This window comes from Alsobacter sp. P4_H11, from assembly GCF_056400925.1.
Genome location: NZ_JBFUKI010000008.1, coordinates 1 through 110501, shown reverse-complemented (window position 1 = coordinate 110501; position 110501 = coordinate 1). Strand labels below are relative to the sequence as shown.

Sequence of the window (110501 nt, the reverse complement as noted above, 5' to 3'; positions counted from 1 at the left end):
TGGACACGAAACCGGATGCGAAGCCCGCCAAAGGCAGCCCATAACGCGGCCCGATCACACGGGTCAGGATGTGTCCGCAAGCCGCGATCGCAAGGACCAGGATGACGAAAAGCCACAGCGCGTGAGGGTTGAGCGCTTCGTAGGGCCCCATTGGCCGATCCGGGAGCTGGGGCCAGACCACCACGGTCGCAATCGCGAAGATGAGGCCGTCCTTCACCTCGGCGTCAGTGAGGGACCCTTTGACGAAGCCATGCACCGGGCGTTTGGCGGCGAGCACGACCGCCGTCGTGACGCCCAGCACCCCGGCCAGGACCGTGTCGCTCATCGCAAGGGCGCCGATGAGCGGCGTGACCAGGAGGGCGATTTCGGTGGTCAGCCCGGGATCGTCGCCGCGGTCCCGCGCATAGGCAAGCGCTGTCAGGACGGCCACGGCGGCGAGCGCCGTGAACAGGATCAAGTGACCGCCCACGTGGACGGCCACCGCGCCGAGCAGGGCGGCGATGGCGAATGTCCGCAGGCCTGCGGCGCCACGCAATGGGCCCTCGCCTTTCGAGCGCTCGCGCTCGACCCCGATCAGCAGGCCCAGGGCAAGCGCCACCGTGAAGTTGAGCCAGAGGCCGGACATGTCGTGCTCCTTCCGAGGCGCGTAATAAACGCTGACGGACAGGAGCTGTCGTTGGGCCAAGTCAGGGGTCAGGTCCGTTTGCAAGCGATTTCGCCCGGCCTTGACATATCTCGTCCGCCCGCGAGGCGGGGGCTGCTACATTCGTGGCTGTGCCGGCTGGGCGTCAGGTTTGCGTGGCCCGAGCACCGACGAGAGGGGGCGCCAATGCGAGCCGTGCACCGCGAGAATCATCTGATCGAGCGCATCGGCTGGCTGCGGGCCGCCGTGCTCGGAGCCAATGACGGCATCATTTCCACCGCGAGCCTGATGGTTGGCGTGGCCAACGCCTCGAGTACGCCGAACGAGGTTCTCGTCGCCGGCGTCGCCGGGCTCGTGGCGGGCGCCATGTCGATGGCGGCCGGCGAGTATGTCTCGGTCAGCTCCCAGTCCGACACGGAGGAAGCCGACCTCGCCAAGGAGCGCCAAGAGCTGGCGGAGCAGCCGGAAGCCGAGCTTCAGGAGCTGACGCAGATCTACGTGAACCGGGGTGTCGAGCCGGCGCTGGCGAAGCAAGTGGCCGAGCAGATGACCGCCAAGGACGCCTTCGCGGCGCACGCCCGTGACGAGTTGGGGCTCTCGGCGCACATCGTGGCGCAGCCTGTCCAGGCGGCGCTGACGTCTGCCGCGATGTTCGCCATCGGCGCAGCGATGCCGCTGGCCATCGCCTTCATGGCGCCGGCCGGCAAAACAGTGTGGATGGTCTCGGTTGGCTCCCTCGCATGCCTGGCCTTGCTCGGCGCAGCCGGGGCCAAGGCGGGCGGCGCTGGGATCCTCAAGCCGACAGTCCGGGTCACGTTCTGGGGCGCCTTCGCGATGGCGGCCACCGCCGCGATCGGCATGCTCGTCGGACACGCCGTCTGAGCACCTGAGCTGAGCGCCTGCCTGCTGGCTTAGGAATGGTGGGCGCGACAGGGATTGAACCTGTGACCCCTCCCGTGTGAAGGGAGTGCTCTCCCGCTGAGCTACGCGCCCGTCCGTGGCGGGCCATGAGGCCGGCGACCGAACGTGGCAGGCTTCTAGGCAGCCGCGGGCGGCAAGTCAAGCGTGCGGATGGCGTGGCGACGCGCTGAGCGGGGGTAAGCCGATTCGTTCACCATGGCGGAGAGAGGGCGCGTCGGGCTGGAAACCAAGATGCGCTTTGTGTGTTTCGACACAGCGGGCCTGCCCCGTTTGCGCCTAGAAAGGACCGCAGTTGTGGCGCGCCCGACACGTTGGTGAATGAAACACCAATCCGTGATGAAACTCCCGGGTAGGTTGTTGAATTCCTTTAACGAGTATGGGTAACGCTCAAGGTCCGCGGCCCGTCCGCAATTTGTCAATTCTGAGACCGAAATCGAGGCAACACAAATGCGCCGTATAGCTATCGCGTTGGCTGGCGTGACCGCAGGACTGCTCCTGTCTGGCGCGGCCCAGGCCTACCAGATCGACCCCCTCACCCGCCAGCCGCTGGTGGAAGCCTACCCGGAGGCCGCCAAGCCCCAGGCGACCGCCGTTCCGCGCGAGATCGTCAGCTATGACGGCAAGTACAAGCCCGGCACGGTCGTGGTCTCGACCACCGAGCGCCGCATGTACTACGTGCTCGGCGACGGCAAGGCCGTGCGCTACGGCGTCGGCGTCGGCCGTCCCGGCTTCGACTGGGCCGGCGTGAAGACCGTCACGATGAAGCGCGAGTGGCCGGATTGGCGTCCGCCGTCCGAGATGCTGCGCCGCCGCCCCGACCTGCCGAAATACATGCCGGGCGGCCCCGAGAACCCGCTTGGCGCGCGCGCCATGTATCTGGGCACGTCGCTCTACCGCATCCACGGCTCCAACGAGCCGGAGACGATCGGCCAGGCCGTGTCGTCGGGCTGCATCCGCATGGTCAACGAGGACGTGATCGACCTCTACGAGCGCGTAAAGGTCGGCGCGCAGGTCATCGTCCAGCGCTGAACCGCCCTCCCCTGTCTGAGAAAGGCCGGCATGATCGCCGGCCTTTTTCGTTGCAGGCCGGGCCGGCTCAATGGCGGCGCGGGGGATCGCGGCTCAGGCCCTTGGCGTCGAGCTCGGCCAGATAAGCGGCCCAGCGAGTCTCGTGCTCGGCGCCGAGTTCGCGCAGGTAGGGCCAGCTGAAGATGCCGGTCTGGTGCATGTCGTCGAAGATCAGCCGGACCGCATAGTTGCCGACCGGCTCGACGCCGATGATCTGCACGTCGCGCTTGCCCGGCACGGTCTTGCGTTCGGCGGCCGAATGGCCCTGCACCTCGGCGCTCGGGCTTTCGACGCGCAGATACTCGGCCGGCAGCGCGAATGACGTCCCGTCGTCGAACGCCACGTGCAGGGCGCGCTTGTCCTTCGCCAGTTTGATCTCGGTGGGCCAGACGCTCGACATGCGATGATGATCCCTGAACGGCGGCGCCGCGCTCCGGCCCGGCGGGCCGGCGGGTAGCGGTCGCTTGCCAGCGCACATATATCGGGCAAGATGCCTTTCCGCCACGCGGCTCCGCACCATCTCAGGCCCATGACCGAGACGATCCAGCTTCCGACCCAGGCCCGCCCGCTCGTCGACCCGTTCGGCCGGTCGATCACCTATCTGCGCGTGTCCGTCACCGATCGGTGCGATTTTCGCTGCGTGTACTGCATGTCCGAGGACATGACCTTCCTGCCGCGCAAGGACCTGCTGACGCTGGAGGAGCTTGACCGACTGTGCTCGGCCTTCGTGCGCCAGGGCGTGCGCAAGCTGCGCATCACGGGCGGCGAGCCCTTGGTGCGGCGGGACATCATGACGCTGTTCGGCAACCTGTCGCGCCATCTCGACTCGGGCGCGCTGGAGGAGCTGACGCTCACCACCAACGGCTCGCAGCTGGCGCGCTACGCCGATGAGCTGGCGGCCTGCGGCGTGCGGCGCATTAACGTGTCGCTGGACACGCTGGATCCCGACAAGTTCAAGGCCATCACCCGGCGCGGCGACCTCGCGGTCGTGCTGAAGGGCGTCGACGCCGCGCGCCGGGCCGGCATGCAGGTGAAGATCAACGCGGTGGCGCTGAAGGGCGTCAACGAGAACGAAGTCGAGCGCATGATCGACTGGGCCCATGCGGGCGGCATGGACATGACCTTCATCGAGGTCATGCCGATGGGGGACATCGAGCCGGCGCGGTTCGACCAGTACTGGCCGCTGCGCGACCTGCGCGCCCGGCTGGCGCAGACCTACACGCTGGAGGACATCCCGTATCGCACCGGCGGCCCGGCCCGCTACATGCGCGCCAAGGAGACTGGCGGGCGCATCGGCTTCATCACGCCGCTGACGCATAATTTCTGCGAGAGCTGCAACCGCGTGCGGGTGACCTGCACGGGCACTCTCTACATGTGCCTTGGCCAGGAGGACGCCGCGGACCTGAGGGCGCCGCTGCGCGCGTCCGAGGGCGACGAAGCTCTGGACGCGGCAATCAAGGCCGCCATCGCTCGCAAGCCCAAGGGGCACGACTTCATCATCGATCGCGACACCGCCCGCCCGGCCGTGGGCCGGCACATGAGCGTCACGGGCGGCTGAGCCTTGAGCTTGACGTTTTAGCGCCACGCGCAATCTTGAGGCCCGGGACCGCTTTGGTGCGAGTTCGATGGGGCTTCAGGTGAACACATTTCCGATCGTCGGCGTCTATGCGGCGCTCAACGTCTTCATTCTCGCCTGGCTGGCGTGGTCTACCGGCAAGCTCCGGCGGCAGCACCAGGTGTCCATCGGCGATGGCGGCGTCCCGGCGCTGATCCGCGTGATGCGCGGCCACGCCAACGCGGTGGAGAACATTCCGATGTTCTTCATCCTGCTCATCGTCGCGGCGGCGATCGGAACGCCAGCATTCGTGCTGCATGGGCTCGCGGCCGTGTTCACGGCCGGCCGGGCCGTTCACGCCTGGTATTTCATCCAGCCGGACGCTCCCATGCGCCTGCGCGTGGTGGGCTTCGCGGCCACGCTGCTGCCAATGCTGATCCTGGCGATCGGCCTGCTCGGCCACGGCCTGGTGCAGCTCTTTCATTGAGCCGACGAGAGATCGCGAACTCCCTCCGGCTATCCGCCACTGCCGGGTCCATCCCGGCACTACATGCCCACGCGCGGCGCATGGATCCCCGGGTCAGGCCCGGGGGTGACGGTGGAGGGGCCCAGCCTGCGCGTTTACGACGACCAGTTGTGCTTGAAGTCCGGATAGAGCGTCAGGCCGCCGTCGATGTAGAGCGTCTGGCCGGTGATGTAGCGGGCTTCGTCGGAGGCCAGAAACGCGTAGGCGGGGGCCATGTCCTCCGGATCGCCGGCGAAGCCCATCGGGATGTGGCTCTCGACGGACTTGCGCTTTGCGGGGTCGTTGCGCCAGGCGTCGTTCATGGCCGTGACCGTGGCGCCCGGCCCGATGGCGTTGACCCGAATGCCCTTCTCGGCGAATTCCAGCGCCAGCGTGCGGGTGAGATGGCCAAGGCCGGCTTTCGACATCGCGTAGGCGGCGTAGCCGGGCTTGGGGATCGCCTCGTGCACGCTCGACGTGTTGATGATGACGCCGCCGCCAGGACGCGACAGGAAATGCCGGATCGCCACCCGGGAGGCGAGCGCCGGGCCCTTGAGGTTCACGTCGAGGATCTTCGAAACGTCGTCGTCCGACATCTCGTCGCCGGGTGTTTCGCTCTGGATGCCGGCGTTGTTGACCAGGATGTCGAGCCGACCCCAGCCCGACACCAGCTCTCCGATCGCCCGTTCGATATCGCTTTCCCGGGCGACGTCCGCCACTGCGATCCGGTGGTCGGCCTTGGGCAGGCCGGCGGCCGCCGTGACCTCATGAAGCTTGGCGAGGGCCTTGTCCGCGTCCTCGGGATCGTTGCGATGGTTGATCGCCACGATCGCGCCCTCCTGGGCGAAGCGAACCGCGACCGCCAGCCCGATGCCGCGGGACGAACCGGTGACGAGGGCGAAACGCCCGGCGAGACGATGGGGGATCGTTGACACTGGAAATCTCCTTGCGGGCCGCAACGGCCGACGCATCTGGCGATGCGCCGACGCCGAACGTCAAGCGGAGCGCAAACGGGAGACGAGCAGATCCAGTTCCGAGCCGAAGGCGTTGGACTGCTGTGCGAGTTGGTTGGAGCGCTGGCGCATGGCGCCGCCAGACTTTTCCAGCGCGCCCATTGCGACCCGCACGCTATTGGCCGCCTCGCCGACTGTGGCGGCCATCCGGGCTGCGTCCTGCGCGCCCGTCGCGATCGCCGTGGTGGCGACGCTTTGCTCGTCCACGGCCTCGGCTATGACGGAGGCGATCCCGGACACCTGGTCGATCGAATCCACGATGGTGGCGATCTGGCTCACGGAGGCCTGGGTGGCGGCCTGGATGGCGTGGATCTGAGTGGCGATGTCGTCGGTGGCCCGGCTCGTCTGCGCCGCCAGCGACTTGACCTCGGAAGCCACCACCGCAAATCCGCGGCCGGATTCGCCCGCGCGCGCCGCCTCGATGGTGGCGTTGAGCGCGAGGAGGTTGGTTTGGGCGGCGATCTCCGAGATGAGGCCGACCACGGAGCCGACCCGCTCCACCGCCCCGGCCAGCTCGCGCATCGTGCGGGCCATCTCGGCCACGTCCGCCGACGCGCGCTGGGTGACGCCGAGGCTCTTTTGCACCTGCTCGCCGATCGCCCCGATGGAGCGCGACAGGGTCTCGGTGGCGGTGGCGGTGGCGCTGACCCGATCGGCGCTCTCGCGAGAGGCGTTATCGGCCCGGTCGACCTCGCGGCGGGCGTGCTCGGACGCCGACAGAGTCTCGGCCGCAGTCGTCTCGACGGCCTCGGACGTGGAAATCATGGCGGTCGAGACGCTGCCGGAGGTGGCCGTGAAGGAGGCCAACGCGTTGTCGACCTTCTCCCGCCGCTCCTCGAGGCTGCGCTTCAGCTCCGCCTGCTCGATCGCCATCGCGTTGAGCGCGTCCACGGCGACATAGCGCATAACGGCGGCGCATTTCTGCGCCACCTTGCGGCCCGAGAACACGTGGTGCGCGCCGATATGGTCGAAGAGGTGCGCGGACAACGCCACGGCGCTCGCGAGGCGAATGCGGGGCCCATAGCCGTCGCGCATCTCGCGGCCGATCGTCTCCTTGAGACGCCCCACATAGGCGTCGTCCATGTTGCCGTCGAACATCTCGCCGTAATAGCGCGACTGAAAGGCCACATAGGTTTCGGCGTATTTCTCGGCGAAGGAATCAAAGCCCGGAAGATCGCGCCAGGTCGCGTAGTAGGCGCGCAGCACGCTCGGCCCGTCACGCTCCACCACGGCGCGCAGGCCACGGATGATCGCTTCGCTCTCCCGGTTGAGAGAGAATGCTTTTTGGCGAGAGCGAAGATCGTCGAGAAAGGACATGCGCGCGGGCGATCCATCAGATGAAGGAAGCCTACACAGAGGGACTTAACGAGCAACTAAACAACTCTGCTCGCTCAGCTTGCGCTTTAGCAAATCGATTCTGGCTCGGGGCGTGATGATCGATTGTGCTGGAAGGGAGCGGTCGACCGTGTAGGGTCTCGCCAAGACAACGCGATACTCCATGCACAGCTTTGCTCAGAACCGCCGCGGCATCCTCTCCATGATGGCCGCCATGGCGATCTTCACGACCAGCGACACGATGATGAAAATCGTCCGCGAGGCGGCGCCGCCCGGCGAGGTGGTGTTTATCCGCGGCGCGTTCGCGATCCTGTTCAGCCTGCTGCTTCTGTTGGGCCTCGGGCAAATCCGCCGGCTTCCCGATACGCTCTCGGGCTGGGTCGCGTTGCGCGCCCTTCTCGAAGCCGTGGTGGCGATCTGCTTCGTGATCGCGCTCGGGCACCTGCCGCTCGCGGATCTGACCGCGATTGGCCAGTCGGCCCCGATCCTGATCGCGGTCGCCTGCGCGGTTTCGGGGCTCGAGCCCATGGGGTGGCGGCGCTGGCTGGCCGTGCTGGTCGGGTTCGGAGGCGTTCTGCTCGTCGTGAGGCCGACCGGCTCGCATTTCGACGCCTACAGCTTCGTCGCCCTCTTGTCGGCGTTCTTCGTGGCGGGGCGCGATTTGGTGACCCGGAGCATCCCACGGGCGATTCCGACCGCGGCGATTCTGACCGCGACCTCCACGGCCGTGTGCCTCAGCGGGCTCGGTATGATCACGGTCGAGAGCTGGGTGCATCTCGCCCCAATCCACTGGCTGTTTCTGATCGGCGCCGGAGCCGCCGTGATGCTTGGGCAGTTCTTCGTGATCACGGCTTTCCGGGACGTCGACGTCTCGGTGGTTTCACCCTTCCGTTACAGCGTCATAATCTGGGCGGTGCTGGCCGGCGCGATCGTGTTCGGCGAACTTCCGGACGCGATGACGATCACGGGCGCGGCGCTGGTGATCGGGAGCGGAATCTATACCATCCATCGCGAGCGGATCCGCGCCCGCATGGCGCCAGTGACCGCGCCGGCGCCGGGAAATCTTGAGCCTGCGCCGCAGCTTGCGGGCAGGTTTGAACGCGAGAGCGCAGGCGCGGCGAAAAACCTCCCCAAAGCCGCAGACCCGCGCTAGCAGCAGGGCAGACAGGATGTTATAGCGTGACCCGGGCTGCGGGTCCTATTGCTGCGCCCGCGGTCGTCTCTGCAAAACAAAAAGCACGCGTCGTGCACGATGGAGGGGTTTGTTGTCCGGCTTGCTGACGTTCAGCCGTCTGATTGACGGCATCAACACGCGCCTTGGACGATGGCTGAGCTGGCTCATCGTGGCCGCCGTGATCGTGTCCGCCACAAACGCCATTATCCGCAAGCTGTTCGACGTGTCCTCGAACGCCTGGCTCGAGCTGCAGTGGGTGCTGTTCGGCATCGTGTTTCTGCTGTGCTCGCCCTGGACGCTGCTGAGCAACGAGCACATCCGCATCGACATCGTGAACAGCATGCTCTCCAAGCGCGGGCGTGACTGGATCGACGTGATCGGCCACACGCTGTTTCTGCTGCCGCTCACCATCGTGATGCTGATCACCTCCTGGCCGTTCTTCACGCGCAGCTTCATGATCCGCGAGCAATCGCAGAACGCGGGCGGACTGCCGCAGTGGCCGGCGAAGTTCCTGGTGCCGCTGGCGTTCTTCCTGTTGTTCTTTCAGGCGATCTCCGAACTCATCAAGCGCGTCGCGATCATGCGTGGCCATCTGGCGGACACCGTCTCCGGCGGTGGCCACCATGCGTCCGCCGAAGCGGAGGCGCAGCGCCTGCTGGCCGCCGCCGGGATCGACCCGGTCGCCGATCCCAAGCCTCACTAGCCTGCCGAACGTTTCGGGGCGGGTCCGCCTCCTTCGCCTGCACTCGTCCTCCCGGGATCATTCCCCATGACCGCCTTCCTCATCGAGAACATGGCGCCGATCATGTTCGGCGCCCTCGTGCTCTTCCTGCTGCTGGGGTACCCGGTCGCCTTCGCGCTCGCGGCGAACGGCCTGTTCTTCGCGCTGTTGGGTATCGAGCTTGGCCTGTTCCGCCCCGATTTCCTGCAAGCGCTGCCGGAACGCGTCTACGGGGTGATGAACAACGACACGCTGCTCGCCATTCCATTCTTCACCTTCATGGGGCTGATCCTCGAACGATCGGGAATGGCCGAGGACCTGCTGGACACGATCGGCCAGCTCTTCGGCCCGGTGCGCGGCGGCCTCGCCTATGCGGTGATCTTCGTGGGCGCGCTGCTGGCGGCGACCACAGGCGTGGTGGCGGCCTCGGTGATCTCGATGGGCCTGATCTCGCTGCCGATCATGCTGCGCTACGGCTATGACCGACGCCTTGCGTCCGGCGTGATCGCGGCCTCCGGCACGCTGGCGCAGATCATCCCGCCCTCGCTCGTGCTGATCGTGATGGCCGACCAGCTCGGCCGCTCGGTCGGCGACATGTATGAGGGCGCGTTCATTCCCGGCCTCGTGCTGGCGCTGCTCTATGCGCTCTACGTCTTCGGCGTGAGCGTGTTCTTCCCGGCCGCGGCCCCCGGCCTGCCGCCGGAGGCGCAGACGCTGCGCGACGCCGACGGGCAGACCCGCCGCCTTTCCGTGCTGGTCGTCACCGTGATCTCGGGCGTGATCGGCTACCTGGTGATCAAGAACTTCACCAAGGTCGGCGCGGGCGCGGACTTCGTGGTGCTCACCATGACGGTCGCGGTGGCGGTGTCGTTCGCGATCGCGGTCATCAACAAGCTCTTCGGGCTCGGACTGCTGTCAAGGATGGCGGAGCAGACCGTGTTCGTGATGGTGCCGCCGCTCGGCCTCATCTTCCTGGTGCTCGGCACGATCTTCATCGGCCTGGCCACCCCGACGGAGGGCGGCGCGATGGGCGCCGCGGGCGCGGTGCTGCTGGCGATCGCCAAGCGCCGCCTTACCTGGGACCTGATGCGGCAGGCCACGGAGTCCACCGCGAAGCTCTCTGCCTTTGTGGTGTTCATCCTGGTTGGCGCGCGCGTGTTCTCGCTCACCTTCTTCGGCGTCAGCGGCCATGTGTGGGTGGAGCACCTGCTCACCTCGCTGCCGGGAGGCCAGGTCGGCTTCCTGATCTTCGTGAACCTGCTGATCTTCGTGCTGGCGTTCTTCCTCGACTTTTTCGAGCTCGCCTTCATCGCGGTGCCGCTGATCGGGCCGGTCGCCGACAAGCTCGGGATCGATCTCATCTGGTTCGGCGTGATGCTGGGCGTGAACATGCAGACATCGTTCATGCACCCGCCCTTCGGGTTCGCGCTGTTCTACCTGCGCTCCGTCGCGCCGCGCGAACCGTACAAGGACCGCGTGACCGGCAAGATGATGGACCCCGTGACCACCGGGCAGATCTACTGGGGCGCGGTGCCCTTCGTGGTGATCCAGCTCATCATGGTGGCGCTGGTGCTCCTCTTCCCCAGCATGGTGATGCACTACAAGAGCAGCGGACCCGTGGTGGACCAGAAGAAGGCCATGGAGCAGCTCAACAACCTGACGCCAAACATGGATGACGGGCCGCCCGCGCTCGACTTCGGCGCGCCGCCGAAGATCCAGTAGGCCCTCACGAAACGCAAAAGGCCGGGATCATCTCCCGGCCTTTTTGTTTGCGCGGCGACGTGTGGTGCGGGAATTACAGCCCACTCATTGGCGCCAGCGTCACCGCCTTGGGATCCTGGGCGTGGCCGGGCAGCGTGCCGGTCGTCTCGATGGTGTCCAGCGCGCGGCGGATCAGGCGCAGGCCCATGGGGGCGAGTTCGCGCTTCCAGAGCGAGCCGGCATCGTCGTCCGGATAAACGAAGCACCATTCCTGCTCGCCCACTAGGCCGTCGTCCCAGCCCTCCGAGAGGTGGTAGATCGAGCCGCCGCCGATGGGGTCGCGCGCCTTGATGGTCCATTCCACGGCCGCGATGCCGCGATGGCGGGGCAGCAGGGAGGGATGGTAGCCGAAGGCGTTGCGCGCCTTGGCGCGGGCGTCCGCGCCGATGAAAGCGTGGCAATGGGCGGCGATCATCGCGTCGAATGGGCCGTTGGGCAGCATGTCGGCCTCGATGCGGCGCGGGTTGTCGAGCAGCGCATGCGGCACGCCCTTTTCGGTCGCGAGCTTGCCGAGCTGGTCCTCGCCATTCGTGCCCAGCACGAAAACCTCGTCGCCCCGTTCCAGCAGGATGTCGAGCACCCGGGCTGCGAACCAGCGGGATCCGATCAGGGCGACTTTCATGGGTTGTCCTTCAGACGTGGCGGTTGTGGCTCCTATAGACGCCGCAGCGACGGCGGGGAACAGCCTCGGCCGTTGACCAGGGTTGTGCAACGCAAAAACCCCGGGAGACGGGCTCCCGGGGCTGCACGCAGAAGCGCCGCGGCGCGAAGCGCGCGGCCGGGGCCCCCTACCCCTTCGCGCGCGAGCGGATCATGTAGCTGTCGTAAGTGAACTCGGAGATCTGGAACCACAGATATTCGTCGTTCCGGAACGCCATGTAGGCGTCGTGGATCTTCTTGAAATCCGCGTTGTCCTTGGAGATCTCCGCGTAGAGCTCGACAGAGGCTTTCTGGCAGGCTTCCATGATGTCGGGCGAGAACGGCCGCAACTGCGCGCCGCTCTGCACCAGCCGGCGGACCGCGGCCGGGTTGCGGGCGTCGTACTTGGCCTGCATGTCGACATTGGCGTAGCCGGCCGCCGCGGTGACGATCGCCTGGTAGTTCTTCGGCAGCTTGGCCCAGGCTTCGGTGTTGATGAAGAAGTGCAGCGCGGCGCCGCCTTCCCACCAGCCCGGATAGTAGTAGTAGGGCGCGACCTTGTTGAAGCCGAGCTTCTCGTCGTCGTAAGGACCGACCCACTCGGCCGCGTCGATGGTGCCCTTCTCCAGCGCCGGGTAGATATCGCCGCCGGCGATCTGCTGCGGCACGGCGCCGAGCTTCTGGATGACGCGGCCGGCAAGCCCGCCGATGCGCATCTTGAGGCCGTTGAGGTCAGCCGGGGTCTTGATCTCCTTGCGGAACCAGCCGCCCATCTGCGTGCCGGTGTTGCCGCCCGGCAGCGAGACAATGTTGTACTTCTTGAAGAAGTCGTTCAGCAGCTCCATGCCGCCGCCATGGTAGAACCAGGCGTTCTGCTGGCGGGAGTTCAGCCCGAAGGGCACGGCGGTTCCAAACGCGAAGGTCGGATCCTTGCCGACATAGTAATATGGCGCCGTGTGACAGCACTCCACGGTTCCATTCTGGATCGCGTCGGCGGCCTGGAGGCCCGGGACGATTTCGCCCGCCGCGAAAACCTGGATCTGAAACTTGTTGTCGGTGGCCTCGGCGACCAGCTTGGCGAAGACCTCCGCCGCACCGTAGATCGTGTCGAGCGATTTCGGGAAGCTGGACGTCAGGCGCCAGCGCACCTCCGGCGAAGACTGCGCGATGGCTGGCGCGGCGACCGCGGTTGCGGCGAGCCCGGCGCCAGCCGCGGCCATGAATTTACGGCGTTCCAACATGTTCCCTCCATCCGGTGCACTCTTATGCGTTTTACGCAGTGGCGCATCCCGGTAGACGCATATCGGATCGCACTCGTGACTTTCAAGCGCCAAGCTTGCGCTAGGCGAAAAAAAACCCCGGGGCGTGAACCCCGGGGCGGCAGATGTGGAAGCGCGGGTCGGCTTACTGGCGCGCGCGGGCGCGGATCATAAAGTTGTCGAAGGTGAACTCGGCAACCTGGAACCAGAGGTATTCCTCGTTCCGGTAAGCGATCATGGCGTTGATCGCCTTCTTGAAGTCCTCGTTCTTGGCGCTGATCTCGGCATAAAGCTCGTTGGACGCTTTCAGGCAGGCTTCCATCACTTCCTGCGGGAAGGGACGCAGCTGCACGCCGGCGCCGACGAGGCGCTTCAGCGCGCCCGGGTTCTGCATGTCGTAGCGCGCCTGCATCCAGGTGTTCGCGGCCGTGCAGGCGTTGAGCAGGATGGCCTGGTAGTGCTTCGGCAGCGCGTTGAACTTCTCCTGGTTGAAGAAGGCGTGGACGGTGGGGCCACCCTCCCACCAACCCGGGTAGTAGTAGTAGGGAGCGACCTTGTTGAAGCCGAGCTTCTCGTCGTCATAGGGGCCGACCCACTCGGCCGCATCAATGGTGCCCTTTTCCAGCGCCGGGTAGATGTCGCCGCCGCCGATCTGCTGCGGCACGGTGCCGAGCTTCTGCAGCACCTGGCCGGCGATGCCGCCGATGCGCATCTTGAGGCCGCTCAGGTCCGCGGAGGTCTTGATCTCCTTGCGGAACCAGCCGCCCATCTGCGTGCCGGTGTTGCCGCAGGGCGCGCCGATCACGTTGTACTTCTTGTAGAACTCGTTGAAGAGCTCGTTGCCGCCCGCCTGGAACAGCCAGGAGTTCTGCTGGCGGGCGTTGAGGCCGAACGGAACCGAAGCTGCGATCGCGAAGGTCGGGTCCTTGCCGACGTAGTAGTAGGACACCGTGTGGCAGGCCTCGACGGTGCCGTTCTGCGTGGCGTCGAGCGCCTGCAGGGCGGGCACGATCTCGCCGGCGGCGAAGACCTGGATCTGGAACTTGCCGTCCGTCATCTCGGAGACCTGCTTCGCCATGTACTCGGCGCCGCCATAGATCGTGTCGAGGGACTTCGGGAAGCTGGACGTGAGGCGCCACTTCACCTCGGGGCTGGACTGCGCGATGGCAGGCGCCGCGACGGCGCTGGCCGCGGCCCCGATGGCCGCGGTCTGGATAAATTGGCGACGCTTCATTGCAACGATCCCTCCGAAAGGCCCAAGGGGGTGGGCCTGCTTTGCTGCTTTTCTTGAGATGGCGAAACCTGGCGGCTTGCCCATCGGGCGCTGAATGTGGACCATCAAGACGGGCGCGGCAATGCCCGCCAGAGGTCTCGAAGCCTCACGCGCAGCGTGGTTCTGCTATGCGACGGCGCCATGCGGTTTGCAAGTAGCGGGCCCAGGATATTGCGTCCCGCCAACGCTTTTCGCCCCGTCCCGCCTGGGTTAGAGCGATCCAGGGTACGATTCGTGCGCGTTCGTGAGGAAATGGGCGATGGCGGGATTGAATGCGACATCGTTGATCGGCGCTGCGGGCGCGTTCGACCTCGCGTTTGCGGCGTTTCATCTCGCCTTTCCGCTGCTGTTTCGATGGCGGTCCAGGCTGGCCAAACTGGATCCCGTGAACCGGGGCATCCTGGTGACGGTGAACCTGATGCTCGTCTTCGTTTTCGCCGCGGCGGGAGCCGTGCTGGCGCTCAAGCCCGATCTGGTCGCGACGGACATGCTCGGCCGCGGCTTTCTGTTTTTGGGCGCGGGCTTCTGGACCCTGCGCGCCGCGTTGCAGCCCGTGATCTTCGGGCTCGACCACTGGGCGTCGAAGCTGTTGCTCGTCGTGTTCCTGGCCGGGGCCGCGCTGCACGCCGCCCCGGCCTGGCCGTAGCCTATTCGATCACGATTTTCGGGGCGGGACGCGCTCCCGCCCGGCCGGCTTCGAGTCCGGCCCAGACCTGCGCGGCGATGGCCTTGTAGGCCGCCGCATGGGGACCATCCGGAGCGGTCGCGACGACCGGAAGGCCGGCGTCGGACTTCTCGCGGATCTCCATGTGCAGCGGCACTTCGCCGAGGAACGGCACGCCGAGCCGCTGCGCCTCGTGGCGGGCGCCGCCATGGCCGAAGATGTCGGACCGGCCGCCGCAATGGGGGCAGATGAAGGTCGACATGTTCTCGACGAGGCCGAGCACCGGCACATCCGTGCGGTTGAACATCGCGATGCCGCGGCGCGCGTCGATCAGGGCAAGGTCCTGCGGGGTGGAGACGATCACCGCGCCGGCCAGAGCCACGGCCTGCGCCATGGTGAGTTGCGCGTCGCCGGTGCCGGGCGGCATGTCGACCACGAGCACGTCGAGATCACCCCACGCCACCTCGCGCAGCATTTGCTGGAGCGCCGACATCACCATCGGGCCGCGCCAGATCACCGGCGTCTCGTCCTCGATCAGGAAGCCGATGGACATGATCTTCAGCCCATAGGCCTCGAGCGGCTTCATGATCTTGCCCTCGAGGATCTCGGGGCGCTCGTGCAGGTTGAAGAGCTTGGGCATGGACGGGCCGTAGATGTCGGCGTCCAGGATGCCGACCTTCAACCCCTGCGCGGCGAGCGCCAGCGCAAGGTTGGCGGCCGTGGTGGACTTGCCGACGCCGCCCTTGCCGGACGCCACCGCAATGATGCGCTTCACGCACGGAACGCCGGCGCGCGCCGTTGCGGCGCTTGCGCGGGGCCCCGGAGAAGCCGGCCCGGGCCTGGCCGCGGGGGCCGAACCCGGCGCACGCTCGGCCGTCAGCGTGGCGAGCACGGCTTCCACGCCGGGAAGCGCCTTCACGGCCGCCTCGACGGCCTTTCGCATCGGCTCGGCCTCGGCTGCCCGGCCGGGATCGGCGGCAAGCGAGAGATAGACCTTGGAGCCCTGGATGGAGAGGCCCGACACGACGCCCGACTGGGTGACAGGCTTGCCGTCCGGCCCCACAACATTGGCGAGCGCGGAAAGGACGTCCTTCTCGGTGACCACGGCATTCTCCCGACCTGCGGCGGCGGACATGTTGGGCGCCGCGCACGGCTCTATGTAAAGATCGGCTGCGGCGGGTCAACGCGCGCGAGGCCGCCGTGGAGTAGGAGCGTATGCGGGAGCCCATTCTTGGCGTCATTCTGGCCGGAGGCCTGTCGTCCCGCATGGGACGGGAGAAGGCGCTGGCCACGCTGGCCGGACGGCCGCTGCTGGCGCATGTGCTGGAGCGGCTCGACCCGCAGGTGGACGCGGTGGCGCTGAACGCGAATGGCGACCCCGGCCGTTTCGCCTCCTTCGGGCTCGAGATCGTCGCGGATCTGCACGCGGACAATCCTGGCCCCCTCGCTGGTCTGGCGGCTGCGCTGGAGCTGGGACGCCGCAAGGGCTTCGCGCTGGTGGCGACGGCGCCGTCGGACGCGCCCTTTCTCCCGCAGAACGCCGTGGAACGCCTATTCGAAGCTCTCGATCCGGCCTCCCTCGCGGCCGTCGCGACGGGACCAAACGGGCTTGAGCCACTGGTCGGCCTCTGGCGCGTCGCGGCCGCTCCCGCCATCGAAAAAGCGCTGGCGGAGCAGCGACGGGCGGTGCACCGCCTGCTGTCGGACATCCCGCACCGGCTGGTGAGCTTCGAGCCCGGACCCGACGAGGTCGACCCTTTCGCCAACCTGAATACGCCGGAGGACTTGGCTACCGCCGAACGGCGGCTGAATCCGCCGCGGCCGTGATTGCCGCGCCTCTCATTGCGGGCATAATGCGCCCGCAATCGCGGCCGAGCCTCGGCCGGACAATAATAAAGCCGTTCGTGATGAAGCGCCTGTTTCTCGCCCTGGTGGCGGCCCTGCTCGCCACGGCGTCCCTTGCGCCCGCTTGCGCGAAGGATTGGAGCACGATCCGCATCGCCACGGAGGGCGCGTACCCACCGTTCAACTTTGTCGAGAACAACGAACTGCAGGGTTTCGAGATCGATGTCGCGAAGGCGCTCTGCGAGAAGGTGAAGGCGACCTGCACCTTCGTGATCACCGATTGGGACGACCTCGTGCCAGACCTGAAACGCGGGCAGATCGACGCCATCGTGGCGTCTCTCGAGATCACGGAGGAAAGGCGGCAGAAGATCGCCCTCACCCGGCGGTATTATCGCACGCCGCCGGTGTTCATGGTCCGCAAGGACACCGACCTGAAGGCGGTGACGCCGGAGGCCATGAAGGGCCGCAAGCTCGGCGCGATGGCGGGCAGCGTTTATGCGACCTATCTCGAAGACCTCTACGCGCCGGGCGCGGCCGTCGGCCTCTACGCCAACCAGGACGAGGCGAGCCTCGATCTCGCGCTCGGGCGGATCGACGCCGTTCTGGGCGACAAGATCGCCCTGACGGAATGGCTCAAGCGCGGGCAGGAGGCCTCCTGCTGCGAGTTCCTCGCCGACGCGCCGCCGGACGTGACCTATTTCGGCGAGGGCTACGGCATCGGCCTGCGCAAGGCGGACGACGACCTGAAACGGCTGCTCGACGGGGCCATAGAGGCGATCCAGGCCGATGGAACCTATGAGCGCATTCGTGCTCGATACTTCCCCTTCGACGTGAAATAGCGGGCATCATTCGCTCGCAAATTCAGCGGTTTCGCCCGGCATCCCTGTTGCGTCGCGCAAGGCGGCGGTGTCCAATGCGCCAGCTCCGCCCGACAAGGATCAAGCGATGATCGGGGCGGACGAAACGAGCCCCGCGAATAGCGGGACCATGGAGGGATTGCTGATGAAGACCATTCGTATCGCTGCCGTTGCGGTCGCCGCATTGCTGGCCGCCGCGGGCGTAGCCCAGGCGCAGCAGAAGGAATGGAAGGAAGTGCGCGTCGGCACCGAGGGCGCCTACCCGCCGTTCAACAACCTGAACGCCAAGGGCGAGCTCGAGGGCTTCGAGATCGACTATGTGAACGCGCTGTGCGCCAACATGAAGATCAAGTGCACCTGGGTGGCGCAGGACTGGGACGGCATCATCCCGGCGCTGCTCTCGGGCAAGTACGACATCATCGCGGCCGGCATGAACGCCACCGACGAGCGCAAGAAGAAGGTCGACTTCACGGCCGTCTACACGCGCACGCCGATCTCGGTGATCGCCGCCAAGACGGTGACCAGCACGGACGTTTCGCCGGCCGCGCTGAAGGGCAAGGCCGTCGGCGCCCAGAGCTCCACCGTGCACGCCAACTACCTCGAGAAGTTCTACTCGGGCTCGTCCGTGAAGCTTTACCCGACGCAGGAAGAGGCCAACCTCGACCTGAAGAACGGCCGCCTCGACTACATCGTGGCTGACCAGCTGTCGCTGGAAGACTTCATCAACGGCCAGGGCAAGGATTGCTGCAAGTTCGTCGGCGAAGTGAAGCGCGACCCGGCCATCCACGGCCCGGGCGTCGGCATGGCGGTCCGCAAGGAAGACACCGCGCTGCGCGACATGTTCTCCAAGGCGATCGAGGCTTCGCTGAAGGACGGCACGCACAAGAAGATCGCCGACAAGTACTTCAAGATCAACATCATGGCTGACTGAGGCTTTCGCCTCCTCGTAAAACCGGAGCGGCCTGCCTGGCGGGCCGCTCCGCCCTACCCGCCTGACGTCGGCCGATTCCGGCCCGCGTCCCCTCCCGCCGGACCTGCGCGGCCACATGGACTACTACCTGAACCTCCTCGCCTGGGGCGACAAAGGGTGGGGAGACGAACTGGCCCGCGGCGCGATGATCACCATCACGCTGGCGCTGGCGACGCTGCCGTTCGGCGTCGCGCTGGGACTGCTGGTGGCTTTGGCGAAACGGTCTGACAGCGCGGTGCTCCGCGCGGCCGGGACGATCTACACCACGGTGTTTCGCGGCGTTCCGGAGCTTCTGACGCTCTACATCGTCTATTTCGGCCTGCAGCTCGGGCTGCAGAAGGCGTGGAAAGGCCTGGGCCTGCCGGGCAACATCGAGATGCCCGCCTTTGTGGCCGGCATGATTGCGCTCGGCTTCGTGCTCGCCGCCTTCTCGTGCGAGGTGTGGATCGGGGCGCTGAACTCCATTCACAAGGGGCAACGGGAGGGCGCGTACGCGCTGGGTCTGAACAAGGCGCTGACGTTCCGCCTCGTGGTCGCGCCGCAGCTGCTGCGGGTCGCGCTGCCTGGCCTTGGAAACAACTGGATGGTGCTCCTGAAGGAGACCTCGCTGGTATCCGTGATCGCGCTGCCGGACCTGATGTTCTGGACCGGGCGGGCCAACGTGGTGACCAAGGAGCCGTTCCTGTTCTTTGGCGCGGCCTGCATGATCTACATGGTGTTTTCGGTGCTTTCAGCCTGGGGGCTGACGCGCCTGGAGGCCCGCACCAATCGGGGCTTCGTGTCGGGCGCGGGAGGCAGCCGGTGAACTGGTGCCAATATCCGGGCTATGCGATCGGCAACGAGGCGCTGACGAACTACGGTTGCCGCATCTTCGGCGGCCTCGGCACCACAATGGAGTTGGTGGCGATCTCGGTCGTGCTGGGCTCGGGACTTGGGCTCGCGATCGCGCTGGTGCGCCTCTACGGAGGCGCGATCTCCTCCAGCGTGGCGGCCGCCTACACGACGTTCTTCCGGGGCACGCCGCTGCTGGCGCAGCTGTTTCTGGTGTACTACGGCGCGGGCCAGATCAGGCCGCTGCTTCAGGATGTGGGCCTTTGGGTGTACTTCCGTGAGGCGTTCTTCTGTGCGGCCTTCACGTTCACGCTGAACACGGCCGCCTACCAGGCCGAGGTGTACCGAGGCGCCATTCAGTCCGTGCCTCGTGGGCAGTGGGAAGCCGCGCGCGCGCTTGGCATGCGGGCGCGCCACATCTTCTGGAAGGTGGTCGCGCCCCAGGCCGGCATGGTGGCGCTGCGGCCGCTCGGCAACGAGCTCGTCATCATGGTGAAGTCGTCGGCCGTCGCCTCGCTGGTCACGATCCTCGACCTGATGGGCTCGACGCGGTTCGCCTTCGCGCGCTCCTTCGACCTGATGGTCTACGTGTTTGCGGCGCTGCTCTATCTTCTGATCGTCGAAATCATCCGCCGGGTGTGGGATGTGATCGAGCAGCGCTTGACGCGGCACCTCCATACCGCCTGATATGCCCGGCCCGGGTCGACCGGGCCCGGCCGCCTGCGCGCGGCCCAGAAGGCATTCGGAGGGCGGCGCCCTCCCCGATCAGGAGCACACCACATGGCGAAAGTCGCGTTCCTCGGCCTCGGCGTCATGGGTTATCCCATGGCCCGTCACCTCAAGGCCAAGGGCCATGAGGTGACGGTCTACAATCGCAGCTTCGAGAAAGCCGAGAAGTGGGTGAGCGAGAACGGCGGGCGCGCCGCCCGCACCCCGAAGGAAGCAGCCGCCGGCCAGGAGATCGTGTTCGCCTGCGTGGGCAATGACGACGACCTGCGCTCGGTGGTGCTGGGCGACGCGGGCGCATTCGCCGGGATGGAGAAGGGCGCGACCTTCGTGGACCACACGACGGCCTCGGCCGAGGTTGCGCGTGAGCTCTACGCCAAGGGCAAGGAGCTCGGCGTCGCCTTCATCGACGCGCCCGTTTCGGGCGGACAGGCCGGCGCTGAGAACGGCGTGCTGACCGTGATGTGCGGCGGCGACGAGGAGGTCTACGCCAGCGTCGAGCCGGTGATCATGAGCTTCGCGCGCGCGTGCCGCCGGCTGGGACCGTCGGGAGCCGGACAGCTCACCAAGATGGTGAACCAGATCTGCATCGCCGGCCTCGTGCAGGCGCTATCGGAAGGCGTTCACTTCGCCAAGAAGGCGGGCCTCGACGTCGAGGGCGTCATCGAGACGATCTCGAAGGGCGCGGCGCAGTCCTGGCAGATGGAGAACCGCTACAAGACCATGAACGCCGGCAAGTTCGACTTCGGATTCGCGGTGGACTGGATGCGCAAGGACCTCGCCATCTGTCTGGCCGAGGCGCGGCGCAACGGCGCCAACCTGCCGGTCACCGCCCTGGTGGACCAGTTCTACTCGGAAGTTCAGAAGATGGGCGGCGCGCGCTGGGATACGTCCAGCCTGTTCGCGCGACTGGAGAAGTAAGCCGATCCGGCTCGCGCTCACCCCAGAGCGCGGGCAACCTCCGCCCTGAGCACGGGCAGAACCTCCTCGCCGAACCACGGATTGCGCTTCAGCCAGCCGGTGTTGCGCCAGGACGGATGCGGCAGCGGCATCACACGCAGTTGCGCGTGGATCCGCCGCCAGTCGGCGACGGCGGCGTCCAGGGTCGGCGCGACGAGATCGCGCCGGCCGGCCCGCTCCAGCGCCCACCGCAAGGCTGGCGCGCCGAGCGCCACCGTGAGCGCCGGCTCGGGCATTTCGGCCAGAAGGCGGGCGCGCCAGGCGGGAGCGCATTCCGGGCGTGGCGGCAGGTCGCCGCCCTTGGCGTCCTGCCCGGGGAAGCAGAAGCCCATCGGCAGGATCGCGACTCGCGCGGCGTCGTAGAACGTCGCCTCGTCGAGGCCGAGCCAGTTGCGCAGCCGGTCTCCCGACGCATCCGTGAACGGCCGGCCGGAAGCGTGCACCTTCGTGCCCGGCGCCTGCCCGACAATCATCAACCGCGCCGTCGAGGACGCCTGCAGAACCGGCCGGGGCTCGTGAGGGAGAGGCGTTCGCCGGGGCGCGTCGCGGCAGATCCGACAGGCGCGGATGTCGGCGAGCAGGCGCTCGAGGCGGTCATTGGACATGGAGGCGCCTTCGCGCTTCACGAACCATGCGGGCGGGGATGGCGGGCCCGCCAGTCGGCCGGTCGTTCGAAGCGACCAGCCCAGACGCCCCGCCGCGCCCGCCGGGCCTCGTCTTCCTCGCTCTCGTAGTCGCCATACGCGACCGCCTGCCCGGCGCGGACCATGGCGCGATTGATCTCGACCTCGCCGGCCTTGCAGACCGCGAGCTTGCGATCGTACCGATCGCGACCGCTCACCGCGCAGGTCACGGGCGCGCGTCCCACGAGTTCCAGCAAGGCCGCCCGCGCGGCGCGGCCGCACGGCTCCTCGGCCGCGCCGCGAAAGCAGGTCTGGTGCAGTTCAGGCGCGTCGATGCCCGAGAGGCGGATATCGTCTCCCGCCATGCGCAAGCTGTCGCCGTCCACAACCTCGACGCGGCCCTGCACATTCTCGACGCGCAGGTACCGGACGACTTCCTTGCCGGCCGCGAACAGCGCCGCCGTTATGGCGAGCGCCAGCAGTCCCGGGAGGCCGCGGCGAAAGCGTGCGGCGCCGGCGCCATAAAAGGCCATTGGTTCAATCCAGCCGAATCCATCAGGCGCAAGTTAACTGTTTTCGGCGAGCATGCAGCCTTACCACGCGTTGTGAGTCTGCGTTCCGCCGATGACCGAACTGACGCCCGAGATCATCCAGCGCGGCCGCGGGGCGGATCCGTCCGAGGTCGCGCGCCGTCGTCGCGCGAATCGCGAGCTGCAGGCCACCCGTGAAAAGCTGACCTCGACCTCCGGCCTGGAGCGCGCGTTCGACTACGAGCTTCTCCGCCAGTTCGCCGAAACCCGCCGCAACGCCGCGACGGTGATGTATCTCCTGGCCGCCATCGTGGCGGCCGCTTCCAGCGTCTGGCTCAGCACGCCGCTCGTGGTCTTGTGGCTGGCGGTCGTCACCTCGGTGATGAGCGTGGGCTTCCTGGTGGCGGGCCGATTCCTACGCGCGCCGGCCGACGACGTGGTGACCACCACCTGGCGCGTGCGGTTCATGGCGACCGAACTCGCGCAGGGCGTGGCGTGGGCGGCGCTGCTTGTTCAGCTCTACCAGAGCGGGTCCGTCTCGGCGCAGACCTTCCTGCTGTTTCTGTCGCTGCTGATCACGGCCGTGACCGCGATGCTGTCGGCGAATGTGCCGGTCGCGGTCTATGGCGGCATCGCGCCGCTGACGGCCAGCATCATCGCAAGCACCTCGGCGGTGAGCAGCATCGAGTGGCTGACCATGGCGGCTGCCGCGATGGGCGGGCAGCTCTACTTCGCGATCCTGTCCAACAGGCTCTATTCGTCGACGATCGCCACCCTGGAGTTCCGCGCCGAAAAGGACGCCCTGATCGCCGAGCTCGAACAGGCGAAGGCCAATTCCGACCAGGCGCGACGGCGGGCCGAGGAAGCCAACATCGCCAAGTCGCACTTTCTCGCCACGATGAGCCATGAGCTGCGCACGCCGCTGAACGCCATCATGGGGTTCTCGGAAGTGATGAAGGGCGAGCTCTTTGGCCAGCACCAGGTGCCGGCCTATCGCGAGTACTCCAACGACATCTACAGCAGCGGCAAGCTCCTGCTCGACATCATCAACGAAATCCTGGATCTGTCGCGCATCGAGGCCGGCCGGTATGAGCTGAAGGAAGAGGCCGTCAGCCTCGCGCATGTGGTCGAGGATTGCCGACACATGCTGCAGATGCGGGCCAAGAACCGGTCAATCGTCATCAAGGAGATGATCGAACCCCAGCTGCCGAAGATCTGGGCCGACGAGCGCGCCATCCGGCAGGTCGCGCTCAATCTCCTCTCCAACGCCATCAAGTTCACGCCGTCGGGCGGCGAGGTGACGATCAAGGTCGGCTGGACGTCATCAGGCGGGCAGTATCTGAGCATTCGCGACACGGGACCGGGCATCCCGGAGGACGAGATCCCGATCGTGCTTCAGTCGTTCGGACGCGGATCGCTCGCCATCAAGACCGCCGAGCAAGGCACCGGCCTCGGCCTGCCGATCGTGAAGGGCCTGATGGACATGCATGGCGGCCAGTTGATCCTGAACTCCAAGCTGCGCGAGGGCACCGAGGTGGTGATCACCTTCCCGCCGTCGCGGGTGATGGACACGCTCGCGCCCCTGGCCGAGCCGCGGACCGAAACGCCCCCCGTGCACACGACGGGCCGGCGCGCGGCCTGAGGGCGTCAGCCTTCCCGGTCGGAGACGCCGGCTTGGCCGAAGGTCGCCATGCCGTTGTGGCAGGCCGCCGCCGCCTTGATCACGCCCATCGCCAGCGCGGCTCCCGATCCCTCGCCGAGCCGCATGCCCAGGTCGAGCACCGGCCGCAGCCCGAGCCGTTCCAGCACCTCGCGATGCGCGCCCTCGGCCGACACGTGTCCGGCGACGCAGTGGTCCAGCGCGGACGGATCAAGCGCGTGCAGCACGGCGGCGGCGGCCGTGACGACGTAGCCGTCGAGCACCACCGGGATGCGGTTGAGACGCGCCGCCAGGATCGCGCCCGCGGTGGCGGCGATCTCTCGCCCGCCCAGGCGGCGCAGCAATTCGAGCGGATCGGAAAGATGGCCGGCATGAATGATGAGCGCCCGCTCCACGGCGGCGGTCTTGCGCTTGAGGCCCTCGTCATCTACCCCCGTGCCGCGGCCGACGAAACGGGACGGATCGCCGCCATAGAGGCCGGCGTAGATCGCCGCTGCGACTGTGGTGTTGCCGATGCCCATCTCGCCGAGGCCGAGCAGGTCGATGCCGCCCGAGATGGCCTCCATGCCGAACGCCATCGTGGCGACGCAGCTCTTCTCGTCGAGCGCCGCTTCCTGCGTGATGTCGCCGGTCGGGATATCGAGCGCGAGGTCGAACACCTTGAAGCCGAGGTCATAGGCCGCGCAGATCTGGTTGATCGCCGCGCCCCCGGCCGCGAAATTCTCCAGCATCTGGCGGGTGACGCTTTGCGGATAGGGCGACACGCCCTGCGCGACCACGCCGTGGTTGCCGGCGAACACGCAAACGGTCGGCCGGTAAATCTCAGGCTTGGGCTTTCCCTGCCAAGCCGCCAGCCAGACCGCGATGTCCTCGAGCCGGCCGAGGCTGCCGGGCGGCTTCGTGAGCTGGGCGTCACGCTCCCGAACGGCGCGCTCGGCGCCGAGATCCGGCCCCGGCATGGTGGCGACGAGGCTGCGGATGTCGTCGAAGGGAAGGCCAGCCGCGTTCATCGCCCGTGCTCCTGCAGTCGCGCCGGTGGGGATTCGGCGGGAGGCCTGCTATACCGCCTGCAACCTGATGCGGAAAGCCACGCGCCGTCATGTCCTTTGCGCCCGCCGACACCCCTCCCCCGGCTCCCCCGTCCGCATGGCGCGGGCTGGCGGTCGATCTGGTCCAGTGCCTGCGCTTCTACACGCGCCTGCCGACGCCCCGGCTTTCCTGGGAAAGCGATCCGCACGCCGCGCCTGATTTCACCCGCGCGCCCCGCATGCTGCCGCTCGCCGGAGCCGCCGTCGGCGCAGTCGGCGGGCTGACGCTCATGGTCGCGAGCGCGGCCGGCCTGCCCCCGATGGCCGCGGCAGGCCTCGCGCTCGTGGCGCTGGTGGCGGCAACCGGCGCGTTCCACGAGGACGGGCTCGCCGACATGGCCGACGGCTTCTGGGGCGGCTCGACGCCGGAGCGCCGGCTCGAGATCATGGCGGACAGCCGGCTCGGCTCCTACGGGGCCACGGCGCTGGGGCTCGCCCTGCTGTTGCGCTTCGCGGCGATCGCGGGCCTCCTCGCGCAAGCGGGCGCGGGCCGGACCGCCTTGGCGATCGTGGCGGCCGCGGCTTTGTCGCGCGTCGTCGGGCTGACGCCGCTCTGGGCGCTGCCGTCGGCGCGGCCCGGCGGGCGTTCGGCCTCGGTCGGCAGGCCCAGCGACGCCATCATGGGGACCGCCTACGCGGGCGCGGCCGTGACCTGCGGATTGCTTCTGCTGCCGGGCTTCGGCCCCGGACGAGCGTTGATTGCGTTCGGCCTCGCGGCGCTGTCGGCCTGGCCGTTGATCCGGCTCGCGAAGGCGAAGATCGGCGGGCAGACCGGCGATGTCGCCGGAGCCGGGGCGATCCTGGCCGAGATCGTCGTGCTGATGACGCTGCTGGCCGGGATTCGCTGACGCGATGTCGGCGGCCTCGCCCTGCGTCAAGTTCTGCGTGATCGATCCGGCCACGGGCATCTGCGAGGGCTGCGGACGGACCACCGCGGAGATCGGGCGCTGGCCGACCTTGTCCGCGACGGATCGCAAACGGATCACGAAGGCGCTCGGGAAGCGATTGAAGGCATTGCGGGAGAGCTTGGCCGAGCGGCCGAGCGAGGGCTAGGCCGGCGGCAGCCGGCCGCCGTTCAAGCGGCCTCGGAGTCCGCGCGGCGCAGATGCGCCAGGGCGGCATGCAGCGTGCCGAGGTCCGCGCCGGGCTTCACGGCCTCGGTCGCGAGATGGCGGCGGAACGCCCGCGCGCCGGGCTGGCCGTGGAACAGGCCGAGCACATGGCGGGTGAAGGACGACAACTTTGCGCCGGCTTCCATCTCGCGGGCGATGAATGGTTCGAGCCTCGCGAGGGCTTCAAAGCCGTCGGAGACGGGCGCGGTCTCGCCAAACAACTCGGGATCAACCGCGAGCAGCAATTCAGGCTCCTGATAGGCCGCGCGCCCGAGCATCACGCCATCGAGGTGGCGCAGGTGCTCGCGGCACTCCGCCAGACTGCCGATGCCGCCATTGAGCACCACGGGCAAATGCGGCAGCCGCCGCTTCAGCCGATAGACACGGTCATAGTCGAGAGGCGGGATATCGCGGTTTTCCTTTGGCGACAGGCCTTTCAACCAGGCTTTTCGGGCATGCACCACGAGGGCGTCCACGCCGGCCGCCACCACCGCGTCGGCGAGCTGGTCGAGCGCTTCCTCGGGGTCCTGGTCATCGACGCCGATGCGGCATTTCACCGTGACGGGAACGCGCACGGCCACCTTCATGGCGGCGACGATGTCGCCCACCAGCGCGGGTTCGCGCATCAGGCAGGCGCCGAAACGGCCGCTCTGAACCCGGTCGGATGGGCAACCGACGTTCAGGTTCACCTCGCAATAGCCCTCTGCCTCGGCAATGCGCGCCGCTGCGGCGAGATCGGCGGGATCGGAGCCGCCCAACTGGACGGCCACGGGCTGCTCGGCGGGATCGAACCCCAGCACACGCCGGCGATCGCCGTGCAGCGCCGCGCCGGTGGTCACCATCTCGGTGTACAGCAACGCCCGCCGCGACAGCTGCCGATGGAAAATGCGGCAGCGCCGATCGGTCCAGTCGATCATCGGGGCGACGGAGAACCGCCAAGGAGACAGGGGGGAACGTGTTTCAAGCATTGCGGGATCTGGGGGAAAACGCGTTGATAGCCGCAAACGCCTCGCGTGGCGACTCGGCCGGCGTTTCGGCATCGATCAACCTTCGCTGATCCTGCCCGTCTCGAGAAAGCGCTCCATCCGCGCTTCCCAGGGCGCAATGTCGATGCCGCGCGCTTTCAGCCAGTTCTCGTCCAGCAAGGTGCTGCGGTAGCGCTCGCCGCTGTCGCACAGCAGCGTGACTACGGAGCCGGACTGCCCGGCCGCGGCCATGCGCTCGATCAGGTGGGCGGCGGCCCAGAAGTTCGTGCCGGTCGAGCCGCCGCAGGAGCGGCCGATGCGCCGGCTGAGGACGCGCGCGGACGCCGCGCTGGCCGCGTCCGGGACCGCGTAGGCCTCGTCGATCAGCTCCGGGATGAAGGACGGCTCGCAGCGCGGCCGCCCGATGCCCTCGATGCAGGACGGCGGCCCCGACACGGTGCAGACGCTGCGGTCGGCGAGGTGGCGGTGGAACACGGAGGCCTCGGGGTCGGCGAGGCACAGGCGCGTCGGCAGGCGGCGGTAGCGGATGAAGCGCCCGAGCGTGGCGGATGTGCCGCCCGTTCCGGCGCCGATCACGACCCAGGCCGGGATCGGGTGTTCCTCGCGCGCCATCTGGCCGAAGATCGATTCGGCGATGTTGTTGTTGCCGCGCCAGTCGGTCGCGCGCTCCGCATAGGTGAATTGGTCCATGTAGTGTCCGCCAAGCTCGGCAGCGAGGCGCGCGCTGGTTTCGTACATCTGGGCCGGACTGTCGACGAAATGGCTCTCGCCGCCGTGGAACGCGATCTGGGCGACCTTCTCGGGCGAGGTCGTCCGCGGCATCACGGCGATGAAGCGCAGGCCGAGGATGCGGGCAAAATAGGCTTCGGACACGGCTGTGGAGCCGCTGGAAGCCTCGATGATGGTGGTTTGCGGGCCGACCCAGCCGTTGCACAGCGCATACAGGAACAGCGAGCGCGCCAATCGGTGCTTGAGGCTCCCGGTGGGATGGGTGGACTCGTCCTTGAGATAGAGCACGACGCCGGGCGTGCCCGGGATCGGCACGCGATGAAGATGCGTGTCGGCCGAGCGCGTGAAATCCGCCTCGATGGCCGTGATGGCGGCTTCGACCCAGGCGCGATCTGGTTGTGTGGTCATGTGGCGGACTCCCCTGAGCCGATGTGCCCGGCTTCGGGGCTCGTGTCGAGAGGCTGCCGCGCGCGGCCTGAACGGCGCCGCGACTTCGTCACTTCACCGCCACGTCGGCCCGGCATAGGCTGCGGCATGATTGAGCGTAACGACCCTGCCCGGAGAGCGTCCATGGACCGCAGCGCCGCCCCGTCCGCGAACCGCGACGCCACCGCCGCCAAGACGGTTTCGCGCCGGCAGGTTTTGGCGGGCGCGGGCGCCGTCCTGGCCGCATCGGCGGCGGTTGGCCCCGCCCTGGCGCAGGCCGCGCGCGTCCGCCTGCGGCTGCTGGAAACCACGGACCTGCACGTCAACGTGCTGCCCTACGACTACTACCGCGACAAGCCGGACGACACGGTGGGGCTCGCCAAGACGGCGGCGCTGATCAAGGCCGCGAGGGCGGAAGTTAAGAACGCCGTTCTGTTCGATAACGGCGACCTGATCCAGGGCAGCCCGATGGGCGACTACATGGCCTACCGCAAGGGCATGAAGGCCGGCGACGTGCACCCGATGGTGGCCGCCATGAACGGCCTCGACTACGCGTGCGGAACGGTCGGGAACCACGAGTTCAACTACGGGCTCAGCTTCCTCGGATTTTCGCTGGCGGGCGCGACCTTCCCGGTCGTCTGCGCGAACCTCAACAAGGCCGACGGCTCGCCGCTGCTGAAGCCCACGCTGGTGATCGACAAGGAAGTCGAGGACGAAACAGGGGCCAAGCAGCGCCTGCGCATCGGTGTAATCGGCTTCGTCCCGCCGCAGATCATGCAATGGGACCAGGCGCATCTCGTCGGCAAGGTACAGACGACCGACATCGTGGACGCGGCGCGCCGCTATGTGCCCGAACTGCGCAAGCAGTGCGACGTACTTGTCGCGCTCTGCCATTCGGGCATCGAGGGCGGGGAGCGCAAGGGCGGCGAGGAGAACGCGGCGCTGCACCTCTCGGCCGTTCCGGGGATCGACGTGATCTTCACCGGGCACCAGCACAAGGTTTTCCCCGGCGGCAAGGACTTCGCCGGCATCCCGGGCGTAGATGTCGAGAAGGGAACGCTGAACGGCGTGCCGGCCGTGATGGCGGGCTTCTGGGGCAGCCATCTCGGGATCGTGGATTTCGATCTCGACAAGACCGCGACGGGCTGGCGCGTCTCAGGCTTCCGGACGGAGGCGCGCCCGATCTACGAGCGCAAGGACCGCCAGATCGTCGCCAAGGTCGAGGCTGAGGCCGCCGTTGCGGCGAGCGTAAAGGCCGAGCACGACGCGACGCTGGCCTATGTGCGCCAGCCTGTCGGCGAGGTGAAGAACCCCATCAACTCCTTCTTCGCGCTGGTGGCGGACGACCCTTCCGTGCAGGTCGTCTCGCAGGCGCAGCTTTGGTATATCGGGCAGATCGCCGCCACGATGCCGGCCCTCAAGGGGCTGCCGATCCTGTCGGCCGCGGCGCCGTTCAAATGCGGCGGGCGCGGCGGGCCGGACTACTACACGGACGTGAAGGCCGGCCCGATCGCCATCAAGGACGTGGCCGACATCTACCTCTATCCCAATACCGTGCGGGCCGTGAAAGTCACGGGCGAGCAGGTGCGCGAATGGCTTGAGCGGTCGGCCGGGATGTTCAGGCAGATCGACCCGAAGGCGACAGGCGAGCAAGCGCTGATCGACGAGAGCTTCCCGACATACAACTTCGACATCATCGACGGCGTCACGTACCAGATCGACGTCACTCAGCCGTCCCGCTACGACAACGCCGGCAAGGTGGTCGCGCCGGATGCGCATCGCATCGTGGACCTGCGCTTCGGCGGCCAGCCGATCGATCCAGCCCAGCAGTTCATCGTGGCCACGAACAACTACCGCGCCGGCGGCGGAGGCAACTTCCCGGGCGCCGACGGCAAGACCGTCGTGATCGACGCGCCAGACACGAACCGCGACGTGATCGTGCGCTATATCGTCGAACAGAAGACGATCGATCCGGTGGCCGACTGCAACTGGCGCTTCGCACCCATCGCCGCGCCCGTGACGGTGACGTTCCTGACATCGCCGCGAGCCGCCAAAGCCCTGCCGAAAGGGCTGAAAGCAACCGCAATCGGCGACGCGCCGGATGGGTTCGCGAAATACAGGCTGGACCTGAGCGCCTGACGCTTCGCCCAATCAGGCGTTGCCACGCATGGCCGCTTCAGCTTCGATGACCCTACCCGCCCGGAGAGCGTCATGCCCGAAATCGCCGATCTGACCGCCGTCGAGTTGCTGCAGCACTATCGACGCAAGACGCTGTCGCCGGTGGAGGTCGCGCGCGACGCGCTGGCTCGCAAGGCAAAGCACGAGCCGGCCATCAACGCGTTCTGCGGTGGCGACGAGGAAACCACGCTCGCGATGGCGCGGGCCTCCGAAACGCGGTGGAGCCGAGGTGAGCCGTGCGGCCCCGTGGACGGCGTGCCGACCACCGTCAAGGACAACATTGCGGTCAAGGGCTGGACCAACTTCAAGGGTTCGGCCGTGACCTCGAAGGCGCCGGCGGACGAGGACGCGCCCGCGGTGGCGCGCCTGCGCGAAGCCGGGGCCGTGTTCATCGGCAAGACCTGCATGCCGGAGTTCGGCTGGAAGGGGTTGGGCGACTCTCCGCTGACCGGGATCACCCGCAATCCCTGGAAGCTCGACCGCACGCCCGGCGGATCGTCCTCCGGCGCGGCGGCCTGCGCGGCGCTGAACATCGGCTGCATCCATATCGGCACGGATGGGGCCGGCTCGATCCGGATACCCGCCGCCTTCACGGGCGTTTTCGGGATCAAGGCGAGCTATGGCCGGGTGCCGGCGCATCCGATCTCCGTAATGGGATTTCTGGCCCATGTCGGGCCGCTGACCCGGACTGTGGAGGACGCCGCGCTGGCGCTGGGCGTGATCGGCCGGCCGGACAAACGCGACATGACCGCCATGACGGCGCCGCCGCCCGACTACCGCATCGGCCTCGCCGACGGAGTGCGCGGCTTGCGCATTGGCTGGTCGCCGCGCCTGGGTTACGTGCGGGAGCTGGACGCGGAGGTCGAGGAGAGCGCGGCCAAGGCGGCGCTTCGTTTCGCCGAGTTGGGCGCGACCGTGGAGGCTTCCGATCCCGGCTTTCAGGATCCGCTCGACACGCTCACGACCTTATGGTCGGCCGGCGCGGCTCTGGCGCTCGAACCCTTCACGGGCGAGCAGCGCACGCTGATCGACCCCGGGCTTGTCGAGGCGGCCGAGTTCGGCGCGCGCATCTCCGGCGCACAGTATGCGGACGCTTTTCTGTACCAGCGCAACGCGCTCGCGGGCACGATGGCGAATTACCACGAACGTTTCGATCTTCTCCTCACGCCAACTTTGGCCACTAGCGCTTTCGAAGCCGGGCGGCTCACCCCGCCGGATGGGCGTTTCGGAACGGATTGGACGCGCTGGACGCCCTACACATACCCCTTCAACATCACGCAGCAGCCGGCCGCTACCGTGCCCTGCGGCTTTACGGCCGACGGTTTGCCGATCGGCCTGCAGATCGTCGGCCCTTACGGCGCGGATGCGCTCGTGCTGCGCGCGGCTCGCGCTTTCGAGGCGGCGTTCGGGTGGGAAAAGCTGAGCGAGGCGCGTGTCGGCTAGCGCGGAAGGGGACCGGCAACGACTGCAGATCCAGATCAACGGATGGCGAAATCAGTAAACCTGCGGCAATTCGGCCCATTTTGAGGCGGACCCAACGTCAAATGCCCGCGTTGGTGGGCATATGAACCCCGTTTTGGAGTTACGCCTGTGAAAGCCATCAACATGATCGCCATGATCCTCCTGATCGTCGGAGGATTGAACTGGGGCCTCGTGGGCCTGTTCAACTTTGATCTGGTTGCGGCGCTGTTTGGCGCCGGCTCCGGCCTGTCGCGGATTGTTTACACGCTGGTCGGCGCTGCCGCCCTGTGGGGCATCTACATGCTGGCCCCTCTTGCGCGTGGCAGCGACGCGCATGTGACCGGCCACGCAGCCCGCATGTAACGGCATCTGATCGGGCGCGTCTTTGGCGCGCCCGGATCTACGCCACGATATCCGACAGGATCGCCGGCAAACCGCCGAGGTCCTTGATGCTTCGGAAACGCGCATTCGCCTCCGGCGGGTGCGCGTTCTCGTATTCCCAGGTGAGATCGTGCGGGACGTGGACTGCCCAGGCCCCGGCGTCGAGGGCCGGCAGGATGTCCGACTTGACCGAGTTGCCAACCATCATGCTTTGCGTCGGTCCGTCGCCATGGCGGGTGAAAATACGCGTGTAGGTCTCGACGGTCTTGTCGCTCACGATCTCGACCGCGTCGAACAACTCGCCCAGCCCGGAGGCCGCGAGTTTGCGCTCCTGATCGAAAAGATCGCCCTTGGTGATCAGAACGAGGCGAAACCGCCCGGCGAGCGCTTCCAGCGTTTCGCGCGCATGCGGCAGGGTGTCCACCGGATGGGCCAGCATGTCCCGCCCGACAGCAAGGATCTGCGCGATGACGCCGGCGGGCACGCGCTCGCGCGTGATCTCGATCGCGGTTTCGATCATCGACAGCGTGAAGCCCTTGATGCCGAAGCCGTAGATTCGAAGGTTGCGCTTCTCGGCCTCGAGCAGGCGCGCCTTGATGTCGCCGGGCTCGGCGTGTTCGGCCAGCAAAGCCGCGAACCGGTCCTCGGTGAGCCGGTAGAAGCGCTCGTTGTGCCAGAGGGTGTCGTCGGCGTCGAAGCCGATCGTGGTCAAGCGAGAAGTCGTCTGCATCGCGGGATCCTTTGCGATGAGGCTAGCCGCCCCGGATCCACCGCGCCACTGGTTCGGGATAGGGGCGCTTTCAGCCGCTTAGAGCCCAGCCGGCTCCGGCGTGATGGCGGCCGTCCGTTCGCTCAGTATGGCGTCGAGGTGGAGTGATGCTGCGACCAGCTCACGCGTGTAGGGATGCTCCGGCGCGCCGAGAACCTTGAGGGTCGGGCCCGCTTCCACGACTTTGCCGGCCCGCATCACCAGGACGCGGTCGGTGATGGCCCGCACTACCGCAAGGTCGTGCGAGATGAAGAGGTAGGTCAGCCCGAGCCGGTTTTGGAGATCGGTGAGCAGCTTCAGCACCTGCGCACGCACCGAAACATCGAGCGCCGACACGGGCTCGTCGAGCACGATCAGATCCGGCCGTGTGATCAGCGCCCGCGCGATGGCGAGCCTCTGGCGTTGACCACCTGAGAATTCGTGCGGGTATTTGTCGGCGTCGGCGGGAGCAAGGCCGACTTCTGCCAGCGCCTCGTCCACGCGACGCCGCGCGCTTTGCGGATCGCATTCGCGGCCGAGGAGGCGGAGCGGTTCGCCGACGATGCGGCCGGCTTTGTGGCGGGGATCGAAGGACCCGTAAGGGTCCTGGAAGACCATCTGCACCCGGCGCCGGAATGCGGCCATCTCAGCCCCGCGGAGCCTCGTCGTGTCCTGGCCATCGAACGCGATCGAGCCGCCCTGCACGGCTTCGAGCGCCAGGATGGCGCGGGCGGTGGTGGATTTGCCGCATCCCGACTCGCCAACGAGGCCGACGCTCTCGCCTCTTCCGACCGTGAAGCTGACATCGTTGACGGCCAGCCGGCGTGGAGCCGAGCCAAACAGACTGCGCCGTGGCAGCGCATAGGCCCGAACCAGGTTTCTGATCTCCAGAATTGGATGCGATGTCGACCCAGCGGTCGACGTCGCCCGTGGCGGCAGGTTCGACGCGTTCAGCAAGGCTTGCGCATAGGGGTGCTTCAGCGGCCCCGACAGGCTGCCTCCCCTGCCCTGCTCGACGATCTCGCCGGCTCGCATGATCGCGACCCGGTCCGCCATGGCGTTCACGACCGAGAGATCATGCGTGATCAACAGGAGGCTCGACCCGTTTTCGCGAATGAGCTCCCGCAGCAGCTTGAGAATCTGCGCCTGCGTGGTGACGTCGAGCGCCGTGGTCGGCTCATCCGCGATCAGGAGCGGCGGGGCCAGCGCGACCGCCATCGCGATCACGACGCGCTGGCGCTGGCCGCCGGACAGTTCGTGCGGGTAGCGTCCCGTCGAAATTTCGGATGCGGGCAGGCCGACACGCTCCAGGACGGCCTGAGCGCGGCGCGCGGCCTCGGGCCGTGACAGCCGAAGATGCAGGACGAAGCCCTCGGCGACCTGATCGCCGATCGACTTGAGCGGGTTCAGGGCCGTCATGGGCTCCTGGAAGACCATGCCGATCCGGCGGCCCCGTAGCCTGCACATGTCGGGTTCGGAAACGGCGGCGAGGTCCTGCCCGTCGAACCGGATCGAGCCGGTCGTCCGGGAGCCTCGCGGCAGGAGGCGCATGACGCTGAGCGCGGTCATGGATTTACCAGAGCCCGACTCGCCGACGAGGCCGAGCGTCTCGCCGGGCTCGATCGCCAGCGAGACGTCTTTCAGGATGAGCGCGCCGTTGATCGAGAGGCTGAGGCCCTGGATGTCGAGCAGCGCCACCTCAGCGTTCCCGGGCGAGGCGCGGATCGAAAATGTCCCGCAGGCCATCGCCCAGCAGGTTCAGGCCGAGCACGGTCACGATGATGGCGAAGCCGGGGATCAGCGCGAGCCGCGGCGCCAGCCCCATCAGGGTCTGAGCCTCGTTGAGCATGCGGCCCCAGCTCGGCGCGGGCGGCTGGACGCCAAGGCCGACATAAGACAGCGCCGCTTCGGCCAGGATGCCCAGCGAGAGCTGGATGGTGGCCTGCACGATCACGAGGCTGACCATGTTGGGCAAGATGTGCTCGACGGTGATGCGCGCCGGGCCTTTGCCGGCGACGCGCGCCGCAAGCACGAAATCCCGCGTCCAGAGCGGCAGAGCGGCCCCGTAGGCCACGCGGGCGAAAACCGGGATGTTGAACACGCCGATCGCCACCACGGCGTTGGTCGCGCCCGGCCCGAAGACCTCGCGCAGCATGATGGCGATGAGGAGCGCCGGAAAGGCGAACACGAAGTCGCTGGCGCGCATGATCGCCTGGTCGGCGAACCCGCGCTGCTGGGCGGCCAGGAGGCCGAGCGGCACGCCGACGCCAGCGCCAAGGCCCACCGCGAAGACCGACACCGCGATGGAGGTCACGGCGCCCCGCATGATCATCGACAGCACGTCGCGGCCGAACTGGTCGGTCCCGAACCAGTGCGTCGCAGAAGGAGGCTGGAATTTCGCCGGGATGTCGATCGCTGTCGGGTCCCATGGCGTCCAGAGAAGCGATACGGCCGCGACCGCCATGACGAGAGCGGTGAGGATCGCGCCGGCGAGGAAGCTCGGATGGCGCAGCGCGCGGGACGGCCAACCGTCGGCCGTGGTCGAGGCGCCCACCGCGACGCTCACGCGCGCCTCCGCAAGCGCGGGTCGACGGCCGCATAGGCGACATCAACAAGGAAGTTGACCACGATGACGCTGGCGACCAGCAGCATGACGACGCTTTTCACCACGATCAAGTCGCGTTGGTTGATGGCCTGGAACACGAGGCGGCCGAGGCCCGGAAGGTAGAACACGTTCTCGATGATGATTGTCCCGGCGAGCAGAAACGAGAACTGCAGCCCCATGATGGTGAGCACCGGGATCATGGCGTTGCGCAGCGCGTGGCGACGGAGCGCTTGGCCGGCGCTCAAGCCCTTGGCGCGGGCCGTGCGGACGTAATCGTCGCCCAGGGTGTCCAGCAAGGACGAGCGCATGACGCGGGCGAGGATGGAGGCCTGCGGCAGCGCGAGCGCCACGGCGGGAAGGATCAGCGCCCGCAGCGCCGGCCACGGCCCGGCGCTCCAGCCGGGGAAGCCGCCGGCCGGCAGCCATCGCAGCGTGATGGCGAACAACAGCGCCAGCAGCATCGCGAGCCAGAAGTTGGGCGCGGCGATGCCGATCTGGGTGGCCGCCATGACGCCTACATCGACGGCGCTGTTGCGCCTCGCGGCCGCCCAGGCCCCGAGCGGGATGGCGATCAGCGTCGTCAGCGCCAAGGCGAAAACGGCCAATGGCAGGCTGACCGCGAGGCGGTCGCGAACGAGCTCGGCCACGGGCGTCGCGTAGGTGTAGCTGACGCCGAGGTCGCCCGTGACGAGGCCGGCGACCCAATGCAGATAGCGTTCAGGCGCGGGTTGGTTCAGGCCCAGCTTGTCGCGCAACGCCGCCAGGGTGTCCGGGCGCGCCTCCGTGCCGAGCATCACCTGCGCGGGGTCGCCCGGCAGCACCTCCAGCACGGTGAACACCACGACGGTCGCGACCGCCAGGGTGACCAGAAGAGCGATGATGCGGCGAAGCGCGAAGCTCAGCATGGTGGGCGAGCCTTGAGCTCCCGGCTCACCCTTTCCAGCTCACTCCGGTGAGGTCGTTGGCCGGGATGGGCGCGTTTTCCCAAAGCCCTTGCAGGTCCGCGTTCCAGACCCCGGTCTTGGGCAGCATGAACAGGAACACGTTCACGGCGTCTTCGGCGATCTGCTCCTGCGCCTTGCGGTAGAGCGCAAGGCGCTTCTCCTGGTCCACGGTGGCGGCCAGTTCGGCGTAGATAGCCCGGTAGGCGGGGCTCTTGTAGTCGAAGTAGTAATCGTCCCTGGCGTAGATATCGAGGTCGAGCGGCTCGACATGCGAGATGATCGTCATGTCGAAGTTCTTGCCCTTGAAGACATCCGAGAGCCACTGGGCCCACTCCATCGGAACGATCTCGACGTCGAGACCAACCGCCTTGAGCTGGGCGGCGATGATCTGGCCGCTGCGCCGGGCGTAATCCGGCGGCGGAAGAACGAGGCGAAGCTTCGTGCCCTCGGCGACGCCCGCCTCCTTGAGCAGCGCCTTCGCCTTGGCGACGTCGTGCGGGTATTTGCCGGTGAGGTCGACATAGCCCGCGTTCTGCGGCGCGAAGTGCGAGCCGATGGGCTTCGCCAGCCCGAACATGGCGCCGTCGATCACCAGCTTGCGATCCACCGCATGCGACACAGCGCGGCGAACGCGCACGTCGTCGAAGGGCTTGCGGCCATTGTTCAGCGCGACGATGGTTTCGCCCTCGGTGGACCCGACTACGACCTTGAAGCGCGGGTCGGCGCGGAACTGGTCCAAAGTCTCGGGCGCGGGGTAAAGCGGATAGGCGTCGATGTCCCCGGCCATCAGGGCCGCAAAGGACGCGGAGGCGTCGCCGATGACCTTGAAGACGGCCTTTTCGATCTTGATCGGCGTGCCCCAGTAGCGGTCGGCCTTGCCCAGTTCGACGCTGGAGCCCTTGGCCCAGTTCACGAACTTCATCGGGCCGGTGCCGATCGGCTTCGTCTTGGCGTCCGCCGCGGACGTCGGCGACAGCATCACCGATGCGGGCCACCCCAAGCCGAACAGAAAGTTGCCGGTCGGCTGCTTCAGGGTCACTTTCAGCGTCACCGGATCGACGGCCTCGACCGTTTCGATCGGCGCGAAGACGCCCTTTTGCGGATTGACGCTGTCGGGCGCGCGGGCGCGGTCCAGGTTGAACTTGGCCACTGTTGCGTCGAACGGCGCGCCGTCATGGAAGGTCACCCCGGCGCGCAGCTTGAAAGTATAGGTCTTGCCGTCTTCCGAGATCGTCCAGCTCTCGGCCAATGCAGGCTTCGTCGCGCCGGTGCGGTCGACGCGGGTCAGGCCCTCGAAGACGTTGGCGTAGACGATTTCGCCGATGGCGGCCGCCGCGCCCGCGGTCGGGTCGAGGTGAGGCGGTTCGAGGCGAACGCCGATGATCACGTCCTTGCGGGCTGCGGCGAGAACCGGGCCGGTCAGGCCAGCGAGAACTCCCGCCGCCAAAAAGGTCGCGAGCGAGCCGCCGAGGAAAAGCCTGCGGTCCAAAATCATCGAAATCCCCTCTCGTGCAGGCTCGGCGCGCTTTGCATCGCGCAAGCCCGTTGGGGCGCATGCTAGTCCGATCCACGCTCCGGCGTCGAGGCCGACGAACGAGGCTGGCGCCCCCGAGAATCGCGGAGCGCCTACGCCCCCGAAGCCGTTGCTCCGTCGAAGGCATCCTCATACCGTGCGCTTCAAACGAAACCTTTGCCTGGAGCTTCGATGTCCCTTTCGCTGTTCGACCTCACCGGCCGCATCGCCCTCGTAACGGGCTCCAGCCAGGGAATCGGCTACGCGCTTGCGGCCGGCCTCGGCCGCGCCGGGGCGCGGGTGGTTCTCAACGGCCGGGATGCGGCGAAACTCGCGCAAGCGGTCGAAAGCCTCTCCAACGAGGGACTGAACGCGTCCGCAAGCGTGTTCGACGTTACCGATCCGAACGCGATCGAGGCCGCGGTGGCGCGCGTCGAGGCCGAGATCGGACCCATCGACATTCTGATCAACAACGCCGGCAAACAGCACCGGGCGCCGGCCGAAGACTTTCCGGACGAGGCCTGGCGGGACATTTTCCGCACCAACGTGGACAGCGCGTTCTTTGCCTCGCGGTCGGTCGGCCGGCGCATGATCGAGCGCCGCAGCGGCAAGATCATCAATATCGGATCCGTGCAGAGCGAGCTCGGCCGCCCCACCATCGTGCCCTACACGGCGACAAAGGGCGCGGTGAAGCTGATGACGCGCGGCCTCGCGGCCGAATGGGCCAAGCACAACATCCAGGTGAACGCGATCGGGCCGGGCTATTTCGACACGCCGCTGAACGCCGCGCTGGTCAACAATCCCGAGTTCAGCGCGTGGCTGTGCGGGCGCACCCCCGCCGGGCGCTGGGGCAAGCTCGACGAGTTGGTGGGCGCAGCAATTTTCCTCGCCTCGTCGGCTTCGGACTTCGTGAACGGGCACATGCTGATGGTCGACGGAGGGCTGACAGCCTCGGTGTGAGATCACAAAGCAAAACAAATTCAGGGAGGGCAAAACGATGACCAAAGAGATCCTCGACCCGGCTTACGAAGTACTGGATCCGCGGGCCAAGGGCCTGTTCAACAAGACCGCGAAGCTCGAGCGCCTCTACGAAGGCTGCCGCTGGGCGGAGGGGCCGGCCTATTTTCCGGCCGGGCGCTACCTGATCTGGTCCGACATCCCGAACAACAGGATCATGCGCTACGACGAGACCGACGGAAGCGTCTCGGTGTTTCGCGAGCCGTCCAACAACACCAACGGCCACACGGTTGACCGCGAGGGACGGCTGGTCTCCTGCGAGCATCTCGGACGTCGCGTATCGCGCACCGAGCATGACGGCAGCATCACGGTTCTGGCGGATCGCTGGAACGGCAAGCGCCTCAATTCGCCCAACGACGTCGTGGTGAAATCCGACGGGTCGATCTGGTTTACCGACCCGGCCTACGGCATCGACTGGGACTACGAGGGCGCGCGGGCCGAAAGCGAAATCGGCGCGTGCAACGTCTACCGCATCGACCCGGCGAGCGGCGCCGTGGACCTCGTGGCGGACGACTTCAAGCGGCCGAACGGGTTAGCCTTTTCGCCTGACGAGAGCAAGCTCTACATCGCCGACACGGGGGCCAGCCATTTCGAGAACGGGCCGCGGCACATCCGGGCATTCAACGTCGAGGGCGGCCGGACGCTGAAGGGCGGCGACATTTTCGCGACCTGCACGAACGGCATGTTCGACGGCTTTCGCTGCGACGAGGACGGCCGGATCTGGACCTCGGCGGCCGATGGCGTCCATGTCTATGACCCGGACGGCACGATGATCGCCAAGGTGCACGTGCCCGAGATCGTCGCCAACGTCTGCTTCGGCGCGCTCCGGCGCAACCGGCTCTACATCTGCGGCACGACCTCGCTTTACGCCTATTACGTGCTGGTGCGCGGGGCGAAGACGTTCTGAGGGTGGGCTGAGCCGCCGCTCAGTCCAGCATCTCGAGGGCCTTGGTGAAGAAGTCCGGCGCGCCGAAATTGCCGGACTTCAAGGCCAGGGCCATGCTGGCGCCGTCCGCCGCGAGCGTCCACGGAACGCCGGGGTCGATCTCGGGGCCGATTTCCAGCATCGAGACGCCGAGCGCGCCGACGACGGCGCCGGAGGTCTCGCCGCCGGCCACGACGAGGCGTGTCACGCCGGCGGCCGCGAAGCCCTGCGCGACTTCGGCGAGCAGGCGCTCGACCAGCGCGCCGGCTGCGTCACGGCCGAGCTTGTCCTGCGCGGCTTTCACGGCCTCGGGTTCGGCGGTCGAGTAGACGAGCACGGGGCGCGCTCCCAGGCGCGGCGCCGCCCAGTCGAGAACGTGGTCGGGCGTGAGCCGGCCGTCCGCGATGGCGAGGGGATCGAGCGCAAAGGTCTCGATGCCCTTCGACACGGCGTCGGCGACCTGCCCGCGCGTGGCGGCCGAGCAGCTACCGGCCAGAACCGCGGTTTTGCCGGCCGGAGCATGGAACGGCCTCGGTGCGCCCTTGGGCTCGAGCAGGCCGGCGCGGCGGAAATTGTCCGGCAGTCCGAGCGCGATCCCGGAGCCGCCGGTCAGCAGCTTCTCGCCCGCGAAAGCCTCGCCAAGCACACGCAGGTGCGCGTCCGAGATCGCGTCGCCGATCGCAATGCAGGGCGCATCGGCCGCCAGCGACTCAAAGGCCTTCCTGGTCGCGGCCGCGCCACCCTCGATCGTGGACACCGAGACCAGGCCGACCTTCACGGACGTCTGCCGCTGCAGCACGCGGACCAGGTTAGAATCGCGCATCGGCGTGAGCGGATGGTCCTTCATCGGGCTATCGGACAGAAGCTGCGCGCCGACGAACAGGTGGCCCTGATACACCGAACGGCCATTTGCCGGGAAAGCCGGGCACGCCACGGTCCAGCGCACGCCCAACCGCCGCATGAGCGCTTCGGCGACAGGGCCGATGTTGCCGGCGTCGGTGGAGTCGAATGTCGAGCAATATTTGAACAGGATCTGCCGCGCACCGGCGCCGAGAAGCGCATCGCAGGCCGCGAGAGACCATTCCACCGCCTCGGCGGCCGGGTTGGTCCGCGACTTCATCGAGACGACCACCGCGTCGGCCTCCGGAAGGGCCTCGGCGGAGGCCGGCACTCCGACCGTCTGCACGACCCGCATGCCCTCGCGGGCCAGCATGAGGGCGACATCCGTCGCGCCCGTCAGGTCGTCAGCGATCACTCCGAGCAGCATGGCCGTTTCCTTTTGAGATTGCTTTCCGGCCACCTTGTCGCGTTCGGGCGCGCAAGGAAAGGCTTCACCAGCGGGCAGCGAACGTCTGGCGCAAGTCGTCGATATCCTGCTCGCCAAGAGGCGGCAGGCAGGCGCCGCGCGTCAGGATCACGAGCTTTGCGGTCTCCTCGGCCTCCTCCAGGGCGGCCGAGGCGGCCGAGACGCTCTCATGCCAGAAAGTCGGGCCAATCCGGGCCAGCATCACGCCCCGGCAATGCGGGACGTGTGGTGTCACGAGGTCGACGACTTCGGGTGCGCCGGGGCGATGGTATGGGATCAGCGGCACGCGCCCGGCCTTCATGACATGATAGGGCGTGAGCGGCGGCAGCATGTTGTCCGGGTCGACGCCGGGGGTCAGCGACAGCGCAACGAGATGCGTGGAATGCGTGTGGACTACGCCGCCCAGCGACGGGTCGGCCTCGTAGATGGCCCTGTGAAGCCGAATTGTTTTCGACGCGCGATCGCCAGACACCTGCTCGCCGGCGCGGTCGAGCTTCGATAGCCGGGCTGGATCCAGAAATCCCAGGCAGGCGTCCGTCGGGGTGATCAGGAAGCCATCCGGCAGGCGCGCCGAGATGTTGCCCGCCGCCCCCACGGTGTAGCCGCGCGCGTAAAGGCTGGCTCCCACGCGGCAGATTTCCTCGCGCAGGCGGCTCTCGTCCGACATCGGTTCACCAGGTCAGAAAGGTCAGTTCCGGCGACATGGTGAACTTCCACTGGCGCACCGGGCCGGCCATGACGTTGAGATAGAACAGATCAATACCGTGCGGGGCGCCCACGGGGTGATAGCCCTTCGGCACCAGCACGACGTCACCATCCGACACCGCCATCGTCTCGTCCAGCGAGCGATCGTCCGTGTAGACGCGCTGCAGCGCAAAGCCGCCGGGTTGGGCCAGCCGGTGGTAGTAGGTTTCCTCCAGATAGGTCTCGCGCGGGAAGTCGTCCTGGTCGTGCTTGTGAGGCGGATAACTGGACCAGTGGCCGCCCGGCGTGATGACCTCGACCACCAGCAGGCTTTCCGCATAGGGCGACACGTCGGGCAGGATATTGCGCACGTGCCGGACATTCGTCCCCTTGCCGCGCGTCTCGAGCCCCACGTCCTCCGGCTTGATCACCCGGGCTTGAAGCCTTCCCTCTGCGGGGGCCTTGCAGACTGCGAGTTCGCAATCCGTTTCCGCCGTCGCTAGCCAGTTGGATTGGCCCGGAACGTAGAGCGACCATGGAGCGCCCTCGAAGGGGCTGGACCGCTCCCCGATGACGCCGAAGTCCTTGCCGCCCGCCGAGACGCGCGCCTTGCCGGACAAGAGCACGAGGCAATGCTCCTCGCCGCCTGTCGGCTGCTGCGCGGCTTGCCCGGCCTTCAGGCGGAACACGTCGAAACCCACGTATCGCCAGCCGGCGCTGGCGGGGCTGATGCGATGCACCGCTCCCTCGGCGTCGGGCGCGGATGGACGGACGAGAAGGTTCGGCATGTGCTGAACTCCTTGGGTGCGCGGGCTAGCTCAACCCGGCTTCCTTGAGGGCCGCCCTCAGGTGCGCGACGCCGCGCTTGGCGTATTGCAGCGGATTGGCCTTCTCGGGGTCCTGCTCGGCCTCCACCACCACCCAGCCGGAATAGCCGGGCAGCGCCTTGAACACCGAAACATAGTCCACCATGCCGTCGCCCGGGACGGTGTAGACGCCAAGCTCGGACCCCTCGCCCAGCACGGCGTCGAGGAAGCTCCAGCCCTGCGCGCGGGCTTTCTCCATGATCGGCTTGCGAACGTCCTTGGCGTGGACATGGCTGATGCGGGCGCGATACCGGCGGGCGAGGTCGGCCGGGTCTGCGCCGCCCCAGGTTGCGTGCCCGGTGTCGAGCAGCAGGTGCGCGGCCTCGCCGGTCGACGCCATGAAGGCGTCGATGTCGGCGCCGCTCTCCACGATGGTGCCCATGTGGTGATGGTAGACGAGCCGCACGCCCTCGGTCCAGGTGCGCTCGGCCACCTGCGTGATGCGGCGGCCGAACTCGGCCCAGTCGCCCTGCCCCATCACGGGCCGCTGGGACAGCGGCTTGGAGCGGTCGCCGTGGATGGCGTTGGACGTCTCGGCGAAGACGAGCACGTTGGAGCCCATGGCCTTGAGGAGGTCGAGATGCGGCCTGAGATGGCGCATCTCCTCGTCGGCGTCGCGCTTCAGCAGTTCGGCCGAATACCAGCCGGAGATGCACGCCATGCCGAACGGCGCCAGCGCGGCCTTCAGCGCCTTCGGCTCACGGGGGAATTTGTGGCCCAGCTCCATGCCCTCGAACCCGGCCTCGCGCGCTTCGGCCAGGCAGGTTTCGAGCGGGGTCGCGCCGCCGACGTCCTGGAGGTCGTCGTTCGACCAGCCGATGGGATTGGCGCCGATGCGGATGGGCATGCATATCTCCTCGATCAATATGGCGCAGGCGCCGTGTTCAGTTGAGCGACCCGCGTCGGACCAGGGCGTCCTCGTAGCGCTGGCGCGCCTCGCGAACCTCGGCGCGGTCGGAGGTCTCCGGCACCGCGACGTCCCACCACCAGCCGCCCGCATTCGTGGAAGCGAGCGGATCGGTGTCGATCACGACGGCCGAAACGCCGGGCCGCGCACGGGCGCCCTTCAGCGCCGCCTCCAACTCGGAGAGGCTCGCGACCTTCTCGGCATGGGCGCCGAGAGCGCGGGCATGCGCGGCGAAATCGATCGACGGCAGAGTCTCATGGCGGGTGTCGCGCAGGAGATTGTTGAAGCTCTCGCCGCCGGTCGCGCGCTGCAGGCGATTGATGCAGCCAAAGCCGCGGTTGTCGAGGATCACCACCGTCATCCCGACGCCGAGCATGACCGCCGAGGCGAGCTCAGAATTCATCATGAGGTATGAGCCGTCGCCGACCATCACGGTGACGCGGCGGTCTGGGCACGCCATCGCGACGCCGAGGCCGCCGGCAATCTCGTAGCCCATGCACGAGAAGCCGTATTCCATGTGGTAGCCGCCGGGCTGGGCCGCGCGCCAGAGCTTGTGCAGCTCGCCCGGCAGGCCGCCGGCCGCGCAGACGACGATGTCGGACGCCTCGCCGGCGCGCTGCACCGCCCCGATCACCTGGGCGTCGCTCGGCAGGTCGGCGTTGGTCGGCGCGGTGTAGTTCGCCGCCGTCTCGGTCCATTTCGCCTTTTCGGCCTCGATGCGCTTGCGCCAAGCGCCCGGAGCCGTGCGCGCGCCCAGCGCCGCGTCGAGTTCGTCCAAACCGGCGCGAGCATCCGCGACGAGCGACAGGGCGCCATGCTTGGCGGCGTCAAAGGGTTGGGTGTTCAGACCTATGATGCGACGATCCGGGGCGCCGAACAGGCTCCATGAGCCCGTGGTGAAATCCTGCAGGCGCGTACCGACTGCCAGGATCACGTCAGCGTCCTGCGCGAGCGCATTGGCCGCGCCCGTGCCGGTGACGCCGACGGCGCCGAGGTTGAGTGGGTGTCCGTCCGGCAGGGTGCTCTTGCCGGCCTGGGTCTCGACCACCGGGTAACCGTGGGCCTCGCAGAAGGCCCGGAGGCGGTCCTCCGCCTCGCTGAAGAGGACGCCGCCGCCGGCGATCACGAGCGGCTTTTCAGCCTTGGCGAGGAGCGCGGCGGCTTGCTCCAGCTCGCCTGCGTCCGGCCGCGAGCGGCGGGGCGTCCAGATGCGCTCGGCGAAGAAGCTCGCGGGATAGTCGTAGGCCTCCGTCTGGGTGTCCTGGCACAGCGCCAGGGTGACGGGGCCGCAATCGGCCGGGTCGGTGAGCACCTGCATGGCGCGGGCGAAGGCCGGGATGAGCTGCTCTGGGCGGGACAGCCGGTCGAAATAGCGCGAGACGGGCCGGAAGCAGTCGTTGGCCGACACGGTGCCGTCGCCGAAATCCTCGATTTGCTGCAGCACCGGGTCGGGACGGCGGGTGGCGAACACGTCGCCGGGCAGGAGCAGGACCGGCAGGCGGTTCACATGCGCGACGGCGGCGGCCGTCACCATGTTGGTGGCGCCCGGCCCGATCGACGTGGTGCACGCCATCATGCGCCGGCGACACGACGCCTTGGCGAAGGCCACCGCAGCATGCGCCATGCCCTGCTCGTTGTGGGCGCGGAAGGTCGGCAACTGCTCGCGCATGCCGTAGAGCGCCTCGCCCATGCCGGCGACGTTGCCGTGGCCGAAGATGGCCCACATGCCGGCGAAGATCGGCAGCGTCTCGCCGCCAATTCGTGTCTTCTGGGCCGCCATGGCGCGCACGAGCGCCTGCGCCATGGTGAGGCGAATGGTCGTGCTCATATTGCGCTCCCTTGCGCGCCTGTCGCCTTGTCCCAGGCGGCCGTGAGGCGACGGAAATTGCCCGCCATGGCGTCCACCGCGCCATCGTCGTCCAGGCGCCCGGCCAGCCACGCGCGCGCAGGCTCGGCGAAGATGGTGCGCCCGATTGCGAAGCCCTTCACGGCGGGGCAATGCGCCGCCAGCGCGAAGGCCTTCGCGAGTTCGTCCTCGGGCGCGTCGAGGCCCAGCAGCAGCACGCCGCGGCAGAGCGGGTCACTGTCGTCGATCGCGGCTGCGATCGCCGCCCAGGCCGCCGCGCTGGGCTGCGCCTCGAGCTTCCACCAGTCCGGCTTGATCCCGAGCGCGTAGAGGCGGCGGACGACCGCGGCGGTACTGTCGTCGCCGACAGGGCCATGCCTGGACGCGATGATCTCGACCAGCAGTTCGCGCCCGACGCTCCGGCAGGCGTCGAACACGCGCCGCAGCTCGCGTTCCTGATCGCGCTTCAAATCGTCCGGGTCATCCGGATGGTAGAAGCACAGCACCTTGGCGGTGTGGGTGACGGGCCATTCTGCGAGCGCCGCGCCGAGCGACGTGTGGCCCTCGATCTCCAGGCGAAGCGGGCGGGAGCCGGGCTGCTCCAGCGGGCGGGCGACCCAGAAATCATGGTCGACGGCGCGAAACAGCGCTTCGCGGCCATAAGTCCCGTCGAGCAGCATGCCGAAGCCCGCGGCCCCTTGCGCCACTGCGGCGGCGGCCTTCACGGCCAGCGCCTTAAACTGCTCGATGCGCTGGCGCGGCGCCCCGGTGCGGTCGGCCATCTCCTCCAGCTGCGAACGGTGATCGATCGCGAAGGCTTTCAGGGTTCCGGCCTGGGGCCGACGCGTGGTGGACCAATGAACCTGGTTCAGCGCCTCATCCTTGCGCAGGGCGCGATGCGGCGAACCATGCTGCAGGAAATGCTGCAACTCCGGCCAGGTCGGGTATTCGGAGGAGCACATCAGGCGCGACACCGCGAAGGCTCCGCAGGCGTTGGCCCACGCGCAGGTGGTCTCCAGCGGCTGGTCGGTGAGCCAGCCCCTGAGGAAACCGCCCATGAAGCCATCGCCGGCGCCGAGCACGTTGAAGACCTCGACGGGATAGCCCGGCCCCTTGATGCCGTCCTCGATGTCGTCCGGGATCGCGTCCGGGAACACCACGCAGCCCATCGGACCGCGCTTGCAGACGATGGTGGCGGCCGAGACCCGCCGGATGGCGCGGATCGCCTCCAGCGTGTCCGTCGAACCGCCGGCGATGTGCAGCTCTTCCTCGGTGCCGACGATGAGGTCGCAACCGGGCAGGATCTCCATCAGGTGTCGCGTCACCTGGTCGGAGCCGATATAGCGCTCCTCGCCGGCGCCATGGCCGGCCAGACCCCAGAGATTGGGGCGATAATCGATGTCGAATGCGACCTTGCGACCGTGCTGGCGCGCCAGTCGCATGGCCTTGCGCTGGGCCGCGTCCGTGTTGGGCCTGGAGAAATGCGTGCCGGTGACCACGATGGCCTTTGCGGACGCTATATAGGCTTCGTCGATGTCGCTCTCGTCCAGCGCGCCGTCGGCGCAGTCCGTGCGATAGAAGATCAGCGGGAAGCTCTTGTCGTCCCGGATGCCGAGGATCACCAGCGCGGTGAGCCGGTCGGGGTCCGTGTGAACGCCCTTTGTGTCGACGCCCTCGCGTTCGAGCTGCTCGCGCAGGAACCGGCCCATATGCTCGTCGCCAACCCGCGTAATCAGGCCCGGTTTCAGGCCAAGCCGCGCAGCGCCGATCGCCATGTTGGTCGGGCTGCCGCCCACCGCCTTGACGAAATTGCCCATGTCCTCCAGCCGCCCGCCGACCTGCTGGCCGTAGAGGTCTACCGAGGAGCGGCCGATCGTGATGACGTCGAGGGTGGGTTCCGCCATGGCGCTCACGCCGGCTTGTTGGGTCGGGGCGCGCTTTCCCAGCAGCCGAGCACCGATTGGTCGAGGTCGATGTTGGAGCCGGTCATCAGGCCGGCTTCGTCGGACGCCAGGAACACGGTGGCGCGCGCCACTTCGTCGGGGTCCACGAGGCGGCCGAAGGGTTGGGTCGCAACGGCCTTCTCGAGCCAGCCATCCTGCGCGCCATGGTATTTGCGCGCGATCGCGTCTTCGCCGGGCGTGTTCATCCAGCCGATGTTCAGGCCGTTGACCCGTATCCGCCACGGCATCAGCGAGAAAGCGGCGTTCTTGGTCAGCGTCGCCAGCGCGCCCTTGGACACGCTGTAGGCGCAGATGAACGGCTGTCCGCCATGGGCCGACATGGACTGGATGTTGACGATGGCGCCCTCGATCCCGTCGCGGCGCATCAGCGTGGCGGCGCCCTGGATCAGGAAGAACGGCGCCTTGAGGTTCACGTCCATCAGGCGGTCGTAGAGCTCGGGCGACGTGTCGAAGATCGTGCCCCGGTCCGTGTCGCCGGCCGCATTCACGAGGATGTCGACACGGCCGAACGCCTCGTCGGCGGCCGGGATGATGCGGGCGACCTCGTCGTGGTTGGCGAGGTCAGCCTGCACGAACACGGCCTTGCAGCCGCTCGCCGCAAGCGAGTCGGCCACGCGCTTGCCACGCTCGGCGTTGCGCCCGGTCAGGACCACGCCGGCCGCGCCCGCAGCCGCGATGTGGCGCGCGATCGCCTCGCCAAGGCCCTGCGTGCCGCCGGTAACCACGGCGACCTTGCCGGACAGGCGGTTTGAACGGGGCGCTTCGGGCATCGCATCCTCCTTGTCCGCCGTGCGGACCAGCCAGCCTTGATCGGCTGCTTGGCGCGATGAAACGGAAATTCGAATGGCGCGTCAATTCGGAATATGTATTCTGGCGCGCGATCCACGGCTGCGGCAGACGCGGCCCACAAAGCCTCGATTCCCCAACGGAGGAACCCGGTATGCTGCGCGTAGGTCTTCTCGGCGCCGGCCGCATCGGCCGTATTCACGGCGGCAACGTGGCCGCTCATCCGAAGGCGCAGTTGGTCGCGGTGGCCGACGCCGTTCTGGAGGCGAGCCAGACCATCGCGGCCGAGACCAACGCCACCGTGGCGACGATCGACGGCATCATCGAGGACGACAAGATCGACGCCGTGCTGATCTGCACGCCGACCGACATGCATGCCGACCTGATCGAACGCGCCGCCAAGGCCGGCAAGGCCGTGTTCTGCGAAAAGCCCGTGGATCTCGCGGCCGATCGCATCCGCGCCTGCCTCAAGGTGGTCGAGGGCGCGGGCACGCCGCTGATGATCGGCTTCAACCGCCGCTTCGACCCGAACTTCGCCGCGCTGAAACGCCGCCTCGTCGAGGGCGAGGTCGGGGCGATCGAGATCGTTACCGTGATCTCGCGCGATCCCGCCCCGCCGCCGGTCGACTACGTGAAGCGCTCGGGCGGGCTCTTTCGCGACATGATGATCCACGATCTCGACATGGCGGCGTTCCTGCTCGGCGAGGATCCGGTCGAGGTCTACGCAGTAGGCTCCGCGTTGGTCGACAAGGCGATCGGCGAAGCCGGCGACGTGGACACCGCCGCCGTGATCCTGAAGACCGCTTCGGGCAAGATCGCGCAGATCTCGAATTCTCGCCGCGCCGCCTACGGCTACGACCAGCGGATCGAGGTGCATGGCTCCAAGGGCATGATCAGGGCCGGCAACGTGCACGAGACCACCGTCGAGAGCGCCACAGCGGCCGGCTTCCGGGCCGATCCGGTCCAGAACTTCTTTCTGGAGCGCTATGCGGCCGCCTATCGGCTGGAGCTCGACGCGTTTCTCACGGCTGTCGCGGACGGCAAGGCGCCCGACCCCTCGGGAGCCGACGGCCTGCGGGCGCAGATCCTGGCCGACGCCGCAACCGAATCGGCCCAGAGCGGGCGGCCCGTTCGGGTTGGGTGAGCGCTAGCCCGCCACCCTCTCCTCAAGCCTGAAGCGAACGATCCGCAGCACCTGCGCGAGCGCGGTCATGCGCTCCTCGACCAGAGCGCCGCCGATGCGGCTCTCGAAACTTGCCAGGATCTGGTGCTTGGTCGCGCCTTTCACGGCGAGGATGAAGGGGATCCCGAAGCGCGCCTTGTAGGCGTCATTCAGCGCGGTAAAGCGCGCGAATTCTTCCGGCGTCAGGGCGTCCAGCCCGGCGCCGGCCTGCTCGCGCGTGCTTTCGGCCGTCAGCTCACCGGCCAGGGCCGCCCGACCGGCGAGGTCGGGATGGGCTCGCAACAACGCGGTCTGCTCTGTTTCGCCGGCGCCCGCGATCGCGCGCTGGAAGGCGTCCACCATCGCGGCGCGGTTCGGATAAGGGCGCGCCGCGGCGGCGCGTTCGGCGACCCAGGGCGCGTGTTCGGCGATCCCGCCGAACGCTTCCGTAAAGGCTGCGACGGGTAACGCGTTGACGTCGCCGATCGATAGCGTCGCGCCGCTCATGGCTGCGCAAGCCAGGCGCCCAACCGGGCGCGTTCCTCATCGGTCATCTTGGTTTCGTTGCCGAGCGGCATGGCGCGTCCCTGCACGGCCTGCGCGTTCACCTGCGCGGCGTGCCGGCGAATGTTCGCGGGGCTGTCGAGCACGACGCCCTTGGGCGGCTCGCCGCCGCGGAACGCCTCGTGTGTCGGCTTGGCCGCGTGGCACATGGCGCAATGCGTCTGCGTGATCTTCAGCACGTCCGCATCCGTGACGCCGGCCGTGTGAGCGGCGCCACGCGGAGCGGTCCAGATGATTGCGGCCACCATCGCGACCGCGGCGGCCGGAAGCGCCCAAGCAACGCTTCTCGGCTCGTCCCCGGCGTCGACCCGGTTCAGGAAATGCCGCACGAGCCCGCCGGTGAGCACGATGAAGGCGACGACCAGCCAGGACTGCGGGTGCGAATACAAGAACGCGTAGTGGTTCGACACCATGAACAGCAGGACGGGCAGCGTCAGGTAGTTGTTGTGGAGCGATCGCTGCTTGCCGATCTTGCCGTAGCGCGGGTCGGGCGTGCGGCCTGCCAGAAGGTCGGCCGTGATGATCTTCTGGTTCGGGATGATCACCGCGAAGACGTTCGCGGCCATGATGGTCCCGACCATCGCGCCCACATGAATGAAGGCGCCGCGACCCGAAAAGACGTGCGTGAACAAGAAGGCGGCTGCGACGATCAACACGAAGACGCTGAGCGCAAGCAGCCCGGTGCGGTCGCGCAGGGGCGAGCGGCAGAGCGCGTCATACGCGAACCAGCCGGCCAAGAGCGTCAGCACCGAGATGATGACGGCCTCCGCGCCCGACATGTCCAGCACGGCCGGGTCCACCAGAAAGGCGCTGGCGTTCCAGTAGTACTGCATCACCAAGAGGCCGAAGCCGGACAGGAAGGTGAGGTAGGCCTCCCATTTGAACCAGTGAAGGTCCGGCGGCAGCGTGGCGGGCGCGACGCCATATTTCTCGACATGGTAGAAGCCGCCGCCATGCACCATCCAGGAGGTGCCGGACACGCCCTCGTTCATCCGCTCACGGGCGCGCAGGCTGAAATCGAGCCAGATGAAATGGAAGCTCGCCCCGATCCAGGCGATGCCCACCACGAGGTGGAACCACCTCAACCCAAGATTGATCCAATCGACCGCGAATGCGCCCATGACGCCGTGCCCCCGCCCCTGCGCCCGTCAGTATTCGATCTTGTCCGGCTTCGCCATCCAGGCGGCGAACGCCGCGGTCGCCTCCGGGGTCGGCTGATGCTCCATCGCGATGGCGCGCTCGGTCGGCGCTTTCGGAATTTCGTCATAGATGAAGGCGTCGTCGAACCCGATGGCGGCCGCCTCGTCGCGCGTATTCGCGTAGACGATGCGGGAGATGCGCGCCCAGTAGGCCGACGCAAGGCACATCGGGCAGGGCTCGCAGCTGGTGTAGAGCGTGGCTCCCGCAAGACTGAAGTCGCCAACGGCCCGGCACGCGCGCCGGATCGCGGTGACTTCCGCGTGGGCGGTGGGGTCGTTGGTGGACGTGACCTCGTTCCAGCCCTCCGCCAGCACCGCGCCGTCGCGCACGATCACGGCCCCGAATGGGCCGCCGAGATTGGCTTCCATGCGCTCGCGCGAGAGCGCGACGGCGCGTCCGAGGTGAGCAGAATCATCCTGAGAGATCATCTGAGGTCCTGAAACGAGAGATCAGCCGGCGCGGGAGAGCCATTCCTCGAAGGCGGCGCTCGCCTCCGGCATGGGCGCATGAATGCACGGTATCCGCCGTTCGGCCGGGCTCTTCTCGTATTCGGCGCGAATCTCCTCGCTCTTGACCCCGATCGCCTTCGCCTCTTCCCAGGTCGTCGCATAGAAGCAGCGCGCCACGCCGGCCAGATACATTGCGCCCATGCACATCGGGCAGGGTTCGCCGGACGCGTAGAGCACCGAGCCGCTGAGATCGCCATGGCCGAGCACCTTGGAAGCGCGGCGGATCGCCATCAGCTCGGCATGGGCCGTCATGTCCTTGGAGGCGAAAACCGAATTCCAGCCTTCCGCCAACGGCTTGCCGTTCAGCACGAGCACAGCGCCGAAGGGCTTGCCCTCGCCGGAGCGCATGTGGTCGTAAGCGATGTCAACCGCGCGCTTCAGGAAGCCGTGGTCGCTCGAATCCAGTGTCATCCGCGTTCCCCCGATAGACGCCGCGGTCGGAAGGACGCCGCCACGCTGGTTGTCTGGATGCGGGCGGCGTCCTGCGCCTCCCGCCATTGCAAGAGCTGCGCCGCCGCAACGGCCGCAATCACGGCGGGTTCCTTGCCGCTGACGCCCTCGACCCCGATGGGGCAAACGAGCCGCAACAGCGCCGCTTCCGAAACGCTCGCCTGCCTCAGGCGAGCCAGGAAGCGGGCCCGCTTGGTCGCCGACCCGATCAGGCCAACGGAGCCCAGATCGGCCCTCACAAGCGCCGCCGCCGTGATGGCCAGATCCAGCGGATGGGAATGAGTCATGACCATGACGAGGGAGCCCGCCGGCGCGCTCGCGACCGCCTCAACCGGGTCCGCGGTGAGCAGGGCTTCGGCATTCTGCGGGATGAGGGCCGGAAAGGCGGCCTGTCGAGAGTCGATCCAGCGCACCCGGAACGGCAATGGCGCCAAGGCCAGCGCAAGCGCGCGCCCGACATGGCCGGCGCCGAACAAGAGCACGGGCGTCCGGTCGTCCCCGTATCGTTCACGCACCCCCGCGCCCGGCTGCGCAGCGTCCGTCGCAACGCTGCGGGCGATGCGTCCATCGGGTCCGATGGAGGCTTGAAGGTCGAACGGGCCCCGTGATTCGAGCTCGGCGAAACGCGCGATCTCGGCCCTGTCCGCGATGGCGAATGTCTCGATCCAGGTTCTGACCCGGCCGCCGCAGCACTGACCGAGATCGGGGCCGAGCGGCCAGTCCCCCACCAGGGTCGCACGCGCATCGGCAGCCAGGGCCGCCTTGGCGTCGCGCAGCAGGCGCCACTCGAGTTCGCCGCCGCCCACCGTGCCCCAGAAGCCGCCGTCCGGACGCACGACCATGCGCGCGCCGGCCTCACGCGGCGCCGAGCCCTGCACGCCGACCACGCTCACCAGGGCGGCCGCGCCCTGCGAGTCGATGGCATCCAGCAGTCTGGTCCAGATGAGGGTCACGGTTCCTGCCGTTCACGTCCTGATTCAAGCGCCTGCGCGGGTGATTCAACCCGCGGACGCAACTGCCTGCACGGCCTTCAGAATTGCTTCCGGCGTGGCCGGCGCATCCAGCGCGACGGGGCGCCCCGGAGCCACCGACTGAACGGCGTCCGCGATGGCGCCGAACACCGCGTTGGCGAGCATCACCGGGGGTTCGCCGACAGCTTTGGAGCGGTAGATCGTGTCCTCCCGGTTGGCTCCGTCGAACAGCGCCACCCGGAAATCCGCCGGCGTGTCGGACGCCACCGGGATCTTGTAGGTCGACGGCGCATGGGTGCGCAGGCGGCCATCCTTATCGTAGACGAGTTCCTCGGTGGTGAGCCAGCCCATGCCCTGCACGAAGCCGCCCTCGATCTGCCCGATGTCGAGCGCCGGGTTCAGCGAGTGGCCGACGTCGTGGAGGATGTCGACGCGCAGCACGCGGTTTTCGCCTGTGAGCGTGTCGATCACCACCTCGGCGCAGGCTGCCCCATAGGCGAAATAGAAGAAGGGGCGTCCCTGCCCGTTGGGGCGATCCCAATGCAGCTTCGGCGTCGCGTAGTGGCCGGCCGCAGACAGGTGGGTCCGGGCCATGTGTGCGCGCTTGGCGAGTTCCGCGAAGGAGACGCTCTCGTTGCCGGCGAAGACGTGGTCGTCCCGGAACTGCACCTCGGCGGCGGGCACGCCGAAATGGTCGCCGGCCAGCGCTGCCAGCCGGTCGCGAATCTGGCGCGCCGCGATCTGGGCCGCCATGCCGTTCAGGTCCGACCCGGACGACGCCGCAGTCGGCGAGGTGTTCGGCACCTTGTCGGTCGTCGTCGCGGTGATGCGCACGCGGTCCATGCCGACGCCGAACTCCTCGGCGACCACCTGGGCGACCTTCTGGTAGAGCCCCTGCCCCATCTCGGTCCCGCCGTGGTTCAGCTGGATCGATCCGTCTGAGTAGACATGCACCAGGGCGCCGGCCTGGTTCAGGTGCGAGAGCGTGAACGAGATGCCGAACTTCACCGGCGTGAGCGCGATGCCCTTGCGCAGGATCGGCGAGGCCGCGTTGAACGCCGCGATGGCCTCGCGACGGGCGCGGTAGTCGCTGCTCGCCTCGAGCTGATCGAGAATGGCGGCGCCGACGTCGTGATCCTCCACCGTCATGCCGTAGGGCGTGACGTCCCGCTCCGGGCCGTAATGGTTGGCCTTGCGCACATCGAGCGGATCGCGGCCGAGGCGCCAGGCGATCTGGTCGATGATCCGCTCCATGGCGAGCATGCCCTGAGGGCCGCCGAAGCCGCGAAAGGCCGTGTTGGAGACCGTGTTGGTCTTCAGCCGGCGCGTGCCGATGATCAGCTCGGGCAGGAAATAGGAGCTGTCGGCGTGGAACATGGTGCGGTCCACCACGCCTTGGCTGAGATCCGCCGAGCAACCGCAGCGCGCCAGGAACGCCATTTCGACGCCCGCGATGCGGCCGTCGTCGTCGAAGCCGACCGCGTAGTCGACCCGGAAGTCGTGGCGCTTGCCGGTCATCGCCATGTCGTCGTCGCGGTCGAGCCGGATCTTGCACGGCCGGCCGGTGACGCGCGCGGCCAGCGCCGCCATGGCGGCCCATTGCGACGCCTGGCTCTCCTTGCCGCCGAAGCCGCCGCCCATGCGGCGCACCTCCGCGGTCACGAGGGCGTCCGGAACGCCGAGCACCCGGGCGCAGACATGCTGGATTTCGGTGGGATGCTGGGTGGACGAGTGGACATGCATGGAGCCGTCCTCGCCCGGGATCGCGAGAGCGACCTGCCCTTCGAGGTAGAAATGCTCCTGCCCGCCGATCCGGAACGTGCCGGCAAGGTGATGCGGCGCCGCGCCGATCGCGGCCGGCGCGTCGCCACGCTGGAACGCGTAGTCCGGCAGCACGGTCTCGCCCCGAGCCTGCGCGTCCTCGACGGAGACGCTGGGCTTCTCCTGCGCGATCGTGAGCGCGCCGAGGCGCGCCGCCCTGCGCGCGGCGTCCCGCGTTTCGGCGACGACGGCGAACACGGGCTGGCCGTGGAAGATCACCTCGCGGGCGGCCAGCAGCGGCTCGTCGTCGAAGGCGGGGGAAATGTCGTTCTTGCCCGGGATGTCGGCGGCGGTCAGCACCGCGACCACGCCCTGGATGGCCCGAACCCGCTCCAGATCCACCGCCATCAGGGAGCCGCGGGCCATGGGCGACCCGCCAATCGCAATGTGCAGGCAGCCTGCAGGCTCGGGCAGGTCGTCGATATAGGCGGCCGACCCCTGCACGTGCTTGGCGGCTGAATCATGCGGCAGCGGTTGGCGAACGTGCCGCAGCGGCGCTTCGGACATGTCCGAGAAGCTATTCGGCCGCATGGGCGGTCTCCCGATGGCCGATGATGCGGGTGGCGGAACTCGGCGCGCCGGCGATCTCGGCGAGCGCCTTGACGATGAGGTTCTTGCCGACCTGCAGCCGATAGGCCGCGGACGCACGATGATCATCGAGGGGGGCGAAGTCGCTGGCCAGGGCTTCGCCGGCGGCCGCCCAGGAAGCGCCGTCGTTGACGGGCTGCTCAAGCAGGGCCGTTTCCACCGCCAGAGCGCGCTTGGGCGTCGCCGCCATGCCGCCGAAGGCTACGCGCGCCATCACGATGCGCTCACCCTGGACGGTCACCCGCATCGCCATCAGCAACGAGGAGATGTCCTCGTCGAACCGCTTCGTGACCTTGAACACCCGGACATGATCGCCCGGGCCTGGCTTCGGCACGAGGAGGCTGCGGATGAACTCCCCCTTTCGGCGGTCCTGCTTGCGGTAGGCGAGAAAGAAGTTCTCGAGCGGCAACGTGCGGCGCTCGGAGCCGCCGCGCAGCTCGATATGGGCGCCCAGCACGATCAGCATGGGAGCGAGATCGCCGATGGGCGAGCCGTTGGCGATGTTGCCCCCGACCGTGCCCGACGCGCGAACCTGATTGGAGCCGAAGCGACGCATGACTTCGCCGATATCGGGATCGATGGCCGCGAGCGGTTCCAGGGCGCGGGCGTGCGACACCGTGGCTCCCAGCGCCAGCACTTCCGGGCTGTCGTGGATGTCGCCTAGGCCACGCACGCGGCCGAGCCAGATGAACTTGCGCAGCGGCGCGAGCGCCTTCGTGAGCCAGAGGCCGACATCCGTCGCGCCGCCCAGGATGGTGGCTTCGGGGTGCTCGGCCAGCAGCGCCGCGAGGCTCTCCTCGCTCGCGGGCGAAGCGAAGAATGCGTCCTCGTCGCCGACGAACACGTCCTGCCCGTCGTCGAGCCGCCGCAGCATCGCCAGGGTAGCGTCCGCGCGAGCGTCGAAACCGTCCGCGGCCGGCTCGGCGCAGACATCCAGCGCGGCGTCGATGATAGGCCTGTAGCCGGTGCAACGGCACAGGTTGCCCGCCAGGGCGTCGCAGGCCGCCTCGCGGGTCACCGGCCGCACGCCTTCGTGGTAGAGCGCGAACAGGCTCATGACGATGCCGGGCGTGCAGAACCCGCATTGCGAGCCGTGCCGCGCGACCAGCGCAGCCTGAACCGGGTGCAGGTCCCCCGAACCGCCCGAAGCGGCGCCGGCGGCCAGATCCTCGACGGTGATCAGCTTCGCGCCGTCGATCTGCCCAAGCAGCAGGATGCAAGCGTTCACGGGCTCGTAGACCAGCCTGCCGTCGCGCTCGCGCCCGAGCACCACCGTGCAGGCGCCGCAGTCGCCCTCGCCGCAGCCCTCCTTGGTTCCGACGAGCCGCTGCTCGATCCGGAGCCAGTCCAGCAAGGTAGTCCGAGGCGCGAAATCGTCGACCTGCACCACCCGCCCGCGCCGCACGAAGCGGATCGAACTCCTCGTCATGCTCAGCTCCCCCGATAGGTGGAGAAGCTGAACGGCGAGACGAGGAGAGGCACGTGGTAATGGGCGTTCTCGGCTGCGCCAAAACGCAAGGGAACGACGTCCAGGAAAGCGGGCTCGGGCAGCCTCACCCCGGCTGCACGGAAATAATCGCCGACATGGAAGCTGAGCTCGAAGGGGCCCGGCTCCGCCGATTCGCTGGCGATCAGCGGCTGGTCGAGGCGCCCGTCCTGATTGGTGAAAGCGTCGGCCAGGATGGCGCCATCGCTCAAACGCTTGAGGATCACACGCACGCCGGCGGCGGGTCGCCCCGCGGCGGTGTCGAGAACATGGGTGGTCAGCTTCATGTGGTCATGATGGAGCAAGTCCCGCGCCCGCAGAAGCCCCCACGCGCGCGCGTCCCGCCGAGAATGCGCGATTCCGGCATAGTCTTCAGTGCACGAGCTTCAGTCCCGCCACCGCGACCACAAGGATCACCGTGGTCGTCCCGCAGACCACCGCGATGGTGCGCCAGCCGACGCGAAGCAGGGCTCCGATGGACGTTCCAAGCCCCAGGGCCGCAATGGCGACCAGGAGCCCCCATCCGGACAGCCAGACGGCGACCGTCCGCACTTGCGCGGGCACGAGCCCAGCAGAGTTGAGCAGCGCGAAGGCGAGGAAAGCGAGCGCGAAGACCGGTACGGGTGTCTTCGCGTTGCTGGCCGAGCCGCCACGCCCTGAAAACCACCATCCGATGCCGAGCACAACGGGCAGGAGCAGGAACACCCGGAACAGCTTCACGATCACGGCGGCGTCGCCGGCGGTCTCCGACACCGAAAACCCGGCGCCCACAACCTGGGCCACGTCATGAATGGTGGCGCCGAGCAGGATGCCGGTGGTGCGGTCGTCGAACCCGAGCAAAGGCCCCAGAGCCGGATAAGCCACCATCGCGAGCGTCGAGAGGGCATTGACGGCGACGACCGTGAACACCGTGTCGGCGTCCCGTCGCGGATAGGTCGGCAACACGGTTGCGGTCGCGAGCGCGGCCGACGCCCCGCACACGGCCGTCGCGCCGCCCGCAAGCGCGCCGAACGGTTCGCCCAGCCCGAGCAGGCGGGCCAGAACCATGCCGCTCGCCAGCGTCGCCACCATGGCGACGATCACGATTGCAACCGTGGACCAGCCGAGCGCGACGATGTCGCCCAGCGCGACCCGGAACCCGAGCAACGCGATTGCGATTCGCAGCAGCTTCTTGCCGCTGAAGGCCAGGCCGGGTTTGAAGGTCGGCCGCAGCGCCACCCCGTGCAGCGCCATGCCGATGATGAGCGCCAGCACGACCGCCGGGATCGTGATGGGCCGGCCGGTCACGGTTTCGATCAGCCGTGAAATCAGGGGCTCGCCGGCCGACGCGAGAAGCGCGACGACGAGGGAGAGCGCCACGCCGGGAATGGAGGCTCGCACCGCAAGGCCCAACCGGGACGACTGCAAGGACACTTCGTTGGGCCTCATGGTCTGCGCGCCCGGCATGGCTCGGGGAAAAGGCGACGGGCCGAGCAACGCCGCTGCGTGCTGGAACGTCCGGAACGGAGGCGCGTCAGAATGCCGCACCCGTCTACGCCGAGGCGGGTCGCCAAGATGTTCGCGTCCCACAGCGGTTTCTGGGCGGAAGAACCCGGAGTGCGCACGGTTGTGGAGAGCCAGTTACGGGCCTCACCCCGGAGGGACACGACTCTTTTCCACCGCACGCCTGCAATCAAACGCCGGCAAACGGAAGCCTTGCGGGCGGAGCACAGCAGCCCAGCATGGGGTTCGCCTTCGATAAACTGCACCGAAGCTGTTGAGGCAAAATTCCGGGGGAGCATGGACTTGGGAACTCTTGAACTCAGGTACCATCTTGCGCAAACACGCCGATCATCTTTTGACGTCCGAAAACATGCAGACGGCAATGATTGTAGGCCTGTGTTCGCGGGGCGCGTTGATCGCCTGAAGACGAGGCGAATGTAGAATTGTGGCGAGCAGTCCCCATCTCTAGCCAGAGAGTACGACCAACCTCGAGCGGAGCCTTATCGGCGTCGCACGTGAACCGCAGCCTCTGACGGTTCATAGGATGGTGCGCGGGATTGGGTGTCAATGATGGCCGATTCGAACAAGGCTGGCTTCGGCGAGCGAGCCCCACAGCCGCCGCTCTACGCCCAGGTTCGCAATACGCTGGTGCGGCGGCTCGTCGAGGGCGTCTGGGCCGAGGGCGAGATGCTGCCCAGCGAATTCGAACTCGCGGCCGACATGGGCGTAAGCCAGGGAACGGTCCGCAAGGCGCTGGATTCGCTCGCGGCCGACAACCTCGTGGTGCGCCGTCAGGGCCGCGGCACCTTTGTGGCCGAGCACGACGAGGCGCGCATCCTGTTCCAGTTCTTCAAGCTGGTCGGCGACTCGGGCGAGGCGTCCTTCCCGGAAAGCCGGGTGGTTTCGGCGCGGTCCTGCACGGCCACTGCCGAGGACGAAAGGGCGATGGGCCTGCCGCAAGGGGCCGAGGTGGTGCGCATCCATCGGGTGCGTTCGATTGGCGGGCGCCCGGTGATCGCGGAGCGGATCGTGCTTCCGGCCGCCCTGTTTCCAGGGTTCGCCGATACGGAAGCGCCGAACAATCTCTACGGCCTCTATGCGCGGCGATATGGCGTCACGGTCGCGCGTGCGCACGAGCGGCTGAAGGCCGTGGCGCTGCCCGAGGGCGAAGCGCTGCTCTTGGAAACCAAGGTCGGAACGCCGGCGCTTCTGGTGGACCGGATTGCATACGGGCTGGATGGATCAGTGATCGAGTGGCGGGTCAGCCACTGCCTCACGGACGACCTGCACTACAGCTCCGACCTGAAGTGACGGTTAGCCGGCGTTCCGGAGAAAATCGTCGACCTCTGCGCGGCTGGGCGCTCCGTCCCGGCCGCCGAAGCGCGTGCATTTGATTGCTGCGGCCGCTGACGCGAAGCGCACCGCGTCCGCCTCGGGCCGGCCTTCCGCGAGCGCCAACGCGAGGGCGCCGTGGAAGACGTCTCCGGCCCCGAGCGTATCGGCCGCCTGGATCGGGAAAGCCGGCGCATGGCGCAGCTGGCCCCCTTCCAGGAACAACACGCCGCGGGGCCCATCCGTGACGGCGAGCCAGTTCGCCGCGCCGGCCCCGACCTGCTTGAGGCCACTCGCCAGGTCAGCGCAGCCCGTTAACTCGCGCAGCGCCTGAGCCGCGAAGGCGACATGCGTCGCGCTTTCAACCAGTCCACGGGAGCGCGGCGCGCGATCGCCGTCCAGCACGCCGACGCCGCCGGATGCGCGCGCGGCCGCGAAGGCCTTGGCGGAACCGGCCTCCCAGCGTGTGTCGCACATGACGGCCGAAATGCCCGCAGGAAGCCGGTCCGGAATGACGTGCGTCGCCTCCGGCATGCGCGGGTCTTCGTAGCTGAGGACGAGCCGCTCGCCAGCCGCGTCGACAATGACGGACGAAAGCGGTGACCGCATCCCTGCGCCGCGAAACACGGCGGAGCAATCCACCCCTTCGCGCTCCACCGTGCGGACGATCTCGTCCCCGACCGCGTCATCGCCAAGGCGCGCGGCCAGCATCGCGGTTCCGCCGAGGCGGGCGACCGCCACGGATGCGTTCGCGGCGATGCCGCCGCCCACCACCGCCAGGCCATGCGCGCGGTGCTTTTCGGGCGACGTCGGAATGCGGTCCACCGCGAACACGTAATCCTGCGCGGCGAAGCCCACGCACAACACGCCGGCCATGACGGCGTCTCCTCAGGCGATCCGGTATTCGGAGACCTGGGTGTAGACCTCCCCAGGGCGCAATGTCGGATCAGGAAAGTGCGGCTGGTTCGGACTATCGGGCCAGACCTGCGCTTCGAGGCAGAGCCCCGCATTCACGCCGTAGCGCTGGCCATCGAGCCCCGCGACCGGAAGATCGATCTTCCAGCCGTCGTAAACCTGCACGCCGGGCTCCGTGGTATGGAGTTCGAGCGCCAGCCCGGTTCGGCCCGAACGGAGCGTCGCCGCATGCCGGAGCGGCTCGTGCGGAGACGGCCGCGCGGAGGTCAGAACAAAGTTGTGGTCGAGCTTGAACGGCGCGCCGCCCTCCCCCGGCTGGCGCAAGACGCGCGAGCGGCGGAAATCGAACGGCGTGCCGGCGACGGACAGGATCTCGCCCGTGGGGATCTGGTCCTCGCGGACCGGCGTGTAGAAATCGGCCGAGACCTGCAGCTCGTGATCGAGCACGGAGGCGGCGCCATCCAGCGTCCAGTAGGTGTGCTGGGCCAGGTTCACGATGGTGGGCGCGTCCGTGGTGACGGTGAGCTCAACCCGCAGGGCCGCGGGCTCCAGCAGGCGGTAGACGCAGGTCGTCGTCACCTGCCCGGGATAGCCGCCGTCGCCGTCTGGCGAGACCAGCGTCAGCGTGACGGAGTTCTCGTCGGCCGCGCCAAGCCGCCAGAGCCGCTTGCCGAAACCGGCGGCTCCGCCGTGCAGCGCGTTTCGCCCGTTCTCGTTGCGCTCCAGCTGGTGCGAGACGCCGTCCAGAGCGAAGCGTCCCTCGGCGATGCGATTGGCGTAGCGGCCCGCGACCGCGCCCATGTGGGGAGAATGCGCGACGTAGTCCTCGAGCCGATCGAAGCCGAGCACGACGCGCTGGGATCCGCCGCCGGGCAGCGGCGCGTGCATGTCGCGCACCACGGCGCCCCAGGTGATGATCCTGGCCTCGGCCCCGGCCTTAGACCGGATCGTGATCTCGTGGACGACCTCGTCGCCCAATTGCCCGAATTCCCTGATTGTCACGCGCGCCCCCCGTTTGTTGTTGATCTCATCGAGCAACGGCCAGCCCTCGCGCAAGGCTGGCCGTTGTTTCAGGCCAAGAGGCCCGACCGCGCCGTGGCGCTAACGGACTTTCTCACCAGCTGCCGGTGTTCTGCATCGAGCTCCACGGCTCGGCCGGCGCCTTTGCTTCGCCCTTCTGCAGAAGCTCGATCGAGATACCGTCGGGCGAGCGGATGAAGGCCATGTACCCGTCGCGCGGCGGGCGGTTGATCGTCACGCCGGCCTTCATCAGGCGGTCGCAGATCTCGTAGATGTCGTCCACCCGATAGGCGAGATGGCCGAAGTTGCGGCCGCCCGCGTATTCCTTCTCGTCCCAATTGTAGGTGAGCTCGAGCAGCGGCGCCTTGGTGTCCTTGGCCTTCTCGACATCGTCGGGAGCGGCAAGGAACACGAGCGTGAACCGGCCCTTCTCGTTGTCGATGCGGCGGACTTCGACGAGGCCGAACTTGGCGCAGTAGAAATCGAGCGCCTTGTCGAGGTCGCCGACGCGCACCATCGTGTGCAGATATTCCATGGGATTTGCTCCTCGTTGGGTCTCGTTGAGTCTCGTTGAATCGTGTCGGGATCATTCCCCGGGTCGCCCGAAGGGGAAAGCCCCCGCACTGCATGGCGGCCCGGCGCAGATCGCCCTAGGTTATAGGGGTGATTGCCCGCCGGACAGCCCCGGCCGGCCTGCGAAGGACGACGCCGGTGAGCGACGAGGACGAGATCGAGATCCTTTCCGAGCCCCCTCCCCCGCGCCTGGAAGCCCAGACGCTGGCGGTGGCGCGCGACGGATCCGTGCAGGAGCGCGGCCGCGCCCTGGCGGCCGAGGTGCCGGTATCGATCACGTATAACGGGCTGGCGCACGCCGTCATGATGGCGAGCCCGCTCGACATCGAGGATTTCGTGGTCGGCTTCTCGCTGACCGAGCAGATCATCGAGAGCCCGGACGAGATCGAGGAGATCATCGTGCGTCCGATCACGCTCGGGCTGCTCGCCCAGGCGATGATCCCGACGCACCGCCAGAAGGCCCTGATGGAGAACCGCCGCAACCTCGTCGGCCAGACGGGCTGCGGCATCTGCGGCATTGTCGAGCTGGAGCAGGCGGTGCGCCGCTTCGGGCCGATCAAGGCTCGGCCGCAGATCAGCGGGCCGGCGATCTTCAAGGCCATGGACGCGCTCTACCCGATGCAGATTTTGAACCGCGACACCGGCGCGGTGCACGCGGCCGCCTTCGCGACGCCGGACGGCGAGATCCTGGCCGTGCGCGAGGATGTCGGGCGCCACAACGCGCTGGACAAGCTGATCGGGCATCTCGCCCGGCGCCGCATCCCGGCCGACCAGGGATTTTGCGTGATGACGAGCCGCATCTCGTTCGAGCTCGTGCAGAAATGCCTCGCCGCCGGCATCCCGGCGCTGGCCGGCATCTCGGCTCCCACAGGGCTCGCGGTGCGTCTGTCGGCCGAGCACCGGCTGACGCTGATCGCGCTGGCGCGCAGCGACACGTTCCAGGTGTTCTCCGATCCGCACGGGCTCTTCCCGCGATCCGCCGCCCCGGCGGAGGTGACGTCCACGCCCGAGCCTGCCTTGCCGGGCGCGTGAGGCCGCCGCACCGGGGTTGTGGCGAACGGGCGGGCGCCCGATAACAGGCGCCCTTTCAGCCGGACCCCGAGCCCATGCGCACCGACGTCGCCACACCCGTTCGCCTTGAGGACTACCGCCCGACGGACTACCTCATCGACACGGTTTCGCTGGACGTCCGGCTGCACGCGACGGCCACGATCATCCGCTCGGAACTCGGGATCCGGCCCAATCCGGCCGGCGTAGCGGGCGCGGCGTTGCGGCTGGACGGCGACGAGCTGGAGCTTCTATCCATCACCCTGGACGGCCTGCCGCTCGCCCCCGCCGCCTACGAGGTTTCGGCGACAAGCCTCACCGTGCTGTCGCCGCCGCAGCGGCCTTTCCGCCTGACGGTGGAGACGCGGATCAACCCCACCGCCAACACGAAGCTGATGGGGCTCTACCGGTCATCCGGCGTCTACTGCACGCAGTGCGAGGCGGAGGGCTTCCGCCGCATCACCTATTTCCTCGACCGGCCGGACGTGATGGCGGTCTATACGACGCGCATCGAGGCCGACCCGGCCGAGGCGCCGGTTCTGCTGGGCAACGGCGATCCGGTGGAGAGCGGGCCCTTGCCGAACGGGCGGCACTTCGCGGTCTGGCGCGATCCGCATCCCAAGCCCTGCTACCTCTTCGCGCTCGTGGGCGGCAAGCTCGGCCGCGTCGGCGGCGCGTTCACGACGAAGTCGGGCCGCAGGGTCGAGCTTGGCATCTATGTCGAGCCCGGCAAGGAGAGCCGCGCCGGCTACGCGCTGGACGCCCTGATCCGCTCCATGCGGTGGGACGAGACGGCGTTTGGCTGCGAGTACGATCTCGACGTGTTCAACATCGTCGCCGTGTCCGACTTCAACATGGGCGCGATGGAGAACAAGGGCCTCAACATCTTCAACGACAAATACGTGCTGGCCAGCCCGGAGACAGCCACGGACGCCGACTACGCGGCGATCGAGGCCATCATAGCGCACGAGTATTTCCACAATTGGACCGGCAACAGAATCACTTGCCGCGACTGGTTTCAGCTCTGCCTCAAGGAAGGACTGACGGTCTTCCGCGACCAGGAGTTCAGCTCGGACGAGCGCTCGCGCCCGGTGAAGCGCATCGCCGACGTGCGGACATTGCGGGCGCAGCAGTTCGCCGAGGATTCCGGTCCCCTGGCGCATCCGGTGCGGCCATCGGCCTATCGCGAGATCAACAACTTCTACACGGCGACCGTCTACGAGAAGGGCGCCGAGGTGATCCGCATGCTGAAGGCCCTGCTCGGGCCGACCGCCTTCAAGGCAGGCATGGATCTCTACCTCGAGCGCTGCGACGGCACAGCGGCGACGATCGAGGATTTCCTGGCCTGTTTCGAGCAGGCGAGCGGGCGCGACCTGTCGCACTTCTCGCTGTGGTACCGGCAGGCGGGCACGCCCAGCGTCGCGGTGCGCACAGCCTATGACGCAACCGCTCGCACGCTGCGGCTCGACTTCGCCCAAAGCACGCCGCCCACGCCGGGCCAGAACGAGAAGGAGCCGGTCGTGATCCCGATCCGGCTGGGGGTCGTCAGCCCGCAGGGCGAGGTCTCGCCTCTTCGCACGATCGCGGGTGAGCTGCTCGAAGACGGGCTCTTCGTACTGGAGCGCACGGCCGACAGCCTGACCCTGGCGGACATTCCGCCTCACAGCGTGCCGTCGTTGCTGCGCGGCTTTTCGGCGCCGGTTCGGCTGGAGCAGGAACTGCAGCCCGAGGACCTGCTCACGCTGTTCAGCCGGGATGCCGATCCGTTCAACCGCTGGCAGGCGGCGCAGAGCTACGCGATGCGGCTGATGGTTCGCGCCGTCGAGGCGCTGCGGAGCCAGAGCGCGCCGGTGTTCGACGCCGCCTTCGCGCAGGCGCTTGGCGACCTCCTGCGCGGCGCCGACGACCACGCCTTCGCGGCGCAGGTCATGGCCCTGCCCAGCGAGGCCGACGTCGCCCGCGAGTTGGGACGCGACATCGATCCGGACGCCGTGCTTCACGCCCGCAAGGCGCTGCGCGCCTTTGTCGGGGCGCAGATCGGCGACACCCTCGCGGCGACGTATGAGCGCTTGGCGAACCAAGGTCCCTACAGCCCCGATGCGGCCAGCGCCGGGCGGCGGGCGCTGCGCAACGCCACGCTCGACCTCCTGGCGGCGGGCGACCCGGCTCGCGGCATCCCGCTCGCGCAGGCGCAGTTCGCGGCCGCCGACAACATGACGGACCAGATCGGCGCGCTTGCAATCCTGGCGCAGCATCCCGGCGACGCGCGCGAGGGCGCGCTGGAGACCTTCGGCGAGCGTTTCGCGGGCGATCCGCTGGTGCTCGACAAGTGGTTCGGCCTGCAAGCCGCCATCCCGGAAGCCGCGACGCTGGATCGCGTCCGCCGGCTCATGAGCCATCCGGCGTTCTCGCTCGCCAACCCCAACCGCGCCCGGGCGCTGGTGGGCGCGTTCGCGATGGCGAACATGTCGCAGTTCCACCGTGCGGACGGCGCCGGCTACGCCTTCCTGGCCGACATCGTGCTGCAGCTCGACCGCGCGAACCCGCAGCTCGCCGCGCGCCTCCTGGGCGCATTCCGGACGTGGCGTTCGCTCGAGCAAACCCGGCGGGCGAAGGCTGAAACGGAGCTCCGCCGGATCGCCGCGCGTGCGGATCTCTCGCCGGACGTGTCGGACATCGTCACCCGCTCGCTGGCCTGAACAAAGGTTCGATTCCGCTTTGTTCCTGACCGCCTTGGGCCCTCCGCGGGGCGGCTATACTATCCTTAGTAGCAAGCGTTTTTTTGCTCCGTAATCATCTCTTAAGAACTGGACAAATCACCTGCTCAGGATTCAGATAATCTCGATTCGGGAAGATGCGGCACGTCCTTCCGAATGGGGCGTTACAGGGATCCGAGGGGGTATTGTGCATGGCGCGAAGCTTCGCAGCCATTGCTTCCGTTCGCGCGCATTCTATTCCGGGTCTGGTGCGGTCTCTGGCCAATCCAGCCTACTTGAAACTGCTCGATATCGAACCCTGGCTCAGGCGCATCGTGCCCGTCATGGTCGCGGTCTTCGTGGTGGCGCTCGGCAGCATCTCCTACATGAACGCCGCGAGCACGCGGGATGAAACGCTTGTCGACGCCGTCGGCGACATGGACATCCTCGCCTCCTACGCGGCGTCCGAGCTGGCGCGCACGGTGGCGCCGAACGAGGCGTTCGATCCCCGCGCCCTCGGCTTCATCCCGAGCCACGCAATCCACGATGGCCGCTATGTCCTGCTGACCCGGGCTGACGGCATGGTGGGCGCAAGCCTGCCGAGCGGCCTCCATGCCCGTTCGAGCCTCGTCAACGCCCTGGGCGAGACGCAGCCCTTGACCACCTTCGCGGACAAGGCCGGCGTGATCGTCATCACGCTGCCGAGCGGCGCGAAGGCTCTCGCCACCGTGCGCGACCTCCCGGCCCCTTACGGCCAGGTCGCCGTGGTTCAGCCTGTCTCGCAGGCGCTGGCCGGGTGGCGCTCGCGCACCACCTCGACGCTGATCCTGCTCGGCGCCGCCACCTTCGTGCTCACCGCCATCAGCACCGCCTATTTCTGGCAGGCCTGGCGCGCCCGGCAGGCCGACGCGATCTGCGACAAGTTCCGCCGCCGCCTCGACACCGCCCTGTCGCGCGGCCGCTGCGGGCTGTGGGACTGGGACATCGCCCGCGGCACTCTCTACTGGTCCGATTCCATGTACGAGATGCTGGGCTACGACCGCGACAGCGAGTTGATGTCCTTCGGCGAGGTCAACCGTCTCGTGCATCCGGACGACGGCGACCTGTTCTCGCTCGCCGACCAGCTCGCGAACCGCGAAGCCACCACGGTGGATCACGCGTTCCGGGTCCGCGCCGCCGATGGCGAGTGGGTCTGGGTGCGCGCTCGCGCCGAGCTCGTCCGCGACGGCGAGAACCGCGATCCGCACCTCATCGGTATCGCGATCGACATCAGCGAGCAGCATCGCCTCGCCCAGCGCAGCGCCACGGCGGACATGCGCCTGCGCGACGCGATCGAGACCATCTCGGAGGCCTTCGTGCTCTGGGATGACTCCAACAAACTCGTGATGTGCAATTCCAAGTTCCAGAAACTGCACAATCTCTCGGCGGACGATATCAACGCCGGCACGCCCTACGAGACGCTGGCGGCCGCCCTGACCCCGTCCGTGGTGCAGCACCGGCTGGACGGCCGCCTCGGCGAAGCCGGCGCGCGCAGCTACGAGGCCCAGCTGCCCGACGCCCGCTGGCTGCAGATCAACGAACGCCGCACCAAGGACGGCGGCTACGTCTCGGTCGGCACGGACATCACCCTGCTGAAGCAGCAGGAGGAGCGCCTGCTCGACAGCGAGCGCAAGCTCACGGCCTCGGTCGCCGACCTGAAGCGGTCGCGCCAGACCCTGGAAATGCAGGCCCAGCAACTCGCCGACCTCGCCGAGCGCTACCTCGAGCAGAAGGCCGAGGCCGAAGGGGCCAACCGCGCCAAGTCCGAGTTCCTGGCGAAGATGAGCCATGAGTTGCGCACTCCGCTCAACGCCATCCTGGGCTTCTCGGAAGTCATGGAGGCCGGGATCTTCGGTTCGCTCGGCTGCGCCAAGTACACCGACTATTGCCGCGACATCCGCAAGAGCGGCGAATATCTGCTCGGTCTCATCGCCGACATTCTCGACATGGCCGAGATCGAGGCCGGGCGCGTTCGGATGAACCGCGAGCCGTTGCAGGCCGACGACGCCATCGCTTTGGCGATTGACGGCATCGCGTCCGTGGCCCATTCGCGCGGGCTGACGGTCACCGCGGAGGCCATGCCCGACACTGTGTTGCATGCGGATCGCCGCGCGCTCGACAAGATGCTCGGCCATCTCCTGTCCAATGCGGTGAAGTTCACCCCCGAAGGCGGAAAGGTGATGGTCCGCACTCGCCGGATCGGCGGCTCGCTGAACATCTATGTGGAGGACACCGGCGTCGGCATCCCGAAGGACGCGCTCCCGAAGCTGGCCCGCCCGTTCGCTTGGGTCGACATGGACGCTTCCAAGCCGACCGACGGCTCGGGCCTCGGCCTCGCGATCGCACGGTCGCTGGCGGAACTGCATGGCGGCGGCTTGCGGATCCGCTCCTGCGAGGGCACGGGCACGATCGTGCTGCTGCACCTGCCGCTGAAGCCGCCCACCGGGCTGGAAATCGCGTCGGCGCGCGCCGGCATGCGGCACTGATCAGGACGCGGGCGGCGCCGCGAGCAGCCGCTCGAAGATGGCGCGGACCTGCGCCTGCCGATCGGCGAGGTCGCGCTCCAGCATCTTGAAGTCCGGCAGGCCCACCACGGACGCCATGCGGGGTTTCAGCCCCGCGGAGGCCTCCTCCGGCTTGAACGACCCCGAAACGGTCAGCCGCTGCCATTGCAGCAGGTCTCGCATGAACGCGTAGGCTTCGCGCAGGGCTTCGCCGTCCTCCGGCGTCAACAGCCCCAATCGGGCGGCGGCGTCCAGGATGTCGCCCGTGGGAGTTCGCGCCAGCTCGGGATGGGCGCGGCTCTCGATCAGCACCAGGGTCTGGGCGATGAACTCGATGTCGAGCAGGCCACCGCGGGCAAGCTTGAGATCCCAGCGGTCAGCGTCGCCCTTCTCGCTCGCGATCAGCCGGCGCATGTCGGCCGCCTCGCGCCGGACGGCGGCGGGATCGCGCTCTCGGCGGAGAATGCCCGCGATGGCGTCGCTCACCTCGGCCATGAAGTCCGGATCGCCCGCGACGGGCCGCGCCCGCGTGAGCGCCATCTGCTCCCAGATCTCGGCCTCGTCCTGCTGGTACTGGAGGAAGCCCCGGTACTGCGTCGCCGCCGGGCCCTTGTTGCCGGACGGGCGCAGACGCATGTCGACCGCGTAGAGCACGCCGCGCCGGGTCGGGACCGTGAGGGCGCTGATCAGGCGCTGCGTCAGGCGCGTGTAGTAGGTCGTAGCGCTGAGCGGCCGGGCGCCGTCGCTTTCGGACCGTTCCTCGTCGAAGTCGTACAGCACCACGAGGTCGAGGTCCGACGTGGCCGTCATCTCGCGCGAGCCCAGCCGGCCCATCGCGATGACGGCGATGCGCCCGCCCGGCGCGACGCCGTGGTCGGCGCGGAAGCGGCGCTCGACTTCGGCGAGCGCCACGCGGATCAGCGCCTCGGCGAGCATCGCGTAAGCGTCGCCGACGCGCGCGAGCGGCACGGCATCCGAGATCGCGCGCGAGCCGACCAGGAACAGCTCGTGCTGCCCGGCGTCGCGCAGGCGATCCAGGAAATCCTCGAGCAGTTCCGGCGCGCCGACCGCGCCCGAGAGCCGCGTGACGAGGTCGTCCAGCCCCGCATAAGCGCGGTTCACGGCCGGGTCGATCAGCGCGTCGAGCAGATGAGGACGCTGCGCAACGATCTCGGCCAGCCGCGGCGCCGAGCCGAGCAGGTCGGCGAAGAGCGACAGGATCGACTTGTGGTTCTTCAGGATCGAGAACAGCTCGACGGCGGCCGGCATGCGGGCGAGCGCGCGGTCCAGCGTCGCCAGCGCGCCGTCCGGATCGGCGGTCGCCCCGAAGGCGCCGAGAAGCTTGGGCACCAGCTCGGTCAGCACCTCGCGGGCGCGCGCGCTCTGCACGGCCTGCCGGCGGCCGAAGTGCCAGCCGCGCACGGTCTCGGCGACGGTGGTCGGCTCGGCGAAGCCCATCCGGCGTAGCGTTTCGAGCGTGTCGGGGTCGTCCGTCACCCCGGTGAACACCAGGTTGCCCTCGCCGGAGGTGAGTTCCCCGCCCTCTTCGAACAGCCGCGCGTAATGGCGCTCCACCTTCAGCGCCTCCGTGGTGAGCGCCTTGCCGAAAGCCGCCGCCGATGCATGGCTGCAGAAACGCGCGAAGCGCGCAAGCTTGTCCTCCTCGTGCGGCAGTTGCTGGGTTTGCTCGTCGGCCTGCATCTGCAGCCGATGCTCGATGGTGCGCAGGAACCGGTAGGCATGCGCGAGCTCCCGCTCGGCCTTGTCGGAGATCCAGCCGTCCGCTCGCAGGGCCGTGAGCATGTCCAGCGTTCGCCGGCCCCGCAGCTGTGGCCGCCGCCCGCCGAACACGAGCTGCTGGGTCTGGACGAAGAACTCGACCTCGCGGATGCCGCCGCGGCCGAGCTTGATGTTGTGTCCCGCCACCGCGATCACGTCGTGGCCGCGGGCCGCGTGGATCTGGCGCTTCATGGCGTGAATGTCGGCCACGGCCGCGTAGTCGAAATATTTTCGCCAGATGAAGGGCGTCAGCTCCTGCAGGAACGCCTCGCCGATCGGCAGGTCGCCGGCGACCGGGCGGGCCTTGATGAGCGCCGCGCGCTCCCAGTTCTGGCCGACGCTCTCGTAGTATGCGTAGGCGGACGGCAACGGGATGGCGCTGGGCGTGGATGCGGGGTCGGGCCGCAGGCGCAGGTCGGTGCGGAACACGTAACCGTCGGGCGTGCGCTCCTGCATGAGCCGCACGAGGCCCTTCACCAGCCGGACGAAGAACGGCGTCGGCTCGACATTACCGGCCAGCGGCGCGGTTTCGGGGTCGAAGAAAACGATGATGTCGATGTCGGAGGAGTAGTTCAGCTCGCGCGCGCCATGCTTGCCCAGCGCCAGCACGACGACGCCGGAGGCGAGCGCGGGGTCGGCCGGCTCGGCGGGCCGGAACCGCCCGGCGGCGGCCGCCTCGGCCAACAGCCAGCGGACGCTGGACGCCACCGCGGCGTCCGCGAAGTCGCTGAGCGCGGCCGTGACCTGCTCGACGGTCCACACGCCGCCGATGTCCGCCAACGCGACCAGCAGGGCGAGCTCCTGCTTGGCGAGCCGAAGCGCCTTCATGAGCTGCGACTCGGGCGGGCTCCCACGCCAGCATTCTGCGACGCGGGCGATCAACCCCGCGAGGCGGTTGTCCGGGTCGGCCGTCAGCAGCGCATGGAGGCGGGAGCGGTCGGACGAGGCGAGCCGCCAAAGGAAAGGCGAGTGATCCGCCAGCCCCTGCAGCAGGGCCGCGGCTTTGGGGGATGTGTCCAGCAAGGCCCGCAGCGCGCCCGCGTCGGGTTCGGCCAGCAGCTCGGCCAGTCGGCTGCGCGCCGGCTTGGCGTCCGAGAGACGCGGCGCGGCGATAATGCGATGCGCCAGATTGGCTCCGTGATCCTGCGGCTCCACCACTCACGCGCCTCCCGTCGGCAGCGGCAGCGCCACCACGGCACGCAGGCCGGGCTCGTTGTCCTCCAGCCGCAGGACGCCGCCATGCAGCCGCGCCACCGCGGCCGCGAGCGACAGGCCGAGCCCGAAGCCGGGACGCGTGCGCGCGCCTTCCAGCCGCACGAACCGCTCCAGCACGCGATTGCGATCCGCCGCCGGGATGCCGGGGCCGCCATCCGCCACCGCGATCTCGACCGTATCGCCGCGGGTCGCCGCGCTAACGCGAACGCCGGGCTGGCCATTCGGCGCCGCGCCGGGGTCAAGCGGCCGCGGCGCGTATTTGATGGCGTTGTCGACCAGGTTGGCGAGCGCCTGCCCGACCAGCTCGCGCGAGCCTTTCAGCCGCAGGCCGGGCGGAACGTCCAGCGTCAGCGGCACGCCCGCTTCCTCGGCCACCGGCTCGTAGAGCTCCACGACGTCGCGCGCCATTTCGGCGAGATCGAAGTCGCTGACGCCGTCATGCGCGCTGCCGGCTTCCGCGCGGGCGATCATCAGCAGGGCGTTGAACACCCGGATGAGGTTGTCGGCCTCCTCGATCGTGCCTTCGAGCGCCTGCCGGTAGTCGTCCGGCGAGCCCGCCGTGCGCAGCGCCTGCTCGGCGCCGTTGCGCAGGCGTGTGAGCGGCGTCTTCAGGTCATGCGCGATGTTATCGCTGACCTCCTTGAGGCCGGTCATCAGCTCCTCAATGCGGTCCAGCATGGCGTTGAGGCCGACTGCCAGGCGGTCGAGCTCGTCATTGGAGCCCGACAGCGCCAATCGGCCCGAGAGGTTGCCTTCCATGATGCCGCGGGTCGTATCCGTCATCGCGTCGATGCGACCGAGCACCCGGCGGGTGACGAACCAGCCGCCCAGCAGGGCCAGGATCACAACCAGCGACAGCGACCAGCCAAAGGCCCGGCGGATCACGCTGCGCAGCCGGTCGGCTTCCGCGAGGTCGTGGCCCACCAGCAGCTTCACGCGCGACGGCAGGTCGTAGATGCGCACCAGCGCCATGTGGGGCCGGCGGTCGTCGTCATTGTGGAAATAGGCGATCTGGCGCTGGCCGGTCTGGTTCAGGAGGTCCGGCGGCAACTGGCCGATATTGCCCGCGAGCTTGTCGCCGGCCGGGCCCATCACGAGGTAAAGCGAGGCGCCGGGCTGGCGCGAGCGCTGCTCGATGATCTCGACCAGCCGGCGCAACCCGCCGGCCATGTACTGCTCGGCCAAGCCCTGGGTCTCGGCCTCCACCACGGAGGCGACCTGGTCGGCGATCAGCCGGCGCGCGTTGAAGGCGATGTAGCCCAGCAGAAAAAACGCGAACAGCGTGAAAATGACGAGGTAAGCCAGCGACAGCTTGAACGCCGTGGTGCGAAAGAGCTTACCGAGCGCCGTCACGAACCATGTACCCCGCGCCGCGCACCGTGTGGATCAGCGGCCGGTCGAACCCCTTGTCGACCTTGCCGCGCAGACGCGAGAGATGAACGTCGATGACGTTGGTCTGCGGGTCGAAGTGATAGTCCCACACATTCTCCAGCAGCATGGTGCGCGTCACCACCTGGCCGGCGTGCTTCATGAGGTATTCCAGCAGCCGGAACTCGCGCGGCTGCAGGTCCACGGGCTTGCCGGCGCGGGTTACCTGGTGGGACAGGCGATCGAGTTCGAGGTCGCCGACGCGGTAGCGCGTCTCCTCGGCCGGGCCGGAGCGGCGACGGCGGGCCAGCACCTCGGTGCGAGCGAGCAGCTCGGAGAACGCGTAGGGCTTTGGCAGGTAGTCGTCGCCGCCGGCGCGCAGGCCCTTCACGCGGTCGTCGACCTGGCCCAGCGCCGAGAGGATCAGCACCGGCGTCTCGACCTTCTGCTCGCGCAGTCCGTGGATCAGCGACAGCCCATCGAGCTTGGGCAGCATGCGGTCGATGATCAGGACGTCGTAGTCGCCCTCGCGCGCCAGCGCGTAGCCGTCGAGGCCGTCTGCGGCATGGTCCGCGACATGGCCGGACTCACGGAACGCCTTCACCAGGTAGGAGGCGGAGTCCTTGTCGTCCTCGACGATCAGAAGCTTCATGTCCATGGCATACCTCCAAGACGCCCGCGTGTTGAGGGGGAAGCGGCGTCCGGAGCCCGTTGCGCAAAGGAAAGTTGCGGCTCCAACGAAAAAGGCAGGCCGGGAAGGGGCTGAAATCCCGGCCTGCCTGGTTCTCCCGTCCGCCGAAAAGGCGAACGGGAGGCGGCGTCTCACGCGGGGGCAATCGCGCTGCGCGCCGCTGCGGAGGCCGGCAGGCGGGGGGCGTGCCCGCCGGCGCTCCGATGGGGTTAGCCGCGCGCGTCCTTCTTGGGGAAGGCGAGCGCCACGAAGCGGCTGTCCTTGCCGGTCTTCAGGCGCATCAGCACGGCCTTCTTGCCGTTCTGGCGCGCGTCCGCGAGAGCCTGCTTGACCTCGGAGGGGTCGGAGACCGTCCGGCCGCCGATTTCCAGGATCACGTCGCCCTGCTTCACGCCCTGCTGGGCGCCCGGACCGTCCGGGTCGACCTGCGTGACCACAACGCCTTGGCCGCCCGCGCCCTGCACGGTGCGGGCCGGAGCGAGGCTCAGGCCGAAGCCGCCCGCCGTCGGGGCGGCGTCGTCCTGCGTGTCGGCGCGGGCCTGCTTCTCGTTCGGCAGCGCGGCGAGCTTGAGGGTGATCTGCTGCTCGCGGCCGTCGCGCACCACGCTGAGCTCGGCCTTGTCGCCGGGCTTCATGGAGCCGATGCGGCGCGACAGCTCCTTGGGTCCGGCGATCTTGTCGCCGTCCACCGAGACGATCACGTCGCCGGCCTTCACGCCCGCCGCAGCGGCCGGTCCGTTGCTCTGCGCGTCAGCCACCAGCGCGCCGCGCGTTTCCTTGAGACCAAGGCTGTCGGCGATCTCGGCCGTGACCGGCTGGATCTGCACGCCGATGAAGCCGCGCGAGACGGAGCCCGTGTCCTTCAGCGACTCGATCACGTTGGTGGCGACCTCGGTCGGGATCGCGAAGGCGATGCCGACATTGCCGCCGGACGGCGAGTAGATGGCGGTGTTCACGCCCACGACGTCGCCGTTCATGTCGAAGGTCGGCCCGCCCGAGTTGCCGCGGTTCACGGCCGCGTCGATCTGCAGGTAGTCGTCATAGGGACCCGAGCCAATGTCGCGGCCCCGCGCCGAGACGATGCCGGCCGTGACGGTGCCGCCGAGGCCGAACGGATTGCCGACCGCGATCACCCAGTCGCCGACGCGCGGCTGGCCCTTGGCGAATTTCACGAACGGGTAGGTTCCGGCCTGCTTCACCTTCAGCAGCGCGAGGTCGGTCTTGGGATCCGTGCCGATCACCTTGGCGTCGAGCGTGCGCCCGTCGTCCATGGTCACGGCCACTTCCACGGCGTTGGCGACCACGTGGTTGTTGGTCACGATGTAGCCGTCCGGCGTGATGAAGAAGCCCGAGCCCTGCGCCTGGCCGTACTGGTGGCCGCGCGGACGCGCCTGGCCGCCGCGCGGCATGCCGCGACCGTCCGGCTGGCCGAACTGGCGGAAGAAGTCGCGCAGCTGCGGCGGGATGTTCTGCGGCATGCCGCCATCCTCGTCGTCGTTGCCGGCGATGTCGCCGTCGCGCGTCGCGGCGTTCTCGACCTTCACCTTGACGGACACGACGGCCGGCTTCACGCGATCCACCGCATTGGCGAAGGAAGGCGGCCCGCCCAGCGCCTGGGCGACCTGCGGCTGCGCGGTCTGCGCATTGGCGACGGCGGTCGGGAAGTCGGAGTAATGGGCTGCGCCGGCGCCGACCACCGCGATCGCGCATGCTCCGGCCAGCAGGCCGGCGCGGACCGACAGGCGGCGCTTCGGGGCATTCCCGGGGGAAGTCGTGGGGGTCTCTGGGGTCATGGTCTCGCTCCTCGAAGCCTGGTCGCGGGGGATCTCCCCGGCTTGTGGAGCAGAAGATGGGGGTGGGCGGCTTACGGCGTCGTCACGGGATCATGACAAATAGGAAAGGTGAGCAGCCGCAAACGCCCGAATGCATGTCGCTTCTTTGTTTGACCTTTGTGCTGTTCGTGATTGAAATCCCGCTTAGCCGGCCAGAATGGCCCGTTGGGGGAGACGATCATGAAACGATACATCGCGGAGGCGCTCGGCACAGCCGTGCTGGTGCTGGTGGGATGCGGCAGCGTCGTCGCCGTGAACCTGCTCGGGTCAGGCCTCAGCCCGGCCGTCGCCATGGGGGCGTCGGTGCACACGCAGGGCATTCTCGCCATTGCGCTGGCCTTCGGCCTGTCGGTGACCGCCATGGCCTACTGCATCGGGCCCATCTCGGGCTGCCACATCAACCCCGCCGTCACGGTGGCGCTGTGGACCGCGGGCCGGTTCAGCGGCAAGGACGTGCCGGGCTACCTCGTCGCGCAGTTCATCGGCGGCTTTGTCGGCGCGGGCGTGCTGGCGCTGATCCTCCAGGGCGCCCCGGGCGGGTACGCGATTGCGGGCGGCGTGTTCGGGCAGACCACCTTCGGGGCCTGGTCGCCGATGTCGGCGCTGCTCACCGAGGCAGTCGCCACCTTCATCTTCACGGCCGTGATCCTGGGCGTGACGCAGCCCAACGTCGGCGGCGGCGCGCTGGCCGGCCTCGTGATTGGCCTCACGCTGGCGCTGCTGCATCTCGCCTTCGTGCCGATCACCGGCAACTCGCTCAACCCGGCGCGGACCCTGGCGCCGAACTTCTATGTCGGCGGCGCCGCGGCGGCGCAGATCTGGGTGTACTTCGTCGGCCCGCTGGTCGGCGCGGCGCTGGCCGGCCTCGCCTTCAAGAGCGGGATTCTGTCCGGGGAGAAGTAACCGCGGACGCGCCTCCTGGAGGCGTCTCGTCGAGGAGGGAGCGGATCGCGGCTTCCTCCTCGGCCGACAGCGTCGCGACCTCGTCGCGCCGCCGGCGGCCGTTGATCCACACCACCGCGACGCCGCCGAGCAGCACCGCGAAGGGCCCGGCCCAGAGCAGCGCCGTGCGGGCCGAGAAGCTCGGCTTCAGCAGCACGAACTCGCCGTAGCGATCCACCAGATAGGTCTTGATCGCGCCGTCGCTCTCGCCGGCCTTGATCTTCTCTCGCACGATCACGCGCAGGTCGCGCGCCAGAGGCGCGTCGCTGTCGTCGATCGACTGGTTCTGGCAAACGAGGCAGCGCAGCTCGGTCGAGAGCGCGCGGGCGCGCGATTCCATGGCGGGATCGGGCAGCACCTCGTCAGGGTTCACGGCCCAGGCGGGCGCCGACGCGAGCAGCGCCGCCGCGATCAGTCCGGATCCCGCGAGCCTGCGCATGATCATTCGGCCGGAACCGCCGCCGGAACCGCCCGGCGCGCCGGCGCGGCCACTCGGGCGCGGCGGTCGCTGAGCGACAACACGCCGCCCGCCGCCATCGCGACCGAGCCGAGCCAGATCAGCAGCACCCACGGCTTCCAGTAGAGCCGGACGCCGGCCGAGCCGTCAGCGGCGCCGACCTCCGCCACGCTGGCGTAGATCTGGCCGAGGCCGATGGTGAGCAGGCCTGCCTCCGATGTCGCGGTGGTGCGGGCGATGAAGGTGCGCTTGCCGGGCTCGACGCGGCCGATGACACGGTCGCCGTCGCGCACCACCATCAGGGCGGCGACCTCGCGGTAATCCGGGCCGTTGCGGGGAACCACGCCCTCGAGCGTGACCTGGTATGGGCCGAGCGCGATCTGTTCGCCCGGTTTCAGCGTGGCGATGCGCTCCACGCCCCACGCCGTCGCCGCGATGCCGATCACCGTGACGCCGACGCCCGCATGCGCGATGGCCGAACCCCAGGCGGCGCGCGGCAGGCCGGCGGCGCGACGCAGCACCGTGAAGGCGGACGCGCCGCGGCGGTGCGAGCGGGACGTGATTTCGGACAGCGATCCCAGGATCAGCCAGAAGCCGAGCCCGACGCCGAGCGGCGCCGCGACCGGGCCGCCGCGCGTCATCGCGAAGACGATGATCGTGCCGACCAGCGCCAGCCCGAAAGCGGCCGAGAGGCGCTGCAGCACGCCAAGCAGGTCGCCGCGCTTCCAGGCCAGCGTCTGGCCTACCGGAACGAGCAGCAGCAGCGGCACGATCAGCGGCAGGAACGTCGCCTCGAAGAAGGGCGGGCCCACCGAGATCTTCGCGCCCGTCACGGCCTCGAGCGCCAGTGGGTAGAGCGTGCCGATGAACACGGCCGCGCAGGCGGCGGCCAGGAACAGGTTGTTGAGCACCAGCGCGCCTTCGCGCGACACCGGCGCGAACAGGCCGCCCTGCCGCAGCATCGGCGCGCGCCAGGCGAACAGCGTCAGCCCGCCGCCGATAAAGAACACCAGGATGCAGAGAATGAACACGCCGCGCGCCGGATCGCTCGCGAAGGAGTGCACCGACGTCAGCACGCCCGAACGCACCAGGAAGGTGCCGATTAGCGACAGCGAGAAGGCCAGGATGGACAGCAGGATCGTCCACACCTTCAAGGCATCGCGCTTTTCCATCACGACGATGGAGTGCACCAGCGCGGTGCCGGCGAGCCAGGGCATCAGCGAGGCGTTCTCGACCGGGTCCCAGAACCACCAGCCGCCCCAGCCAAGCTCGTAATAGGCCCAGTAGGAGCCCATCGCGATGCCGAGCGTCAGGAACGCCCAGGCGAGCAGAGTCCAGGGCCGGACGAAGCGGGCCCAGACGGCGTCGATGCGCCCTTCCAGCAAGGCCCCGACCGCGAACGAGAACGCCACCGAGAAGCCGACATAGCCGAGATAAAGCAGCGGCGGGTGGATCGCGAGGCCGGGGTCCTGCAGCAGCGGGTTCAGCCCCTCGCCCTCGAAGGGCGCCGGCATCACGCGCGCGAACGGGTTCGAGGTGAGCAGGATGAACAGGAAGAACGCCGCCGCGATCGCGCCCTGCACGCTCAGCACATAGCTGAGCAGGCGCCGGGGCATCGTTGCTCCGCGCCAGGCGACGAGGCCGGCGAAGATCGCCAGGATCAGCACCCACAGGAGCATCGAGCCTTCGTGGTTCGACCAGACGCCCGAGATCTTGTAGGCGAGCGGCTTGGCCGAATGCGAGTTCTGGAAGACGTTGAGGACCGAGAAATCCGAGCCCACATAGGCCGAAGCCAGCGCCACGAAGGATGCGGCCGTGAAGAACAGCATCGCGAACGCGGCCGGGCGGGCGACGCCCATCAGGGCCGCGTCGCGGGTGTGCGCGCCCCAGGCCGGGATCACGGTGAGCACGAGCGAAAGCGCCAGCGCGAGCACGAGGGCGTAGTGGCCGAGTTCGACGATCATGGCGTCAGGCTCCCGGCTTTGCAGCGGCAGGCTTGGGCGCGGCGCCCTTGGCGCCGGCATCCTTGGCCTTGTCGCCCGCATGCTGCCACACGCCCTGCTGTTTCAGCGAGTCGGCGACTTCCTTGGGCATGTAGTTCTCGTCATGCTTGGCCAGCACGCTGTCGGCCTTGAACTCGCCGGAGGGCTGCAGCGCGCCCTCGGCCACCACGCCCTGCCCTTCGCGGAACAGGTCCGGCAACAGGCCCTGGTAGGTCACCGGCACGGCCTTGTTGGTGTCCGTGACCTCGAAGCGGATGGTCTGGTTGGGGCCGCGCACCAACGAGCCCTCCTTCACGAGCCCGCCGATGCGAAAGCGCACGCCGGGCTGGATGCCCTTCTCGACCACGTCGGTCGGGCCGTGGAAAAACACGATCGTGTCGTTCAGCGCGTAGAGCACCAGCCCGGCCGCGAGGCCGAGCACCGCGAGGGCGGAGCCGATGAGGGTGAGGCGGCGCTGCTTGCGCGTCATCGATCAGGAGCCTTCGATCTTCAGTTCGCGCCCGAGCGCCTCGAGGCGCTTGAGGCCGGCGCCGTCCAGCGCGAGCGCGGCGCGACCCCGCGCCAGCGCGTCGCGCGCCTTCTCGGCCTCGCCCAGCACCATGTAGGAACGGACAAGCCTCAGCCAACCCTCCGGGTCCTCGCCGTTCTGCGACAAGCGCGCGTCGAGCCCCTCGACCATGCCGCGGATGGCCGCCATGCGGTCGGCCGGCGGCATCGACGCGAGGGTCTCGGCGGCCTCGTCGCGCGGAGCCGGAACCGGGGCGCCGCCAAGCGCCGCGACCTTTTCGTCCAGCCGCGCCTTGAGGGGCGTGCCGGGCGGAGCCTCGGCGGCGAGTTCGCCGAAGAGCCGCAGCGCGCGGGGCTTGTCGCCATCCTGCTCGGCCGCGACCGCGCGGAAATAGCGCGCCTTCACGAGCCGCGCGTCGATGCCTAGCGCCTTGTCGAAGCTGGCGCGAGCGGCCGCCGTCACGATGCCGCCGGCCAGGCCGACCTGCGCCTCGCCCAGGTTCTCCAGCCGCGCGGCGCTTTCGCCGAGCAGCCGGATCGCCGACGCAAAGGCGCGCTCGGCGTCGGCGTAACGCCCGGCGCTGAGATAAACGGGGCCGACCACCTCGTAGCCGCGCCCGTCCTCCGGGTTCTTGGCGAGGTGATCCTCGATGCGGGCCACCGCCTGCGCCATGCTCATGTCGGGCCGGGCGCGGTCCGCGCGGGCGCCGAGCGGCATGTCGGGCAGCGCGGGATGACCGATGGTGAGGTAGACCGAGAGGCTGACGAGCGGCACGCCGATCAGCGCCACCGCGGCGGCAAGGCGGCGGCGTCCCGCGCCGGGGTCGGCGGCGACGATCGCCTGGGCTCGGCGGTTGGAGGCCAGCAGCCTGCGCCCGGCTTCGACGCGAGCGGTCTCGGCGTCGGCCGGCTCGATCAGGCCCCGCTCGGCGTCGCGATCGATCTCGGCGAGCTGCGCCTTGTAGAATGCCGCGTCGGTGGCGGTCTCCCCGGCGGCCTCCTCCGGCCGATCGCGGCCAAGCGGCCACAGCACCGCCAGCACGGCGGCGCCGGTCATGAGCGCCAGGATGATCCAGACTGCCATGGCGTTCGATTAGCGGTCCTTTGTGGCGGCGTCACGCCAAATCCGGCCGCATGCCTATCCGGATGGGTACGGAGGGGCCGACTGCGGCGTCACGCCGCTGGCAGCGTCAACTCGGCCCTGAGGCCGCCCAGCGGCGAGCGGTTGAGCTTCAGCGAGCCGCCATAGAGGCTCGCCAGATCCGCCACGATCGACAGGCCGAGGCCCGAGCCGGGCTTCGACTCATCCAGCCGGGCGCCGCGACGCAGCATGCTGGTCCAGGCGGCTTCGGGGACACCCTCGCCGTCGTCGTCCACGGTCACGCACACATAGGAGCGGCCGTCGCCGGTCGGTTCGGCGGGGCGCACCGCGACGGCGACGCGGGTGGCGGCCCATTTGCCGCCATTGTCCACGAGGTTGCCGATCATCTCCTCGAGGTCCTGCCGCTCGCCGCGAAACATCGCGCCGGGCTCCACCGCGCCGTCGAAAGCGATGGCGCGGTCGGTGTGGATCTTGGCCGCCGTGCGCAGGATGCCGTCCACGATGGGGCCGATCTCGGTGGCCGCGCCGACCGAGCCGGCGCGGGCGGCCGCGCGGGCGCGCTCCAGGTACCAGTTCACCTGGTCGCGCATGATGGCGGCCTGCTCCTGCACCTTGGCGGAGAGCGGCCCGCCTTCGGCCGCGGCCTCATTCATCACCACGCTGAGCGGCGTCTTCAGCGCATGCGCGAGGTTGCCGACCTGCGTCCGGGCGCGCTCCAGGATCTCGCGGTTGCTGTCGATCAGCAGGTTCACCTCGGCGGCGAGCGGCGCGATGTCGTCGGGAAACTGCCCGGACACGTGGTCCGCCTCGCCGCGCCGGATGGCGCTGACGCCGGCCGAGAGGCGCGCCAGAGGCAGGAGGCCGAAGCGCACCTGGAACACCGTGGTGGCCACCAGCGCCAGGCCGAGCAGCACGAAGGTGAGCCCCAGCGCCCAGCGGAAGGCCGCGATCGACTGCTCGATTTCGGCAGAGTCGGCAGCGACTTGAATCAGGAACTTGCCATCCTCGCCGAGGTCGATGACGCGCTCCACCATGCGCAGGCGCCGCTCGTCCGGCCCCGTCGCGTAGCCCTCGCGCAGTTCGCCGGCGCGCGCCTTCACGTTGCTGGCCGCCAGCGACAGGAGCCTGCCGCCGAACAGCGAGGTGGAGCCCTTGATCTCGGCGGGCTCGCGGTCGATCCGGGTGATCTGCCAGTACCAGCCCGACAGCGGCAGGTCGAAACGCGGCTCGCCGAGGCTGTAGGGGTCGGAGCGCTCGCTGTCGTTGGGCGAGGCCACGTCGGCGACCAGCGACTTCAGGTAGACGTGGAGACGTTCGTCGAAGGAGTGCTCGGTGGTGCGGCGGTTCAGCGTAGACAGGATCACGCCCGCCAGCAGCAGGATCGCGAGGCTCCACACGGTGGACGACACGAACAGGCGCGTCGCGATGGATTGGCGCTTGCGGAGAAAGAACAGCGGCCGAAACATCAGGCGCGTGGCGGCGTGGACGCCGCTGGCGGCGCGGACGCCGCGGGCGCCTGCAACACGTAGCCGAGGCCGCGCACGGTCTGGATCACGTCCACGCCCAGCTTCTTGCGCAGACGGCCCACGAACACCTCGATGGTGTTGGAGTCGCGGTCGAAATCCTGGTCGTAAAGATGCTCCACGATCTCGGTGCGCGACACCACGCGGCCGGTGTGGTGCATCAGGTAAGCCATCAGCCGGTATTCGTGCGAGGTCAGCTTGACGGGGTTGCCGTCGACGGTGACGCGTCCGGCGCGCGTGTCGAGCCGCACCGGGCCGCAGACAAGCTCGCTGGTGGCGTGGCCGGCGGCGCGGCGCACCACGGCGCGCACCCGGGCCAGGATCTCCTCCATGTGGAACGGCTTGGTGACGTAATCGTCGGCGCCGGCGTCGAAGCCCTGCACCTTGTCGCTCCAGCGGTCGCGCGCGGTGAGGATGATCACCGGCATGGACCGCCCGCCCCGGCGCCAGCTCTGCAGCACGCCGACGCCGTCGAGCTTGGGCAGGCCGAGGTCCAGGATCACGGCGTCATAGGGCTCGCTTTCGCCCAGATACAGCCCCTCCTCGCCGTCATAGGCGCGGTCCACGGCGTAGCCGGCCTGTTCCAGCGCGGTCACGATCTGGCGGTTGAGGTCCTTGTCGTCCTCGACGACGAGCAGGCGCACGGTGCGGTCCTCGCGAAATCAGGGATGAACGGAAGCGGCGCTCAGTTGGACGCCATGACCTTGCCGGTCTGGGCGTCCACATACACCCTGACGACCTTGCCGTCGCGCTTCAAGGCCGTGATGGCGTAGACGAGCCCGCCATCCACCCGGCAGAGGCGCGCCCGCACGGCTTCGCCGCCCAACGCCCCTCTGGCGGCGCGCAGCGCGACCACCTGCGGAACGACGCGCTTGGCGGCGACCTCCTCGCGGATCTCGTGCTGGTCCAGGCAGCCGATCAGCTTCGGCACGGTCGATTCGGAGGCGGCGCCGACGGAAACGCCCGCGAACCCCGACAGAATGACTGCAAACACTACGGGAAAGAATACGCGCATGCTGGACCCTTTGCGCCATCGTTCCTGAACCAAGCCTGAATGCAAAGGCGCACGCCCGGCGAAACAGCCGCCGGGCGGCGATCGGTCGCGCCCGGGCGCTTTAGCCCAGCCGGTGCGTTGCCAGCACTCGGAACGCCGTGGAGGCGATGAAGCTCAGGCCGGCCACCACCTGCAGCGCCGTGTCGGCCAACTGGCCGCTGTCGACGCCGCCGGTGTCGAAGCCGAAGGCCGCGAGCGCCACCGCGCCGAGGCCGATGAGGTTGGACCAGACGGTCCGGCTTTGCAGAATGGGTTTCAGCGCGTCCATGGGTCGTCTCTCCTGGTTGGTGGCGGTTGTTGAAGCGGTGGCGAGCGCCAGCGCGGCGCGCTCGATGGCGGCGACGCGGCGGGTCCAGCCGGCGCCGAAGGTCGGCCAGCCGGCGAGCCGGCGCAGAAAGCCCATGCGGGCCCGGCAAAGGCCACGGATCAGCGCCGGGGCGTCGGCCACCCGCGCGGCGGCCAGCGCGGCGGGCCCGATCGCGCCGTCCGGCGGCAGCCCGAGCGCGCCGTGCAGCAGCAGTGCGGCCCGGCGTGGGCCCGAGTTCACCGCGAGGTCGAACACCGCGAGGTCCAGCCCGGCCGGGAGGTCGTCCGCCCGCACGGCGTCCCAATAGAAGCGCCGGTAGATGGCGGCGGCCTCGTCCCGGCCGAGAGCCATGACGTCCGCGGCCATCGCTGGGCGGCCACGGGCGCGCGCCAGGGTCGCCTGCGTCACGCCAAAGCGCGTCGGGCCGCCGGGGTCGGCAGGGTGGTCCACATAGCCGCCCTCGACCGAAAACACCACGCCGAGCGCCGCCTCGAAGCTCTTGTGCATGGCGGCCTCACAGATCGGCTGAGTAGTCGAACGGGCCGGTCCCGAATTGCGTGGGCGCGGCCCGCATTTCGAAGGCGAGGTCGGCGGGCGCCTGCGCGGTGGCGTAGCGGCGAAAGAAGCGCCGGCAGAGGGCGAGTTCGATGGCGGCGGGGCGGCGCTCGAAGGCGGTCGCGACCGCCCCCTCCTCCACCTGCACGTCCGCAAGGTCGATTGCGGCCGCCGCCGCGCCGGACAGGAACACGCGCAGCGAGAGGTAGGACCCAGCCCCCACAGTCTTGTTGCCGACCGACGGCGGCGTCACCGGGGCGACGAAGCGCCGCCAAACGCCCGGCGACGCGGGCAGCGCCTGCTGGCCGATCGAGAACACGGAGGCGCTGCCGGCCGCGCCGAAGTTCTGCGAGAGGTCGACAAAGAAGGCTGGCGACGCGGTCCGGTACCAGAACGACACCGTGGCCGGGCGCCCTGCCAGTGTGGCGACGTCCTCCATGCGGGTATGAAGTTCGGGATAGGACGCCGCCGTCGTGGCCGAGATCGCCAGCGTGGCGAAGAACCGCCCGCCCGGCCCGTCCGCCTGCCCGGGGGGAGATGCCGTGCGCGAGACGCTGCCGGTCACGGCTCCGGCCGCCTGTGCGAGCCAGCGGTCGAAGCCATGCGCCGCCGCCTGCCCCACCGGAAAAGGCCCTGCGCCGCGCTGGGCGACGCTGAAGTCGCCGTTGTGAATCTGATTCCGGAAACCGTGTGGAAGTCCCTCGATCCCCACAGGAAATCGCACCAGACCGGTCGCCGGGCTGACCACAATGGCGTCGCGCCAGGCGGCCCCGTCGGCCGACACCCGCACGCGCCAGGCGTCGTCCCCGGCCAGCCCCTGCTCGGCCCTGCCGCTGAACCCGGTCTGGAACAGAAACGACGCCGCGCCGCCCGGCAGCGGCTTGTTGAGCTTCACCCGCACGTCGCCGGTGCCGCCTTCGGCGACCGGGCGGGCGTTGAACAGCGCATCGTTGAGACGGGCCGAGAACGGATTGCCGTTGTCCGGGGCCGCGCCCAGCCCCAGCGCCTCCAGCGGCCCGAGCCGCCGCGCCAATTCGTCCAGGTCGCGCCAGCCTGCGCCGTCATGCACCAGCAGCCGCGCCTCCGCGATCACGAAGACGCGCCAGCCCGCGCGGGGCTGGAAAAAGCGCCAGGCCCCGTCGTCGAAAGCCGCCACCGCCCCGCTCTGCCCCGCAAAGGCGCTGGTCGGCGCCGCCGCCAGCAGGTAGCGCGCGCCCTCGACAGGCGCGGCCGGCGGGGCCGCCCTCCCCCGCTCCAGCACGGCGCATTGCACCAGCCCGTCCAGTATCTGCAGGGCGTCGTTGTGCGTCACATGTTTCTGGGACTGGGCCGCCGCCAGATAAGGCAACCCAAGCCGCACGCTGTCGCTCATGGTGGATCCTCGGTTTTGTGGGAGCTTGGCAAGTGACGGCGCAGCCCGTCGCTGGCGCCTTCTCCCCCCGGGAGAAGCTGGCCTGAAAGGCCGGATGAGGGGCTAGCGCGTCGTACGTGACGCTCAGCGAGGGCTAAACGGCGCGCGCTAGACCCTCATCCGTCGGCTTCGCCGACACCTTCTCCCGGGGGGAGAAGGACGCGCGCTTAGGGACAGCCTCACCTCACCGATACCGTCGCGTCGCATGCCGTTCCGGCCCCGACGGCGGCGCTGAGTTGGCGGATGCGGATCGACAGGGTCGTCTGTGGGGCGCCGAAATCGGCGGCTTCGTCGGCGGCCGGATACAGAACCGATCCAGCGGCGGCGGCCAGCCGTCGCACGGTTGCGCCGTCGCGCAGGATCTCCACTTCGTAATCTTCCCGATCCTCGCCGAGCGGAATGTCCACCGGCTCCCAGGCGTCGGCGTCGACCCGGCCGCGGCGAAGCCAGGCGAGCGATATGCCGGCCGGGGTGCGGCGGGCTGTCGGGCGCACCGGCGCGAGCGGCCGGAGCGCGGTGGCGGAAGCCGTCGCCGCGAACGAGAGCGCCGCGGCGTCGCCGGAGCCGCGCACAGCGGGGCCGACGCGGTACTGGAAGGCGCGACCCAGCGCGCCCGCGCCTTCGGCGAGCCGGGTGAGCGAGCCGTCCAGCGCCACCACGAGGGCGCCCACCGGCGCGCCTGCCACCCGCGATCCGCCAAGCCCGCGTAGGAGGCGCGCCAAGCGCCACCGCGCGGGGCCGACCAGGTCGGCGCGCCCGAAGGCGATCGCCTCCCAGGCGCCATCGGGGCCTTGCACGGCCACTGCCGTCGAGGCCGAGAGCGCCGTCTCGTCCAGCGCGGACGCGGGCGCGCCAGTTGGCCAGCGGACCTCCAGGGCGGCCGCCCGGTCCCACCGATCCGGCGGGCCCGCGCCGAGCGGCGCGGCCAGCCGGCCGATGAGGCTGGGGGCTTCCACGAAGGCCAGGAGATCAAAGCTTTCACCCGATACGGAACGCCACACCGCGAGCGTTCCCGGCCATGGATCGGCCGCCACGGCCAGCCATTGCAGCACGGTGCCGCCGGAGCCCGGCAAGGCAAGGTCCAGCGTCGTCGCGAACGGCCGGCCGCCGGCCCGGCGCGCCGTCGCGGGGCGTCGGCCATGGAGCCGGGCGGGCGCGGCGAAGACGGCCGGGTCCACGGCCCGCGCCTCCACGTCGCGCTGCTCGGCGTCGCGGATGCGGGTGATGCGGTAGAGCCCGCCAGGCACGCGCACGCAGTCGCCCACCTCCAGGGTGATCAGCCCCGGCCGCACGCTGAACTGCGCGGTTTCGCGGCCCACCCAGGCGTCGTGCAGTACGCGGTCGGCCAGGCGTCCCGCCTCCGCGCGCGGCAGCACGATCGCGGCCTCGACCTGGGCGTCGCGGCGGCTGCGGCCCTCCAGCCGACGCGAGAGCACGCTGGCGCGGGGAAACTCGCCGTCGGCGTCGATGAAGCCGAGGGCAATTTCGCGCGGCAGCTCCGCCTCCTGCACGCGGGTGGAGCGCACGAGCGCGCCGTCGCGGTCGGGAACGAGGTCGTCCTCGCCCAGCGTCACGGGCGCGCCCACCGCCGAGCGGTCGTGAAAGCGCACCGCGCCGCCGCTGATGGCCGCGTCGAAGCCGAACACGGCGGCGAGAGGCTCCATGGCGGCGCGCAGGCTCATGGGGCGGTCGACCACATAGCCGTCAAGGAACCCGTCCACCGCGTTCGAGGCCGCCGGCTGCAGGCCCCAGTCGCGCAGCAGCGCGCGCAGGAGGTCCTCGAGCGGCATCCCTTCCAGGCGGCCGGTGAGCCAATGGCCGGTCTCCCAGGCGGAGCCGTCCGCCCACACGCCATCGAGGCTCGGAAAGGCCGGAAAGGGCCGCGCGTCCCAGCACCAGAGCGTGATCGCGGCCGGGTCCACCATGCGGCCGCCATAGAGCGGCGACACCGGGTTGGCGGTCGCGGCCAGCGGCCCTGCGGGGTCGAAGCGGTCCAGCAGCGCCGCGATGGCGCGCGCCTGGACGAGGTCGTCGCGAAAGCCGCGCGAGAAGGGCGGCAGCTGCGCGGCCGAGGACTTGGGGTCCGGAAACGCGTTGGGGCCGTTCGCGCCCTTGTCCACCGCCGGGCAGCCGCATTCCATGAGCCGGATGGGCTTGGAGCGCGGAACCCAGGCGGTCGGGGCCGCGAGTTCGACGCCGCCGACGCGCTCCACATGCGCGGACGACCACCAGCCGGCGAGATCCTTGGGCCGGTAGGCCCAGGGCTTGGCATAGGCGCCGTCCGTGATCGGCAGGCGCGTTTGCGCGACGCGGCCGGCCTCGTCGGCGTAGAACCAGTCGAACCCTTCCCCGCCCGCCACGTTGGCGGCGAGGTAGGCGGGATCCGCGCCGTTGCGGCCGCGCGCCTCGTCGGCATGGCCGGGCTCGTCGCGCCAGTCGCCCAGCGGGGCCCAGAGGTCGAGCCCCACATACGAGATGGCGGGCGAGGCCCAGAGCGGGTCCAGCGGAAAGCGCAACTCGCCGGGCGTCGGAACATGGGCGCCGTATTCGGTCCAGTCCGCCGCATAGGTGATGGCCGGGCCGGCGCCGAGGGTGGCGCGCACGTCGGCGGCGAGCGCCGCGAGCTTGCCCACGGCCGGGTAGACGCCCGGGGCCGAGCGCACCCGGGTGAGGCTGACAAATTCCGAGCCGATCACGAAGGCGTCGACGCCGCCCGCCACGGTGGCGAGCCGGGCGTAATGGAGGACCTGGCGGCGCAGCGTCCATTCGGGCGGGCCCGCATAAGCCACCGCGTCGCCCACGGCCGTGAAGTGCCCAGGCTGGGCGGCGCCGAACAGGGCCGCGACCTGCGCGGCGGCGGCCGCCGTCGCGTCCGGCGAGCCGGGCCGGCCGGGCGCGGGATGGCAGGTGATGCGCCCCCGCCACGGATAGGGCGGCTGCCCGGCCGCGCCCGTCCAGGGATCCGGCAGGGCGTTGCCGGCCGGCACGTCCATCATCACGAAGGGATAGAGCGTCACCTTGAGGCCGCGCGCCTTGAGGTCGCGGATCGCCGCGATCACGAAGGCGTCGGACGGCGTGCCCCCATAGGCGGGGCGGCCCTCGCTTTGCGAGACGCGCCGCATTGCGGCTTCGGGCAGGCCGGACACCAGGACGTCGGGCGAACCCTCCTCGCCGACCGGCAGCTCCGAGCGCGGCGCGATCGTGCCGGCGCCGGCGCGCAAATCGTCGCCGAACCAGCTCACCACCAGCGACACGCCCTCCAGGTTGGGGCAGAGCGCCTGCAGGGCGTCCATGGAGGCGGCCCAGTCGGTCGCGTGCGTGAGCTGCTGGCGGTTCTTCAGGATGCTCCCGCTCACGTCGCGGTCGCGACCGGCGGGCGTCGGCGTATACGCGAAGGTCCCGGCGCCCGGGATCACGTTGATCGAGCGGACGCGGGCGTTCAGCGAGCCGACGGGGCGCACGACCTCGAAGGAGAGCTGCGGCACGCGGTTGCCGAAATCGGCGAGCGGCAGGCGCTCGAACACCACATAGGCAAGCCCGCGATAGGCCGGCGCGGCGTCCGCGCCCTCCTTGGCGACGATCAGCGGGTCGGGATCCTGCGTCTCCGTCCCGGTGTGGACCCGGATGGCGTAGAGCGTGCGGTCGATCTCGCGCCCATCCGCCCAGATGCGCCGCACGAAGGCGATCGGCCCCTCGCAGAGGCCCACCGCGAGGTTGGCGTAATACGCGTAGGTCGCCGTGGTGGTGCGCGGCGCCGAGGAGCCGCCGAGCCCCTTGCCGCCGCCGCCCTCGCGGGCGTAGCTCACCTCCTCCAGGAACCGCGTCGCCCAGATCACCTCGCCGCCCACGCGGGCGCGGCCATATACGCGCGGGATCGGCGCGCCCTCGGTGGAGCCGAGCCCGGCCAGCGTCTTGAGCCGCGGCCCCTCGACGAACTTGCGCCCCCCGCCGCCGCCCATGAGCGCGTGGTCGATGGCGGAGCCGGCCGCCGCCCCCACGGTCTGGCCGATCAGCGCGCCCACCGGGCCGCCGAGCGCATTGCCGATGGCGGAGCCGGCCGCCTGAAGCACGAGCGTGGTCATGGCTGGTTCTCCCTCAGGGGCGGAAACCGGAACGCGGCCGCGAGGCGCGGGCGCCAGACGCCGAGCGCGACGTCAGCCACGCAGGCGCCGTCATGGGCGTGGATCATGCGGCCCGGCCCGGAGGCGACGCCGCAATGCTTGGCGGGCGCGCCGTCGCGCCAGCGAAACAGCAGCAAATCGCCCGGCAGCACGTCAGCCAGCGCCACGGGCGCGAGATGGCGGCCGGCGGCTTCGGCGAGCGTGTCGCGGCCCCGCGCCTCGGCCCAGTCCGGCCGGTAGGGCGGCGTCGGCTCCGGCTCGGCCCCGTAGACGCCCCGCCAGACGCCGCGCACCAGGCCCAGGCAGTCGCAGCCGACGCCGCGCAAGCTCGCGCCATGCACATAGGGCGTGCCGAGCCACAGCCGCGCTTCGGCCAGCACGGCGGCGCGGGTCGCCACGGCAGGCGCTTCGCTCACCGGAACAGACTCCCGCCATCCATCGCCGGGTCGCCGTTGCGGGCGACGCGCAGCAGGAAGTCGTTGCCCGGCATGTGCGGAAAGCCGCGAAAGTTCACGACATTGCCGAAGCGCCCGGCGCAGGTCTCCAGCCGCTTGTCGCAGCCGGCCATCACCGTGAAGCCGTCGCCCTGCCGGATGGGCGCGCCGGGCGCCTGCCACAGCGTCAGCGACCCGCCGTCATGCGCCTTCACGGCGCCGGCCGCGCCTGCATTGTCGCCGGAGGTGAAGACCAGGCGCCCGCCGGTGAACAGGTCCGGCTCGAAACCGGCCAGCGCGCCCGCCTGGATGAACACGCGCCCGTCCGTCCCCGCCACCACACCCTCCGCCCGCCAGCGCGGGTCCGCCAGGTTCACACCGCAGCGCGCATCGCCGAGGTCGGTCGCGCAGGCGGGCTGGAAGGCGCGGCCGCGCGGGTCGTCGAAGCGCTGCGCCTGCCCGCGCAGCTCGGCCGTGAAGGACGAGTCCGCCCGGCGCACCTCGCCAATCGTGAAGCTGTCGAGCAGCACGCGGCTCGCCGGGTCCCTCCAGTCCACGAGCCAGAGGTCCACGGCGGCGCCGTCGAAGAGCCCGCCCGCCAGGTCCGCCTCCGAGAGCGATCCGGCCGCCAGCGCGCCCGCGACTTCTCCCCCGCCCACCGCGAAGCCGAGCTGGCTTTCGCTGTCGGCCGCCTCCAGGCCGGCCCCGGCCGCATGCGTGACGCCGTCGAACACGAGGTCGCGGTCATGGTCGGTGAAGCCCAGCACGAGGCCGTCCCGGCGCGTGATGCGCCAGCAGCGGGCGAGCGTGGTCGCCCCGGTCGCGAGGGCGGCCGAGAGGGATGGGGGCAGCGCGCGCACGGGCGCCTCCTGGTCAGGGGATGATCTCGATCAGCGGAACGGACGGGATCTCGCCCGCCTCGAAGGCGGCGAGATCGACGATGAGTTCGTCGGCGTCGAAGCGCACCGGCACGTCGAACAGGAAGCCGGCCGTCACGGCCGCGCCCGGCGCCGGCAGCTTGCCGGGCCGAAAGGTCACGAGGCCGGTCGCGGCGTCGAGGTCCCAGTCGACGCCCGCCGCCTTTTCGGCGCCCGCCACAGCCACGCGGACGCTGCCGGCCACGGGCTTCTGGATCGGGCGGCGATAGGGCGCGAAGGCGGCGCCATAGGTTTTGGCCAGCGCGAAGCTCGCCTGCCCGGCCGCGCCGGTTCCGATCGGCTGGTCCAGCGGCCCGGGCGTGGCGCCGGGCGCGCAGGAGCGGTCGTCCAGCCGGTCGCGCCAGCGGAAGCCATAGAGCCTGCCCCGCCGCTCCTCGAAGAACGCCACCACGGCGGCCAGCGCGGCCAGGGTCTTCACCCCGTAGCCGGCGTCGTAGCGCCGCCGCGCATGCGCCCAGCGGGCGTTGCGCTCCTCGCGGCCCGAGCCGGTGACGACCACGTCGGTCCGTCGGCGGGGCCCGCCGCGGCTTTTCACCGCGACATCCACCGGAAAGCGCACCTCATGGAAAGGGGCCGGCATCGGCGTCTCCTCTGGTTGCATGAGGCGCCTTGACCTCGCGCAAAGCGCATCGGCGCGGCCGGGCGTCATCTGGGGCCATCCACGAAAGGGAGGTCCCGATGACCCACGTCCCCCACGGCCTGCACGAAGAATTCCCGAACGCCGCGGCGGCCATCAGCCGCCTCAAGATCGGCGACGCGCATTTCGCCCACCTGGCGGAGGGCTACGACGCCGCCAACCGCGAGATCCACCGCATCGAAGCCGGCCTGGAGCCCGTGGACGACGCCGTGCTGGAAGCGCTGAAGAAAAAGCGCCTCAAGCTGAAGGACCAGATCGCCGCCATGCTGCGCACCGCGGCCTGAGGGAGCGCGCCCCTTCTCCCCCCGGGAGAAGGTGGCCCAAAGGGCCGGATGAGGGTCTAGCTTGAGCCGTTATTCCCTCATCCGTCAGCTGCGCTGACACCTTCTCCCGGGGGGAGAAGGACGCGCGCATCTCGACGCCCCCTCACAACCCCCGCTGTCCCCGCGCCACCGCGCGCGCGATGGCGGCGCTGACGGTCGCCTCCGAGCGGCGGAAGCTTTCGGCGTCGGGCGTCGAGATGTTCACCGTCACGGAGCGCCCGCCCCCGCCGCCTGTGCGGACGCCGAGGGCGCCGTCAGGGCCGCGCGCCAGCGGCAGGATGGCCTCCGGCCCAGCCTCGCCGGCGAGGCCCAGACCCTGCCCGAGCGGGAAATAAGTCGGCGCCCGCACCACTCCGCCGTCCGCGAAGGCCTGCACGGGCGCGGAGCCACGGCCGAACGACCCGCCGACGCCGCCAAAGAGGTTGGACAGCCCGCTCGTGAGCAGGCCTTCCAGCGGCTTCATGGCGGCCTTCAGGGCGACGTCCTGCAGCTTCAGCCCGAGCCCGCGCAGCACGTCCTCGAAGCGCTTGCCGTCCGTCGCGCCTTTGGCGAAGGCCGCCGTGATCGACTTGCCGAATGCCTGCGCGAGCCCGTCCAGCCGCGTGAGCTGCGCTTCTTGGGTAGCAAAATCCTGCGTGGTCATCGATCTGGCTCCATGGTGGTGCGCGTCCTTCTCCCCCCGGGAGAAGGTGTCGGCGAAGCCGATGGATGAGGGACTAAAAGCCGGGCGTTGGAGCTGAATGAGCCTGGATGCCCAGCCGCCAGACCCTCATCCGGCCCTGTCGGGCCACCTTCTCCCGGGGGGAGAAGGATCGCGCTCAAAAGCCCGCGCCCAAATCCGGGAACTGGCGCATCAGCGCTCTCACATCAGCGCACGAAGGCGCATCGCCGCCTCTCGTCTTGCCGAACACGCCTTCGGCCGCGGCCGCGAGCTCGCGCGGGGTCGTGGCCCAGAATTCTGATGGCGAAAGCCGCAGGACGCCGAGCCCAAAAGCCATGGCCTCGGACCACGGGAAGGGGCGGGAGGGCTCCCCATCCGGGTGGTCGGATCGGCGTCCTGCGGCCCTCAAGGGCGGGGCGAAGCGTCCCCGCCCGAGCTGAAACAGCCTTCGAGCATGCTGGCGATCGCGTCCGCCACCGGCTCCAGCCCCTCGACGAGCGGCAGCGCCGCGACTTCGTCGTCGCCCAGCGGAACGCCGCCGCCCCGGATGCCCGCCCCCAGCAGCCGCACGAGATCGCGCGAGCCGAGCCGGCCGGAGGCGAAACGCCGCCCGAGCGCATCCAGATTGTCTACCGCAAACGCTGCCTCCAACTCGGCCAGCGCCCCCAGCGTCAGCCTGAGCGTGAACCGCCGCCCGCCGATCACGACCTCGGCGTCGCCGCGATGAACATTGGCCATGTGTTCCTCCATTTCGAAGCTCGCGCAGGCGCGAAGCGCCCTTCACCCTCCCCTTGAGGCGGAAGGTGGCTGCGGCGACAAACCCGCGTCCCGAAGCGAAAGGCGCGATCCTTCTCCCCCCGGGAGAAGGTGGCTGCGGAGCAGACGGATGAGGGTCTGACGCCGGGCGATGGGCGCGGCGCATGGAGCCTAATGATTGGTCGCTAGGCCCTCATCCGGCCCTTCGGGCCACCTTCTCCCGGGGGGAGAAGGGGCGCGCCAACGCTCTGAGAGTGAACCACATCAGATCGTCGTGAAAGCCAGCGCCCCGGCGCTTTCCAGCGCCAGGTCGAAGGTCACCTCTCCGGCGTGGTCGCCGCGGTAGTCGAGGTTGGCGATGTGGAACGGGCCCTGCACGATGCCGAAGCTCGGGATCACGATCTGCCAGGCGCGGATCAGGTCGTCGAACAGCGCCTGCCGCACCAGCGCGTCGGCGGCTTCGTCGCGGAACACGCCGGATCCGCTCACGGCCGCGCGGCGTACGGCGGCGCCGGCGAGAAGTTCGCGCCAGCGGCCGGCGGATTCGGCGTGGGTGACGTCGACGGCTTCGGCGTTGAACGAGATCTGGCGGGCGCGCAGGCCGACCACGGACACGAAGGCGCCCGTTCCGTCATCGAGCTTCAGCAGCAGGTCCTTGCCCTTCTGGACGGCCATGGGGTTCTCCAAAAATCAGAGCGGCTCGGTGAGGGCCGCGAGGCGGATGACGGCGCGGCGGATGCCGGCCTTGTCGGGACGGGCAGTCTCCTCGGCGGCGACGCGCAGCAGCACGAGGCGGTGGCCGTCGAGCGCGAGCGGCGGGTCGGCCGCCAGCGCGGCGATGCGCTCCAGAATGGCGAGCAGCTCGGCGTCGCCGCCCTGGCTCGACCAGGCGACCAGCGCCAGCGCGTGCTGGCGGCCGTTCAGCGATCCGGCGGACCAGTCCTTGGCGCTCGCCTCCCCGAAGGTGACGTAGGGCGGCTCGGCCCCGCGCGGGGCTTCGTCATAGATGCGCGGGCCGCCGAGCAGCGTCGTCAGGGCCGGGTCGGCCACGAGCAGGGCGCGCACGGCGGTGCGCAGGGCCAGGATGGGATGGCTCACGGCTTGACCTCCTCGCACAGGCACACGAGCCGGCGGCGGCGCTCGTCGGGGTCCCAGACCGAGCGGATCAGGAAGAGCCTTGCGCCGAGGCGCAGCCGCATGGAGGCGTCCACGCCGGCGCGCCAGCGCAGCCCGATGCGGTGCGTGACGCTCTGGCCCAGCGCGCCGGCGCGGATGTCGTCCTCGCCGCCAACGGGGTCGATGCGGCCCCACAGCGTTGCGGCCGCCGCGAAGGTGCGGCGCACGCCCCCTGCCCCGTCGGGCGTTTCGGTGGGCTTTTCGAGCGTCAGCCGACGCCTGAACTGGCCGATGCTGGCGGGCGCGGCCATCACAGCCTCGCCCGGCGGTACGGCGCGACCAGCGCGGCGGCCGCAGGCGGCAAAGGCGTCGGGACGACGCCCGGCGCTCCGTCGCCGCGGTTCTCGTAAAGGTGCGCCGCGAAGAGACGCACCGCCATGCGAAGCGCCTCAGGGACGGTGGCGGCGGCGCCGTAGCCGGCCGTGATGTCGATCTCGATCCCGGCGAGCGGGCGGCCCGGGGCCGGAACGGGACCCAGCAGCGCGAGCTGCGGTGGGTTGAACGCGCCGCTGAACTGGTACAGCGCGGTCGACACCGTGGCGGCCACGTTGGCGGCGTTGAAGACGCGGATTGCCGGCACGGCCTGCACGGGCGCAACCGGCAAGGCGATGGGCGACGGCGGCCAGGCGTTCAGCACCAGCCGCCAGGTCTGCGTGACGAGCTTGCGGCCGGACGCCGCCTCCACGCCGAGCCGCGCCGCCGCGATGACGGCGGCCAGCAGGGCGTCTTCGTCCGTGGCGTCGATCTTGAGCCAGTCCTTCAGTTCGGCGAGCGAAATCGGCTCGGCCGCCGGAGCGGCAGCGAGAATGAGCGCCATGGGCGTTCTCCGGGGTTGTGGGATCGCTTCCGTTCCGGGCGCTGCCGTGCGATGTCGCGGCGCTCGGAACGGGGATCGAAGATGCGCTTCTGTTTGCAAGGTCGATTGGCGGTCGCCGCCGCGGCGGCGTTCGGGATCGGGGCCGCGGCGGCGCCGGCCGGCGCGGTGGTGCTGGGCGAGCCCGCGCCGCGTTTCGCGCCGCACGCCGTGATGGTGGTGGAGCGCCAGGGCTTCTGCTCGGCCGCCGTGCTGGCGCCCGACGTGGTGCTGACGGCGGCGCATTGCGTCGCCGGCAAGGAGATCCGGGTGATGATCCGCGACGCCGCCAACGCGCCGGTGCTGCTCGCCCCGCAGGCTGTCGCCGTGCACCCGCAATACGACAAGGGCGGCGCGCAGGCGCGCCGTCGCTCGATCGATCTCGCGCTGGTGCGCCTGGCCGCGCCGCTGCCGTCCGGCTTCGCGCCCGCGACGCTTGGCGAGGCTTCGCGCCCTGCGGCAGGCGAGACGTGGACGGTGGCGGGCTACGGCCTCGCCGACGAGGGCGACCCGCGCACGGGAGGCAAGTTCCGCGCAGCCGCGCTGCCGGTGATCGAGCCCTATGGGCCGAGCACGATCCTGGTCTGGCTCAAGAGCCCCACCCCCGGCCGGGGCGCGTGCACGGGCGATTCCGGCGGGCCGATCTTCGCCCCTGACGGATCGCTCGGCGCGATCACGGCCTGGGCGGAGGGCGCCGGCAAGGCGAAGTGCGGCGCGCTCACGCAAGGCGTGCTCCTCGCCCCGCAACGCGCCTGGATCGGCAAGACTCTGGCGGGCTGGGGGCGTTAAGGCCCTCACTCCAGCCCTCTCGCCGTGCCGGGGAGAGGGGGCGCGTCGCGGCCGCGGCGCCGCTCTTCCCTTCTCCCCGGCACGGGGAGAAGGTGGCCGAGCGAAGCGAGGTCGGATGAGGGGAGCGGCGGGACCACCCTCACCCCGGCCCTCCCCCGTTTCGGGGAGAGGGGGTTACGCCACGCCGAACTTCAGCAGCTTGATGGCGTCGAAGTCCTGCACGCCGCCGCCGACGCGCTTGGTGGTGTAGAACAGCACGTAGGGCTTGGCCGTGTAGGGATCGCGCAGCACGCGGACGCCGACGCGGTCCACCACCAGGTAGCCGCGGCGGAAGTCGCCGCACGCCACCGCGAAGCTGTCGGCCGCGATGTCCGGCATGGTCTCGGCCTCCACCACCGGGAAGTTCAGCAGCGTCGCCGGCTGGCCGATGGCGGTGGGCGGCTGCCACATGTAGTCGCCCGTGCTGGTCTTGAACTTGCGGATGGCCGCCTGCGTCCGGCGGTTCAGCACGAAGCTGGCGTTCTGGCGGTAGCCGGCCTTGAGCGAGTAGACCAGGTCCACCAGGACATCCGCTGGGTTGACGGCAGGGCTCGACGCCGCGAAGCCGCCCGCCACGCCGGTGGCGAGGTAGCCGAGCTTGCCCCAGGTCCAGGCCGCCACGGTCGCCTTGGGGGCGGCCATGAAGCCGGCGGGCTTGTTGACCCCGTCGCCATTGACGAAGGCCGCGCTCTCCTGCTCGGCGAACACGGTCTCGACCTCGTCGGCGATCCACTGCTCGATGTTCACGGCGGCGTCGTCCAGCAGGGTCTGCGTGGCCGACGGCATGGCGTAGAGCTCCATGGCGGGGAAGTTCAGCTCGGCGATCACCTGGCTGGCGGTCTGCGGCCGCGCCGCCGCCTCGGCCACCCAGCCGGAGGCCGGGCCGGTGGTGGAATAGGCCTTCTTGAACGCGCCGGTGGAGATCTCCCGCACCGACGCGATGGCGCGAATGGGAGAGATCAGCGCCATGCGGCGCAGGATCTCGCGCTCAGCCGGCGGCGGCACGAGGTAGCCGCCATCCGGGCCTGAACCGGCGGACAGGGCCTTGGCCTCCAGCGACTTCAGCCCGGCGCTCTCGCCGGCCCGGACATAGAGGTCGAACGCCGCCTTGTGCTCGGCGGCGGCGCCGGACGCGTGTTCGCGCTCGTCGCGGCCCAGCGCCGGGCGGCTCGCCTTCAGGGCGACGGCGTCGATGCGCCGGCGCGCCTCGTCCAGCGCCTGGTCGATGCGGGCGAGCTTTTCGTCGACCAGCACGTCCGAGGAGAGCCGCGTCTCGAGTTCGCCGAGGCGCTGGTCGTTGGTTTCGCGGAAGGCCTCGAAGGCCCGGTTCAGCTCCTCGAAGGCCTGGGCGTCCGAGGAAGCGTGCTTGGTCTCATAGGAAGGCGTCGCGTGGGTCATGGGCAGGTCCTTGCTGGTGAAGGGAAAAGAAGCCTCAGCGCGCCTTAACGGCGGCGACGCGGGCTTGCGGAAGCAGCGGGAAGGTGACGAGCGAGATCTCCCACAGGTCGACCTTGTGGAGCCGGCGCACGCCGGAGCGCGGGTCGGTGCGGGCGCCGCCGACCTTGAAGCCGATGGAGAGCCCGTCCACCGCGCCCTGGCGCATCAGGGCGACCAGTTCGCGGGCGCGGGCCACGCCCAGGTTGAGCCGGCCGCGCGCGAACAGGCCGCGGGCGTCCTCGCGCAAGGTCGTCCAGGCGCCGATGGGTTCGGCCGGATCGTGCTGCCACAAGAGCCGCACGCCCGAGACGCCGCGCCGGGCGAGGCTTTCGGCGAAGGCGCCGGGCATCACCATGTCGCGGCCGAGGTCCACCACGCCGAACAGGCTGGCGTAGCCCTCGAACACGCCCGCGGCGGACAGGGGGGCCAGCCCCAGACGGCCGTCGCGCACCTCCACGGGCGGCGGCGGCCGGGGCGGCGGCCGCAACGGCGGCAGCGATGAGCGGGTGCTGAGCGCCATCGCGGTCAGCCCTTGCGCGCCGACGCCACGGCGCGCGGCCGGCGGCGCGGCGTGGAGGCCGATCCGCACGGGTCGAGCCGCGCCAGCGTCTGCACGAAGGCGGCGATGACCTGCTCGGGTTGAGGCCCGCCGGCCTGCGCCGTCAGGGTCTCGTTCGCGTCCGCCCCGCGGGCGGCGCGTCGCAACAGAAACGACAGCATGGGAAATCCTTTGGTGCTGAAAAAACTTGATGAAATGCGAGCGCCCGGACCGCGGGCCTCCGGCCCGCTGCGCCAGAGCGGGCCGGAGGCCCGCGGTCCAGCGCGCGATCAGTCCCGCCGGTCGGCGCGGGCGTTGAAGCGGTGCAGTTCGCGCACGAAGCCGTCGAAGCGGCGGTTGGCGGCCGAGAGCTCGCGCAGCAGCAGCGCCACGGCCGCCGACGCGCCGCTGGCCCACAGGAAGAGCGCCAGGTCGGCGAGGTCTCCCCGCCCGAGCAGGCTCAGGATCAGGGGGCTATCGAGAAGGGGCGGCATCGGGGCCTCCTTGGGATGGGGCCGCGCGCGGCCGGGGGAACGCAAAAAGCGCCCAACGGCGAGGGCCGGGGCGCTGGGGGGAGTACGCAGCGTTGCAGACAGGAGGTGCGCTTAGAACGCTTTCGCGTCTGCCCCTACGAGATCCATCTCGTCTGGATTTTAGATCGTGCGGCTGCGTAGCCGCATTGTCGGGCAGCGCCTTGTTCCAGCCCCCGGCGGCGTTGCGGATGTCGAGGGAGTTTACGCGGGCAGTTCGACCTTTGGCTTCGGCCAGTCGCGCCGGTTTTCGGGACTGTCGAGGTAGCTCGGCAAGGCGAACGCGATGCCTTCATAACCGGGGATGTCCGGCTCGCCCTGGGCGATCCACTCGGCGGTGACGACCTGCGCGACATCTTCGGGCTTTTTTCCATATCAGGGAGCCGCCCGCCAATAATGGACGTCGTCGTTTGCGCCCTCGATCACTATGCCTCCATGGGCAACGATTGCGTATACGTAAAGCGCAACGAACTCGCGTAGGTCGCCGTCGGTGAGTTCAAACCCTCCGCGGCCCGTGCTAACGATTTCCCATAGACCGGTGAGGCCGTATCGGAGGTAACCGTGAGCGACTTCTTAAGTCTGAGCTATGGTCAATTCACCAGTACGGTGTATCTTGTTCATGTTCATTGCCAATGCACCTTAAATCCGCGACCAATACCCGACGTGCGGGTCACGAGCGGGAGCACGGTCTGGCGCCTGAAGCTGCGGTTGGCCTCGGCGTAGTTGGAATAGGTGTCATCGCCCGGCAGGCCGAGCAGCATGGGCGGCACGCCGAAGGCCAGCGCGATCTCGCGGGCGGCCGCCGCCTTCTGGGTCAGAGCGTATCGCCGAGGATCGCCTTGACTGAATCTGGATAGAATACCTTGTATTTGGCTGCAGCCTCGAGGTAGAGAGCGATCGTCGGATTTTCCTCAACAGCACGGTTGAACCAGTATTTCGCCTCCATGAGGCGGCCCTCAGCTTCGTAGCTAAGGCCGATTCGATGGGCGAGGTAACCAGCGTCTAGTGAAGGATCCCCATCCCCCATGACAAGATAGATCTCGCGGGCCTGATCATATTTTCCTTTCTCGAAAAAGCTGTAAGCTGCGTCCTCAAGCTGGTTCATGTCCCAGGCCATTTCCAACCTCCACTACTTTAGATTGATGTGTCTTGTGCCACGTTGACTTGGAAATCCCTGTAAATTTATGTGTGGAGCCTGACGATCCAAATATTGGCCGGGCAGCAAATCGAACCGTATAATACCGCCATTCGGAAATATCCACTGCTGCGCACCTTTTGGTGTCCGTTGGAACGTAGGTTTCCCCCCGCCGAGTTGTTCGAGATCGTGCCATATCGCCGCGATTTTCGTGCGGTCGATTTCCGATGCGCCCAGAAGTCAACCGCCAATGGCCGACAAACTTCCGAGCCCACCACCGCCACTCGTCCACTGCCCTCCATCCGGTTCTCCCGCCGGCACGCGCGGCTGGTTCTGCCAAGCGCCGCCTCCGCCGCCGCCAATCGGCGCCCCCGTGAGATCGCCGATCCCCCCGCCTACACCCTCAGCAGCCGGGTCGAGCGCCTTCGCGCCCCTCTTCGCCCCATACCCAACCGCCTCGCGTTTCTCGTCATCCGTGAGGAACCCCGCCGCTCCCACACGCGCCCACAGGGCTTCGCGCTCGGGGGCCAGGGCGTCGACGCCGTCGAGGTCGGGCTCCAAGCGCAGCGCGCCGTCGTAGGCGGGGCCGAGCCAGTGGGCCAGGCTCGCGGCCGTGCGGGTCACCAACGGGATCACGGTCTGGCGCCAGAAGCTCCGGTTGGCTTCGGCGTAGTTCGAGTAGGTGTTGTCGCCCGGCAGGCCGAGCAGCATGGGCGGCACGCCGAAGGCGAGCGCGATCTCGCGGGCGGCCGCCGCCTTGGCCTCGATGAAATCCATGTCCTTGGGCGTCATGGAGAGGGGCTTCCAGTCGAGCCCGCCCTCCAGCAGCAGCGGGCGGCCGGCGTTGGCCGCGCCCTGGAAGCTCGCCTCCAGCTCCTCCTTGATGCGATCGAACTGCTCGTCCGACAGGTTCATGCCCGCCGCCCCGGCATAGACCAGCGCGCCGGAGGGCCGGGCGGCGTTGTCCAGCAGCGCCTTGTTCCAGGCGCCGGCGGCATTGTGGATGTCGAGCGCCACGGCCGCCGCCTCCGTGGGGGCGAAGCCGTAGTGGTCGTCCAGCGGGTTGAACAGTGTGAGGTGCAGGATCGGCGGCGGGCTGTCGCCCTCCTGCTGGAACCGCACCGTGCGGGCGCCCACCGTGTAGTCGTAGGCCTGAGCCCAGCCGTCCGGCCCGGGCACCACCTTCATGCGGTCCGGCCGCAGCGCATAGAGCTCGCGCGGCTCGCCACGCACGCTGGCGAGCTCCAGATAGGCGTTGCCGGCCACCAGCAGGTGGCCATACAGCGCATCGAACAGCGCCGCCGAGGCGTCGCGCGGGTTCGGCCGCGCCAGCAGGCGGGCGAGCGGATGGTCCGGCTCCTCGCGCCCGTCGCGATACACCAGCAGCGGCACGCTGGCGGCCGCCTCCGCCACCATGCGGACGGCGCGATACACCACGGCGTTGCGCTGGTAACCCTCGCGAGCCAGCGCCGCATAGTCGCGCGGCGTCCACACGGGCCGGCCCAGGCTGGGGAAAGCGATCAGCGGCCCCGTGCGCGAGGATTTCGCCTGCGGCGCCGCCGCCGGCGCAACCAAAGGCCCCGCGCGCCCCATGAGGCGCGACAGCAAGGATGACATGAGGGTTCTCCTGGGTAGAACCCCTCTCCCACGACGTGGGAGAGGGGCAGGGGTGAGGGTGGTTCGCGCGGTCTCGATGTTCGATCTTGGAGCGGCTGAGGCGCCCTCACCCCTGCCCCTCTCCCGCAGGCGGGAGAGGGAGGCGCTCACATCCGCCGCACCCTGGGCTCCGCCGCCTTCGCCCCCAGGGCAAGGGCCGTCACGGCCCAGACCAGCGCGTCCATGCGGTCGGGCGAGCGGCCGTTGGAGAGGCCGAAGCCGGTCGCGGTGGGGCCGAAGTCGCAGAGTTCGTCCTCCAGATCGGGAAAGCTCCCGGCGTGGCGGACGCGGCCGCGTTCGTAGAGATGGGCGACCGGCTCGGCCCGCAGGTGCTTGCCGCGGGTGGCGCGCACCGGCGTCACCGGCACGCCGGGGCCGGTTTCGGCGAGCACGGCCTGGGCCATTTCGCCGCCCTGGTTCACCTCCACCACGAGGGCGTCGGCCTGGAGCCGGCGCACCAGCGCGCAAGCGGCCGCCGCCCATGCGGCCGGGCGGACGCCCGCCAGCGTGGCGTCGGCCAGCACGTGCACGACGCCGTCGGCGTCGAGGCCGGCGGCCACGATGCCGCAGGCGTCGGCGCGTTTGGAGGAGGAAGCCGGCGGGTCCACGGCCACGACGATGCGGGTGAGCCCGGCCGGGGCCTCGGCCTCTCGGCAGCTTTCGATGAGGTCGCGGCTCCACAGCGCGTCCTGCCGCTCTTCCAGGATCTCGCCCATGAGCTCCTGCCGGCCGAGCCGCGTGCCGCCATAGCGGCGCGCCATCATGTCGATGAAGCCCGGCGCCAGAAACGCCCGGTTGGCGGCCGTGGAGGCCCGGCACACCGCCGTGTGCGGATCGGCCAGGATCTCCTTCAGCAGCGGCAAGGGCCGCGGCGTGGTGGTGACGAGCTGGCGCGGCCGGTCGCCCAGGCGCATGCCGAATTGCAGCATGTCCCAGGTCTCGCGGGCCTGCCGCCACTTGGCAAGTTCGTCCAGCCAGGCGGCCCCGAACTGGGGGCCGCGCAGGCTTTCGGGGTCCTCGGCCGAAAAGGCGTGCGCCACCGCTCCATTGGGCCAGGCGAGCCGGCGGCGAGAGGATTCCCACCGGGGCCGCTTGTCGCGCGGGTGAACGGCGAGGATGCCCGAAGGCCCCTCCACCATCACGTCGCGCACGTCCGCGAAGGTTTCGCCCAGCAGCGCGATGCGACTCACCGGCTTGCGGCCGGTGGCCAGCGCCCTCACCCATTCGGCCCCGGCGCGGGTCTTGCCCGCGCCGCGGCCGCCCAGGATGAGCCACACCGACCAGGGTCCACCGCCCTGCGCGGCCGCGGGCGGCTGCTGGTCAGGCCGGCCCCAAAGGTCCCAGCTCGTCATCCAGTGCCGCAGGATCCCCGGGCTCGCCTTGCTCAAGAGCGAGTGCAGCTCCCCGTTCTTGTGCAATTCGAGAAAGGTGTCGCGCAAGCTCTTCGCGGAACTCGTCGGCGTCGCGGTCTCCATCGTCGATCTCCGGTTCCGCGCGCGCCTTGTCCCGGGCGATGTCCTCTTCGGTGGGAAGCTCCTTGAGCACGCGGCAGAGCACGGCGAGCGCCTTGGCCTCGTGCTCGAGGTTGCCGCCGCCCGGAATGTCGCGGCTGCGCTGCTCGATCTTGGTCACCTGGGTTTCGGCCGCGGCCCAGAGGCGGGACAAAAGCGCCTCCTTGCGGCTGGTTGGAGCGGGGTAGCCCGGAAGGCGGCGGGCCGAGAGGGTGTCGGGCGCGTCCGGGCCCAGGCTGTCCCGGCTGTTCGGTTTGCTGTTGGCTGGCAACGTCATGCTGAAAATGCTCCTATGAAGACGCGCCTTCGAAAAGAAGACCCGGCCGCGGTTGGCCAAGGAACCTGGCCGCTTCGTCCGCTCGCAACTCTGGAGAATGAAGCCATATTATCCACGGAGCGTTACGCTGTCAAGGATGTTTTTCCTAGTTCGAGTGAGATGCTGGAAAGCATGCCGGCGCGCCGGGGCGCGGCCCGTAGGATCAGCGGGACTTGGGGTCGGGCTTGACGCCTGTTTTGGCGCCCTTGGGCCATTGCAGCGGCCAGCGCTTGATGCGGTCGACCACGTCCTCGATCGCGATCTCGTCCTCGCCGGCGAAGACCTTGCCGTGCACCGAAACGCCGGCCTCGCGCACGGTGTCCGGCGTGCCCGACACCAGCGGGTGCCACCAGGCGAGGTCCTGGCCCTCGGCCACCAGCCGGTAGCCGCAGGTCGGCGGCAGCCACGGCAGCGTGCGCACCTCGTGCGGAGTGAGGCCGACGCAATCCGGCACCACGCTGGTGCGGTTCTCGTAGTCCCGGCAGCGGCACGCGCCGGCGTCGAACAGCCTGCAGCTGATGTCGGTGGCGTGGATCTGGCCGGTGTCCTCGTCCTCGAGCTTCACGAGGCAGCAGCGGCCGCAGCCGTCGCACAGGCTTTCCCACTGCTCGGCCGTCATGTCGTCCAGCGCGGTGGTGCGCCAGAACGGCGCGGCGGGAGGGGTGGCGTCATCCGTCATCGCCGGCTCCATAGCACCCGCCGCCCCTCCCCGCCATGCGGCCGGAGGCGCGGAACAGGGATGCAATGACAGGAAACGCTCCTGCCGGACCGTGAGCCTTCAGGCTTGCTCCTTGCGGCGGCTGAGAGCATGCGAGCCGGAAGACTCGCGATCCGATCCCTGCGGCGAGGGTGTCACGCCCGCTGCCTTCACTACGCCGAAAGCGTGCGGGGTGCGTTCTGCAACCCGATCTCGCGCGGCCGGGTTTTCGTTGCTAGAGTGTAAACGGGTGGCGCGGCGCGGGTCGAAGGCGGACGGTAGCGGTGGAGTTTCGCGGCAAGAGCTCGATCTGGCGGCGAATCGTGCGCGGGTTCGAGGCGTTCGATTCCTGGACGGCGTTCTCGCTGAACGAGAGCGGCCGCAAGTTCGGCGAACTCTATGCGCGCTACTCGGACGCGATGGACCGGCTCCAGGTGCGCGGCGCGAAGCGGGTCGGCGTCGAGCTCGTCGACGAGGCGCTGACGCTGGGCGTCGGCGGGCTGCTGGTGATGCTCACCCTGGCGCTGCCGGCGTTTCGCGAGGTGGGCGGCGACGACTGGCTGAAAAAGCAGGACCTCGCCGTCACCTTCCTGGACCGCTACGGCCAGGAGATCGGCCGGCGCGGCATCCGGCACGACGATTCGGTGTCGCTGGACGATTTCCCGGACCATTTCATCAAGGCCGTGCTGGCCACCGAGGACCGGCGCTTCTACGAGCATTTCGGCATCGACGTGATCGGCACCATGCGGGCCATCTCGGTGAACGCCCGCGCGTCCGGCGTGGTGCAGGGCGGCTCGTCGCTAACGCAGCAGCTGGCCAAGAACCTGTTCCTGTCCAATGAGCGCTCGCTTGAGCGCAAGATCAAGGAAGCCTTCCTGGCGCTCTGGCTGGAGTTCCACCTCTCCAAGCGCGAGATCCTGAAGCTCTATCTCGACCGCGCCTACATGGGCGGCGGCTCCTTCGGCGCGCAGGCGGCGGCGGAGTTCTATTTCGGCAAGTCGATCAAGGACGTAAGCCTGAGCGAGGCCGCCATGCTGGCGGGCCTGTTCAAGGCGCCGACCAAATACGCGCCGCACAACAACTTGCCGGCCGCCCGCGCCCGGGCGGCGGACGTGCTCTCCAACATGGTGGACGCCGGCTTCCTCACCGAGGGCCAGGTCTATGCGGCGCGTCGTAACCCGGCGACGCCGGTGGACCGCAAGCGCGAGGCGAGCCCGGACTTCTACCTCGACTGGGCCTTCGCGGAGGTGAAGCGCCTGTCGGACGACGGCAAGCTCGGCTCCGACCGCGTGCTCACGGTGCGCACCGCCGCCGACCTGCAGGTGCAAAAGCAGGCCGACACCGCCATGGAATCCATGCTGCGCCAGTATGGCGACAGCTACGACGCCAAGCAGGGCGCAACCGTCGTGATGGACCCGGACGGCGCCGTGCGCGCCATGGTGGGCGGGCGCGACTACGGCGCCAGCCAGTTCAACCGCGCCACGGACGCGCTACGCCAGCCGGGCTCCTCGTTCAAGCCGTTCGTCTACACGGCGGCGCTGCTGACGGGGAAGTTCAAGCCCACCACCACGGTCACGGACCGGCCGGTGTGCATCGGCAACTGGTGCCCCAACAATTACGGCCGCAGCTATGCGGGCTCCATGCCGCTCTCCACCGCGCTGGCGAAGTCCATCAACACCATCCCGGTGCAGCTCGCTTCCGCCATCGGCGGCGACAACAACAAGGCCGGGCGCGCCCGCATCATCGAGATCTGCCGGCTGATGGGGCTGAACACGCCGCTGGCCGACACCGTGTCGCTGCCCATCGGCGCCGCGGAGGTCACCGTCATGGACATGACGGCCGCCTATGCGGTGTTCGCCAATGGCGGCAAGCGGGCCGACCCCTACGCGACGGTGGAGATCCGCAACTCGCATGGCGACGTTATCTTCCGCCACGACCGCGACCTGCCGCCGCCGCGGCAGATCATCAACGCCAACGTGATCGCCGACATGAATTCCATGCTCGTGAAGGTCGTGGAGGAAGGCACCGGCAAGAAGGCGATGCTGCCGGGCGTGCGCGTCGGCGGCAAGACCGGCACCACCAACGCCTACCGGGACGCCTGGTTCGTGGGCTTCACCGGCAACCTCGTGGCGGCCGTGTGGTTCGGCAACGACGACTACCAGTCCACCAACAAGATGACGGGCGGCTCGCTGCCGGCCATGACCTGGCACGAGATGATGGCGCCCGCGCACCAGAGCGTCGAGCTGAAGCCGATCCCGGGCATTCCCGCCATCGCGGAGCCGAAGGGCGCGGCCGTCGCGGCCAATGGCGAGGGCAAGCCCTTCGAGGTCCTGGGCGCGCAGCGTCCGGCCGTGCTGAACCCTCGCGCGCTGGAGGCCATCGGCGGCATCGACACGTTGTTCCGCACCCTCTCCACCCGCCGCGGCGCCAACTCGGCCTTCCTGGAGCCGGAGGCGCAGCCGCGCCGCGCCGCCGTCGAACCCGTCCGCTCCGTCGGCGGCCGGATCGCCTCGCAGTAAGCTCGCCGATGACCGACTTCGCCCTGCGCGCGCCGCGCGCCGCCCTCCAGGCCGAGGCCTCCCGGCCCCGCCGCCGCACCCTGCTCCCGTCCGTCCTCGCCGTGCTGGCCATCGGCCTCGTCGGCGGCCTCGGGGCGACCTGGTTCGCGGTGGCCCGCAACGTGTCGTTCGGCGCCGTGGAGGCGGGCCCCTGGACCGCGTGGCCGCGCACCGGCGCGCTGGACGCCGATCCCTACACCCGCGCGTCGGTGGCGCGCAGCGGCGAGGCGCCACTCGGGCTCGGCGAAGGGCTCGTGTTCACGGCGCGGCGCGACAGCGCCGGCGACCCGCTGATCGCGCGCTGCTCCTACCGCATCCACGGCCGCACCCCGCAGGCGCGCTACTGGACGCTAACGGCGCAGACGCCGTCCGGCCTGCTGCTCGACAATCCGGCCGGGCGCTACGGCTTCACCTCCGCCGAAGTGGTGCGCGACGCCGTTGGCCTCTTCGCCATCGAGGCCTCGCGGGAGGCGCGGCCCGGCAACTGGCTGCCGCTCAGCGGCGACGGCCGCTTCGATCTCGCGCTGCGCCTCTACGACACGCCCGTCAGCGTCGTCGGCTCGCGCATCGACCCCGCCGCCGTGCCGCGCATCGAGCGGGGAGCCTGCACGTGAGCGGGTCCCTGAAGCGCGCCGCCTATGTGGGGCTGCTCGGCCTGGTGCTGGCCGCCATCGTGCACCTCGCCTCCATGCTGGCGCTGCCGAGCTTCGCGGCCCAGAACGCCGACGCGCGCCTCGCCGCCTTCGCGGACCGGCACGTGGTGAAGCTCCTGCCCGCCGCACTGCCGGGCCCCAACCCCCTGCCTTTCCGCGATCCCGCCACCGCGACGGCCGTGTGCCGCTACGATCTCGCGTCGGGCCCGGTCCGGGTCCAGGCCAATGCGGGCGAGATCTTCCTGTCGATGGGCTTTCACCGCAGCATGGGCGGCGTGTTCTACGCGCTCACGGACCGCAGCGCCGTGCGCGGCCTCATGGACGTGGTGATCGTCACGCAGCCGCAGCTCGAGGCCCTGCAGAACAACGACCCCGAGGACGAGCCCGTCCGCGAGCTGCGCCTCGTCTCGCCCGACCGCACCGGCTTCGTGATCCTGCGCGCCCTCGCGCCGGAAAACGGCGCCGCGGCCGACGCCGAAGCGCATCTCAGGACGGCCCAGTGCAGGCCGGAGGCGCTGCCGCCGATGAAGAAAAGCTAGGATTTTACGCGGGTTCCTTCTCCCCCCGGGAGAAGGTGGCTGCGAAGCAGACGGATGAGGGACTGGCGCCAGACGAGAACCCGCTAGTCCCTCATCCGGCCCTTCGGGCCACCTTCTCCCGGGGGGAGAAGGGCCGCGTCCGTGTTGGGCGGGCGCTCTATTTCGGCGGCAACTCCGCCTCGGTGCGCGGCAGAAACCGCGCGCCGTTCGCGCCCGACGTCACCGTGATCGTTCCCCGTCCCGCCGCAATGCAGCGGCTCGTCAGCCCGCGATAGCCCTCGAAGGCGTCGAGCGTGCGCTCGGCCCGGATGGCGTCCTTGTCCGGGCTGGTCACCACCAGCCGCTCCAGCGCGAAGCGGTAGCCGCGCAGGCGCAGGTCGACCGATTCCTCCACCCAGCGGGCCAGCATCTCGTTCTCGGCGACGCGCGCGACCGCCATGGCGCGGGTGAAGGTCTCTTCTGCGGGGATCGCCCTCAGCGCCTGCAGCCGCACCTTGTCCATCTCGGCGACGCGGCAGACCACGGCGGCGAACACGGTGATCAACTCGCGGTCGTTCTCCACATCCTCGCGCAGCCGCTGGTAGCGAGCCCGGGGCGAGCGATCGAGGTCCAGCATCAGCGCCTGGAAATAGGCTTCCTCGGAAGCCGGCAGCAGGTCGCGCCGGACGATCCGGTCCGCCGCGAGCTCGGCCAGCGTCCTGTCGAAGAACCAGCGCTCGCGCGCCGGCATCAGGAAGCGATAAGCCCGCGCCCGCAGCTCCTGCTCGTCATCGGTCAGCAGCGCCAGCGACACCGCCTCGCCGCGCATCGCCGCGAACGCCTTGCCGGACAGCGGCGAAATCGTATCCCCCCACAATGTCGGCTTCGGCCGCCCCAAATCGCCCGTCTCCGAGCAAGCGGCGACGAGGCACGTCATCAAGAGCGCCGCAACCACCCGCGAAACGCCGCAGCCCCTACCCTCCCCTTGAGGGGGAGGGTCGACGGCCAACGGCCGGCGGGGTGGGGTGAAGCCGGGGACTGGCTCGTGGGCGACGGATAAATTTTTGAGTCGCAGGTTTTCGCCAGGCACCACCCCACCCCGCCGCTGCGCGGCGACCCTCCTCCTCAAGGGGAGGGTGAAGGGCGCGGCGTCGACGGAGAGCGTCGACCGGCTAGGGGATCCAGACAGGGCCCGCGTCTCGGCAGGCGGCGCCGTTGCGGGCGCCGGACGCGGATCGCGGCCCATATAGTCAGGCGCTGCGGCGGCGCGTGCGGCGGCGGGTGGTAGCGTCCGGCTGCTGCGGGTCGTGCTGGGGCTCGGCGTGGCGCTCGTAGCGCACGCCGGTGAAGAAGAGGATCTGGCACATGGCGCCAGTCCGGTTCTCGGTGGCTTCCTGCGCCGGGCGGGCGGGAGCTTGGAAATGCAGGACGCGACCCATCACACTCCTCCTATCGCTCTCCAACCGCCGATTGCGGCATGGGTGAGAAAAGCTTCTCTTGGTTAACGGAGTCTTACCTTGAGGGCAGTCAACGCCATTCTAGCCGCCGAGTATGTGCTTTTTGGCACGCGGACCGACCAAAGCTCGGCCGTTGCATTAACCCGCCGCTAAGGATGACGGCCCTAGCCTGCCGCGGTTGCCCTCCGTTCTCAGGCGTTCCCGCATGTCCAGCATCACACCGCCCGAGCTGCATGGTCTGCTCGCGATCGCGCGCGAGGAAGGGCTCGACATGAAGCCCGTGCTGCTGCGGGTGCTCACCGATCTCTATATCTCGGTGCCGGTGCATTCGAGCGACGAGGCGGCGCAGTTCTGCGAGATCGGCGGCACCCTGGCCGGCCAGGTGGATCTCGACACCGCCCTGGTGGTGGCGTGCAAGCTCGCCGGCTACCCGGGCACACCCGTGGAGGTCGGCAACGCCATTCTGGCGCGCAACGACGACGCGTCGCGCATCCTGCTGGCGGACGCGCGCTGGATGCCGGCCCATACCCAGATCACCTATGCGGCGGTCGGAGACCGCGTGATGGCAGCCGCCGTCGCGGCGCGCGCCCATCTCGATCCCGATCTCGTGCGCCTGCTGCTGGACCGTTGCGATCCGCTGATCGACGTCACGCTGGCGGCCAACACGGCGCTGCGCCTGCCGGCCGACATCCTGGACGTGCTGCTCGAGCGCGCCCGCGACGAGGAAGCCCTTGGCGCCGCCCTGCTGGCGCGCGGCGACCTTTCGGGCGCGGACCGCGGCGTGCTGTTCCTGGCCGCCGACAAGGTGGCACGTCGCCAGATCACCGAGGACGCAGAGCGCGCCGCGAGCCTGTCGCCGCGCCGCCGCCCGGCCCCGTCCGACGAGATCGTGCATTCGCTGGAAACCGCCGCGCTCTATGACGACGGCGCCACCTTCGCGCAGGTGCTCGGCCTCGCGCTGGGCGCCAGCCCGCAGAAAGTCCGCATGCTGCTGGCCGACCGCAGCGGCGAGGCGCTCGGCCTCGCCCTGGTGGCGCTCGGCGTGCCGGACGAGGTCTGCACCCGCATCTTCATGTTCCGCGATCCGCTGGTGGGGCACTCCACCGAGCGCGTCCAGGCGCTGGTGGAGCTCACCCGCCGCGTCTCGCCCGGCGCCGCCGAGCGCCTGGTCTCCGCCATGCTGGGGCTGCAGCCCTCCAAGACGCGCACCGCCTCCTACCCGCCCCGCGGCGACGCCGCCGAGCGCCCCCGCCAACCGGCCGCGCAGACGACCGCCTCCGCCCCCGCGCTCCCCGGCCAACGCCGCGTCAGCTAAGGGCGTCGAAACGCCCTGGCGCACGATCGCCGGGCCATCCTCCCGTCATTGCGAGCGACAGCGAAGCAATCCAGCCTAGCGCTGGCCCTTCAGGCTGGATTGCTTCGCCTCCGGCTCGCAATGACGGCGAGGCGMACGAGAGTGCGCGGCAAATACRCCGGGCGTTGCGCACGAYSKCCGGGCCACCCTCCCGTCATTGCGAGCGACAGCGAAGCAATCCAGCCTAACGCCGGCCCTTTAGGCTGGATTGCTTCGCCTCCGGCTCGCAATGACGGCGRGGCGMACGAGAGTGCGCGGCAAATACACCGGGCGTTGCGCACGATCTCCGGGCCACCCTCCCGTC

At 69.2% G+C, this 110501-nt stretch carries 106 protein-coding genes, 1 tRNA gene and 1 pseudogene (1 of these 108 running past the window's edge); 34 read left to right on the top strand and 74 right to left on the bottom strand.

The features are described 5' to 3' along the window. Window positions 1-625, bottom strand: the 5' portion of a protein-coding gene (locus AC1DSZ_RS15650; protein ID WP_476839272.1) for an MgtC/SapB family protein. It extends 620 nt beyond the left edge of the window; the window shows 625 of its 1245 coding nt (coding positions 1-625); its start codon is at window positions 623-625; the stop codon falls past the left edge of the window. A gap of 204 nt (window positions 626-829) precedes the next feature. On the opposite strand from AC1DSZ_RS15650, the gene AC1DSZ_RS15645 reads away from it, so the two are divergent. Next, window positions 830-1525, top strand: a complete 696-nt coding sequence (locus AC1DSZ_RS15645; protein ID WP_476839271.1) for a VIT1/CCC1 transporter family protein — start codon at window positions 830-832, stop codon at window positions 1523-1525. Between the two features lie 36 nt (window positions 1526-1561). Here the strand turns inward: AC1DSZ_RS15645 and AC1DSZ_RS15640 are convergent. Beyond that, window positions 1562-1636 (bottom strand) — tRNA-Val (locus AC1DSZ_RS15640). Between the two features lie 375 nt (window positions 1637-2011). Here AC1DSZ_RS15640 and AC1DSZ_RS15635 point away from each other — a divergent pair. Beyond that, window positions 2012-2593, top strand: a complete 582-nt coding sequence (locus AC1DSZ_RS15635; protein WP_476839270.1) for a L,D-transpeptidase — start codon at window positions 2012-2014, stop codon at window positions 2591-2593. A gap of 67 nt (window positions 2594-2660) precedes the next feature. Here the strand turns inward: AC1DSZ_RS15635 and AC1DSZ_RS15630 are convergent, their stop codons facing one another. Then, window positions 2661-3032, bottom strand: coding sequence for a gamma-butyrobetaine hydroxylase family protein (locus AC1DSZ_RS15630; RefSeq protein ID WP_476839269.1), 372 nt, complete (start codon window positions 3030-3032; stop codon window positions 2661-2663). 129 nt (window positions 3033-3161) lie between these two features. Here AC1DSZ_RS15630 and moaA point away from each other — a divergent pair, with 129 nt between their 5' ends. Then, the gene (gene moaA, locus AC1DSZ_RS15625) at window positions 3162-4190 is read left to right on the top strand and encodes a GTP 3',8-cyclase MoaA (protein WP_476839268.1); all 1029 of its coding nucleotides are present in this window, start codon (window positions 3162-3164) and stop codon (window positions 4188-4190) included. Window positions 4191-4269: 79 nt separating this feature from the next. Continuing rightward, on the top strand, window positions 4270-4674 hold the full coding sequence (locus AC1DSZ_RS15620) for an MAPEG family protein (protein WP_476839267.1): 405 nt from the start codon (window positions 4270-4272) through the stop codon (window positions 4672-4674). Between the two features lie 134 nt (window positions 4675-4808). On the opposite strand, the gene AC1DSZ_RS15615 is transcribed toward AC1DSZ_RS15620, so the two are convergent. Both AC1DSZ_RS15615 and AC1DSZ_RS15610 read right to left on the bottom strand, forming a co-directional pair. Continuing rightward, complete coding sequence (locus AC1DSZ_RS15615) at window positions 4809-5663, bottom strand: glucose 1-dehydrogenase (protein WP_476839266.1); 855 nt, start codon at window positions 5661-5663, stop codon at window positions 4809-4811. 24 nt (window positions 5664-5687) lie between these two features. Continuing rightward, complete coding sequence (locus tag AC1DSZ_RS15610; protein ID WP_476839265.1) at window positions 5688-7022, bottom strand: methyl-accepting chemotaxis protein; 1335 nt, start codon at window positions 7020-7022, stop codon at window positions 5688-5690. Window positions 7023-7203: 181 nt separating this feature from the next. On the opposite strand from AC1DSZ_RS15610, the gene AC1DSZ_RS15605 reads away from it, so the two are divergent. The 3 genes from AC1DSZ_RS15605 to AC1DSZ_RS15595 all read left to right on the top strand — a co-directional run bounded on the left by AC1DSZ_RS15605 (window position 7204) and on the right by AC1DSZ_RS15595 (window position 10657). Beyond that, the gene (locus AC1DSZ_RS15605; RefSeq protein WP_476839264.1) at window positions 7204-8193 is read left to right on the top strand and encodes a DMT family transporter; all 990 of its coding nucleotides are present in this window, start codon (window positions 7204-7206) and stop codon (window positions 8191-8193) included. A 112-nt stretch (window positions 8194-8305) separates the two neighbouring features. Then, entirely contained in the window at window positions 8306-8917 is a 612-nt protein-coding gene (locus AC1DSZ_RS15600; RefSeq protein WP_476839263.1) for a TRAP transporter small permease subunit, read from the top strand. A 66-nt stretch (window positions 8918-8983) separates the two neighbouring features. Beyond that, on the top strand, window positions 8984-10657 hold the full coding sequence (locus AC1DSZ_RS15595; protein WP_476839262.1) for a TRAP transporter large permease: 1674 nt from the start codon (window positions 8984-8986) through the stop codon (window positions 10655-10657). A 73-nt stretch (window positions 10658-10730) separates the two neighbouring features. On the opposite strand, the gene AC1DSZ_RS15590 is transcribed toward AC1DSZ_RS15595, so the two are convergent. The 3 genes from AC1DSZ_RS15590 to AC1DSZ_RS15580 form a co-directional block, all read right to left on the bottom strand. Beyond that, window positions 10731-11318 (bottom strand): formyltransferase family protein, encoded by a 588-nt coding sequence (locus AC1DSZ_RS15590; protein ID WP_476839261.1) that lies wholly within the window; start codon window positions 11316-11318, stop codon window positions 10731-10733. A gap of 166 nt (window positions 11319-11484) precedes the next feature. Next, window positions 11485-12573 (bottom strand): TRAP transporter substrate-binding protein, encoded by a 1089-nt coding sequence (locus AC1DSZ_RS15585; RefSeq protein ID WP_476839441.1) that lies wholly within the window; start codon window positions 12571-12573, stop codon window positions 11485-11487. Between the two features lie 166 nt (window positions 12574-12739). Then, window positions 12740-13828, bottom strand: a complete 1089-nt coding sequence (locus AC1DSZ_RS15580) for a TRAP transporter substrate-binding protein (protein ID WP_476839260.1) — start codon at window positions 13826-13828, stop codon at window positions 12740-12742. Between the two features lie 298 nt (window positions 13829-14126). On the opposite strand from AC1DSZ_RS15580, the gene AC1DSZ_RS15575 reads away from it, so the two are divergent. Next, window positions 14127-14513 carry a hypothetical protein gene (locus AC1DSZ_RS15575; RefSeq protein WP_476839259.1) on the top strand — a complete coding sequence of 129 codons (387 nt, stop codon included), beginning with the start codon at window positions 14127-14129 and terminating at the stop codon, window positions 14511-14513. Window position 14514: 1 nt separating this feature from the next. Here AC1DSZ_RS15575 and AC1DSZ_RS15570 read toward each other — a convergent pair whose 3' ends face one another. Next, window positions 14515-15666, bottom strand: a complete 1152-nt coding sequence (locus AC1DSZ_RS15570; RefSeq protein WP_476839258.1) for an Mrp/NBP35 family ATP-binding protein — start codon at window positions 15664-15666, stop codon at window positions 14515-14517. An 80-nt stretch (window positions 15667-15746) separates the two neighbouring features. On the opposite strand from AC1DSZ_RS15570, the gene mobA reads away from it, so the two are divergent. The 6 genes from mobA to AC1DSZ_RS15540 all read left to right on the top strand — a co-directional run bounded on the left by mobA (window position 15747) and on the right by AC1DSZ_RS15540 (window position 20681). Next, on the top strand, window positions 15747-16358 hold the full coding sequence (gene mobA / locus AC1DSZ_RS15565; protein WP_476839257.1) for a molybdenum cofactor guanylyltransferase MobA: 612 nt from the start codon (window positions 15747-15749) through the stop codon (window positions 16356-16358). 80 nt (window positions 16359-16438) lie between these two features. Further along, window positions 16439-17215 carry a transporter substrate-binding domain-containing protein gene (locus AC1DSZ_RS15560; protein WP_476839256.1) on the top strand — a complete coding sequence of 259 codons (777 nt, stop codon included), beginning with the start codon at window positions 16439-16441 and terminating at the stop codon, window positions 17213-17215. 163 nt (window positions 17216-17378) lie between these two features. Continuing rightward, complete coding sequence (locus tag AC1DSZ_RS15555; RefSeq protein WP_476839255.1) at window positions 17379-18164, top strand: transporter substrate-binding domain-containing protein; 786 nt, start codon at window positions 17379-17381, stop codon at window positions 18162-18164. Window positions 18165-18279: 115 nt separating this feature from the next. After that, entirely contained in the window at window positions 18280-19008 is a 729-nt protein-coding gene (locus AC1DSZ_RS15550; RefSeq protein ID WP_476839254.1) for an ABC transporter permease, read from the top strand. Further along, on the top strand, window positions 19005-19721 hold the full coding sequence (locus AC1DSZ_RS15545) for an ABC transporter permease (RefSeq protein ID WP_476839253.1): 717 nt from the start codon (window positions 19005-19007) through the stop codon (window positions 19719-19721). Before AC1DSZ_RS15550 ends, AC1DSZ_RS15545 begins: the two co-directional genes overlap by 4 nt. A 93-nt stretch (window positions 19722-19814) precedes the next feature. Continuing rightward, window positions 19815-20681, top strand: coding sequence for an NAD(P)-dependent oxidoreductase (locus tag AC1DSZ_RS15540; RefSeq protein ID WP_188516893.1), 867 nt, complete (start codon window positions 19815-19817; stop codon window positions 20679-20681). Between the two features lie 17 nt (window positions 20682-20698). On the opposite strand, the gene AC1DSZ_RS15535 is transcribed toward AC1DSZ_RS15540, so the two are convergent. Further along, window positions 20699-21325 carry a uracil-DNA glycosylase family protein gene (locus AC1DSZ_RS15535; RefSeq protein WP_476839252.1) on the bottom strand — a complete coding sequence of 209 codons (627 nt, stop codon included), beginning with the start codon at window positions 21323-21325 and terminating at the stop codon, window positions 20699-20701. A 17-nt stretch (window positions 21326-21342) separates the two neighbouring features. Then, on the bottom strand, window positions 21343-21876 hold the full coding sequence (locus AC1DSZ_RS15530) for a thermonuclease family protein (RefSeq protein WP_476839251.1): 534 nt from the start codon (window positions 21874-21876) through the stop codon (window positions 21343-21345). Between the two features lie 91 nt (window positions 21877-21967). On the opposite strand from AC1DSZ_RS15530, the gene AC1DSZ_RS15525 reads away from it, so the two are divergent. Beyond that, window positions 21968-23515 carry a sensor histidine kinase gene (locus tag AC1DSZ_RS15525; protein ID WP_476839250.1) on the top strand — a complete coding sequence of 516 codons (1548 nt, stop codon included), beginning with the start codon at window positions 21968-21970 and terminating at the stop codon, window positions 23513-23515. A 5-nt stretch (window positions 23516-23520) separates the two neighbouring features. On the opposite strand, the gene cobT is transcribed toward AC1DSZ_RS15525, so the two are convergent. Then, the gene (cobT, locus tag AC1DSZ_RS15520) at window positions 23521-24543 is read right to left on the bottom strand and encodes a nicotinate-nucleotide--dimethylbenzimidazole phosphoribosyltransferase (protein WP_476839249.1); all 1023 of its coding nucleotides are present in this window, start codon (window positions 24541-24543) and stop codon (window positions 23521-23523) included. Between the two features lie 89 nt (window positions 24544-24632). Between cobT and AC1DSZ_RS15515 the strand changes: the two genes are divergently transcribed. Both AC1DSZ_RS15515 and AC1DSZ_RS15510 read left to right on the top strand, forming a co-directional pair. Then, window positions 24633-25469: an adenosylcobinamide-GDP ribazoletransferase gene (locus tag AC1DSZ_RS15515; protein WP_476839248.1), complete on the top strand. Its 837-nt coding sequence runs from the start codon at window positions 24633-24635 to the stop codon at window positions 25467-25469. A 4-nt stretch (window positions 25470-25473) separates the two neighbouring features. Continuing rightward, a complete protein-coding gene (locus AC1DSZ_RS15510; protein ID WP_476839247.1) occupies window positions 25474-25674 on the top strand; it encodes a DUF1289 domain-containing protein in 201 nt (66 codons plus the stop codon). A 22-nt stretch (window positions 25675-25696) separates the two neighbouring features. Here AC1DSZ_RS15510 and dusA read toward each other — a convergent pair whose 3' ends face one another. Both dusA and AC1DSZ_RS15500 read right to left on the bottom strand, forming a co-directional pair. Next, on the bottom strand, window positions 25697-26701 hold the full coding sequence (dusA, locus tag AC1DSZ_RS15505) for a tRNA dihydrouridine(20/20a) synthase DusA (protein WP_476839246.1): 1005 nt from the start codon (window positions 26699-26701) through the stop codon (window positions 25697-25699). A 75-nt stretch (window positions 26702-26776) separates the two neighbouring features. Beyond that, entirely contained in the window at window positions 26777-27856 is a 1080-nt protein-coding gene (locus AC1DSZ_RS15500; protein ID WP_476839245.1) for a PLP-dependent cysteine synthase family protein, read from the bottom strand. A gap of 162 nt (window positions 27857-28018) precedes the next feature. Here AC1DSZ_RS15500 and AC1DSZ_RS15495 point away from each other — a divergent pair, with 162 nt between their 5' ends. From AC1DSZ_RS15495 to AC1DSZ_RS15485, 3 genes are all read left to right on the top strand, one after another. After that, window positions 28019-30013, top strand: coding sequence for a bifunctional 2',3'-cyclic-nucleotide 2'-phosphodiesterase/3'-nucleotidase (locus AC1DSZ_RS15495; RefSeq protein ID WP_476839244.1), 1995 nt, complete (start codon window positions 28019-28021; stop codon window positions 30011-30013). A 72-nt stretch (window positions 30014-30085) separates the two neighbouring features. Next, window positions 30086-31495, top strand: a complete 1410-nt coding sequence (locus tag AC1DSZ_RS15490; protein ID WP_476839243.1) for an amidase — start codon at window positions 30086-30088, stop codon at window positions 31493-31495. 162 nt (window positions 31496-31657) lie between these two features. Continuing rightward, on the top strand, window positions 31658-31876 hold the full coding sequence (locus tag AC1DSZ_RS15485) for a DUF378 domain-containing protein (RefSeq protein ID WP_476839242.1): 219 nt from the start codon (window positions 31658-31660) through the stop codon (window positions 31874-31876). Between the two features lie 37 nt (window positions 31877-31913). On the opposite strand, the gene AC1DSZ_RS15480 is transcribed toward AC1DSZ_RS15485, so the two are convergent. The 5 genes from AC1DSZ_RS15480 to AC1DSZ_RS15460 all read right to left on the bottom strand — a co-directional run bounded on the left by AC1DSZ_RS15480 (window position 31914) and on the right by AC1DSZ_RS15460 (window position 37686). Further along, entirely contained in the window at window positions 31914-32624 is a 711-nt protein-coding gene (locus AC1DSZ_RS15480) for an HAD family hydrolase (protein WP_476839241.1), read from the bottom strand. Between the two features lie 78 nt (window positions 32625-32702). Continuing rightward, window positions 32703-34340 carry an ABC transporter ATP-binding protein gene (locus tag AC1DSZ_RS15475; RefSeq protein WP_476839240.1) on the bottom strand — a complete coding sequence of 546 codons (1638 nt, stop codon included), beginning with the start codon at window positions 34338-34340 and terminating at the stop codon, window positions 32703-32705. Window position 34341: 1 nt separating this feature from the next. Continuing rightward, window positions 34342-35106 carry an ABC transporter permease gene (locus AC1DSZ_RS15470; RefSeq protein WP_476839440.1) on the bottom strand — a complete coding sequence of 255 codons (765 nt, stop codon included), beginning with the start codon at window positions 35104-35106 and terminating at the stop codon, window positions 34342-34344. Between the two features lie 98 nt (window positions 35107-35204). After that, window positions 35205-36152: an ABC transporter permease gene (locus tag AC1DSZ_RS15465; RefSeq protein ID WP_476839239.1), complete on the bottom strand. Its 948-nt coding sequence runs from the start codon at window positions 36150-36152 to the stop codon at window positions 35205-35207. A gap of 25 nt (window positions 36153-36177) precedes the next feature. Beyond that, complete coding sequence (locus tag AC1DSZ_RS15460) at window positions 36178-37686, bottom strand: ABC transporter substrate-binding protein (protein ID WP_476839238.1); 1509 nt, start codon at window positions 37684-37686, stop codon at window positions 36178-36180. Window positions 37687-37896: 210 nt separating this feature from the next. On the opposite strand from AC1DSZ_RS15460, the gene AC1DSZ_RS15455 reads away from it, so the two are divergent. Then, window positions 37897-38664, top strand: coding sequence for an SDR family oxidoreductase (locus AC1DSZ_RS15455; protein ID WP_476839237.1), 768 nt, complete (start codon window positions 37897-37899; stop codon window positions 38662-38664). Window positions 38665-38701: 37 nt separating this feature from the next. Beyond that, a complete protein-coding gene (locus AC1DSZ_RS15450; RefSeq protein ID WP_476839236.1) occupies window positions 38702-39628 on the top strand; it encodes an SMP-30/gluconolactonase/LRE family protein in 927 nt (308 codons plus the stop codon). Between the two features lie 19 nt (window positions 39629-39647). Here AC1DSZ_RS15450 and otnK read toward each other — a convergent pair whose 3' ends face one another. The 7 genes from otnK to AC1DSZ_RS15415 all read right to left on the bottom strand — a co-directional run bounded on the left by otnK (window position 39648) and on the right by AC1DSZ_RS15415 (window position 47989). Next, window positions 39648-40913, bottom strand: coding sequence for a 3-oxo-tetronate kinase (gene otnK, locus AC1DSZ_RS15445; RefSeq protein WP_476839235.1), 1266 nt, complete (start codon window positions 40911-40913; stop codon window positions 39648-39650). Window positions 40914-40977: 64 nt separating this feature from the next. After that, window positions 40978-41619, bottom strand: a complete 642-nt coding sequence (otnC, locus tag AC1DSZ_RS15440) for a 3-oxo-tetronate 4-phosphate decarboxylase (protein ID WP_476839234.1) — start codon at window positions 41617-41619, stop codon at window positions 40978-40980. A gap of 4 nt (window positions 41620-41623) precedes the next feature. Beyond that, the gene (gene iolB, locus AC1DSZ_RS15435) at window positions 41624-42424 is read right to left on the bottom strand and encodes a 5-deoxy-glucuronate isomerase (protein WP_476839233.1); all 801 of its coding nucleotides are present in this window, start codon (window positions 42422-42424) and stop codon (window positions 41624-41626) included. A gap of 25 nt (window positions 42425-42449) precedes the next feature. Continuing rightward, a complete protein-coding gene (gene iolE / locus AC1DSZ_RS15430) occupies window positions 42450-43349 on the bottom strand; it encodes a myo-inosose-2 dehydratase (protein WP_476839232.1) in 900 nt (299 codons plus the stop codon). A gap of 37 nt (window positions 43350-43386) precedes the next feature. Beyond that, entirely contained in the window at window positions 43387-45237 is a 1851-nt protein-coding gene (gene iolD, locus AC1DSZ_RS15425) for a 3D-(3,5/4)-trihydroxycyclohexane-1,2-dione acylhydrolase (decyclizing) (RefSeq protein ID WP_476839231.1), read from the bottom strand. Further along, a complete protein-coding gene (locus AC1DSZ_RS15420; RefSeq protein ID WP_476839230.1) occupies window positions 45234-47159 on the bottom strand; it encodes a bifunctional 5-dehydro-2-deoxygluconokinase/5-dehydro-2-deoxyphosphogluconate aldolase in 1926 nt (641 codons plus the stop codon). The genes iolD and AC1DSZ_RS15420 overlap by 4 nt, the downstream gene beginning before the upstream one ends. A gap of 5 nt (window positions 47160-47164) precedes the next feature. Further along, window positions 47165-47989 (bottom strand): SDR family oxidoreductase, encoded by an 825-nt coding sequence (locus AC1DSZ_RS15415; RefSeq protein ID WP_476839229.1) that lies wholly within the window; start codon window positions 47987-47989, stop codon window positions 47165-47167. A 170-nt stretch (window positions 47990-48159) separates the two neighbouring features. Here AC1DSZ_RS15415 and iolG point away from each other — a divergent pair, with 170 nt between their 5' ends. Further along, window positions 48160-49149, top strand: coding sequence for an inositol 2-dehydrogenase (gene iolG / locus AC1DSZ_RS15410; RefSeq protein ID WP_476839228.1), 990 nt, complete (start codon window positions 48160-48162; stop codon window positions 49147-49149). Between the two features lie 3 nt (window positions 49150-49152). Here iolG and uraD read toward each other — a convergent pair whose 3' ends face one another. The 9 genes from uraD to AC1DSZ_RS15365 all read right to left on the bottom strand — a co-directional run bounded on the left by uraD (window position 49153) and on the right by AC1DSZ_RS15365 (window position 58184). After that, complete coding sequence (uraD, locus tag AC1DSZ_RS15405) at window positions 49153-49674, bottom strand: 2-oxo-4-hydroxy-4-carboxy-5-ureidoimidazoline decarboxylase (RefSeq protein ID WP_476839227.1); 522 nt, start codon at window positions 49672-49674, stop codon at window positions 49153-49155. Further along, window positions 49671-50852 carry a urate hydroxylase PuuD gene (locus AC1DSZ_RS15400; RefSeq protein WP_476839226.1) on the bottom strand — a complete coding sequence of 394 codons (1182 nt, stop codon included), beginning with the start codon at window positions 50850-50852 and terminating at the stop codon, window positions 49671-49673. Before AC1DSZ_RS15400 ends, uraD begins: the two co-directional genes overlap by 4 nt. A 27-nt stretch (window positions 50853-50879) precedes the next feature. Continuing rightward, window positions 50880-51359 (bottom strand): nucleoside deaminase, encoded by a 480-nt coding sequence (locus AC1DSZ_RS15395; RefSeq protein ID WP_476839225.1) that lies wholly within the window; start codon window positions 51357-51359, stop codon window positions 50880-50882. Window positions 51360-51380: 21 nt separating this feature from the next. After that, entirely contained in the window at window positions 51381-51851 is a 471-nt protein-coding gene (locus AC1DSZ_RS15390) for a nucleoside deaminase (RefSeq protein WP_476839224.1), read from the bottom strand. After that, window positions 51848-52843: a xanthine dehydrogenase accessory protein XdhC gene (gene xdhC / locus AC1DSZ_RS15385; protein ID WP_476839223.1), complete on the bottom strand. Its 996-nt coding sequence runs from the start codon at window positions 52841-52843 to the stop codon at window positions 51848-51850. Before xdhC ends, AC1DSZ_RS15390 begins: the two co-directional genes overlap by 4 nt. Before the next feature lie 45 nt (window positions 52844-52888). After that, the gene (gene xdhB / locus AC1DSZ_RS15380; RefSeq protein ID WP_476839222.1) at window positions 52889-55213 is read right to left on the bottom strand and encodes a xanthine dehydrogenase molybdopterin binding subunit; all 2325 of its coding nucleotides are present in this window, start codon (window positions 55211-55213) and stop codon (window positions 52889-52891) included. Beyond that, complete coding sequence (gene xdhA / locus AC1DSZ_RS15375) at window positions 55200-56699, bottom strand: xanthine dehydrogenase small subunit (protein ID WP_476839221.1); 1500 nt, start codon at window positions 56697-56699, stop codon at window positions 55200-55202. Before xdhA ends, xdhB begins: the two co-directional genes overlap by 14 nt. A gap of 2 nt (window positions 56700-56701) precedes the next feature. Then, on the bottom strand, window positions 56702-57043 hold the full coding sequence (uraH, locus tag AC1DSZ_RS15370; protein WP_476839220.1) for a hydroxyisourate hydrolase: 342 nt from the start codon (window positions 57041-57043) through the stop codon (window positions 56702-56704). A gap of 85 nt (window positions 57044-57128) precedes the next feature. Then, window positions 57129-58184: a YeiH family protein gene (locus AC1DSZ_RS15365; protein WP_476839219.1), complete on the bottom strand. Its 1056-nt coding sequence runs from the start codon at window positions 58182-58184 to the stop codon at window positions 57129-57131. 624 nt (window positions 58185-58808) lie between these two features. Between AC1DSZ_RS15365 and AC1DSZ_RS15360 the strand changes: the two genes are divergently transcribed. Next, window positions 58809-59549, top strand: coding sequence for a GntR family transcriptional regulator (locus AC1DSZ_RS15360; protein ID WP_476839218.1), 741 nt, complete (start codon window positions 58809-58811; stop codon window positions 59547-59549). Window positions 59550-59552: 3 nt separating this feature from the next. On the opposite strand, the gene AC1DSZ_RS15355 is transcribed toward AC1DSZ_RS15360, so the two are convergent. The 3 genes from AC1DSZ_RS15355 to AC1DSZ_RS15345 all read right to left on the bottom strand — a co-directional run bounded on the left by AC1DSZ_RS15355 (window position 59553) and on the right by AC1DSZ_RS15345 (window position 62040). Further along, complete coding sequence (locus AC1DSZ_RS15355; protein ID WP_476839217.1) at window positions 59553-60446, bottom strand: PfkB family carbohydrate kinase; 894 nt, start codon at window positions 60444-60446, stop codon at window positions 59553-59555. Window positions 60447-60458: 12 nt separating this feature from the next. Then, window positions 60459-61487, bottom strand: coding sequence for an aldose epimerase family protein (locus AC1DSZ_RS15350; protein ID WP_476839216.1), 1029 nt, complete (start codon window positions 61485-61487; stop codon window positions 60459-60461). Between the two features lie 112 nt (window positions 61488-61599). Continuing rightward, entirely contained in the window at window positions 61600-62040 is a 441-nt protein-coding gene (locus AC1DSZ_RS15345; RefSeq protein WP_476839215.1) for a VOC family protein, read from the bottom strand. A gap of 176 nt (window positions 62041-62216) precedes the next feature. Between AC1DSZ_RS15345 and fdhD the strand changes: the two genes are divergently transcribed. From fdhD to AC1DSZ_RS15330, 3 genes are all read left to right on the top strand, one after another. After that, window positions 62217-63110 carry a formate dehydrogenase accessory sulfurtransferase FdhD gene (gene fdhD / locus AC1DSZ_RS15340; RefSeq protein ID WP_476839214.1) on the top strand — a complete coding sequence of 298 codons (894 nt, stop codon included), beginning with the start codon at window positions 62217-62219 and terminating at the stop codon, window positions 63108-63110. A 74-nt stretch (window positions 63111-63184) separates the two neighbouring features. Further along, complete coding sequence (pepN, locus tag AC1DSZ_RS15335) at window positions 63185-65824, top strand: aminopeptidase N (RefSeq protein WP_476839213.1); 2640 nt, start codon at window positions 63185-63187, stop codon at window positions 65822-65824. Window positions 65825-66117: 293 nt separating this feature from the next. Further along, on the top strand, window positions 66118-68346 hold the full coding sequence (locus tag AC1DSZ_RS15330; RefSeq protein WP_476839212.1) for a PAS domain-containing sensor histidine kinase: 2229 nt from the start codon (window positions 66118-66120) through the stop codon (window positions 68344-68346). Here AC1DSZ_RS15330 and AC1DSZ_RS15325 read toward each other — a convergent pair whose 3' ends face one another. From AC1DSZ_RS15325 to AC1DSZ_RS15310, 4 genes are all read right to left on the bottom strand, one after another. Further along, on the bottom strand, window positions 68347-71301 hold the full coding sequence (locus tag AC1DSZ_RS15325; protein ID WP_476839211.1) for a bifunctional [glutamine synthetase] adenylyltransferase/[glutamine synthetase]-adenylyl-L-tyrosine phosphorylase: 2955 nt from the start codon (window positions 71299-71301) through the stop codon (window positions 68347-68349). Then, the gene (locus AC1DSZ_RS15320) at window positions 71302-72711 is read right to left on the bottom strand and encodes a sensor histidine kinase (protein ID WP_476839210.1); all 1410 of its coding nucleotides are present in this window, start codon (window positions 72709-72711) and stop codon (window positions 71302-71304) included. Then, window positions 72695-73378 carry a winged helix-turn-helix domain-containing protein gene (locus AC1DSZ_RS15315; RefSeq protein WP_188517678.1) on the bottom strand — a complete coding sequence of 228 codons (684 nt, stop codon included), beginning with the start codon at window positions 73376-73378 and terminating at the stop codon, window positions 72695-72697. Before AC1DSZ_RS15315 ends, AC1DSZ_RS15320 begins: the two co-directional genes overlap by 17 nt. Window positions 73379-73626: 248 nt before the next feature. Next, window positions 73627-75210, bottom strand: coding sequence for a Do family serine endopeptidase (locus AC1DSZ_RS15310; protein ID WP_476839209.1), 1584 nt, complete (start codon window positions 75208-75210; stop codon window positions 73627-73629). 219 nt (window positions 75211-75429) lie between these two features. Between AC1DSZ_RS15310 and AC1DSZ_RS15305 the strand changes: the two genes are divergently transcribed. Further along, window positions 75430-76152 carry an MIP/aquaporin family protein gene (locus tag AC1DSZ_RS15305; RefSeq protein WP_476839208.1) on the top strand — a complete coding sequence of 241 codons (723 nt, stop codon included), beginning with the start codon at window positions 75430-75432 and terminating at the stop codon, window positions 76150-76152. Here the strand turns inward: AC1DSZ_RS15305 and AC1DSZ_RS15300 are convergent. The 13 genes from AC1DSZ_RS15300 to AC1DSZ_RS15240 form a co-directional block, all read right to left on the bottom strand. Continuing rightward, the gene (locus AC1DSZ_RS15300; RefSeq protein WP_476839207.1) at window positions 76121-76636 is read right to left on the bottom strand and encodes a cytochrome c-type biogenesis protein; all 516 of its coding nucleotides are present in this window, start codon (window positions 76634-76636) and stop codon (window positions 76121-76123) included. The two genes, AC1DSZ_RS15305 and AC1DSZ_RS15300, sit on opposite strands and share 32 nt — an antisense overlap. Continuing rightward, the gene (locus tag AC1DSZ_RS15295) at window positions 76633-78612 is read right to left on the bottom strand and encodes a heme lyase CcmF/NrfE family subunit (protein WP_476839206.1); all 1980 of its coding nucleotides are present in this window, start codon (window positions 78610-78612) and stop codon (window positions 76633-76635) included. Before AC1DSZ_RS15295 ends, AC1DSZ_RS15300 begins: the two co-directional genes overlap by 4 nt. A gap of 4 nt (window positions 78613-78616) precedes the next feature. Further along, a complete protein-coding gene (gene ccmE, locus AC1DSZ_RS15290; protein WP_476839205.1) occupies window positions 78617-79120 on the bottom strand; it encodes a cytochrome c maturation protein CcmE in 504 nt (167 codons plus the stop codon). A 3-nt stretch (window positions 79121-79123) separates the two neighbouring features. Further along, a complete protein-coding gene (gene ccmI, locus AC1DSZ_RS15285; RefSeq protein WP_476839204.1) occupies window positions 79124-80242 on the bottom strand; it encodes a c-type cytochrome biogenesis protein CcmI in 1119 nt (372 codons plus the stop codon). 89 nt (window positions 80243-80331) lie between these two features. Beyond that, the gene (locus AC1DSZ_RS15280; protein WP_476839203.1) at window positions 80332-81726 is read right to left on the bottom strand and encodes a sensor histidine kinase; all 1395 of its coding nucleotides are present in this window, start codon (window positions 81724-81726) and stop codon (window positions 80332-80334) included. Next, complete coding sequence (locus AC1DSZ_RS15275; RefSeq protein ID WP_476839202.1) at window positions 81726-82427, bottom strand: response regulator transcription factor; 702 nt, start codon at window positions 82425-82427, stop codon at window positions 81726-81728. The genes AC1DSZ_RS15280 and AC1DSZ_RS15275 overlap by 1 nt, the downstream gene beginning before the upstream one ends. A gap of 41 nt (window positions 82428-82468) precedes the next feature. Next, window positions 82469-82798, bottom strand: coding sequence for a PepSY domain-containing protein (locus AC1DSZ_RS15270; RefSeq protein ID WP_476839201.1), 330 nt, complete (start codon window positions 82796-82798; stop codon window positions 82469-82471). A gap of 100 nt (window positions 82799-82898) precedes the next feature. Beyond that, complete coding sequence (locus tag AC1DSZ_RS15265; protein ID WP_476839200.1) at window positions 82899-83651, bottom strand: glycoside hydrolase family 108 protein; 753 nt, start codon at window positions 83649-83651, stop codon at window positions 82899-82901. Window positions 83652-83658: 7 nt separating this feature from the next. Continuing rightward, on the bottom strand, window positions 83659-85071 hold the full coding sequence (locus tag AC1DSZ_RS15260; protein WP_476839199.1) for a DUF2793 domain-containing protein: 1413 nt from the start codon (window positions 85069-85071) through the stop codon (window positions 83659-83661). A gap of 218 nt (window positions 85072-85289) precedes the next feature. Next, a complete protein-coding gene (locus AC1DSZ_RS15255; protein WP_476839198.1) occupies window positions 85290-89192 on the bottom strand; it encodes a baseplate multidomain protein megatron in 3903 nt (1300 codons plus the stop codon). Further along, entirely contained in the window at window positions 89189-89647 is a 459-nt protein-coding gene (locus AC1DSZ_RS15250; protein WP_476839197.1) for an NlpC/P60 family protein, read from the bottom strand. The genes AC1DSZ_RS15255 and AC1DSZ_RS15250 overlap by 4 nt, the downstream gene beginning before the upstream one ends. Beyond that, window positions 89644-90525, bottom strand: a complete 882-nt coding sequence (locus AC1DSZ_RS15245; protein WP_476839196.1) for a DUF2163 domain-containing protein — start codon at window positions 90523-90525, stop codon at window positions 89644-89646. The genes AC1DSZ_RS15250 and AC1DSZ_RS15245 overlap by 4 nt, the downstream gene beginning before the upstream one ends. A 13-nt stretch (window positions 90526-90538) precedes the next feature. Then, on the bottom strand, window positions 90539-91183 hold the full coding sequence (locus tag AC1DSZ_RS15240) for a phage distal tail protein, Rcc01695 family (RefSeq protein WP_476839195.1): 645 nt from the start codon (window positions 91181-91183) through the stop codon (window positions 90539-90541). A 98-nt stretch (window positions 91184-91281) separates the two neighbouring features. Here AC1DSZ_RS15240 and AC1DSZ_RS15235 point away from each other — a divergent pair, with 98 nt between their 5' ends. Beyond that, window positions 91282-91524, top strand: a complete 243-nt coding sequence (locus tag AC1DSZ_RS15235; RefSeq protein ID WP_476839194.1) for an HP1242/YdcH family protein — start codon at window positions 91282-91284, stop codon at window positions 91522-91524. 142 nt (window positions 91525-91666) lie between these two features. Here the strand turns inward: AC1DSZ_RS15235 and AC1DSZ_RS15230 are convergent, their stop codons facing one another. The 7 genes from AC1DSZ_RS15230 to AC1DSZ_RS15200 form a co-directional block, all read right to left on the bottom strand. After that, window positions 91667-92206, bottom strand: coding sequence for a phage tail tape measure protein (locus tag AC1DSZ_RS15230; protein ID WP_476839193.1), 540 nt, complete (start codon window positions 92204-92206; stop codon window positions 91667-91669). 175 nt (window positions 92207-92381) lie between these two features. Then, window positions 92382-92633 (bottom strand): rcc01693 family protein, encoded by a 252-nt coding sequence (locus AC1DSZ_RS15225; protein ID WP_476839192.1) that lies wholly within the window; start codon window positions 92631-92633, stop codon window positions 92382-92384. Then, on the bottom strand, window positions 92630-92962 hold the full coding sequence (locus tag AC1DSZ_RS15220) for a gene transfer agent family protein (RefSeq protein WP_476839191.1): 333 nt from the start codon (window positions 92960-92962) through the stop codon (window positions 92630-92632). The genes AC1DSZ_RS15225 and AC1DSZ_RS15220 overlap by 4 nt, the downstream gene beginning before the upstream one ends. A 282-nt stretch (window positions 92963-93244) precedes the next feature. Beyond that, complete coding sequence (locus AC1DSZ_RS15215) at window positions 93245-93655, bottom strand: phage major tail protein, TP901-1 family (protein WP_476839190.1); 411 nt, start codon at window positions 93653-93655, stop codon at window positions 93245-93247. A 15-nt stretch (window positions 93656-93670) separates the two neighbouring features. Further along, a complete protein-coding gene (locus AC1DSZ_RS15210) occupies window positions 93671-94078 on the bottom strand; it encodes a DUF3168 domain-containing protein (protein WP_476839189.1) in 408 nt (135 codons plus the stop codon). After that, a complete protein-coding gene (locus AC1DSZ_RS15205) occupies window positions 94075-94407 on the bottom strand; it encodes a phage head closure protein (protein WP_476839188.1) in 333 nt (110 codons plus the stop codon). Before AC1DSZ_RS15205 ends, AC1DSZ_RS15210 begins: the two co-directional genes overlap by 4 nt. Further along, on the bottom strand, window positions 94407-94973 hold the full coding sequence (locus AC1DSZ_RS15200; protein ID WP_476839187.1) for a head-tail connector protein: 567 nt from the start codon (window positions 94971-94973) through the stop codon (window positions 94407-94409). Before AC1DSZ_RS15200 ends, AC1DSZ_RS15205 begins: the two co-directional genes overlap by 1 nt. An 81-nt stretch (window positions 94974-95054) precedes the next feature. On the opposite strand from AC1DSZ_RS15200, the gene AC1DSZ_RS15195 reads away from it, so the two are divergent. Beyond that, window positions 95055-95798, top strand: coding sequence for a S1 family peptidase (locus AC1DSZ_RS15195; RefSeq protein ID WP_476839186.1), 744 nt, complete (start codon window positions 95055-95057; stop codon window positions 95796-95798). Between the two features lie 174 nt (window positions 95799-95972). On the opposite strand, the gene AC1DSZ_RS15190 is transcribed toward AC1DSZ_RS15195, so the two are convergent. From AC1DSZ_RS15190 to AC1DSZ_RS15145, 10 genes and pseudogenes are all read right to left on the bottom strand, one after another. Next, the gene (locus tag AC1DSZ_RS15190; protein WP_476839185.1) at window positions 95973-97235 is read right to left on the bottom strand and encodes a phage major capsid protein; all 1263 of its coding nucleotides are present in this window, start codon (window positions 97233-97235) and stop codon (window positions 95973-95975) included. Window positions 97236-97269: 34 nt separating this feature from the next. Next, complete coding sequence (locus tag AC1DSZ_RS15185) at window positions 97270-97629, bottom strand: HK97 family phage prohead protease (RefSeq protein ID WP_476839439.1); 360 nt, start codon at window positions 97627-97629, stop codon at window positions 97270-97272. Between the two features lie 170 nt (window positions 97630-97799). Continuing rightward, window positions 97800-97994 (bottom strand): hypothetical protein, encoded by a 195-nt coding sequence (locus AC1DSZ_RS15180; RefSeq protein WP_476839184.1) that lies wholly within the window; start codon window positions 97992-97994, stop codon window positions 97800-97802. A gap of 108 nt (window positions 97995-98102) precedes the next feature. After that, entirely contained in the window at window positions 98103-98306 is a 204-nt protein-coding gene (locus AC1DSZ_RS15175) for a hypothetical protein (protein WP_188516829.1), read from the bottom strand. Between the two features lie 695 nt (window positions 98307-99001). Then, window positions 99002-99151: pseudogene (locus AC1DSZ_RS15170) on the bottom strand (phage portal protein); the annotation flags it as partial. A gap of 5 nt (window positions 99152-99156) precedes the next feature. After that, window positions 99157-99459: a hypothetical protein gene (locus AC1DSZ_RS15165; protein WP_476839183.1), complete on the bottom strand. Its 303-nt coding sequence runs from the start codon at window positions 99457-99459 to the stop codon at window positions 99157-99159. Between the two features lie 258 nt (window positions 99460-99717). Next, on the bottom strand, window positions 99718-101094 hold the full coding sequence (locus AC1DSZ_RS15160; RefSeq protein ID WP_476839182.1) for a phage portal protein: 1377 nt from the start codon (window positions 101092-101094) through the stop codon (window positions 99718-99720). Window positions 101095-101240: 146 nt separating this feature from the next. Next, window positions 101241-102485, bottom strand: coding sequence for a DNA-packaging protein (locus AC1DSZ_RS15155; RefSeq protein WP_476839438.1), 1245 nt, complete (start codon window positions 102483-102485; stop codon window positions 101241-101243). Next, on the bottom strand, window positions 102454-102921 hold the full coding sequence (locus AC1DSZ_RS15150; protein WP_476839181.1) for a hypothetical protein: 468 nt from the start codon (window positions 102919-102921) through the stop codon (window positions 102454-102456). The genes AC1DSZ_RS15155 and AC1DSZ_RS15150 overlap by 32 nt, the downstream gene beginning before the upstream one ends. Window positions 102922-103123: 202 nt before the next feature. Further along, window positions 103124-103639, bottom strand: a complete 516-nt coding sequence (locus tag AC1DSZ_RS15145; RefSeq protein ID WP_476839180.1) for a YcgN family cysteine cluster protein — start codon at window positions 103637-103639, stop codon at window positions 103124-103126. 302 nt (window positions 103640-103941) lie between these two features. Between AC1DSZ_RS15145 and AC1DSZ_RS15140 the strand changes: the two genes are divergently transcribed. From AC1DSZ_RS15140 to AC1DSZ_RS15130, 3 genes are read left to right on the top strand one after another with little or no spacing between them, the layout of a single operon-like run. Then, window positions 103942-106176, top strand: coding sequence for a transglycosylase domain-containing protein (locus AC1DSZ_RS15140; RefSeq protein ID WP_476839179.1), 2235 nt, complete (start codon window positions 103942-103944; stop codon window positions 106174-106176). Window positions 106177-106184: 8 nt separating this feature from the next. Then, window positions 106185-106829, top strand: coding sequence for a DUF1214 domain-containing protein (locus tag AC1DSZ_RS15135; protein WP_476839178.1), 645 nt, complete (start codon window positions 106185-106187; stop codon window positions 106827-106829). After that, entirely contained in the window at window positions 106826-107407 is a 582-nt protein-coding gene (locus AC1DSZ_RS15130) for a DUF1254 domain-containing protein (RefSeq protein ID WP_476839177.1), read from the top strand. Before AC1DSZ_RS15135 ends, AC1DSZ_RS15130 begins: the two co-directional genes overlap by 4 nt. A gap of 157 nt (window positions 107408-107564) precedes the next feature. On the opposite strand, the gene AC1DSZ_RS15125 is transcribed toward AC1DSZ_RS15130, so the two are convergent. Beyond that, window positions 107565-108323, bottom strand: coding sequence for a hypothetical protein (locus AC1DSZ_RS15125; protein ID WP_476839176.1), 759 nt, complete (start codon window positions 108321-108323; stop codon window positions 107565-107567). A gap of 313 nt (window positions 108324-108636) precedes the next feature. Next, window positions 108637-108825, bottom strand: a complete 189-nt coding sequence (locus AC1DSZ_RS15120; protein ID WP_188516820.1) for a hypothetical protein — start codon at window positions 108823-108825, stop codon at window positions 108637-108639. A 223-nt stretch (window positions 108826-109048) separates the two neighbouring features. Between AC1DSZ_RS15120 and AC1DSZ_RS15115 the strand changes: the two genes are divergently transcribed. Further along, the gene (locus tag AC1DSZ_RS15115; RefSeq protein ID WP_476839175.1) at window positions 109049-110158 is read left to right on the top strand and encodes a DUF2336 domain-containing protein; all 1110 of its coding nucleotides are present in this window, start codon (window positions 109049-109051) and stop codon (window positions 110156-110158) included. Window positions 110159-110501: the final 343 nt, after the last annotated feature.

Excerpts from the sequence above, each read along its gene's own strand:
- AC1DSZ_RS15535 (WP_476839252.1), bottom strand. The coding sequence starts at position 21,325 with ATGTCCAATGACCGCCTCGAGCGCCTGCTCGCCGACATCCGCGCCTGT.
- AC1DSZ_RS15645 (WP_476839271.1), top strand. The coding sequence starts at position 830 with ATGCGAGCCGTGCACCGCGAGAATCATCTGATCGAGCGCATCGGCTGG.
- AC1DSZ_RS15305 (WP_476839208.1), top strand. The coding sequence starts at position 75,430 with ATGAAACGATACATCGCGGAGGCGCTCGGCACAGCCGTGCTGGTGCTG.
- AC1DSZ_RS15590 (WP_476839261.1), bottom strand. The coding sequence starts at position 11,318 with ATGAAAGTCGCCCTGATCGGATCCCGCTGGTTCGCAGCCCGGGTGCTC.
- AC1DSZ_RS15495 (WP_476839244.1), top strand. The coding sequence starts at position 28,019 with ATGGACCGCAGCGCCGCCCCGTCCGCGAACCGCGACGCCACCGCCGCC.
- AC1DSZ_RS15230 (WP_476839193.1), bottom strand. The coding sequence starts at position 92,206 with ATGACCACGCAGGATTTTGCTACCCAAGAAGCGCAGCTCACGCGGCTG.
- AC1DSZ_RS15300 (WP_476839207.1), bottom strand. The coding sequence starts at position 76,636 with ATGATCATGCGCAGGCTCGCGGGATCCGGACTGATCGCGGCGGCGCTG.
- AC1DSZ_RS15500 (WP_476839245.1), bottom strand. The coding sequence starts at position 27,856 with ATGACCACACAACCAGATCGCGCCTGGGTCGAAGCCGCCATCACGGCC.
- AC1DSZ_RS15455 (WP_476839237.1), top strand. The coding sequence starts at position 37,897 with ATGTCCCTTTCGCTGTTCGACCTCACCGGCCGCATCGCCCTCGTAACG.
- AC1DSZ_RS15395 (WP_476839225.1), bottom strand. The coding sequence starts at position 51,359 with ATGATCTCTCAGGATGATTCTGCTCACCTCGGACGCGCCGTCGCGCTC.
- AC1DSZ_RS15295 (WP_476839206.1), bottom strand. The coding sequence starts at position 78,612 with ATGATCGTCGAACTCGGCCACTACGCCCTCGTGCTCGCGCTGGCGCTT.
- uraD (WP_476839227.1), bottom strand. The coding sequence starts at position 49,674 with ATGAGCGGCGCGACGCTATCGATCGGCGACGTCAACGCGTTACCCGTC.
- AC1DSZ_RS15215 (WP_476839190.1), bottom strand. The coding sequence starts at position 93,655 with ATGGCCGTCCAGAAGGGCAAGGACCTGCTGCTGAAGCTCGATGACGGA.
- AC1DSZ_RS15465 (WP_476839239.1), bottom strand. The coding sequence starts at position 36,152 with ATGCTGAGCTTCGCGCTTCGCCGCATCATCGCTCTTCTGGTCACCCTG.
- AC1DSZ_RS15265 (WP_476839200.1), bottom strand. The coding sequence starts at position 83,651 with ATGCACAAGAGCTTCGAGGCGGCGCTCGGCGTGGTGTTTTCGGTCGAG.
- AC1DSZ_RS15175 (WP_188516829.1), bottom strand. The coding sequence starts at position 98,306 with ATGCCGCCCCTTCTCGATAGCCCCCTGATCCTGAGCCTGCTCGGGCGG.
- AC1DSZ_RS15280 (WP_476839203.1), bottom strand. The coding sequence starts at position 81,726 with ATGTTTCGGCCGCTGTTCTTTCTCCGCAAGCGCCAATCCATCGCGACG.
- AC1DSZ_RS15415 (WP_476839229.1), bottom strand. The coding sequence starts at position 47,989 with ATGCCCGAAGCGCCCCGTTCAAACCGCCTGTCCGGCAAGGTCGCCGTG.
- AC1DSZ_RS15185 (WP_476839439.1), bottom strand. The coding sequence starts at position 97,629 with ATGGTGATGCCCGGCGCCTTCGCCGAAAGCCTCGCCCGGCGCGGCGTC.
- mobA (WP_476839257.1), top strand. The coding sequence starts at position 15,747 with ATGCGGGAGCCCATTCTTGGCGTCATTCTGGCCGGAGGCCTGTCGTCC.
- AC1DSZ_RS15570 (WP_476839258.1), bottom strand. The coding sequence starts at position 15,666 with ATGTCCGCCGCCGCAGGTCGGGAGAATGCCGTGGTCACCGAGAAGGAC.
- AC1DSZ_RS15400 (WP_476839226.1), bottom strand. The coding sequence starts at position 50,852 with ATGGGCGCATTCGCGGTCGATTGGATCAATCTTGGGTTGAGGTGGTTC.
- AC1DSZ_RS15610 (WP_476839265.1), bottom strand. The coding sequence starts at position 7,022 with ATGTCCTTTCTCGACGATCTTCGCTCTCGCCAAAAAGCATTCTCTCTC.
- AC1DSZ_RS15525 (WP_476839250.1), top strand. The coding sequence starts at position 21,968 with ATGACCGAACTGACGCCCGAGATCATCCAGCGCGGCCGCGGGGCGGAT.
- AC1DSZ_RS15190 (WP_476839185.1), bottom strand. The coding sequence starts at position 97,235 with ATGACCCACGCGACGCCTTCCTATGAGACCAAGCACGCTTCCTCGGAC.
- AC1DSZ_RS15580 (WP_476839260.1), bottom strand. The coding sequence starts at position 13,828 with ATGAAGCGTCGCCAATTTATCCAGACCGCGGCCATCGGGGCCGCGGCC.
- iolG (WP_476839228.1), top strand. The coding sequence starts at position 48,160 with ATGCTGCGCGTAGGTCTTCTCGGCGCCGGCCGCATCGGCCGTATTCAC.
- AC1DSZ_RS15165 (WP_476839183.1), bottom strand. The coding sequence starts at position 99,459 with ATGGCCTGGGACATGAACCAGCTTGAGGACGCAGCTTACAGCTTTTTC.
- AC1DSZ_RS15550 (WP_476839254.1), top strand. The coding sequence starts at position 18,280 with ATGGACTACTACCTGAACCTCCTCGCCTGGGGCGACAAAGGGTGGGGA.
- AC1DSZ_RS15145 (WP_476839180.1), bottom strand. The coding sequence starts at position 103,639 with ATGACGGATGACGCCACCCCTCCCGCCGCGCCGTTCTGGCGCACCACC.
- AC1DSZ_RS15635 (WP_476839270.1), top strand. The coding sequence starts at position 2,012 with ATGCGCCGTATAGCTATCGCGTTGGCTGGCGTGACCGCAGGACTGCTC.
- AC1DSZ_RS15390 (WP_476839224.1), bottom strand. The coding sequence starts at position 51,851 with ATGACACTGGATTCGAGCGACCACGGCTTCCTGAAGCGCGCGGTTGAC.
- AC1DSZ_RS15255 (WP_476839198.1), bottom strand. The coding sequence starts at position 89,192 with ATGACCACGCTCGTGCTTCAGGCGGCCGGCTCCGCCATCGGCAATGCG.
- moaA (WP_476839268.1), top strand. The coding sequence starts at position 3,162 with ATGACCGAGACGATCCAGCTTCCGACCCAGGCCCGCCCGCTCGTCGAC.
- AC1DSZ_RS15260 (WP_476839199.1), bottom strand. The coding sequence starts at position 85,071 with ATGAGCGACAGCGTGCGGCTTGGGTTGCCTTATCTGGCGGCGGCCCAG.
- AC1DSZ_RS15575 (WP_476839259.1), top strand. The coding sequence starts at position 14,127 with ATGGCGGGATTGAATGCGACATCGTTGATCGGCGCTGCGGGCGCGTTC.
- AC1DSZ_RS15540 (WP_188516893.1), top strand. The coding sequence starts at position 19,815 with ATGGCGAAAGTCGCGTTCCTCGGCCTCGGCGTCATGGGTTATCCCATG.
- AC1DSZ_RS15205 (WP_476839188.1), bottom strand. The coding sequence starts at position 94,407 with ATGGCCGCGCCCGCCAGCATCGGCCAGTTCAGGCGTCGGCTGACGCTC.
- AC1DSZ_RS15240 (WP_476839195.1), bottom strand. The coding sequence starts at position 91,183 with ATGCCGGCCCCTTTCCATGAGGTGCGCTTTCCGGTGGATGTCGCGGTG.
- AC1DSZ_RS15135 (WP_476839178.1), top strand. The coding sequence starts at position 106,185 with ATGACCGACTTCGCCCTGCGCGCGCCGCGCGCCGCCCTCCAGGCCGAG.
- AC1DSZ_RS15595 (WP_476839262.1), top strand. The coding sequence starts at position 8,984 with ATGACCGCCTTCCTCATCGAGAACATGGCGCCGATCATGTTCGGCGCC.
- AC1DSZ_RS15470 (WP_476839440.1), bottom strand. The coding sequence starts at position 35,106 with ATGGCGGTCGCGGCCGTATCGCTTCTCTGGACGCCATGGGACCCGACA.
- uraH (WP_476839220.1), bottom strand. The coding sequence starts at position 57,043 with ATGAAGCTGACCACCCATGTTCTCGACACCGCCGCGGGGCGACCCGCC.
- iolE (WP_476839232.1), bottom strand. The coding sequence starts at position 43,349 with ATGCCCATCCGCATCGGCGCCAATCCCATCGGCTGGTCGAACGACGAC.
- iolB (WP_476839233.1), bottom strand. The coding sequence starts at position 42,424 with ATGCCGAACCTTCTCGTCCGTCCATCCGCGCCCGACGCCGAGGGAGCG.
- AC1DSZ_RS15450 (WP_476839236.1), top strand. The coding sequence starts at position 38,702 with ATGACCAAAGAGATCCTCGACCCGGCTTACGAAGTACTGGATCCGCGG.
- AC1DSZ_RS15365 (WP_476839219.1), bottom strand. The coding sequence starts at position 58,184 with ATGAGGCCCAACGAAGTGTCCTTGCAGTCGTCCCGGTTGGGCCTTGCG.
- dusA (WP_476839246.1), bottom strand. The coding sequence starts at position 26,701 with ATGCTTGAAACACGTTCCCCCCTGTCTCCTTGGCGGTTCTCCGTCGCC.
- AC1DSZ_RS15160 (WP_476839182.1), bottom strand. The coding sequence starts at position 101,094 with ATGTCATCCTTGCTGTCGCGCCTCATGGGGCGCGCGGGGCCTTTGGTT.
- AC1DSZ_RS15125 (WP_476839176.1), bottom strand. The coding sequence starts at position 108,323 with ATGACGTGCCTCGTCGCCGCTTGCTCGGAGACGGGCGATTTGGGGCGG.
- AC1DSZ_RS15195 (WP_476839186.1), top strand. The coding sequence starts at position 95,055 with ATGCGCTTCTGTTTGCAAGGTCGATTGGCGGTCGCCGCCGCGGCGGCG.
- AC1DSZ_RS15310 (WP_476839209.1), bottom strand. The coding sequence starts at position 75,210 with ATGACCCCAGAGACCCCCACGACTTCCCCCGGGAATGCCCCGAAGCGC.
- xdhA (WP_476839221.1), bottom strand. The coding sequence starts at position 56,699 with ATGACGAGGAGTTCGATCCGCTTCGTGCGGCGCGGGCGGGTGGTGCAG.
- AC1DSZ_RS15460 (WP_476839238.1), bottom strand. The coding sequence starts at position 37,686 with ATGATTTTGGACCGCAGGCTTTTCCTCGGCGGCTCGCTCGCGACCTTT.
- AC1DSZ_RS15120 (WP_188516820.1), bottom strand. The coding sequence starts at position 108,825 with ATGGGTCGCGTCCTGCATTTCCAAGCTCCCGCCCGCCCGGCGCAGGAA.
- xdhB (WP_476839222.1), bottom strand. The coding sequence starts at position 55,213 with ATGCGGCCGAATAGCTTCTCGGACATGTCCGAAGCGCCGCTGCGGCAC.
- iolD (WP_476839231.1), bottom strand. The coding sequence starts at position 45,237 with ATGAGCACGACCATTCGCCTCACCATGGCGCAGGCGCTCGTGCGCGCC.
- otnK (WP_476839235.1), bottom strand. The coding sequence starts at position 40,913 with ATGCTGCTCGGAGTGATCGCTGACGACCTGACGGGCGCGACGGATGTC.
- AC1DSZ_RS15360 (WP_476839218.1), top strand. The coding sequence starts at position 58,809 with ATGGCCGATTCGAACAAGGCTGGCTTCGGCGAGCGAGCCCCACAGCCG.
- ccmE (WP_476839205.1), bottom strand. The coding sequence starts at position 79,120 with ATGACGCGCAAGCAGCGCCGCCTCACCCTCATCGGCTCCGCCCTCGCG.
- AC1DSZ_RS15615 (WP_476839266.1), bottom strand. The coding sequence starts at position 5,663 with ATGCGTCGGCCGTTGCGGCCCGCAAGGAGATTTCCAGTGTCAACGATC.
- AC1DSZ_RS15200 (WP_476839187.1), bottom strand. The coding sequence starts at position 94,973 with ATGGCGCTCATTCTCGCTGCCGCTCCGGCGGCCGAGCCGATTTCGCTC.
- AC1DSZ_RS15630 (WP_476839269.1), bottom strand. The coding sequence starts at position 3,032 with ATGTCGAGCGTCTGGCCCACCGAGATCAAACTGGCGAAGGACAAGCGC.
- AC1DSZ_RS15515 (WP_476839248.1), top strand. The coding sequence starts at position 24,633 with ATGTCCTTTGCGCCCGCCGACACCCCTCCCCCGGCTCCCCCGTCCGCA.
- cobT (WP_476839249.1), bottom strand. The coding sequence starts at position 24,543 with ATGAACGCGGCTGGCCTTCCCTTCGACGACATCCGCAGCCTCGTCGCC.
- AC1DSZ_RS15480 (WP_476839241.1), bottom strand. The coding sequence starts at position 32,624 with ATGCAGACGACTTCTCGCTTGACCACGATCGGCTTCGACGCCGACGAC.
- AC1DSZ_RS15510 (WP_476839247.1), top strand. The coding sequence starts at position 25,474 with ATGTCGGCGGCCTCGCCCTGCGTCAAGTTCTGCGTGATCGATCCGGCC.
- AC1DSZ_RS15155 (WP_476839438.1), bottom strand. The coding sequence starts at position 102,485 with ATGACGAGCTGGGACCTTTGGGGCCGGCCTGACCAGCAGCCGCCCGCG.
- AC1DSZ_RS15345 (WP_476839215.1), bottom strand. The coding sequence starts at position 62,040 with ATGGAATATCTGCACACGATGGTGCGCGTCGGCGACCTCGACAAGGCG.
- AC1DSZ_RS15150 (WP_476839181.1), bottom strand. The coding sequence starts at position 102,921 with ATGACGTTGCCAGCCAACAGCAAACCGAACAGCCGGGACAGCCTGGGC.
- otnC (WP_476839234.1), bottom strand. The coding sequence starts at position 41,619 with ATGTCGGACGAGAGCCGCCTGCGCGAGGAAATCTGCCGCGTGGGAGCC.
- AC1DSZ_RS15220 (WP_476839191.1), bottom strand. The coding sequence starts at position 92,962 with ATGGCCAATGTTCATCGCGGCGACGCCGAGGTCGTGATCGGCGGGCGG.
- AC1DSZ_RS15235 (WP_476839194.1), top strand. The coding sequence starts at position 91,282 with ATGACCCACGTCCCCCACGGCCTGCACGAAGAATTCCCGAACGCCGCG.
- AC1DSZ_RS15420 (WP_476839230.1), bottom strand. The coding sequence starts at position 47,159 with ATGGCGGAACCCACCCTCGACGTCATCACGATCGGCCGCTCCTCGGTA.
- AC1DSZ_RS15485 (WP_476839242.1), top strand. The coding sequence starts at position 31,658 with ATGATCGCCATGATCCTCCTGATCGTCGGAGGATTGAACTGGGGCCTC.
- AC1DSZ_RS15115 (WP_476839175.1), top strand. The coding sequence starts at position 109,049 with ATGTCCAGCATCACACCGCCCGAGCTGCATGGTCTGCTCGCGATCGCG.
- AC1DSZ_RS15315 (WP_188517678.1), bottom strand. The coding sequence starts at position 73,378 with ATGAAGCTTCTGATCGTCGAGGACGACAAGGACTCCGCCTCCTACCTG.
- AC1DSZ_RS15555 (WP_476839255.1), top strand. The coding sequence starts at position 17,379 with ATGAAGACCATTCGTATCGCTGCCGTTGCGGTCGCCGCATTGCTGGCC.
- AC1DSZ_RS15530 (WP_476839251.1), bottom strand. The coding sequence starts at position 21,876 with ATGGCCTTTTATGGCGCCGGCGCCGCACGCTTTCGCCGCGGCCTCCCG.
- AC1DSZ_RS15180 (WP_476839184.1), bottom strand. The coding sequence starts at position 97,994 with ATGCTGTCGTTTCTGTTGCGACGCGCCGCCCGCGGGGCGGACGCGAAC.
- AC1DSZ_RS15605 (WP_476839264.1), top strand. The coding sequence starts at position 7,204 with ATGCACAGCTTTGCTCAGAACCGCCGCGGCATCCTCTCCATGATGGCC.
- ccmI (WP_476839204.1), bottom strand. The coding sequence starts at position 80,242 with ATGGCAGTCTGGATCATCCTGGCGCTCATGACCGGCGCCGCCGTGCTG.
- AC1DSZ_RS15355 (WP_476839217.1), bottom strand. The coding sequence starts at position 60,446 with ATGGCCGGCGTGTTGTGCGTGGGCTTCGCCGCGCAGGATTACGTGTTC.
- pepN (WP_476839213.1), top strand. The coding sequence starts at position 63,185 with ATGCGCACCGACGTCGCCACACCCGTTCGCCTTGAGGACTACCGCCCG.
- AC1DSZ_RS15270 (WP_476839201.1), bottom strand. The coding sequence starts at position 82,798 with ATGCGCGTATTCTTTCCCGTAGTGTTTGCAGTCATTCTGTCGGGGTTC.
- AC1DSZ_RS15560 (WP_476839256.1), top strand. The coding sequence starts at position 16,439 with ATGAAGCGCCTGTTTCTCGCCCTGGTGGCGGCCCTGCTCGCCACGGCG.
- AC1DSZ_RS15490 (WP_476839243.1), top strand. The coding sequence starts at position 30,086 with ATGCCCGAAATCGCCGATCTGACCGCCGTCGAGTTGCTGCAGCACTAT.